At 72.5% G+C, this 113974-nt stretch carries 96 protein-coding genes and 4 pseudogenes (1 of these 100 cut by a window edge); 35 read left to right on the top strand and 65 right to left on the bottom strand.

All coding sequences use genetic code 11. The features are described 5' to 3' along the window. Both ACZ7MG_RS30370 and ACZ7MG_RS30375 read left to right on the top strand, forming a co-directional pair. A partial coding sequence (locus ACZ7MG_RS30370) for an aldehyde dehydrogenase family protein (protein ID WP_471946240.1) occupies positions 1-300 on the top strand: 300 nt, incomplete at its 5' end. A 30-nt stretch (positions 301-330) separates the two neighbouring features. Beyond that, on the top strand, positions 331-2109 hold the full coding sequence (locus tag ACZ7MG_RS30375) for a GMC family oxidoreductase N-terminal domain-containing protein (protein WP_471387062.1): 1779 nt from the start codon (positions 331-333) through the stop codon (positions 2107-2109). A gap of 22 nt (positions 2110-2131) precedes the next feature. Here the strand turns inward: ACZ7MG_RS30375 and ACZ7MG_RS30380 are convergent, their stop codons facing one another. Continuing rightward, positions 2132-2443: a hypothetical protein gene (locus ACZ7MG_RS30380; protein ID WP_471387060.1), complete on the bottom strand. Its 312-nt coding sequence runs from the start codon at positions 2441-2443 to the stop codon at positions 2132-2134. Between the two features lie 80 nt (positions 2444-2523). Here ACZ7MG_RS30380 and ACZ7MG_RS30385 point away from each other — a divergent pair, with 80 nt between their 5' ends. Continuing rightward, positions 2524-2955 (top strand): SDR family NAD(P)-dependent oxidoreductase, encoded by a 432-nt coding sequence (locus tag ACZ7MG_RS30385; RefSeq protein ID WP_471387057.1) that lies wholly within the window; start codon positions 2524-2526, stop codon positions 2953-2955. Here ACZ7MG_RS30385 and ACZ7MG_RS30390 read toward each other — a convergent pair. The 12 genes from ACZ7MG_RS30390 to ACZ7MG_RS30445 form a co-directional block, all read right to left on the bottom strand. After that, on the bottom strand, positions 2927-3649 hold the full coding sequence (locus tag ACZ7MG_RS30390) for a FadR/GntR family transcriptional regulator (protein WP_471387055.1): 723 nt from the start codon (positions 3647-3649) through the stop codon (positions 2927-2929). The two genes, ACZ7MG_RS30385 and ACZ7MG_RS30390, sit on opposite strands and share 29 nt — an antisense overlap. Beyond that, positions 3640-4653, bottom strand: coding sequence for an aldo/keto reductase (locus tag ACZ7MG_RS30395; RefSeq protein ID WP_471387397.1), 1014 nt, complete (start codon positions 4651-4653; stop codon positions 3640-3642). The genes ACZ7MG_RS30390 and ACZ7MG_RS30395 overlap by 10 nt, the downstream gene beginning before the upstream one ends. 68 nt (positions 4654-4721) lie before the next feature. Further along, positions 4722-5789, bottom strand: coding sequence for a PfkB family carbohydrate kinase (locus ACZ7MG_RS30400; RefSeq protein ID WP_471387052.1), 1068 nt, complete (start codon positions 5787-5789; stop codon positions 4722-4724). Continuing rightward, positions 5786-6415, bottom strand: coding sequence for a bifunctional 4-hydroxy-2-oxoglutarate aldolase/2-dehydro-3-deoxy-phosphogluconate aldolase (gene eda / locus ACZ7MG_RS30405; RefSeq protein ID WP_471387050.1), 630 nt, complete (start codon positions 6413-6415; stop codon positions 5786-5788). The genes ACZ7MG_RS30400 and eda overlap by 4 nt, the downstream gene beginning before the upstream one ends. After that, positions 6412-7173, bottom strand: coding sequence for an SDR family oxidoreductase (locus ACZ7MG_RS30410; protein ID WP_471387047.1), 762 nt, complete (start codon positions 7171-7173; stop codon positions 6412-6414). Before ACZ7MG_RS30410 ends, eda begins: the two co-directional genes overlap by 4 nt. Further along, positions 7170-8213 (bottom strand): zinc-dependent alcohol dehydrogenase, encoded by a 1044-nt coding sequence (locus ACZ7MG_RS30415; RefSeq protein ID WP_471387045.1) that lies wholly within the window; start codon positions 8211-8213, stop codon positions 7170-7172. Before ACZ7MG_RS30415 ends, ACZ7MG_RS30410 begins: the two co-directional genes overlap by 4 nt. After that, positions 8210-8641 (bottom strand): RbsD/FucU domain-containing protein, encoded by a 432-nt coding sequence (locus ACZ7MG_RS30420; RefSeq protein ID WP_471387042.1) that lies wholly within the window; start codon positions 8639-8641, stop codon positions 8210-8212. The genes ACZ7MG_RS30415 and ACZ7MG_RS30420 overlap by 4 nt, the downstream gene beginning before the upstream one ends. Further along, positions 8632-9519 carry an amidohydrolase family protein gene (locus ACZ7MG_RS30425; protein ID WP_471387039.1) on the bottom strand — a complete coding sequence of 296 codons (888 nt, stop codon included), beginning with the start codon at positions 9517-9519 and terminating at the stop codon, positions 8632-8634. The genes ACZ7MG_RS30420 and ACZ7MG_RS30425 overlap by 10 nt, the downstream gene beginning before the upstream one ends. Further along, positions 9512-10846: an L-fuconate dehydratase gene (locus ACZ7MG_RS30430; RefSeq protein ID WP_471387036.1), complete on the bottom strand. Its 1335-nt coding sequence runs from the start codon at positions 10844-10846 to the stop codon at positions 9512-9514. Before ACZ7MG_RS30430 ends, ACZ7MG_RS30425 begins: the two co-directional genes overlap by 8 nt. 111 nt (positions 10847-10957) lie before the next feature. Next, entirely contained in the window at positions 10958-12001 is a 1044-nt protein-coding gene (locus ACZ7MG_RS30435) for an ABC transporter permease (RefSeq protein WP_471387034.1), read from the bottom strand. Then, positions 11994-13556, bottom strand: a complete 1563-nt coding sequence (locus tag ACZ7MG_RS30440; RefSeq protein ID WP_471387031.1) for a sugar ABC transporter ATP-binding protein — start codon at positions 13554-13556, stop codon at positions 11994-11996. The genes ACZ7MG_RS30435 and ACZ7MG_RS30440 overlap by 8 nt, the downstream gene beginning before the upstream one ends. 46 nt (positions 13557-13602) lie before the next feature. Next, positions 13603-14667: a sugar ABC transporter substrate-binding protein gene (locus ACZ7MG_RS30445; protein WP_471387028.1), complete on the bottom strand. Its 1065-nt coding sequence runs from the start codon at positions 14665-14667 to the stop codon at positions 13603-13605. A gap of 450 nt (positions 14668-15117) precedes the next feature. Here ACZ7MG_RS30445 and ACZ7MG_RS30450 point away from each other — a divergent pair, with 450 nt between their 5' ends. Then, positions 15118-17349, top strand: a complete 2232-nt coding sequence (locus ACZ7MG_RS30450) for an alpha-L-fucosidase (protein ID WP_471387025.1) — start codon at positions 15118-15120, stop codon at positions 17347-17349. 130 nt (positions 17350-17479) lie between these two features. Here ACZ7MG_RS30450 and ACZ7MG_RS30455 read toward each other — a convergent pair whose 3' ends face one another. The 3 genes from ACZ7MG_RS30455 to ACZ7MG_RS30465 form a co-directional block, all read right to left on the bottom strand. Then, positions 17480-18424 (bottom strand): NAD(P)-dependent alcohol dehydrogenase, encoded by a 945-nt coding sequence (locus tag ACZ7MG_RS30455; RefSeq protein ID WP_471387023.1) that lies wholly within the window; start codon positions 18422-18424, stop codon positions 17480-17482. 81 nt (positions 18425-18505) lie between these two features. Beyond that, positions 18506-18982 (bottom strand): peroxiredoxin, encoded by a 477-nt coding sequence (locus ACZ7MG_RS30460; protein WP_471387020.1) that lies wholly within the window; start codon positions 18980-18982, stop codon positions 18506-18508. Positions 18983-19014: 32 nt separating this feature from the next. Then, positions 19015-19686 carry an SDR family NAD(P)-dependent oxidoreductase gene (locus tag ACZ7MG_RS30465; protein WP_471387017.1) on the bottom strand — a complete coding sequence of 224 codons (672 nt, stop codon included), beginning with the start codon at positions 19684-19686 and terminating at the stop codon, positions 19015-19017. Positions 19687-19705: 19 nt separating this feature from the next. Here ACZ7MG_RS30465 and ACZ7MG_RS30470 point away from each other — a divergent pair, with 19 nt between their 5' ends. Then, positions 19706-20104, top strand: a complete 399-nt coding sequence (locus ACZ7MG_RS30470) for a hypothetical protein (RefSeq protein WP_471387014.1) — start codon at positions 19706-19708, stop codon at positions 20102-20104. Here ACZ7MG_RS30470 and ACZ7MG_RS30475 read toward each other — a convergent pair. Together ACZ7MG_RS30475 and ACZ7MG_RS30480 are read right to left on the bottom strand one after the other, a co-directional pair. After that, positions 20091-21041 (bottom strand): NmrA/HSCARG family protein, encoded by a 951-nt coding sequence (locus tag ACZ7MG_RS30475; RefSeq protein ID WP_471387011.1) that lies wholly within the window; start codon positions 21039-21041, stop codon positions 20091-20093. The genes ACZ7MG_RS30470 and ACZ7MG_RS30475 overlap by 14 nt on opposite strands. Before the next feature lie 98 nt (positions 21042-21139). Next, positions 21140-21883: an NADPH-dependent F420 reductase gene (locus tag ACZ7MG_RS30480; RefSeq protein WP_471387008.1), complete on the bottom strand. Its 744-nt coding sequence runs from the start codon at positions 21881-21883 to the stop codon at positions 21140-21142. A 215-nt stretch (positions 21884-22098) separates the two neighbouring features. Between ACZ7MG_RS30480 and ACZ7MG_RS30485 the strand changes: the two genes are divergently transcribed. Next, entirely contained in the window at positions 22099-22788 is a 690-nt protein-coding gene (locus ACZ7MG_RS30485; RefSeq protein ID WP_471387005.1) for a TetR/AcrR family transcriptional regulator, read from the top strand. 5 nt (positions 22789-22793) lie between these two features. Here the strand turns inward: ACZ7MG_RS30485 and ACZ7MG_RS30490 are convergent. The 4 genes and pseudogenes from ACZ7MG_RS30490 to ACZ7MG_RS30505 form a co-directional block, all read right to left on the bottom strand. Beyond that, a pseudogene (locus ACZ7MG_RS30490) lies at positions 22794-23492 on the bottom strand (transposase); the annotation flags it as partial. A 328-nt stretch (positions 23493-23820) separates the two neighbouring features. Continuing rightward, positions 23821-23991: a DUF5670 family protein gene (locus ACZ7MG_RS30495; RefSeq protein ID WP_471387002.1), complete on the bottom strand. Its 171-nt coding sequence runs from the start codon at positions 23989-23991 to the stop codon at positions 23821-23823. Positions 23992-24157: 166 nt separating this feature from the next. Beyond that, a pseudogene (locus ACZ7MG_RS30500) lies at positions 24158-24352 on the bottom strand (zinc-binding dehydrogenase); the annotation flags it as partial. Between the two features lie 40 nt (positions 24353-24392). Continuing rightward, positions 24393-24959 (bottom strand): annotated as a pseudogene (locus ACZ7MG_RS30505) (M1 family aminopeptidase); the annotation flags it as partial. Here ACZ7MG_RS30505 and ACZ7MG_RS30510 point away from each other — a divergent pair. Continuing rightward, positions 24872-25291, top strand: a complete 420-nt coding sequence (locus ACZ7MG_RS30510) for a MerR family transcriptional regulator (RefSeq protein ID WP_471386999.1) — start codon at positions 24872-24874, stop codon at positions 25289-25291. The pseudogene ACZ7MG_RS30505 and the gene ACZ7MG_RS30510 overlap by 88 nt on opposite strands. A 97-nt stretch (positions 25292-25388) precedes the next feature. Continuing rightward, positions 25389-26312, top strand: a complete 924-nt coding sequence (locus tag ACZ7MG_RS30515) for an NADP-dependent oxidoreductase (RefSeq protein WP_471386996.1) — start codon at positions 25389-25391, stop codon at positions 26310-26312. Between the two features lie 427 nt (positions 26313-26739). Here ACZ7MG_RS30515 and ACZ7MG_RS30520 read toward each other — a convergent pair whose 3' ends face one another. Then, entirely contained in the window at positions 26740-27618 is an 879-nt protein-coding gene (locus tag ACZ7MG_RS30520; protein WP_471386993.1) for an alpha/beta fold hydrolase, read from the bottom strand. 131 nt (positions 27619-27749) lie between these two features. Between ACZ7MG_RS30520 and ACZ7MG_RS30525 the strand changes: the two genes are divergently transcribed. Continuing rightward, a complete protein-coding gene (locus ACZ7MG_RS30525; protein WP_471387394.1) occupies positions 27750-29696 on the top strand; it encodes a BTAD domain-containing putative transcriptional regulator in 1947 nt (648 codons plus the stop codon). Between the two features lie 86 nt (positions 29697-29782). On the opposite strand, the gene ACZ7MG_RS30530 is transcribed toward ACZ7MG_RS30525, so the two are convergent. Beyond that, positions 29783-30709 carry a helix-turn-helix domain-containing protein gene (locus ACZ7MG_RS30530; RefSeq protein ID WP_471386991.1) on the bottom strand — a complete coding sequence of 309 codons (927 nt, stop codon included), beginning with the start codon at positions 30707-30709 and terminating at the stop codon, positions 29783-29785. 155 nt (positions 30710-30864) lie between these two features. Here ACZ7MG_RS30530 and ACZ7MG_RS30535 point away from each other — a divergent pair, with 155 nt between their 5' ends. The 3 genes and pseudogenes from ACZ7MG_RS30535 to ACZ7MG_RS30545 all read left to right on the top strand — a co-directional run bounded on the left by ACZ7MG_RS30535 (position 30865) and on the right by ACZ7MG_RS30545 (position 33168). After that, the gene (locus tag ACZ7MG_RS30535) at positions 30865-31626 is read left to right on the top strand and encodes a nuclear transport factor 2 family protein (RefSeq protein WP_471386989.1); all 762 of its coding nucleotides are present in this window, start codon (positions 30865-30867) and stop codon (positions 31624-31626) included. 222 nt (positions 31627-31848) lie between these two features. Then, a pseudogene (locus tag ACZ7MG_RS30540) lies at positions 31849-32557 on the top strand (peptidase dimerization domain-containing protein); the annotation flags it as partial. A gap of 113 nt (positions 32558-32670) precedes the next feature. Further along, the gene (locus ACZ7MG_RS30545) at positions 32671-33168 is read left to right on the top strand and encodes a cupin domain-containing protein (protein WP_471386986.1); all 498 of its coding nucleotides are present in this window, start codon (positions 32671-32673) and stop codon (positions 33166-33168) included. A 50-nt stretch (positions 33169-33218) separates the two neighbouring features. Here ACZ7MG_RS30545 and pdxR read toward each other — a convergent pair whose 3' ends face one another. After that, positions 33219-34658 (bottom strand): MocR-like pyridoxine biosynthesis transcription factor PdxR, encoded by a 1440-nt coding sequence (gene pdxR / locus ACZ7MG_RS30550; RefSeq protein WP_471386983.1) that lies wholly within the window; start codon positions 34656-34658, stop codon positions 33219-33221. Positions 34659-34766: 108 nt separating this feature from the next. Between pdxR and ACZ7MG_RS30555 the strand changes: the two genes are divergently transcribed. Further along, positions 34767-35168 carry a VOC family protein gene (locus tag ACZ7MG_RS30555; protein ID WP_471386980.1) on the top strand — a complete coding sequence of 134 codons (402 nt, stop codon included), beginning with the start codon at positions 34767-34769 and terminating at the stop codon, positions 35166-35168. Positions 35169-35203: 35 nt separating this feature from the next. On the opposite strand, the gene ACZ7MG_RS30560 is transcribed toward ACZ7MG_RS30555, so the two are convergent. The 4 genes from ACZ7MG_RS30560 to kdpF are packed head-to-tail and all read right to left on the bottom strand — an operon-like array spanning position 35204 to position 39794. Beyond that, positions 35204-35836 carry a potassium-transporting ATPase subunit C gene (locus ACZ7MG_RS30560; protein WP_471386977.1) on the bottom strand — a complete coding sequence of 211 codons (633 nt, stop codon included), beginning with the start codon at positions 35834-35836 and terminating at the stop codon, positions 35204-35206. A gap of 6 nt (positions 35837-35842) precedes the next feature. Beyond that, on the bottom strand, positions 35843-37954 hold the full coding sequence (kdpB, locus tag ACZ7MG_RS30565) for a potassium-transporting ATPase subunit KdpB (protein WP_471387391.1): 2112 nt from the start codon (positions 37952-37954) through the stop codon (positions 35843-35845). A 53-nt stretch (positions 37955-38007) separates the two neighbouring features. Next, on the bottom strand, positions 38008-39702 hold the full coding sequence (gene kdpA / locus ACZ7MG_RS30570) for a potassium-transporting ATPase subunit KdpA (RefSeq protein ID WP_471386974.1): 1695 nt from the start codon (positions 39700-39702) through the stop codon (positions 38008-38010). Between the two features lie 2 nt (positions 39703-39704). Next, complete coding sequence (gene kdpF / locus ACZ7MG_RS30575; protein ID WP_210947791.1) at positions 39705-39794, bottom strand: K(+)-transporting ATPase subunit F; 90 nt, start codon at positions 39792-39794, stop codon at positions 39705-39707. Between the two features lie 293 nt (positions 39795-40087). Between kdpF and ACZ7MG_RS30580 the strand changes: the two genes are divergently transcribed. Then, positions 40088-40816 (top strand): ABC transporter ATP-binding protein, encoded by a 729-nt coding sequence (locus ACZ7MG_RS30580; protein ID WP_471386971.1) that lies wholly within the window; start codon positions 40088-40090, stop codon positions 40814-40816. Here ACZ7MG_RS30580 and ACZ7MG_RS30585 read toward each other — a convergent pair. The 4 genes from ACZ7MG_RS30585 to ACZ7MG_RS30600 all read right to left on the bottom strand — a co-directional run bounded on the left by ACZ7MG_RS30585 (position 40795) and on the right by ACZ7MG_RS30600 (position 48756). Beyond that, entirely contained in the window at positions 40795-41775 is a 981-nt protein-coding gene (locus ACZ7MG_RS30585; protein WP_471386968.1) for an ABC transporter ATP-binding protein, read from the bottom strand. The two genes, ACZ7MG_RS30580 and ACZ7MG_RS30585, sit on opposite strands and share 22 nt — an antisense overlap. A 12-nt stretch (positions 41776-41787) precedes the next feature. Then, positions 41788-44628: an ABC transporter permease gene (locus ACZ7MG_RS30590; protein ID WP_471386965.1), complete on the bottom strand. Its 2841-nt coding sequence runs from the start codon at positions 44626-44628 to the stop codon at positions 41788-41790. Continuing rightward, entirely contained in the window at positions 44625-47861 is a 3237-nt protein-coding gene (locus tag ACZ7MG_RS30595) for an FtsX-like permease family protein (RefSeq protein WP_471386962.1), read from the bottom strand. The genes ACZ7MG_RS30590 and ACZ7MG_RS30595 overlap by 4 nt, the downstream gene beginning before the upstream one ends. Positions 47862-48075: 214 nt before the next feature. Next, positions 48076-48756, bottom strand: coding sequence for a HemK2/MTQ2 family protein methyltransferase (locus ACZ7MG_RS30600; protein ID WP_471386961.1), 681 nt, complete (start codon positions 48754-48756; stop codon positions 48076-48078). 243 nt (positions 48757-48999) lie between these two features. Here ACZ7MG_RS30600 and ACZ7MG_RS30605 point away from each other — a divergent pair, with 243 nt between their 5' ends. Then, positions 49000-49203 carry a hypothetical protein gene (locus ACZ7MG_RS30605; protein ID WP_471386959.1) on the top strand — a complete coding sequence of 68 codons (204 nt, stop codon included), beginning with the start codon at positions 49000-49002 and terminating at the stop codon, positions 49201-49203. Between the two features lie 174 nt (positions 49204-49377). Here the strand turns inward: ACZ7MG_RS30605 and ACZ7MG_RS30610 are convergent, their stop codons facing one another. Next, positions 49378-49644, bottom strand: coding sequence for a hypothetical protein (locus ACZ7MG_RS30610; protein WP_471386956.1), 267 nt, complete (start codon positions 49642-49644; stop codon positions 49378-49380). A gap of 292 nt (positions 49645-49936) precedes the next feature. Here ACZ7MG_RS30610 and ACZ7MG_RS30615 point away from each other — a divergent pair, with 292 nt between their 5' ends. Further along, entirely contained in the window at positions 49937-51184 is a 1248-nt protein-coding gene (locus ACZ7MG_RS30615) for a PP2C family protein-serine/threonine phosphatase (RefSeq protein ID WP_471386953.1), read from the top strand. Here ACZ7MG_RS30615 and ACZ7MG_RS30620 read toward each other — a convergent pair. Next, positions 51132-53840, bottom strand: a complete 2709-nt coding sequence (locus tag ACZ7MG_RS30620) for a winged helix-turn-helix domain-containing protein (RefSeq protein ID WP_471386950.1) — start codon at positions 53838-53840, stop codon at positions 51132-51134. The two genes, ACZ7MG_RS30615 and ACZ7MG_RS30620, sit on opposite strands and share 53 nt — an antisense overlap. A 198-nt stretch (positions 53841-54038) precedes the next feature. Between ACZ7MG_RS30620 and ACZ7MG_RS30625 the strand changes: the two genes are divergently transcribed. Continuing rightward, the gene (locus ACZ7MG_RS30625) at positions 54039-55085 is read left to right on the top strand and encodes an amidohydrolase family protein (RefSeq protein WP_471386948.1); all 1047 of its coding nucleotides are present in this window, start codon (positions 54039-54041) and stop codon (positions 55083-55085) included. Positions 55086-55100: 15 nt separating this feature from the next. Here the strand turns inward: ACZ7MG_RS30625 and dmpG are convergent, their stop codons facing one another. Genes dmpG through ACZ7MG_RS30640 form a run of 3 tightly spaced genes read right to left on the bottom strand, consistent with a single transcriptional unit; the run spans position 55101 to position 57900 of the window. Continuing rightward, positions 55101-56120: a 4-hydroxy-2-oxovalerate aldolase gene (gene dmpG, locus ACZ7MG_RS30630; protein ID WP_471386945.1), complete on the bottom strand. Its 1020-nt coding sequence runs from the start codon at positions 56118-56120 to the stop codon at positions 55101-55103. Next, entirely contained in the window at positions 56117-57052 is a 936-nt protein-coding gene (locus ACZ7MG_RS30635; RefSeq protein WP_471386943.1) for an acetaldehyde dehydrogenase (acetylating), read from the bottom strand. The genes dmpG and ACZ7MG_RS30635 overlap by 4 nt, the downstream gene beginning before the upstream one ends. Further along, the gene (locus tag ACZ7MG_RS30640) at positions 57049-57900 is read right to left on the bottom strand and encodes a 2-keto-4-pentenoate hydratase (RefSeq protein WP_471386940.1); all 852 of its coding nucleotides are present in this window, start codon (positions 57898-57900) and stop codon (positions 57049-57051) included. The genes ACZ7MG_RS30635 and ACZ7MG_RS30640 overlap by 4 nt, the downstream gene beginning before the upstream one ends. Before the next feature lie 122 nt (positions 57901-58022). Here ACZ7MG_RS30640 and ACZ7MG_RS30645 point away from each other — a divergent pair, with 122 nt between their 5' ends. Continuing rightward, positions 58023-58745, top strand: coding sequence for an IclR family transcriptional regulator (locus ACZ7MG_RS30645; RefSeq protein WP_471387389.1), 723 nt, complete (start codon positions 58023-58025; stop codon positions 58743-58745). A 65-nt stretch (positions 58746-58810) separates the two neighbouring features. Beyond that, positions 58811-59299: a MarR family winged helix-turn-helix transcriptional regulator gene (locus tag ACZ7MG_RS30650; RefSeq protein WP_471386938.1), complete on the top strand. Its 489-nt coding sequence runs from the start codon at positions 58811-58813 to the stop codon at positions 59297-59299. 40 nt (positions 59300-59339) lie between these two features. Here the strand turns inward: ACZ7MG_RS30650 and ACZ7MG_RS30655 are convergent, their stop codons facing one another. Next, entirely contained in the window at positions 59340-59990 is a 651-nt protein-coding gene (locus tag ACZ7MG_RS30655) for an FMN-dependent NADH-azoreductase (protein ID WP_471386935.1), read from the bottom strand. Between the two features lie 154 nt (positions 59991-60144). Here ACZ7MG_RS30655 and ACZ7MG_RS30660 point away from each other — a divergent pair, with 154 nt between their 5' ends. Continuing rightward, positions 60145-60810, top strand: a complete 666-nt coding sequence (locus ACZ7MG_RS30660) for a nitroreductase (RefSeq protein WP_471386932.1) — start codon at positions 60145-60147, stop codon at positions 60808-60810. Between the two features lie 21 nt (positions 60811-60831). Here ACZ7MG_RS30660 and ACZ7MG_RS30665 read toward each other — a convergent pair whose 3' ends face one another. After that, the gene (locus ACZ7MG_RS30665; protein WP_471386929.1) at positions 60832-62544 is read right to left on the bottom strand and encodes an IlvD/Edd family dehydratase; all 1713 of its coding nucleotides are present in this window, start codon (positions 62542-62544) and stop codon (positions 60832-60834) included. Positions 62545-62593: 49 nt separating this feature from the next. Between ACZ7MG_RS30665 and ACZ7MG_RS30670 the strand changes: the two genes are divergently transcribed. The 6 genes from ACZ7MG_RS30670 (at position 62594) to ACZ7MG_RS30695 (ending at position 72184) form a co-directional block, all read left to right on the top strand. Continuing rightward, positions 62594-63418: an IclR family transcriptional regulator gene (locus ACZ7MG_RS30670; protein ID WP_471386926.1), complete on the top strand. Its 825-nt coding sequence runs from the start codon at positions 62594-62596 to the stop codon at positions 63416-63418. Positions 63419-63492: 74 nt separating this feature from the next. Next, a complete protein-coding gene (locus ACZ7MG_RS30675; protein ID WP_471387386.1) occupies positions 63493-64557 on the top strand; it encodes a zinc-dependent alcohol dehydrogenase in 1065 nt (354 codons plus the stop codon). A 227-nt stretch (positions 64558-64784) separates the two neighbouring features. Then, on the top strand, positions 64785-65918 hold the full coding sequence (locus ACZ7MG_RS30680; protein ID WP_471386923.1) for a PP2C family protein-serine/threonine phosphatase: 1134 nt from the start codon (positions 64785-64787) through the stop codon (positions 65916-65918). Between the two features lie 238 nt (positions 65919-66156). Then, complete coding sequence (locus ACZ7MG_RS30685) at positions 66157-69447, top strand: discoidin domain-containing protein (RefSeq protein ID WP_471386920.1); 3291 nt, start codon at positions 66157-66159, stop codon at positions 69445-69447. Positions 69448-69470: 23 nt separating this feature from the next. Then, positions 69471-70997, top strand: a complete 1527-nt coding sequence (locus tag ACZ7MG_RS30690) for a family 43 glycosylhydrolase (RefSeq protein WP_471386917.1) — start codon at positions 69471-69473, stop codon at positions 70995-70997. A 68-nt stretch (positions 70998-71065) separates the two neighbouring features. Further along, on the top strand, positions 71066-72184 hold the full coding sequence (locus ACZ7MG_RS30695) for a macro domain-containing protein (protein WP_471386914.1): 1119 nt from the start codon (positions 71066-71068) through the stop codon (positions 72182-72184). 219 nt (positions 72185-72403) lie between these two features. On the opposite strand, the gene ACZ7MG_RS30700 is transcribed toward ACZ7MG_RS30695, so the two are convergent. Both ACZ7MG_RS30700 and ACZ7MG_RS30705 read right to left on the bottom strand, forming a co-directional pair. Then, the gene (locus ACZ7MG_RS30700; protein WP_471386911.1) at positions 72404-73087 is read right to left on the bottom strand and encodes an RES family NAD+ phosphorylase; all 684 of its coding nucleotides are present in this window, start codon (positions 73085-73087) and stop codon (positions 72404-72406) included. Between the two features lies 1 nt (position 73088). Next, positions 73089-73805 carry a DUF3168 domain-containing protein gene (locus ACZ7MG_RS30705; protein WP_471386909.1) on the bottom strand — a complete coding sequence of 239 codons (717 nt, stop codon included), beginning with the start codon at positions 73803-73805 and terminating at the stop codon, positions 73089-73091. Positions 73806-73990: 185 nt separating this feature from the next. Here ACZ7MG_RS30705 and ACZ7MG_RS30710 point away from each other — a divergent pair, with 185 nt between their 5' ends. Next, complete coding sequence (locus ACZ7MG_RS30710; protein WP_471386906.1) at positions 73991-79099, top strand: CHAT domain-containing protein; 5109 nt, start codon at positions 73991-73993, stop codon at positions 79097-79099. Between the two features lie 34 nt (positions 79100-79133). On the opposite strand, the gene ACZ7MG_RS30715 is transcribed toward ACZ7MG_RS30710, so the two are convergent. The 6 genes from ACZ7MG_RS30715 to ACZ7MG_RS30740 all read right to left on the bottom strand — a co-directional run bounded on the left by ACZ7MG_RS30715 (position 79134) and on the right by ACZ7MG_RS30740 (position 84626). Beyond that, the gene (locus tag ACZ7MG_RS30715) at positions 79134-79721 is read right to left on the bottom strand and encodes a hypothetical protein (protein WP_471386903.1); all 588 of its coding nucleotides are present in this window, start codon (positions 79719-79721) and stop codon (positions 79134-79136) included. A gap of 53 nt (positions 79722-79774) precedes the next feature. After that, positions 79775-81343 carry an AAA family ATPase gene (locus ACZ7MG_RS30720; protein WP_471386900.1) on the bottom strand — a complete coding sequence of 523 codons (1569 nt, stop codon included), beginning with the start codon at positions 81341-81343 and terminating at the stop codon, positions 79775-79777. 71 nt (positions 81344-81414) lie between these two features. Next, the gene (locus ACZ7MG_RS30725; protein WP_471386898.1) at positions 81415-81969 is read right to left on the bottom strand and encodes a hypothetical protein; all 555 of its coding nucleotides are present in this window, start codon (positions 81967-81969) and stop codon (positions 81415-81417) included. Next, positions 81966-82292, bottom strand: coding sequence for a hypothetical protein (locus tag ACZ7MG_RS30730; RefSeq protein ID WP_471386895.1), 327 nt, complete (start codon positions 82290-82292; stop codon positions 81966-81968). The genes ACZ7MG_RS30725 and ACZ7MG_RS30730 overlap by 4 nt, the downstream gene beginning before the upstream one ends. Before the next feature lie 30 nt (positions 82293-82322). Further along, positions 82323-84107 carry a hypothetical protein gene (locus ACZ7MG_RS30735; RefSeq protein ID WP_471386892.1) on the bottom strand — a complete coding sequence of 595 codons (1785 nt, stop codon included), beginning with the start codon at positions 84105-84107 and terminating at the stop codon, positions 82323-82325. Between the two features lie 51 nt (positions 84108-84158). Then, positions 84159-84626 carry a hypothetical protein gene (locus ACZ7MG_RS30740; RefSeq protein WP_471386889.1) on the bottom strand — a complete coding sequence of 156 codons (468 nt, stop codon included), beginning with the start codon at positions 84624-84626 and terminating at the stop codon, positions 84159-84161. A 328-nt stretch (positions 84627-84954) separates the two neighbouring features. Here ACZ7MG_RS30740 and ACZ7MG_RS30745 point away from each other — a divergent pair, with 328 nt between their 5' ends. Both ACZ7MG_RS30745 and ACZ7MG_RS30750 read left to right on the top strand, forming a co-directional pair. Then, positions 84955-85641: an ANTAR domain-containing protein gene (locus ACZ7MG_RS30745; protein ID WP_471386886.1), complete on the top strand. Its 687-nt coding sequence runs from the start codon at positions 84955-84957 to the stop codon at positions 85639-85641. 208 nt (positions 85642-85849) lie between these two features. Then, positions 85850-86020, top strand: coding sequence for a hypothetical protein (locus ACZ7MG_RS30750; protein WP_471386883.1), 171 nt, complete (start codon positions 85850-85852; stop codon positions 86018-86020). A 128-nt stretch (positions 86021-86148) separates the two neighbouring features. Here ACZ7MG_RS30750 and ACZ7MG_RS30755 read toward each other — a convergent pair whose 3' ends face one another. Then, the gene (locus tag ACZ7MG_RS30755; RefSeq protein ID WP_471386881.1) at positions 86149-86715 is read right to left on the bottom strand and encodes a hemerythrin domain-containing protein; all 567 of its coding nucleotides are present in this window, start codon (positions 86713-86715) and stop codon (positions 86149-86151) included. Between the two features lie 131 nt (positions 86716-86846). Continuing rightward, positions 86847-87692, bottom strand: coding sequence for a GNAT family N-acetyltransferase (locus ACZ7MG_RS30760; protein ID WP_471386878.1), 846 nt, complete (start codon positions 87690-87692; stop codon positions 86847-86849). 273 nt (positions 87693-87965) lie between these two features. On the opposite strand from ACZ7MG_RS30760, the gene ACZ7MG_RS30765 reads away from it, so the two are divergent. Further along, positions 87966-89660 (top strand): dolichyl-phosphate-mannose--protein mannosyltransferase, encoded by a 1695-nt coding sequence (locus ACZ7MG_RS30765; protein ID WP_471386875.1) that lies wholly within the window; start codon positions 87966-87968, stop codon positions 89658-89660. Between the two features lie 26 nt (positions 89661-89686). Here ACZ7MG_RS30765 and ACZ7MG_RS30770 read toward each other — a convergent pair whose 3' ends face one another. The 7 genes from ACZ7MG_RS30770 to ACZ7MG_RS30800 all read right to left on the bottom strand — a co-directional run bounded on the left by ACZ7MG_RS30770 (position 89687) and on the right by ACZ7MG_RS30800 (position 95162). Then, positions 89687-90265 (bottom strand): hypothetical protein, encoded by a 579-nt coding sequence (locus ACZ7MG_RS30770; RefSeq protein WP_471386872.1) that lies wholly within the window; start codon positions 90263-90265, stop codon positions 89687-89689. Beyond that, entirely contained in the window at positions 90262-91644 is a 1383-nt protein-coding gene (locus tag ACZ7MG_RS30775) for a hypothetical protein (RefSeq protein WP_471386869.1), read from the bottom strand. Before ACZ7MG_RS30775 ends, ACZ7MG_RS30770 begins: the two co-directional genes overlap by 4 nt. Continuing rightward, entirely contained in the window at positions 91641-92474 is an 834-nt protein-coding gene (locus ACZ7MG_RS30780) for an ABC transporter ATP-binding protein (RefSeq protein ID WP_471387383.1), read from the bottom strand. Before ACZ7MG_RS30780 ends, ACZ7MG_RS30775 begins: the two co-directional genes overlap by 4 nt. Positions 92475-92554: 80 nt before the next feature. Continuing rightward, complete coding sequence (locus ACZ7MG_RS30785) at positions 92555-93385, bottom strand: zf-HC2 domain-containing protein (RefSeq protein WP_471386866.1); 831 nt, start codon at positions 93383-93385, stop codon at positions 92555-92557. Continuing rightward, a complete protein-coding gene (locus tag ACZ7MG_RS30790; RefSeq protein ID WP_471386863.1) occupies positions 93382-93942 on the bottom strand; it encodes an RNA polymerase sigma factor in 561 nt (186 codons plus the stop codon). Before ACZ7MG_RS30790 ends, ACZ7MG_RS30785 begins: the two co-directional genes overlap by 4 nt. 53 nt (positions 93943-93995) lie before the next feature. After that, positions 93996-94604 (bottom strand): dihydrofolate reductase family protein, encoded by a 609-nt coding sequence (locus ACZ7MG_RS30795; protein ID WP_471387380.1) that lies wholly within the window; start codon positions 94602-94604, stop codon positions 93996-93998. 90 nt (positions 94605-94694) lie between these two features. Then, positions 94695-95162 (bottom strand): DUF5709 domain-containing protein, encoded by a 468-nt coding sequence (locus ACZ7MG_RS30800; RefSeq protein ID WP_471386860.1) that lies wholly within the window; start codon positions 95160-95162, stop codon positions 94695-94697. A gap of 253 nt (positions 95163-95415) precedes the next feature. Here ACZ7MG_RS30800 and ACZ7MG_RS30805 point away from each other — a divergent pair, with 253 nt between their 5' ends. The 3 genes from ACZ7MG_RS30805 (at position 95416) to ACZ7MG_RS30815 (ending at position 98899) form a co-directional block, all read left to right on the top strand. Further along, a complete protein-coding gene (locus ACZ7MG_RS30805) occupies positions 95416-96270 on the top strand; it encodes a glycoside hydrolase family 16 protein (RefSeq protein ID WP_471386857.1) in 855 nt (284 codons plus the stop codon). 572 nt (positions 96271-96842) lie between these two features. Next, positions 96843-97607: an IclR family transcriptional regulator gene (locus tag ACZ7MG_RS30810; protein ID WP_471386854.1), complete on the top strand. Its 765-nt coding sequence runs from the start codon at positions 96843-96845 to the stop codon at positions 97605-97607. A gap of 113 nt (positions 97608-97720) precedes the next feature. After that, positions 97721-98899: a PP2C family protein-serine/threonine phosphatase gene (locus ACZ7MG_RS30815; protein WP_471386851.1), complete on the top strand. Its 1179-nt coding sequence runs from the start codon at positions 97721-97723 to the stop codon at positions 98897-98899. Positions 98900-98942: 43 nt separating this feature from the next. Here the strand turns inward: ACZ7MG_RS30815 and ACZ7MG_RS30820 are convergent, their stop codons facing one another. From ACZ7MG_RS30820 to ACZ7MG_RS30855, 8 genes are all read right to left on the bottom strand, one after another. Further along, positions 98943-99827 carry a GNAT family N-acetyltransferase gene (locus ACZ7MG_RS30820; protein WP_471386848.1) on the bottom strand — a complete coding sequence of 295 codons (885 nt, stop codon included), beginning with the start codon at positions 99825-99827 and terminating at the stop codon, positions 98943-98945. Between the two features lie 50 nt (positions 99828-99877). Next, entirely contained in the window at positions 99878-103345 is a 3468-nt protein-coding gene (locus ACZ7MG_RS30825; RefSeq protein WP_471386845.1) for a hypothetical protein, read from the bottom strand. A 127-nt stretch (positions 103346-103472) separates the two neighbouring features. After that, complete coding sequence (locus tag ACZ7MG_RS30830; RefSeq protein WP_471386843.1) at positions 103473-105539, bottom strand: iron ABC transporter permease; 2067 nt, start codon at positions 105537-105539, stop codon at positions 103473-103475. 54 nt (positions 105540-105593) lie between these two features. After that, entirely contained in the window at positions 105594-106577 is a 984-nt protein-coding gene (locus ACZ7MG_RS30835; RefSeq protein ID WP_471386840.1) for an ABC transporter substrate-binding protein, read from the bottom strand. Then, the gene (locus tag ACZ7MG_RS30840) at positions 106574-107443 is read right to left on the bottom strand and encodes an ABC transporter ATP-binding protein (protein WP_471386838.1); all 870 of its coding nucleotides are present in this window, start codon (positions 107441-107443) and stop codon (positions 106574-106576) included. Before ACZ7MG_RS30840 ends, ACZ7MG_RS30835 begins: the two co-directional genes overlap by 4 nt. A 57-nt stretch (positions 107444-107500) precedes the next feature. After that, positions 107501-108025, bottom strand: coding sequence for an MSMEG_1061 family FMN-dependent PPOX-type flavoprotein (locus ACZ7MG_RS30845; protein ID WP_471387377.1), 525 nt, complete (start codon positions 108023-108025; stop codon positions 107501-107503). Positions 108026-108257: 232 nt separating this feature from the next. After that, complete coding sequence (locus ACZ7MG_RS30850) at positions 108258-109220, bottom strand: DMT family transporter (protein WP_471386835.1); 963 nt, start codon at positions 109218-109220, stop codon at positions 108258-108260. 273 nt (positions 109221-109493) lie between these two features. Further along, positions 109494-110834, bottom strand: coding sequence for a ferredoxin reductase family protein (locus tag ACZ7MG_RS30855; protein WP_471386832.1), 1341 nt, complete (start codon positions 110832-110834; stop codon positions 109494-109496). Between the two features lie 228 nt (positions 110835-111062). Between ACZ7MG_RS30855 and ACZ7MG_RS30860 the strand changes: the two genes are divergently transcribed. Continuing rightward, complete coding sequence (locus tag ACZ7MG_RS30860; protein WP_471386829.1) at positions 111063-113165, top strand: DUF4139 domain-containing protein; 2103 nt, start codon at positions 111063-111065, stop codon at positions 113163-113165. A 25-nt stretch (positions 113166-113190) separates the two neighbouring features. Then, positions 113191-113974: the 5' portion of a DUF4139 domain-containing protein gene (locus ACZ7MG_RS30865; protein WP_471387375.1), read on the top strand. The gene runs 779 nt beyond the window's last position; the window shows 784 of its 1563 coding nt (coding positions 1-784); it begins with the start codon at positions 113191-113193; its stop codon lies beyond the right edge, outside the window.

Genomic DNA, 113974 nt, shown 5'->3' on the forward strand with positions numbered 1-113974 from the left:
TGGACCAAGGACGGCCGCCGCGGCCGCGAGGTCGCCTCCCGCGTCCGCGCCGGCACGGTCAACGTCAACGAGGGCTACGCCTCCGCCTACGGCTCGGTCCAGTCCCCCATGGGCGGCATGAAGGACTCCGGCCTCGGCCGCCGCCACGGCTCCGAGGGCATCCTCAAGTACACCGAGGCACAGACGGTCGCCCAGCAGCGCCTGCTGCCCATGGCCCCGTCCCTCGGCATGGACGACGAGAAGTACGCCGCATTCATGACCCGCAGCCTTCAGCTGATGAAGGCTCTGCGCTTCAAGTAGGAACACTTCGGTTCTCAACGAGGAGAGCACATGTCCCAGGACACCTATGACTACGACGTCATCGTCGTCGGCTCCGGCTTCGGCGGCAGCGTCACCGCCCTGCGCCTCACCGAGAAGGGTTACAAGGTCGGCGTCCTGGAAGCCGGCCGCCGCTTCACCCGCGACACCCTCCCCAAGAACTCCTGGGACCTGAAGAACTACCTCTGGGCCCCGCAGCTCGGCTGCTACGGCATCCAGCGCATCCACCTCCTCGGCAACGTGATGGTGCTGGCCGGAGCGGGCGTCGGCGGCGGCTCGCTCAACTACGCCAACACCTTGTACATCCCGCCGAAGCCCTTTTTCGACGACCCCCAGTGGCGTGACATCACCGACTGGCAGGAGGAGCTGAAGCCGTACTACGACCAGGCCCGCCGTATGCTCGGCGTCCGGCTCAACCCGACGATGACGCCCTCGGACGTGCACCTGAAGGCCGCCGCCGAACGGATGGGCGTCGGCGACAGCTTCCACCTCGCCCCGGTCGGCGTCTTCTTCGGTGACGGCGAGGACGCCGACGGCAAGGCCAAGGCCGCCCCCGGCGACCGGGTCGCCGACCCCTACTTCGGCGGCGCGGGCCCCGCCCGCAACGCCTGCACCGAGTGCGGCGAATGCATGACCGGCTGCCGCCACGGCGCCAAGAACACCCTCAACGAGAACTACCTCCACCTCGCCGAGCAGGCGGGCGCGATCGTCCACCCCATGACCACCGTCGTCTCCGTCACCGACGACTCGCAGGGCGGCTACGCGATCGCCACCCTGCCCACCGACGACCGCAGCAAGGCCAAGGGGCGGATCTTCAGGGCCCGCCGGGTCGTCATCGCCGCCGGCACCTACGGCACCCAGACCCTCCTGCACCGTATGAAGGCCGACGGCCGGCTGCCGTACCTCTCCGACCGCCTGGGCGACCTCACCCGCACCAACTCCGAAGCACTGGTCGGCGCCCAGAGCGACAACCGCCGCTACCGCAAGGCGCACGGCACCCCGAAGGCCGACTTCACCCGGGGCGTCGCGATCACGTCCTCCGTCCACCCGGACGAGAACACGCACATCGAGCCGGTCCGCTACGGCAAGGGGTCGAACGCGATGGGCGGCCTGTCGATCCTCCAGGTCCCGTACGCGGAAGGCTCCTCCCGCGTCCTCGGCTGGCTGGCGAACGCGGCCCGCCACCCCCTCCTGGTGCTGCGCTCGCTGTCCAACCGGCGCTGGTCGGAACGGACCATCATCGGCCTGGTGATGCAGTCACTGGACAACTCCCTGACGACGTACCTGAAACCGGCCGGCGTCGGCAAGGGCCTGCTCACCGCCCGGCAGGGCCACGGCGCCCCCAACCCCAAGCAGATCAGGGCCGCTTCGGAGGCGGCCACCGCGCTCGCCGCCGAGATCAACGGCTTCGCCGGCAGCAATGTCGGCGAGCTGATGGGCACACCGCTCACCGCGCACTTCCTCGGCGGCTGCCCCATCGGCGACTCCCGCGAGAGCGGGGTCATCGACCCGTACCACCGGCTGTACGGCCATCCGGGCATCTCGGTCGTGGACGGCGCCGCCGTCTCCGCGAACCTGGGCGTGAACCCGTCCCTCACCATCACGGCCCAGGCCGAGCGCGCGATGTCGTACTGGCCCAACAAGGGCGAGGCGGACCCGCGGCCGGCACAGGGAGCCGCGTACGAGCGGCTTCGGCCCGTCGAGCCGAAGAGCCCCGCCGTCCCGGAGTGGGCGTTCGGCGCGCTGAAGCTGCCGTTCCTGGGCATGCCCGCCGTGCCGCCGCAGAAGTAGAACAAACCATCGAAGGACCTGCTCACCCGGGAAGCCCCCGGCCGACGCCGACCGGTGTGTTCGGTTCGGCTCGCGGGCCGGTGCACACCACGTCGATCAGGCGCCGCCGGGTTTCCGGGTCGCCGCCCTGACGTTCCCGGCTCAGACAGCCGACCAGGAGCGCCGCGGTGTGCGAGCGGGCCAAGGCCAGCACCAAGACGATGTACCGCCGATGGTCGAACAAGGACGAGCTGATGACCGCGGCGCTGCGCCGGGCCGCCCTGTGCGCGCCATCACCATCGGCACGGACGACGCGGAGGAACGCGCCACGACCAGCGGGGAGAACGGCCGCCACGTTGTTGTCATCGTCGGCGCGGGGGGCGAAGCCGTCGCGAACTACGACTCGGTCGCCACCCCGAGGGCGGCAAGGCCATCGTGCAGACCGCGCTCGACGCCTTCGGGACCGTGGACATCCTGATCAACAACGCGGGCGACATCCGCAACGCCCCCTTCACCGAACTCACCCCCGAGTCGATCGAGGCGCTGCTCGCCGTCCACGTCAAGGGCGCCTTCTACGTCACCCAGCCCGCCTTCGCCGTGATGCGCGACAAGGGCTACGGCCGGATCGTCTTCACGTCCTCCGCCGCCGGCATCCTCGGCAACCCCGAGCAGGCCAACTACGCCGCCGCCAAGGGAGCCGTCCTGGGCCTGGCCAACTTGGTGGCCCTGGAAGGCGCCCCCCACGGCATTCATCAGTCGGCCCCTGGTCCCGGGCGGTGCGTGCCGGCACCGGGCCAGCGGGTGTCTCCCGAAGGGGCCGCGCTGACCGCGTCGCCCTTCACTCCGGCGTTGTGGCCCCTAAATTGAGGGCGTTGCCAGAGCGCAGGTGCTGCCTGAGCCATTGTTCGGTGCTGGTCACGTGCAGCAGTGCGGCGGCCTGGCTGAGGGCGGCGTCACGGTTGGACAGGGCATTGAAGATCGCCTCGTGCTCGGCGAGGGTCCGGCCTGCGACCTGGGTGTCGACCAGGCCGCGCCAGATGCGGGCCCGCAGGGTGTGGCCGGAGATGCCCTCCAGGAGGGTGAGGAGGGTCTCGTTGCCGGTGGCCGAGACGACGGCGCGGTGGAAGGCGACGTCGTGGAGGTTGAGCTGTTCGACGTCGTCGCGGGCCTCGCGCATGGCGTCCAAGTGCCGCTTCACCTCGGCCAGTTGGGTGTCGGAGATGCGGGTGGCGGCAAGTGCCGTGGCCATCGGTTCGAGGAGCCGCCGTACCTCCATGAGGTCCTGCAGGGCGACCGAGTCTCCCTGCAGCAGTTCCACCGCGCCGCCGAGTCCCTCCAGGAGCAGGCTCGGCTGCAGGCTCGTGACGTATGTGCCGTCGCCCCGGCGGACCTCCAGGACCCGGGCGACGGCCAGCGCCTTGACCGCTTCGCGCGCGAGGTTGCGGGACAGACCCAGCTGAGCCGCCAGGTCCGGCTCCGGGGGGAGCTTCGATCCCGGCGGCAGCGCGCCGGTGCGGATCAGCTCACGGATCTGATCGATGGCCTTGTCCGTCAGAGACAATGCGAACTCCTCCCCGTGCCGTCCGCGCCGGGCACGTCCGACCTGATCAGTCCTTGGGCCCGGAGATCGTCCCAGAGGCCTTCGGGGATGTGCTGGTGGTGGAGTTCCACGTTCCGTTCGACCTGTTCCGCAGTCCGCATACCGAGGGTGACATTGATGATAGTGGGATGAGTGTGCGGGAAGGCGATCGCTGCCGCGGGCAGCGTCGTCCCGTGGGCCGCGCAGATCTCCGCGATCGCCAGGGCGCGGGCGACCAGAGCCGGCGGGGCATCCTGGTAGTCGTACTTCATGCCCTCGGCGGGCCGGTCGCGGGAGAGCAGTCCCGAGTTGAAAACGCCGACGGCCACCACGCTCTTGCCGAGTTCCTCGGCGGCGGGCAGGACGTCGTCCAGGGCCGACTGGTCGAGGAGGGTGTAGCGGCCGGCGAGCATCACCACGTCGGCGGCGGTCTCGCGCAGGAAGCGGGCGAGCATGACCGACTGGTTCATGCCGGTGCCGATCGCGCCGATCACGCCCTGGTCGCGAAGATCCGCCAGTGCGGGCATGGCCTCCTCGGCGGCCTGCCGCCAATGGTCGTCGGGGTCGTGCAGGTAGACCATGTCCAGCCGGTCGAGGCCCGTCCTGGCCAGCGTGGCCTCGATGGACCGCAGGACGCCGTCCCGGCTGAAGTCCCACTGGCGGCGCAGGTCGTCCCGTACGACGAAGCCCTCGCTGTCGACGCCCCGTGGGTGCTCGTTGGGGACGAGCAGCCGGCCGACCTTGGAGGAGACGACGTACTCGGCACGGGGCCGCCGACGCAGGGCGCCGCCCAGCCGCATCTCGGACAGGCCGAGGCCGTAGTGCGGGGCCGTGTCGAAGTAACGGACACCCGCGTCCCAGGCGGCTTCGATCGCCGCGGTCGCGTCCTCGACGGGGGTGACGCGGTACAGGTTGCCGATGACGGAGGCCCCGAAGCCGAGTTCGGTCAGCTCCACAGGGGTGTTCGCGATCTTCCGGCGTCCGATGGTCCGATGTCTCAACTGCGCTCCTGGTGACTACGGGGGGCGGGTGATGCGGGCCGTTCAGGGGTGGATCAGCGTCTGACGGCGGCCGAACCGTCGGCCAGGAGCGCCTCGACCTCGGCGAGCGAGGCCATGGAGACGTCCCCGGGGGTGGTCATGGTGAGGGCACCGTGCGCGGTGCCGTAGGCGAGGGCCCGCTCCAAGCCGGCGGCGGTCGGCGGCCCCGGCCAGGCGTCCGCACCGGTCAGCAGACCGTGGATGAGACCGGCGGCGAAGCCGTCGCCGGAGCCGATGCGGTCCAGGACGTGCAGGCCGGGCATCCGGGGGCCGGCGACCAGGCCGGTCCCCGGAGACCAGGCGGCCGACGCCCAGTCGTTGACGCCCGCCGAGGGCACTTCGCGCAGGGTCGTCGCCAGCACGCCGGCCGTCGGTACGAGACTCGCGACCTCGGCGAGCACGTCCGCCACCTCGTCGGCGAGGACCCGCACGGCACCCGGGCGCGGGCCGGCCAGGCCCAAGGCACCCACCACCACGTCGGCGTGCCGGGCGAGCCGCAGATCGACCTCGCGGGCCCGGTCGGCGCCCCCTCGGCCCGCCCACAGACTGGGGCGGTAGTTCGGGTCGTAGGAGACCGTGACGCCGTGGCGGCGGGCCGCCGCCATCGCCTCGTCCGCGACGTCCACGGTGGTGTCCGACAGGCCGGCGAAGATGCCGCCGGTGTGGAACCAGCGGGGACCGGCGGCGAAGATCGCGTCCCAGTCGATGTCCCCCTTGGCCAGCTGGGAGACGGCCGTGTGCGCGCGGTCGCTGACGCCGAGCGCGCCGCGTATGCCGTAGCCGCGCTCGACGAAGTTGAGGCCGTTGCGGGCGGTGCGGCCGATGCCGTCGTCCGGCACCCAGCGGATCAGCGAGGTGTCGACTCCGCCCTGGAGGATCAGGTCCTCGACCAGCCGGCCCACCGCGTTGTCGGCGAGCGCGGTCACGATGGCCGTGCGCAGGCCGAAGCAGCGCCGCAGTCCGCGTACGACGTTGTACTCGCCGCCGCCCTCCCAGACCTGGAAGGTGCGGGCGGTACGGATGCGGCCCTCGCCCGGGTCGAACCGCAGCATGACCTCGCCGAGGGCCACCACGTCGGTCACGACAGGTTCCTTCCGACGGCCTCGGCGGTGAGCCGGCGGATCTCCTCGTAGTCGCCCCGTTCCAGGTGCGCGGCGGTCGCCATCCAGCTGCCGCCGACGGCGAGGACCGCCGGCTCGGCGAGATAGCCGGCCAGCAGGCCGGCGCCGATCCCGCCGGTCGGCACGAAGCGCGCCTGTGGGAACGGCGCGGCGAGCGCCCGCAGCGTCCGCAGGCCGCCGAGGGCTTCGGCGGGGAAGAGCTTGACGGTGTCGAGGCCCGCCCGCAGGGCACACATCAGCTCGGTGGCGGTGGCGACGCCCGGCACCACCGGCACGTCCAACTCCCGGCACTTCGCGACGACTTCCTCGCTGAAGCCGGGGGAGACCACGAAGCGGGCACCGGCCGCCACGGCCCGCTCCGCCTGCTCGGCGGTGAGGACGGTGCCGGCGCCGACCGTGAGTCCGCCGTGCGCCGCCATCGCCTTGACCACCTGCTCGGCGTCCCGGGTGCGGAAAGTGACTTCGGCGCACCCGGCGCCGCCCGAGGCGAGCGCGTCGGCCAGCCGGGCGGCCGTACCGGCGTCCGGCACGGTCAGTACCGGCATGACGCGGGCGCCGGCCAGGACGGGGGCGAGGTCGGCGGTCATCGGCCGAGCCATCCGCCGTCGACGGGCAGGATGACGCCGTGGAGGTAGGAGGCGGCGTCCGAGGCGAGGAACACGGTGGCGCCTCCCAGGTCGTCGGCGCTGCCCCAGCGTCCGGCCGGGATGCGGTCCAGGATGGCCTTGCTGCGTACGGGATCGTCCTGGAGGGCCTGGGTGTTGTCGGTGGCGATGTAGCCCGGGGCGATGGCGTTGACGTTGACGCCCCGCGCGGCCCATTCGTTGGCCAGGGCCTTGGTCAGGCCGGCGATACCGTGCTTGGCGGCGGTGTAGCCGGGGACGGTGATGCCGCCCTGGAAACTGAGCAGCGACGCCGTGAAGATGATCTTCCCTTGGCCGCGGGCCACCATCGCCGCACCGACCGCGCGGGAGAGGGCGAACTGCGCGTTGAGGTTGACCTGGAGCACCAAGTCCCAGTCGGTGTCGGCATGTTCGGCGGCCGGGGCGCGGCGGATGGTGCCCGCGTTGTTGACCAGGATGTCCACCGGCCGCTCGCGTCCGGCGAGGTCCGCGCCCAGGGCCTGTACGGCATCGGGGTCGGCGAAGTCGGTGCGGATCGCCTCGAACGTACGGCCCGCGGCGACGACGTCCTTCTCGACGTCGCTGCCGGACTCCTCCAGCGAAGCGCTGACGCCGATGACGTCGGCGCCGGCCTGGGCGAGCGCGCGGGCCATGGCCCGGCCGATGCCGCGCCGGGCGCCGGTGACGACGGCCAGCTTTCCGGTGAGGTCGAAGGCGTTCATACGGCGGCTCCCTGCGCGTCGTCGGTGCAGTCCACGAGGATCTTCATCACGTCGCCGCCGCCCTCCAGGGCCTCGAAGGCGGCCGGCGCCTGCGTGAGAGGTACGACCTTGCTGATGAGCCGCTCGGCCGGGATCGTGCCGTCGGCGACCAGGGCGACGGCGTTCTCGAAGTCGGAGCGGTCGTACAACCGGGCGCCGACAAGGGTGAGTTCGCGCCAGAAGAAGCGGTGCAGGTTGATCTCGCGGGGCCGGGGGTGGATGGCCACGAGGCACAGCCGGCCTCGCACACCCAGCACCTCGACCGCCGTGTCCACCCCGCCGGCCGCGCCGGACACCTCGAAGGCGACGTCGGCGCCCGCGTCCTCGGTCCACTCGCCGACCAGCTCGGTCACGTCGTCCGCGGCGGGGTTCCAGGTGGTGAGCCCCAACTCCTCGGCGAGCGCGCGCCGATGGGCGCTGAGTTCCGCGACGCGGACCTCGGCGCCGGCGGCCCGGGCGACCAGCGCGATCAGGAGGCCGACCGGGCCGCCGCCGACCACGACGACCTTCTCGCCCTCGCGCACCCCGGCCCGGCCCACGTCGTGCACGGCGACCGCGGTCGGCTCGACGAGCGCGGCCCGGTCCAGGGGGAGGGAGTCGGGCAGCCGGACGAGCGTGGCGGCGGGCACGGTCCAGCGCTGCTGCATCGCGCCCGGGGAGTCGATGCCGATGAAGTCCAGGTGCTGGCAGATGTGCTGGTGACCGGCCCGGCAGGCGGGGCAGGTGTCGTCCCAGCGCAGCGGCATGACGGTGACCGCGTCACCGGGTGCCCAGCCGGTCACGTCCGGTCCGACGCGGACGACACGGCCGGACATCTCGTGCCCGAGCACGGCGGGCGTGGCGACCCGGGCGTCCATGTCGCCGTGGAAGATGTGCAGGTCGGTGCCGCAGATCCCGACGTAGGCGGGGGCCAGCTCCACCTCCCCGGGCCCGGGAGGCGGGTTCTCGGAGGTGGCGGTGTCCAGGGAGCGCGCGGCGGTGTAGCGCACGGCAAGCGTCATGTCAGGGTCCCTTCAGCGCGGACGCCGATGGTGAGCAGCAGGTTGGCGTAGGTACGGGTGTCGGCGGTGACGATCGCCAGCGCCAGGTCGGGGGAACGGGCGGCGTCGTAGAACTCGAAGCGGCCGAGCGTGCCGAGCGGGGCGGGCGCCAGCATCGAGCGGTACTCGGCGATGTCGGGCGGCTCCGGTTCGCCCTCAGGGGGCACCATCACCTGGGCCGACTCGACGGGCAGGGCGCTCAGCAGGACGTCGAGCACGGTGGTGACGTCGAGCAGTCCGGGAGCCAGATTGAAATGGACGGTCCGGGCGCGTGCACCGGTGGCGGTGCTCGCGGGGTAGTGGCCGTCGGCGAGCAGCACCCGCGCCCCGTGGCCGGCACCGGCCAGCGCTTCCAGGATCCCGGGGTGCAGCAGGCGGGTCAGGAGCACGACGTCTCCTCCTTCAGACGGTAGAAATCGGTGGCGGTGCCGGCGAGGACCGCATCGGTCTCGGCGGCGGAGCAGCCGGCCAGGAGCTCCTCGACGGTGGCGGCCCACCGGTTCCAGCCGCCCGCGAGAACGCAGACCGGCCAGTCCGAGCCGAACATCAGCCGGTCGGCACCGAAGGCGGAGAGCAGGGCGTCCCACACCGGGCGGATGTCGTCGATCGTCCATCCGCGGTGGTCGGCTTCCGTGATCAGCCCGGAGACCTTGCACCGCACGTGGGGGCTGCCGGCCAGAACGCGGATCTTCCGCTCCCAGCCGGACAGCCCGTGGCGGCCGACAGGAGGCTTGCCCGCGTGGTCAAGGACCAGGGGCAGCTCCGGGAAGCGCTGGGCGAGGCGGATCGCCTGCGGGAACTGGTGGGCGCGGATGAGTACGTCGTAGCCGAGACCTCTGTCCCGCACGGCCCGCAACCCCCGCTCGACGGCCGGATGTTGCAGCCACGCCGGGTCGGACTCGCCCTGCACGATGTGTCGTAGGGCCCGCAGGTGTCCGCCGCCGGGCCCGGCGAGCAGCGCGTCGAGTACGTCGCCGATCGCGGGCGAGGTGAGGTCCGCCCAGCCGACGACGGCGCCGATCAGTGGGTCCTGGCCGGCGAGGGCCAGCAGCTCCTCGGTCTCGGAGACGGAGGTCACGCACTGGACGAGCACGGTGGACGTCAGCCACCGTCCGGCGATCGGCCGGGTCGCGTCCCGTCGCAGGTCGTCGACGCCGTAGGTCCGGCGGATCGACTCGTGACCCGGCTCGTCCAGCCAGGGCTGGGGGCGGTGGTCGAGGTTCCACACGTGGTGGTGCGAGTCGACCAGGGGGAGCACCTCAGGCACGGGCGGACCAGACGGGGCCGTCGGGGTACGTGTACTCCTTGAGGGACTCGGGGTGCATCTGCGCGCTCAGTCCGGGCAGGGTGGGCGCGAGGTAGTGGCCGCCGGCCATGCGCACCGGGTCGACGAAGTGCTCGTGCAGGTGGTCGACGTACTCGATGACCCGGTCCTCGGTGGTGGCGGAGACGGCGACATAGTCGAACATCGACAGGTGCTGCACCATCTCGCACAGGCCGACACCGCCGGCGTGCGGGCACACCGGGACGCCGTACTTCGCGGCGAGCAGCAGGATCGCGAGGTTCTCGTTGACCCCGCCGACCCGGGCGGAGTCGATCTGCACGATGTCCACCGCCCCGGCCTGCAGGAGCTGCTTGAACACGACACGGTTGGCTATGTGCTCACCGGTGGCGACCTTGATCGGGAGCACGGCCTCGCGGACGGCGGCATGGCCGAGGATGTCATCGGGGGAGGTGGGCTCCTCGATCCAGTACGGGTCGTAGGGGGCCAGCGCCCGCATCCAGTCGATCGCGGGCTGGACGTCCCATCTCTGGTTGGCGTCCACGGCGATGCGGATGTCCGGTCCGACGGTCTCACGGGCCGTGCGCATGCGCCGTACGTCGTCGTCCAGGTCCGCGCCGACCTTCAGCTTGATCTGGGTGAAGCCGTCCGCGACGGCCTCCCGGGCGAGCCGGGCGAGCTTCTCGTCGGAGTAGCCGAGCCAGCCGGGGGTGGTGGTGTAGGCGGGATAGCCGTGCTCCAGCAGCCGGGCGATGCGCTCCTCACGGCCGGGTTCGGCACGCTTGAGGATCTCCAGCGCCTCCTCGGGGGTGAGGGCGTCGGACAGCCAGCGGAAGTCGACCTGGGCGACCAGCTCCTCGGGCGACATCTCACCCAGGAAGCGCCAGACGGGCTTGTCGGCCCGCTTGGCGGCCAGGTCCCAGGCGGCGTTGACGACGGCGCCGGTCGCCATGTGGATGGCGCCCTTCTCCGGTCCCAGCCAGCGCAGTTGGGGGTCGTGGACCAGGGAGCGGGAGAACGCGCCGAGATCGCCGCAGACCTCGTCGACGGACAGGCCCACCACGTGCGGGGCGAGGGCCGCGATGGCGGCGGCCTGCACGTCGTTGCCGCGGCCGGTGGTGAAGGCCAGGGCGTGGCCCTCAAGACCGTCGCCCGCGTCGGTGCGCAGGACGACGTAGGCGGCCGAGTAGTCGGGCTCGGGGTTCATCGCGTCCGAACCGTCCAGGTGCTCGGACGTGGGGAACCGTACGTCGAGGACGTCCAGGGCGATGATGCGGGCGGACGCCGACGGAGGGGACACAACGGAGGACATGGCAGCTCCTGGGAGAGCAGGGGCGAACGGCCCCTGCGACGAGATGGGGAACGACGGAGGAGGTCCGGCGGCCGGGTGGTCACGCGTGGTTCCGTGCCGGCCGCACGGAGGTCACTCCTGGACCTTGCCGCCCGTGATGCGCGAGATCATCAGTGCGACGAGGATGATCAGGCCGTTGAGGGCGCCGATCCACTGGGCCGGGACACCGGCGAGCGTGAGCACGTTCTGGATCATGAAGAGCAGCAGGATGCCGCTGAAGGCGCCGAACATGGTGCCCTTGCCGCCGTTGAGGCTGATCCCGCCGATGACGGCGGCGGCGAAGACGGTGAAGATGTAGCCGTTGCCCTGCGCGGAGGCGACCGAGGCCAGCCGTCCGGACAGCAGCAGTCCGGCGAGGGCGGCGAGCACGCTGCCGGTGACGATGACGATCCACAGCACCCGGTCGGTGCGGATACCGGCCGCCTTCGCGGCGTCGACGTTGCCGCCGATGGCGTAGAGCGAGCGGCCGAAGCTGGTCCAGCCGAGGACGACGATGGCAACGGCGAACAGGGTGAGGCAGAGCCAGATGGAGGCGGGCATCCCGAACCATTCGGCGGTGCCCAGGTAGAGCATCGACTCCGGCAGCTGGAAGAAGGTCTGGCCGCCGGAGATGCCGGTGAGGACACCGCGCAGGACGATCAGCATGCCGAGGGTGACGATGAAGCCGTTCAGGCCGAAGCGGATGATCAGCAGGGCGTTGATGACGCCGACCAGCGCGCCCACGGCCAGGGTGACCGGGATCGCCCAGGCACCGGGGAGGAGCCCGAGGCCGTGTCCGGCACCGGTGGGTACGACCAGCCAGGCCGCGACGCCGGGCGCGAGGCCCATGGTGGATTCGAGCGACAGGTCCATCTTCTTGACGATCAGGACCATGGCCTGGGCGAGGACCAGCAGGGCGATCTCGGACATCGTCTGCAGGACGTTGACGAGGTTGTCGGCCTGGAGGAAGACGGGGTTGACGATCTGGCCGACGATCGCGATGACGATGATCGCGGGGACGAGGGCGAGGTCGCGCAGCCGGGCCACCGGTATCCGGCCGCCGAAGAGCGCGGTCCGCCTGGCCTCGGGCTCCTTGGCCTTGGGGGCGGGGGTGTCCGCGAGGACGGTTTCAGGCATGAAGGTCCACTCCTTCCATCGCGGCCACGAGGTCGTGGTCGTGCCAGCCGCGGGCGATCTCTGAGGTCACTCGGCCCTGGAACATCACCAGGACCCGGTCACACATGCGCAGGTCGTCGAGCTCGTCGGAGGCGATGAGCACCCCGGTGCCGGTGTCCGCGGTCTCCTCGACCTTGCCGAGGAGGAACTCCTTGGAGCGCACGTCCACGCCCGCGGTCGGGTTGATCAGCACCAGCAGCTTCGGGTCGTCGGCGAGGGCCCGGGCCATGACGACCTTCTGCTGGTTGCCCCCGGACAGCGCGGAGACGGGCAGTTCGGGGCCGGGTGTCTTGATCGCCAGGTTCTCGATCATGCCCTCGGCGAGCCGGTCCCGGCTCCGCTTGCTGAGGAACCCGTTCTGCCCGAGCCGGTGAGGCACCGACAGGGTCGCGTTGTCCGCGATCGACATGTCGGGTACGAAGCCCTGGTGGTGCCGGTCCTGGGGGACGAACCCGGCGCCGGCGGCCAGGGCGGCCGGCACGCTGCCCGGGCGGGGCCGCCGCCCGGCGACCGCGACCTCTCCCGCGTCGGCGGCCCGCAGTCCTACGACGGTCTCGGCGACCTCCGTACGACCGCTGCCGGCCGCCCCCGCGAGTCCGACGATCTCCCCGGCGCCCACCTGGAAGGTGACGCCGTCGTAGGCGTCGCCGCGCAGGTCGCTGACGCTCAGTGCCGGCGTCGCGGCGGCGTCCAGGGAACTCGTCCGCTCCTGGCGCAGACCTGCCGCCGCCTCGCCGGTCATGGCACCGACGAGTTCGGTCCGGGGCAGCTCGGTGACAGGCGCGGTCAGGATGTGCCGGGCGTCCCGGAACACCGTCACCATGTCGCAGATCTCGTAGACCTCTTGGAGATGGTGGCTGATGAACAGGAAGGTCACGCCCTGGCGTTGCAGATCGCGGATCCGGTCGAAGAGCCGGGTGATCGCCGCGCCGTCGAGCTGGGCGGTGGGTTCGTCGAGGATGATGAACCGCGCCCCGAAGGACAGCGCGCGGGCGATCTCGACGAACTGCCGTTGTTCGACGTCGAGTTCACCCGCCGGGGTCTGCGGGTCGACGTCCACGGACCAGGTGGACAGCAGGTCCGCGGCCCGCCGGCGTACGCCCTGCCAGCTGATCAGCCTGCCGCGGCCGTGGCCGTGCCGGTTCAGGAAGAGGTTCTCGGCCACGGTCAGGGTGGGGATGATCGTCGACTTCTGGTAGACGCAGGCCACGTTGCGGCGCCAGGCGTCGCGGTCCGTGATCCGGGGGGCCGGGGCGCCGCCGAAGGTGACCGTTCCCTCGTCCGGGGCCTGAAGTCCGGTGAGGACGGACACCAGAGTCGACTTGCCGGCTCCGTTGCGGCCGACGAGCGCGTGGGTCTCGCCGGGCCTGATGGTGATCCGGGCCCCGTTCAGGGCCACCGTCGGTCCGAATCGTTTGACTATGCCCGTCGCCTCGACGACGGGCGGGCCGGCAGGGGCCCGTCCGTCGTCCGCCGGGGCGGGCGCGGGGGTGACTGTTCGCTCCCCGTCGCTCATCTCAACCGCCTTGTGTGCGAGTGCCTTCGAAATATCTGACAGACCATCAGTTGAGGTTGTTGCCCCACAGGGACGTGTCGGTGCTCTTCAGGCTCGGCACTCCGCCGTAGGTGCCGCCGTCGGCGGTGACCAGCGGGGCGGAGAGCTGGTCCTCCAGCAGCCCTTCGCGGACCTGGACGATGGTGCTGTCGTGGTCGGTCTTGCCGGGCTTGAACGTCTTCCCGTCGATCGCGGCCTTGAGGTAGTACAGGGCGTACTTGGCGTAGAGGTCGGCCGGCTGAGAGACGGTGGCGTCGATCTGCCCGGCGGCGATGTCCTTCAGCTCCTCGGGGATGCCGTCGTTGGAGACGACGAACACATGCTTCTTGTCCTTCGGGTCCACCAGCAGACCCTTCTGCTTCAGGACCTGGAGCGTGCCGGACAGGGCGAAGCTGGACTGCATGTAGACGCCCTTGATGTCCGGGTGCTGGGTCAGACGCGTCTGGAGCTTCTGCGCGGCCACCGCGCCGTCCCAGTTGGTGGCCTCACCGAACACCGTGATGTCCGGGAAGTTCTTCTTCATGCACTCGTTGAACGCCTCGGTGCGGTCACGGCCGTTGATGGAGTCCAGGCCGCCCTGCAGCATGACGACCTTGCCCTTGCCGTCGAGCTGGGCGCCGAGGTACTGGCACGCCTTCTCGCCGTACGCGCGGTTGTCGGCGCGCACGACCATGTAGACCTTGCCGCTGTCGGGGCGGGTGTCGACGGTGACGACCGGGATCTTCTTCGCCTCCAGCTGCGCCAGGGTGGGCGCGATGGCGGCGGTGTCCTGCGGGGCCATGGCGAGGCCCTTCACGCCCTGGCTGATGAACGTCTGCGCGTTGGCGGTCAGCTTGGCGACGTCGTTCTGCGAGTTCGTGGTCTTGAGCGAGAGGCCGAGCTCCTTGGCGTACTCCGGCGAGTACTTGATGTACGAGTTCCAGAAGTCGGTGTCGGAACGGGGGTAGTCCACGCCGACCAGGGCCGTGCCGTCGCTCGTCGCGGTGGTGCTGCCGGAGCCGCCGCAGGCGGTGAGCAGAGCCAGTGCGGAGAGCGCGGCAGCGGCGGAACAGAGGGTGGTTCTGACTCTCATCGGTAGGTCCTCACGCTGGTCCCGTAGCGGGAGATGTTTCAGGTAGGCGACAACTGTCTGCCATCGCCTCGGAGAGATGGGATGTATGTATAGATGCCCAGTCGGGGTTCTGTCCAGCCTCTCGACTGCCTCACCACATAACCCCAGCTAGTTGACTTACCTACGATCTGAGATTTCAGGGCCGAGGTAAATGCATCCCATCAATCGTGGCCAGTCTGTGACGTGATCCAGCCGCATGCGGTCGGCGAGACATGCCATGTTTTGAAGGTGCGAAACAGGTCGAAACCATGACAGACATGGCAAATCGCCTTGCCGGTTACCGCTTTTCATCCCTGCACGACTGTTGACACGCCGGGGACACATGGTCGAACTTCGTCCGTAACACCCGGCGCCCCAGACTCCCTGAGTGCTGCGCCGGCCCCTGTCTCTCCTCCGTACCAGGGATGTCCCATGTCGAGTTCGATCAACAGACGCCAGTTCCTGGCCGGCGCCACCTGCGTCGCAGCGGCCACCGTGGCGGGCGGCGTCTTCGGTGCCGGCCTCGCGCAGGCGGCCCCGAGCACCTACACACCCGACTGGAACTCGGTCGACCAGCACCCGCCGGCCCCGGAGTGGTTCCAGGACGCCAAGTTCGGCATCTACTTCCACTGGGGTGCCTTCAGCGTTCCGGCGTACGACAACGAGTGGTACCCGCGCAACATGTACGCAAGCGGCAGCAACGCCAACAAGCACCACGTCGCGACCTACGGGCAGCCGGCGCAGTGGCCGTTCCACAACTTCATCGACGGAGCACAGGACCTGGCGGGCAACACCGTCAAGTTCGCGCCGAAGCTGAAGTCGGCCGGGGGGAACTTCGATCCCGACGAGTGGGTGCAGCTCTTCGTGGACGCCGGCGCCAGGTTCGCCGGCCCGGTCGCCGAGCACCACGACGGCTTCTCCATGTGGGACAGCCAGGTCAACGAGTGGAACTCGGTCGACAAGGGCCCGAAGCTCAACCTGCTGGAGCTGTTCACCACGGCCATCCGCGCCAAGGGCCTCAAGCTGCTGGTGGCCATGCACCACGCGTACAACTACAACGGCTTCTACGAGCGGGTGCCCGCCCAGACCGACCCGAGCCTGAAGAAGCTCTACGCGCAGCTGAGCAGGGTGGAGGAGAACCAGCTCTGGTACGACAAGCTCAAGGAGGTCATCGACCGCTCCCGGCCCGACATCCTGTGGCAGGACTTCAAGCTGGACGCCGTCGACGAACAACAGCGCCTGAACTTCCTGTCGTACTACTACAACCAGGCCAACAGCTGGGGCAAAGAGGTCGTCGCCACCTACAAGGACGGCATGAACGGCAAGGGCGAGGTCTTCGACTACGAGCGCGGCGGCCCGTCCGACCTCACCGCCCCTTACTGGCTGACCGACGACAGCGTCTCCAGCAACAGCTGGTGCTACACCCAGGGCATCGGCTACTACAGCACCCAGCAGATGCTGCACTCGTTCCTGGACCGGGTCAGCAAGAACGGCAACGTGCTGCTGAACATCGCGCCGATGGCCGACGGCACCATCCCGCAGACGCAGAAGAACATCCTGCTCGGCATCGGCGACCACCTGAAGCGCTTCGGTGAGTCGGTGTACTCGACCCGCGCGTGGACCACGTACGGCGAGGGGCCGACGAAGATGGGCGGCGGCGCCTTCACCACCCCGCACGCCGGTACCGCGCAGGACATCCGCTTCACCCGCAACAAGGCGAACAAGGTCCTGTACGCCACCGTCCTGGGCTGGCCCGGCAGCTCACTGACGATCAAGACCCTGAACTCGGACCGGATCAACCTCTCGTCGCTGACCTCGGTGAAGCTCCTCGGCACCACCGCCGGCACCTACATCGACCTGCCCACTCCCACCCAGAGCGCCTCCGGCCTGACGGTCACCCTGCCGTCCTCGGCGCCCTACACCGCGGGCGCCTATGTCGTGAAGCTCACCTTCTCCGGCACCATCCCGGGCCTGCGGCCGCTGTCCGGTGCCGTCGCCTTCAGCGACGTCAACTACTCGGGCCGAGTCGGCGTGCTCGCCCTCGGCGACTACACCGCGGACGAGCTGACGGCGGCAGGACTGGGTACGGACGTCCTCTCCTCCCTCCGGCTGGCCCCCGGCCACCGGGTGATCGGCTACTCCGGTGACAACTTCACCGGCACCTCCTGGACCTTCACCGCCGACAACCCCGACCTGCGGGTGACCGGCAACAACGACGCGATCACCTCGCTGAAGGTGCAGTTCAACCCGTCGACGTACCTCCGGCTCACCAACGTCACCGACGGCCTGGCCCTGGACAGCGGCGGCGACGTCGCATCGGGGTCCAACCTGAAGCAGTTGACGTGGGACGGCAGTTCCAACCTCCAGTGGCAGGCGGTGGAGGTCGGCGGCGGCTACTACAGGCTGGTCAACCGCGCCAACGGCATGGTCGCCGACGGCTGGGGTGCCACGGCCAACGGCTCCGCCGCCCGGCAGGCGACCTGGAACGGCAGTACCAACCAGCAGTGGACCATCACCCACCGGGGCGACGGCCGCTACTCGGTCGCCAACCGCACCACCGGCCTGGTCCTGGACGGCGGCGGCAACGTCGCCTCGGGGTCCGTGGCCAAGCAATGGGCGTACGGCAGCAGCACCAACCTGCTGTGGACCTTCACGGCACTCTGAGCGACGCGGGTTCCCTCCCACCGTCCCGCGGTGGGAGGGAACCGCTGATGTGCCCCGTCCGCAGAGAGGACGGGGCACATCGCTCCCCAGGGGAGGGCACGGATGTCCTCGACATGCGAGCAGGGCCGGCTCACCGAGTGGCGTCGACCACGCGCTTGCCTCGGGCGTGGCCGGTCTCGACCGCGCGGTGGGCGTCCTGGACAGCGCTGAGCGGGTAGACCTGCTCGACGATCGGGCGCAGTTCGCCGCGGTCCACGTAGCCGGTCAGGGTTTCCATGTCGTCGCGGCTCATCTTCTCGGACATGAAACGCATCCGGGGGCCGGGAAGCAGCACCGAGAGGAGGGCGAACGGCAGCCCCTTCATGGTCATGGTGACGGCGCGGCCACCCTTGCCCACCATCCGGTGGTACCGGCGCGCGGAGCCTCCGTGGCAGTCCACGAGTGCGTCGAACTCCCCCGCCAGGGCGCCAGGCCTGATCGAGTCGTAGTCGAGGACCTCGTCGGCCCCGAGTTCACGGCAGAAGTCGGCATTGCGGGCACTCGCGACGGCCGTGACCTTCGCGCCCATGGCCTTGCCGAGCTGGACGGCCGTGCTGCCGACTCCACCGCTCGCCCCGACCACCAGAAGCCGCTGGCCGCTCCGCAGCCGCAGGCCGTCCCGCAGGACCTGCAGAGCGGTGAGGCCTACGGCAGGCAGGGCCGCCGCCGAGACGAAGTCGATGCCGGCGGGCGCGGCCGCCATCTGCTCCGGTCTCGCGACGAGGTACTCGGCGACGGCACCGGTCTTGCGCATACGGATGCCCAGGAAGCCCCAGACCCGCTGCCCGGGTTCCAGACCGTCGACGCCCGGGCCGAGCTCGACCACCTCTCCCGCGTAGTCCACGCCGGTCCCGCGGGGGAACGAGCCCAGCCGGAGCCGTCGCATCTGGGTGTCGATGGGATTGACGCCGGACGCGTGCACCTTCACAAGTACCTGTCCGCGCGCCGGAGTCGGCACGGGGACATCGCGGATCTGCAGCACCTCCGGCCCACCGGAGCGGGCGATCTGGGCAGCTCTCATCGTGCCGTTCGGCATGGTCATGTTCCTGTCTGAAGTGTCGAATCAGGGGTCGGCCACCAGCTCCTGCGGCACAGCGGTCCGTCCGGCGTGAAGGCGTCAGGCCGATTTCTCGGTCTGGACGGTGCGGACCACGTCGAGCGCGTCGCCCACGTGCCGGTCCGTGTTGATCAGCGAGTTGAAGACGTGCCGGACCTTCCCCTGGCGGTCGATGACGTAGGTGACGCGGCCCGGGATGAGGCCCAGCACGCTGGGTACGCCGTAGTCCTTGCGTACCTGCCCGTCCTCGTCGCTCAGCAGGAGGAAGGGCAGGTTGTACTTGGCGGCGAAGGCCGCGTGCTTGTCCACCGAGTCGGAACTGACTCCGATGACCTCGGCCCCGGCGTCGGTGAACACCTCGTGGCTGTCCCGGAAAGCGCACGCCTCGGCCGTACAGCCGCGGCTTTCGTCCTTGGGGTAGAAGTACAGGACGACCGCCCCGTCGCCGAGCCGGTCGTACAGCCGGACCGGTGCGCCGGATTGCGACGGCAGCGTGAAGTCCGGTGCCGTGTCGCCTGTTTGGATGCCTTTTGCCATGTCTTCTGTCTCTTTTCTTCCGCCGGTGGGGCTCACTGCGTGGTGCCGGGCAAGGCGTGGATGATCTCGGGCTTGTCGCGCTTGCTGTGGGCGGTCCAGTAGTGCTCGGCGATGGTGTCGGCCTCGGTGCCGGGGGCACTGCCGATGAAGACGCTGATCGCCACATGGGCGGCGTGGATGCCGCGGTCCGCGAGCTCGACGTTCAGGGTCATCGCGTAGTTGCGCAGCGAGGCGGCGGCGATGCCGATGCTGCCGAACATGCCTCCCCGGTTCTGTACCGAGGAGCCGCCTGTGGAGAACAGAAGGGTGCCGGTGCCGCGCTCCAGCATGCTCGGGAGTACCTGGCTCACGGCGGCGACGGCGCCGTAGAGGTAGTGGTCGATCTGCGGCTGGAGGTCCTCGGCGGTCGCGTCGGCGGCAGCGACACCGGCGAGGCCCCGGTCGGCGGGCGAGTACTCCAGCACGTCGACGGGACCGAAGCGGTCGGCCGCGGCGGCCAGTGCGGAGCGCACGGTGTCCGGCCTCATCACGTCGGCGACGAAGGCGGCGGCCTCGACTCCGTCCGCCACGAGCTGCGCGGCCAGGGCCTCGACCTTCTCCTTGGTCCGGGAGACGAGGGCGACATGAAAGCCCTCGGATGCGAAACGGCGGGCGATGGACAGCCCCATGCCGGGGCCTGCTCCGATGATGGCGATGACGGGCATGCGATGAGCTCCTGTTCGAGTGGCGAGGCTGTGTGGAGACAGGGGTGTTGGGTTCGCTGCGCCAGCTGTCGGCGAGGGTGCCGGTGTCGACCGTGTCGTAGCCGAGGGTGTCCAGCAGTTCGGCCACCTCGGTCTTCGCGGTCGGGTCGTCGCCGGCGACGGGCAGGGCGCTGGAGGTCAGCGCGTCGGAGTCCAGCTCCGCGATGCGGCCGTCGCGGTCGGGGTAGTGGTTCGTCGTGTCGATCACGGTCTTGCCCGCAAGGGCGGCGACGGGCAGCTTGTCGCAGGCGACCAGCGGTACGGCGACCACGACCAGGTCACCGGCGTCGGCGGCGAGGCGGGCCAATGTGCCGCCGATCATGCCGGCGCCGATGATTCCGAGAGTTTTCGTCACAGGGTCACTGTCAGAGGGCCTTGAGCTGGTCCTTGTGCTCGGTCGCCCACTGCTCGAAGGTCTCGACCTCGGGGTTCAGGACGCGCACCACATCCAGGTCGCGGGCGCCGACGTACTCGGCGTTGAACGACCGCCAGTACTGGAGCATGTTGGCGAGGTTGTCGGCCGCGGAAGCGGGCAGGTCGAGGGCGTGCAGCTCGTCGATGGTGTACGGCTCGTAGCGAACCTCCTGCCCCAGGACCCGGGCCAGGGTGTCAGCCATGCCCGCACCGGTGAGGTGCTCGTTGGCGACACCGACGGTGCGGCCGATGAACTCGGGGTGGGTGAAGATGCCGAACGCGGAGCGGCCGATGTTCTTCACCGACAGGCTGGGCAGCAGGGCGTCACCGACGGCGATGGTCACCACGAGCGCACCGTCCTCGGCACGGCGCAGGAACATGGGGCCGAGCAGGTTCTCCCAGTAGAAGCAGGTGAGCATGAAGGTGGTGGGGACGCCCAGCTCACGGAAGTAGCCGTCCGCCTCACCCTTGGAGTCGAAGTGCGGGAGGTAACGGCCACCGTCGAGCTTGACGAAGCGCGGGTCGCCGTCGGCGATCACCTCGCGGGTGTCCTCCAGGGTCGACCAGATCACGTGCCGCACGCCGGCCTTCTTGACGGCGTCCGCCATGGTCTTGGCCTGCGCGGTCTCGCGGGCGGCGTCGCCGTGGTCGTAGAAGTCGGTCACCAGGAACGCGCCGTGGGCACCGGCGAACGCCGCCTCCAGGCAGGCCGGGTCGTCGGCGTCGGCGCGAACCACCTCGACGCCGCGCGACGCGAGGGCCTTCGCCTTCTCGGAGTCGGGGTCACGGGTCAGAGCGCGGACCGTCAGGCCGCTCTCGGGGTGCTCCAGGATGGCCTCGACGAGGCTGCCGCCCTGCGCGCCCGTCGCGCCGACGACCGCGATGACCTTGTTCTCGGACATGTGACATTCCTTGGGGGGTGGGGTGATCAACTCGCCCTTGTCGAAGGCGAGATGAGGAGTGCAGGGAGTGCAGGGAGTGCAGGGGTGTCGACGCCGGGCTAGTAGGAGAAACGGCCGCCCACCGCGCTCCGGACGGCGCTGCCGGTCAGTTCCTTCACCCGGTGTGCGGGCAGCGGGGCTCCGGACGTCTCACCGACCCAGCGCATGACCTCTTCCTGACCGGTGCCCAGCGGGGGCGAACCCGGGAAGTACGGAAACACGTAGACCGGGGTGTTGGGTTCGCTGCGCCAGCTCTCGGCGAGGGTGCCGATGTCCACCGCGTCGAAGCCGAGAGTGTCCAGCAACTCGGTCACCTCGGCCTTGGCCTCCGGGTGGTCACCGGCGATGGGCAGCGCACTGCGATCGGGTGCACCGGAGGGGCGGGCCAGGGTGAGCAGGCAGCGGAAGGCGATGTTGTTGCCCGCCTTGACCACACGGGAGTCGGCCAGATACCGCTGCACCAGGGCGCTGGAGGTCAGTTCAGCGGAGTCCAGCTCGCCGATCCGGCCGTCGCGCTCGGGGTAGTAGTTCATCGTGTCGACCACGGTCTTTCCCGCCAGGGCGGCGGTGGGAAGCGTGTCGTAGGCGACCAGCGGGATGGCGACCACGACCAGGTCACCGGCCTCGGCGGCCTCGGACGGAGTGGCCGCGCGGGCACGGGGGCCGAGTTCGGCGACCAGGCCGGTGAGGGTCTCGGGGCCCCGGGAGTTGCTCAGGACCACATTCAGGCCGGCGTCCACGGCATGGCGGGCCACAATGCCGCCGATCGCGCCGGAGCCGATGATTCCGAGGGTTTTCGTCACGTGTCGGATCTCCTGTAAGTCGACAGAACTGGGTCGCGGGCCGCCCGGGCGGAGCCGCGGAAGAGAGGGCACGGCAGGCCCGGGGTCAATCACGCAGGCGCGGTTTCGAGGGGACCCCGTCCCGCCGCGGCAAACATCCAAGTCGAGGGGTCCCTCATGTTGCCCACCGTACCAGAAAACATGAGGGCTGCCTCATGTTGGGTAGTATCTTGGGCATGTCCACTCATCGAGCACCCGCCGAAGCCGCGACAGGCCGTCCCCTGCGGCGTGACGCGCAGCGCAACCGGGACGCCCTGCTCTCGGCGGCTCGCGCGTGCCTGGCCGAGCAGGGCATGGAAGCCTCATTGGAGCAGGTGGCCAAGCGGGCGGGCCTGGCCATCGGCACGCTGTACCGGCATTTCCCCACGCGCCTCCACCTCGTGCAGACGGTGTTCGCCGACAAGATCGAGGCCTGGCAGGAGGCTGCCGAGAAGGCCGTGGCCATGGACGACGCGTGGGACGGCCTGTGCCTCTTCCTCGAGACGATGTGTGAACTCCAGGTCGGGGACAAGGGGTTCCAGGACCTGGCCGCCATCCGACTGCCGGAGACCGCGTGTCTCGCGGGCGCGCAGTCACGCATCTATGAACTCGCCGTCCGTATCGTGGAGCGCGCACAGGAGCAGGGAACTCTTCGTCCCGACGTCACACCCGAAGATCTCACCTTCGTGATCTGGGCCAACGGGAGCGTCACGGAAGCCACTGAGCACGTCGTGCCGGGGACTTGGCGCCGCTTCCTGCACCTGCTGCTCGACGGATTCCGCGCCGACCGGGCGCATTCACTTCCCCAACCACCGTTGAGCAAGGCCGAGTTGTACCGCGCAATGCTCCGCATCGACGGGAAACGCGACTGCACTGACAACGGCTGACACAGTGAGCCGAGTTGGCGGTGGGTGATGAGGCAGCAGGCGAGTTTGAGGAATGCTTCGTGCATGTCGGCCCGCCGTTCCCACCGGATCCGCAGACGGCGGAAGGCGTGCAGCCACGCGAAACTCCGCTCGACGACCACCGGTAGGTGCCCAGTCCTGTGCCGTGCAGGGTGCCGCGTCGGGCGATTGCGGGCACGATGCCGCGGGCGCGGACCTGGTCGCGGTAGATGTCGTGGTCGTAGCCTCGGTCGGCGACCAGCGAATCCGGCTTGCGGCGGGGACGGCCGACCCGGCCGCGGACCGGCGGGATCGCGTCGAGCAGTGGCAGGAGTTTGCCCGGCCCCGGTCGACCGGCGAGGGGCCCGTGTGGCTCCCCCTTTTAGCGCCCTGACGTGGGAGGAATCGACCACGCACCGGGACCGGTCCAGCCGCGATGCCGCGTTCAACTCGGCCAGCAGGACCTCGTGCAGCCGCTGCCGGACGCCTGCCTCGTTCCAGTCCCGCAACCGGCGCCGGCACGTCATGCCCGAGCCGAAGCCCAACTTCTGGGGCAGGTACTCCCACTGGATCCCGGTCTGCAGCACGTACAAGATCCCGCACAGGACTTCCCGGTCCGGCAATGCCTTGCGGCCGGGATACCGGAACCTGCGCTCACGCTGCGGCAGCAGCGGCTCCAGGCGGTCCCGCAACTCATCCGACACGATCCACGGCGACGTCCCCGCACCAGACCGAACGCTCAACTCCCGCACCAGTCACGGCAACAGCTGTTGGGAGCGGCCTGCCTCGTCCACCTGGGAGTGCGAGCCGTGCTGGCCGCGCGACGGGCCACCGGGCCAGAGACGGCCGAGGTGGCCGAGGTGGCCGAGGCCACCGATGGCCTGGGAGACAGCGCTCCCCCGCGGGCTTCGGCCGACCACGGCCCGGTCCACGGCGGCGGCTCGGCAGCGCGGCAGATCTTCTTCCTCGGCACCCTGGACATCGTCAGCGGTGTCGCCTACTGGTACGTCGCCGTCACCGCGCGACTACGGCGGCCTACCAGCGATACCAGCGGCCTCGCTTCCCACTCGGTCCGGCAGAGCGCGCGAAGAAGCCGACCAGCCAGAGGATCAGCACGATCACGGCGATCCACCACAGGGCCTTGAGGGCGAACCCGGCGCCGAAGAGGATCAGGGCGAGCAACAGAACGAGCAGCAGGGGAACCATGGTTATCAACCTCCGTCCCGCCGTGTGCCCCGACCTGATCTCCACACACCCCGCAAGATCTGTCTGTTTCGTATCCGCCGCCCGGGGCATCCGATGGACTGCGGACGAGGAGGCGGCGGGATACCTGGGGAGGTCGAACGCCGCCTCCTCGACTTGGTCGGGGCCGGGCCACCGTCAACACGATCTTGCCTTGGATGTGGCCCTGCGCGGCTCGCGTGTGTGCCCCGGCCGCTTCGGACAGCGGGTAGGTGCTGTCCACCCCGACCTGGAGCTTGCCCTCGTCGAACAGGCGCCCGATCTCGGCGAGCTGGCGGCCGTCGGAACGCACCTGAATGTTCGAGACGGTGATGCCCAGACGCGCCATAAGCATTGAGTTTCTCGCCGGCCAGATGTGCCGTCCAGGCATCGGTGTACGATGTCACGCTCACCGCGGCCCAGTTGCTCGCGAACTCCGCGAACGCCTCGTGCAGCCACAGGTCGTCCCACCAGCGCATCGTGACGATATTGCCGAACCACATGTGCGCCAGCTCGTGCAACAGGTACCGCGCGAAGACGTCCCACTCCGCCCTGGTCGGAGTGGTCCTGCGCAGGAACCAGTCCATCCAGGTGACGCAGCCGAAGTTCTCCATCGCGCCAGGGAACTCGGGCGTGAAGACCTGGTCGTACTTGTGCTGCGGAAACGGCATCCCGAACTTGCCGGCGAAGAACTCGAGCCCCTGGGTGGTCAGGGTGAACAGCTCGTCAGCGGAACGGTCCAGGAGCGAAGCCAGCGACTGCCGAGTGAAAAGCCCGAGATCATGACCAGCGCGGCGCGGCCCCGCACCTCGGGCCGGCTCGCCGGCGGTCTGAACCTGGAGCACGCGGGCGTAGGCTCTCGGGGATGCGGATAGGGGAGCTGTCCAAGCGCACGGGCGTGAGTCCGCGCTCCTTGCGGTACTACGAAGAGCAAGGCCTGCTGACCAGCTCACGCTCAGACGCGGGGCAACGTCACTACGCGGATACCGCGGTCCAGCGCGTGTCGCTCATCCGGCAGCTGTTCGACGCGGGTATGTCCAGCCGGGTGATCATGACCGTGCTGCCGTGTGTGGACATCCCGGGTGACCTGGACGTCGCCGAGGAGACGTTCACGGCGATGATGCGCGAGCGCGACCGGATCGACGCCGACATCGCGCACCTGATCGCGACCCGGGATGCGCTCGACGTGCTGATCAGGGCCAACGGACGGCACCGGGCGGAGCTGTCCAGGTCGTCGGAGCCGGCGGCACGGTCGGGCGGCGGCTCCGACGAGCTGATGGTGTGACCTGCGCCTCAGTCGGTTGCCCCTGACATCGATGTGAGAGGGGAGGATGGCACAGAGCCCGGAATGACCGGGCCGGTCACTCGGGAGGCGGCAGAAGATGGGGCAGGCATGGGGTTTCGGCAGGTATGGCGGGCCCGAGGTGCAGGAGTTCTTCGATCGTCCCGATCCCGTCCCCGGCCCCGGCGAGGTGCTGATCCGGGTCGAAGTCGCCGGCGTGAATCCCCTCGACCACATGCTGCGCTCGGGCCTGGTCCCCGGGCTCGACGGCGGGCGCCCGTTTCCCCTCGTGCTGGGCATGGAGGCAGCGGGAACCGTTCTCGCCAGGGGCGAGGACGTCGACGGGCTTGAGGTGGGTGACGCGGTCTTCGGCTTCGCACTCACTGGTGGCGGCACCTACGCCGAGACGACGGTGCTGTCCGCGCCGAACACCGCGCGCATCCCGGAGGGTCTGTCCGCGACCGTGGCGGCGACACTGCCCGTGACCGGGACGACCGCGGTGGACGTGCTCGACCAGCTCGGCCTCCCGGCCGGTGCGACGGTTTTGGTCAACGGGGTCGGGGGCGGGGTCGGCCTCGCCGTCGCCCGGCTGGCCATCGGGCGCGAGCTGCGGGTGACCGGCACCGGCAGTACGGCGAAGCGCGAGCAGGCCGAGGCCATCGGGGTGCGGTTCATCGACTACACCGCCGGGGACGTCGTCGCCGCGGCACGCGAGCTGGTTCCGGAGGGCTTCGACGGGATCGTCGACCTGGTCGGGGGCGCCTCGCTGCGGGCGGTCGCTCCGCTGGCCCGGGATCCCCGCAACGTCATCGCCGTGGGTGACATGTCCGTGCCCGATCTCGGTGGGCGTTTCGTCGAGCGGCGCCTCGACCGGGAGAACCTGGAGCGGTCAGCCCGGCTGGCCCTCGACGGAGTCCTCGCACCCGTGATCACCGCGGTCCATCCGCTCTCCGACGCCCCGGCCGCCCTCGCCACCGTCGAGGAGGGTCACGCCGCGGGCAAGGTCGTCATCAAGGTGGCATGAGAAGTGCCCGGCCGCCCGGCGCCAACTGACCAGCCTCGCTGGTCAGTTGGCGCATGGGGCGACGGCAGCACGAAGAACCCGGTTCGTGGCCGCAGCGGTCGTACACCCGCGATCCCCGACGCGCCGGGTCCTGGAGGCCGTTGGTGAGCCCTTCGATCCGTCGCTGCCGCGGCAGGTGATCGAGAGCGTGCCTCTTCCTGCCGTGGTCACCCCGCACCTCGCGCCGCGGGCTCCAGCCGGTGGGGATCGTCGTTCCTCGTTCCTGCTCGACGCCTTCGGCCACGCCTCCGACCGGCGCACCCGTATGGAGGGCCTGAACTACGTGCGCGCCGACACCATCGCCGCGGCGAATCCCGCGCCCATCACCGCCCGGTCCCGCATCGAGCCGGGCCGGCGCGTTCGACCGGCATCGGCCCGTCCGTGGCGATCACCGCTTCACCAGGTTCAGGATCAGCGTGGCGATGTCCTCCGGAGCCTCCTCGGCCATGAAGTGGCCCGCCTGGGTGGTGACATGCTGAAGGTCGTCGGCCCACGGCCGCCAGATCGCGGTGGCGTCGAACCCCAACTGCCGACCCCAGTCCTGCTGGACGACGGTCACCGGCATGGTGAGCCTGTTGCCCGCGTCGAGGTCGGCCTGGTCGTGTTCGATGTCGACCGTCGCGGTCGCGCGATAGTCCGCGACGATCGAGGGAACAGCGTCCCGGCAGGCACGAAGGTACTCCGCGCGTACGTCCTTCGGGATCGCGTCGGGGCTCGTGGACCAGATATCGAGGAAGTGGCCGAAGAACGCGTCGGCGCTGCCGGCGATCATCTGCTCGGGCAGACCGGACGGCTGGGCCATCAGATACAGATGGAAGGCCACCGCCGCCCCGACCCCGTGGAGGACGTTCCAGGTGTCCAGGGTGGGAACGATGTCCAGGAGTCCCAGGTGGCTGATCCGATTCGGGTGATCCAGGCCGGCCCGGAAAGCGACATGCGCGCCGCGGTCGTGCCCGACCAGCGCGAACCGCTCGCATCCGAGTGCGTCGGCCAGGCCGACGATGTCCGCGGCCATCGTCCGCTTCGAGTAGGTGTCCTCGGCGACCGCTTCCGGCTTGCCGCTGGCGCCGTAGCCGCGAAGATCCGGGCAGACGACGGTGTGGCGCTCGGCCAGGACGGGAGCGACATGCCGCCACATCAGGTGGGTCTGGGGAAAGCCGTGGAGCAGCACGAGGGCCGGTCCCGCTCCACCGACCGCCGCGTTCAGTTCAACGCCGTCGGCCACACCGATCGACCTGGTCTCGAACCCCGGAATGATGATGTCCATCGTGATCGTCTCCTTCTCCCCTGCTCGTGAGCTGCTGTCGCCACACGTGAACGCATGAACGAGAGGAGGATCGGGGAGCCGGGTCAGCAGTGGATCAGCGGCGGCTGCCCGAAGCCGTCGACAATGAGGAGATGGAGATCCGCGTCAAGGTGCTCGGACCGGTCGAGGTCACGGACACCGAGGGCCGCCCTGTGGCGGTTGGCAGCCGGCGCCGCCGCGAACTGCTGGGACGGCTGGTCGCCGCCGGCGGCCGGGCCCTCCCGCTTCAGGTGCTCGTCGACGATCTCTGGGAGGACCCCCCGCCCACAGCGGCCGGGACGGTCCGCACCTTTGTCGCCGAGCTGCGCCGCGCCCTTGAACCTGATCGGCTTCCGCGAACCCGGTCGCACGCCATCGAGACGGTCGGTACCGGATACGCCCTGCGGGTTCCACGGGCACACGTCGACGCCCACCGCTTCGAGGACACCCTTCGAGCCATGCGCGACCGACCCAGCGGCCAGGTTGCCGGTGTGCTGAGCGAAGCCCTCTCGTGGTGGCGGGGTGAACCGTACGCGGACCTCGACGCCTCGCCCTGGCTGATGGCGGAGCGCGCCCGGATGACAGAACTTCATCGTCAAGCCGTCGAGCTGCGTGCCCGGGCGGTGCTCGACCTCGGACGTGGCGCGTCTCTCGTCACGGAGCTGGAGGCGCTGGCAACGGCACACCCATGGCGGGAGCATGCCTGGGCCCTGCTGTCCCACGCTCTCTACCAAGATGGCCGCCAGGTCGACGCGCTGGCCTCGCTGCGCGACGCGCGAGGCAGGCTGCTGGATCAGTTCGGGCTGGAATCGGTGCACCGTCTCGACCATCTCGAACGTGACATCCTCCGGCGCGCTCCGCATCTCACGCCCGCGCCCCGGGACGAGGACCGGCTACGCCTGCTCACGCGCACGGAAGCGACGGGGACCTACACCCGGCTGCGCTCGATGAGCACCGTCGCGAAGGCCGCCGCAGTCACGGGCGGCACCAACCTGGTCCTTGCCCAAGAGCAACGCGCCGCGGCAGCCGCGGAAGCGGAACGGACTGGGGACCCCGCCCTCACCGCCCGCGTGATCGCGGCCTACGACGTCCCCACCGTCTGGACGCGCCCCGACGACCCCGAACAGTCCGAGGCCCTCGTCGCGACCACCCGACGCACACTGCAGCGCCTTGGACCAGGGGCTCCACCCGCGCTTCGCGCACGTCTGCTCGCCACCATCGGGCTTGAGCATCGTGGGACCCGCGACCGCTGGGCCGCCGAGGCGGCGGCCGAAGCCGAACAAATCGCCCGCGACCTGCACGACCCCAACGTGCTGGTCCTCGCGCTCAACGCCACATTCGTGCAGTCCTTCCAGCACCCCGGGCGCACCAGCGAACGCGATGTGATCGCCGACGAGCTCATCGGCCTCTCCACGCGACACGATCTCCCGATGTTCGAGATCCTCGGCCATCTGATCAAGATCCAGGTCTACGCGGCTCGTGGCGACACCGAGACCGCTCAGCGGCACGTCGTGGCGGCCGAACAACTCGCCACCGTCCACGAGGCGCCGCTCGTGCGCATGCTCACCGCCGCTTTCCGGGCCATGCAGTTGGCAGAACGATCGACCGACGTCGCCGAGGTCGCTCACGCCTACCGCACCGTAGCCACCGACCTCGCCGGCGCCGGCATGCCGGGCGTGGAAGCCGGCATCTTCCCGCTCGCGCTCCTCTCACTCCGTATACGCCATCAGCGTCCCGCGCCAACCGACCCCGACCTCGACTGGGGCCCCTACCGTCCCTGGGCCCAGCCGCTCCTCCACCTTGCCGACGGCGACCTCGAAGCGGCCCGCCGCGCGGCCGCCGCCCTGCCCACACCCCCGGCCGACCACCTGAACGACTCGCTCTGGGCCGTCAACGCACACACGGCGATCCTGCTCCGCAACGCGTCACTGGCCGCACAAGCGCGCGACGCCCTCTCGCCCCTGCGCGGCGAGATCGCGGGCGGAACGACCGCCGTGATCACCTTCGGCGCCGTCGACGACATCCTGGCCACCCTCGATCAGTACCTTGAGCGGCGATGACTCCCACCCTCTGATGCGGCAGGGCCGCAGCGGCAGTCTCGTTGCGCGGTTCCCGGACGGGCGGCCGGCTCGTCGAAGGGAGCGGTTCATCGGGCGAGGGGCGCCGACTCCCCGGAGCCCTCGGCGCGGCTCCGGATCCCGTTGCGGAAGTCGATCGGGGAGCGGCCTGTGCGTTGGATGAAGTACTTGCTGAACTGGGAGGGCGTGACGAAGCCGAGGCGGTCCGAGATCTGGGCGGCGGTCTCGTCGCCGTGTGCCAGCAGGCGCTTGGCTTCCAGAACGACCCGGCGGTCGATGAACTCCTTCGCGCCGAGCCCGGCGCCCGCCAGGGTCGCCCGGGCGAGGGTGCGTCCCGAATAGCCGAGCATGCGGGCGTAGTCCTCCACCCGTCGGGTGGCGGTGAAGTGCTGTTCGACCGCCGCACGGAACCGCAGGTAGGTCTCGTCCGGTTCCGGAGCGGGGCTGTCGGCCGGGACGGTGAGATGGGCCAGCCGCAGCAGGAGAACGGCGAGGAGGTGGCGCAGGGCCGCCCTGTGCATCTCGAGAGGCAGGTGACCGAGCGCCTGGAACTCGCGGCGCAGGTGCTCCGCCGCCATGGTCACCGCCTCGGCGTCGGCGGCGACGGGAGTGGTGACGACCGGTGCGTGCGGATCGTCCACCCGGGCGGCCGTAGCCGTGGCCGGGTCCAGCTCGTCCTGCTGGAAGAGGATCAGAGTGCCCTCGGCGCCGGCGAGGTCGCCCCACTGCTGCACCTGCCCCGGGCGCACCCACAGCCAGGAGCCCGGCCGCAGGGCGTAGGCGTCGAAGTCGACCACGTGCCGGAGGTCGCCCGCGGTGAGCGTGAGCAGGTGATGGAAGTCCGGGCGCTGGGGCCGGGCGAGGGCCTGCTCGGAGACGCGTCGGCGTAGCTCGGCCAGCGACAGCACCTCAAGACCGGCGGGCGTGCCCGCGGGCGCGGCGAACAGGATCTCCGGGATGTCGCGCGCGGCATCGTGTCGCTTCTTGGCCACCACCAGCCGAAAGTTTATCCGACTTCCTCCGTGTCGCTTTTTGACTGTCGAACGTCCCGGTTTCCCCCGGTCGAACCCGTGCCGTCCGCATAGTTTGATCACATCCCCGCTGAACCACCGGCCCGTCACGGCCGGCTCTCCGAGCAAGGAAGACCGTCATGAGCAACGCGAAGAACACCGTCCTCCAGGCCGCCGCCGAACTGTTCGGCGACAAGGACCCCTCCGCCGTGGACCGCTGGGTGGCCGCGGACTACAGGCAGCACAGCACGCTCGCCCCCGACGGGCCCGAGGCCCTGCGGGAGCTCGTCGCCGGCCTGGGTGAGGGCTTCCGCTACGACGGCGCCCGCGTCATCGCGGACGGTGACCTGGTCGCCCTGCACGGCACCTACTACGGGTTCGGTCCGGACCCGCTCGTCGGGTTCGACATCTTCCGCGTCGACGCCGACGGCAAGCTGGCCGAGCACTGGGACGCCCTGACCCCGCTGGTCGAGGACACCCTGTCCGGCCGTACCCAGACCGACGGCCCCGCCGCGGTCACCGAGACCGACAGGACCGACGCCAACCGTGCCCTGGTGGCCGAGTTCGCCGAGAAGGTCCTCGTCGGCGCCGACTACTCGGTGCTGACCGACTACATCTCCACCGAGACCTACCACCAGCACAACACCGACGCCGCCGACGGCCTCGACGGCTTCGGCGCGGCCGCGGCCAAGTGGGCCGAGCAGGGCAAGAACCTCGTCTACAAGAAGGTCCACCAGGTCATCGCCGAGGGCGAGTTCGTCCTGACCCAGTCCGAGGGCGAGTTCGGCGTGCCCGTCGCCTACTACGACCTCTTCCGTGTCGCGGACGGCAGGATCGTCGAGCACTGGGACGTCATCGCCCCCGCCCCGGCCGAACTCCCGCACGGCAACGGCCTGTTCTGAGTCCCGCCTCGACAACGGCGTCATCCTGCTCGGCTGGACGGCGCCCCCGGCAGCGCCCCGCCGGCCGGCTCAGCCCCGCACCACCCGCAGGGTCCGTACGGACGGGTCGGCCGCGTCCGGGATCAGGAGGCCGTGTTCGACGCCGCTGCGCAGGGGCTGATCATCTCCGCCGCGATCCGACCCGCCGCCCGCTGAGTTCCAGGGCGGCGGGTTCGGGCAGGTGGACCGGGGGCCGTGGCGCTTCTGCTGGAGTACGACGCCCTGCCTGGGCTCGGGCACACCTGCGGACCCGGCGTGTCCGACCGGGTACGGGCGCCGCTGACCGCGCGGGAGCAGTACCGGGTCGTCTTCCGGGGCAGGGCCGCCCACCCCACGGGCGACCCCACCGAAGGCATCGACGCCCGCGCGGCGCTGATCGAGCTGTTCCACGTCCTGTCGGCGCTCGGCCGGCGACTGCCGCAGGGATCGCACATCCAGGGGATCGTCACGCACGGCGGCACCGCGACCAACCTCGTTCCCGATCTCGCCGAGGGCCGCTTCGGACTGCGGGCGGTGACCACAGCCGCGCTGGACGAGTTGGCGGCGCGACTGCGCACGTCGACGGAGGGCGTCGCCGTGGCCACCGGCACCTCCTTCGAGGTGGAGCGGGCGAGCGTCCGCTACGAACACTTCCGGGACAGCCGGGTGCTGTCCGACCGTTTCGCCGGCCATCACCTCGGACATCGGCAACGTCAGCGGCCGGGTGCCCGCCATCCACCCCTTCGTCGCGATCGTGGACTCCGGCGGCAGCGACCACACCCCCGAGTTCGCCACGGCCGCGTCCTCCGAAACCGCCCGTCGCGTCCTCACGGCCGTGGTGGAGGCACTGTCCTGCACGGCCTTGGACGTCCTGCGGGACCCGGACCTGCGTGCCCGAGCCTGGAGTCGGATTGACCCAGGATTTCCGGCCTTCAATGCACCATTCTCCGGGTCTTTCCGGGGCCTAGATTCAGTGGTGTCGCCGGGTACACCGGTCGGCGGAACCACTGAGACCCAGGAGTGACCATGACGTTCACCGGTGCTGCGAAGCCCGTCCTCGTCCGCGCCGACGAGGCCGAGACACTGCGGGACGGAGCGACCAGTCTGATCACGCTGCTGGCCGACGCGAACGCCACCGGTGGTGCGTTGACCGCCAACCGCGCGACGCTGCACAAGGGTTCACCCGGTGCTCCCGCGCATTTCCACACCCGCGCCACCGAGATGTTCCATGTGCTCGGCGGGTCCATGCGGATCCTGCTCGGTGAGGAGGTACTCACCCTCGGTCCGGGTGACTTCCTGACCGTCCCGCCGACCGTGCCCCATGCCTTCGCGCCGGCCCCGGACAGCGAGGCCGAGATGCTCGTCGTCTTCACCCCGGGCATGGACCGGTTCGACTACTACCGGCTGCTGGAGCGGGTGCACCTGGGCGCGGCCTCGGTCCAGGACATCCGCGACAGCGCCGAGCGGTTCGACAACCACTACTGCGAGAGCCCCGTCTGGCAGCAGGAACTCGCCCGGCGCTGAACCCGCGTCCGTACCCGGGAACCGGCCGTGACAGAGAGAGTCAGAGAGAGTCAGAGACAGGGAGATGCCGTCGGTGCGGGCGGCAGGATCCGGCAGAGCGCGTCGAGGGCGGCGGCGTATCCGTGGTCGGGCGGGGACGCGTAGCCGACGACCAGCCCGTCGAACAGCGCGGTCCCGGTGGCGGGATGGCGGAAGGCGTCGAGTGCGTCGAGTGCGAGGCCGACCCGGGTGGCGGCGTCCACGGTGGCGGTCGCGGTGCCCGGGGGCAGACGCAGCAGCGCGTGCAGACCGGCGGCGATCCCGGTGACCTCGATGTGCGGCGTGTGCTCGGCGAGCGCGGTGACCAGGCGGTTGCGGCGGTCGCGGTAGCACTGGCGGGTCCGGCGGATGTGCCGGTCGTAGGCGCCGCAGGTGATCAGGTCCGCGAAGGTGAGCTGGTCCACCACACCGGTCCAGCGCTCGCGCAGGCCCTTGACGGCGAGGACGGGAGCGACCAGTCGCTCCGGCAGGACCATCCAGCCCAGCCGCAGCGCGGGCGACACGCTCTTGCTCGCCGACCCGACGTACACCACGTGGTCGGGGTCCAGCGCCTGGAGCGCGCCGACCGGTTCGCGGTCGTACCGGAACTCCCCGTCGTAGTCGTCCTCGATCACCACACCGTCCCGGGCTCGCGCCCAGTCCACCGCCGCGTTGCGCCGCGCCGGAGCCAGGGGGCCGCCGACGGGGAACTGGTGGGCCGGGGTGAGCAGCACCGAGCGCACACCGCGCCGCCCGTGCAGTTCGTCCGTTCTCGTGCCCAGGTCGTCCAGGCCGAGCGGCACCGTCCGTACGCCGTCGGCCGCCAGCAGGTCGCGGTGGAACGCCAGGCCGTACGCCTCGACGGCAGCCGTTCCGCGCAGGACACCGCCGCCGAACAGCAGCCGCAGCGCGTCGGAGAATCCCGAGCAGATCACGATGTGTTGGGGGACGGTCCGTACGCCCCGTACCCGGGCCAGGTAGTCCGCGAGCGCGGTGCGCAGCTCGATGCGGCCCTGCGGGTCGCCCGGTCCGAAGGCGTCGTGCGGCGCCGCGGTGAGCGCCCGGCGGGTCGAGGCCGACCACGCGTTCCTCGGGAACGACGAGGCGTTCGGCCGTCCCTGCCGCAGATCGTGCGCGGGCGTGACGGACCTCGCGGACGGCTGCTTCGGCGGGGGCACCGCCCTGGCGGGTGCGGCGCTTTCCGCGACCCGGGTTCCCGAGCCCTGGCGGGCGGTGAGCCAGCCCTCGGCGACCAGTTCCGCGTAGGCGTCGGCGGCCGTGTTCCGTGCGATGCCGAGGTCGGCGGCGAGCGAACGGTAGGACGGCAGGCGGGCCCCCGCGGCCAGCCGGCCTTCCTGGATCGCCTCACGCAGGGCGCGGGCGAGGGCGGCCCGGCGCGAGCCCGTCCCGGTTAGTTCGAGGTACAGGTCGGCGCCGATCCGCTCGGCCGAATTGACCCAGGATTCCGACACTTGACTGCACCTCTCGGGGGGTCTGTGGGTCTCCTAGATTAGTGATCTAGTGATCATCACGGACACCACCACCTCCTCCAACCCCACCACCACGGGAGAGTACTTCGCATGCTCGACGCCTCCACCCGGATCAGACTGGCGCGCCCGTCCCGGGACCTCGCCGCCGCCGAACGTTTCTACGCCGAAGGGCTCGGGCTCGATGTCCTGTGGCGGACCACGGAACGCGTCCCCGGCGAGCACGACCTGCTCATGGTCGGCCCGCCCGACGGGACATGGCACTTCGAGATCACCCACGACCCGGAGAACCCGTTGGAGCCCACCCCCACCGTGGACGACCTCTTCGTCGTCTACCTCGGCGCCCCCGTCACCGAGGAGCAGATCGAACGTCTCCTGGCCGCGGGGGGAACCAGGGTCGCCGCACACAATCCGTACTGGGATCAGCACGGAGTGACGATCGCGGACCCGGACGGCTACCGCCTCGTCCTGTGCACACGCTCCTGGAACGCGTAGCCCACGGCCCGCCCTTGCCTGAGACTTGGGGGCCGTCACTTGTTCGCCGCGAGGTCCTTGAGCGCGATGTTGAGTTGGAGGACGTTCACGCGGGGCTCGCCGATGAAGCCGAGGGTGCGGCCCTCGGTGTGGTCGTCGACGAGCTTCTGGACCCGGGCGACGGTCAGTCCGTTCCTCTCCGCGACCCGGTGGACCTGGAGGTCGGCGTAGGCCGGGGAGATGTCCGGGTCCAGGCCGGAGCCGGAGGAGGTGACGGCGTCGGCGGGGACCTGGGAGGGCTTGACCTTGTAGTCGGCGGTGGAGTTGTCCTTGACGACGCGGGCCTTGGCCTCCTTCACCCATGTGATGAGGTCGGCGCTGTCACCGGAGCGGTTGGTGGCGCCGGACAGGAGGAGCTTGTACTGGGTGTTGACCGTGTTCTCCCCCAGTCCGTTGGCCGGACGGGGCTGGAAGTAGTCCAGGCTGTAGCCCTGTTGACCGATCAGCGAGGAGCCGACGACCTTGCCGTCCGCCGTGATCTCGGAGCCGTTCGCCTGGTTGTGGAAGAGGGCCTGCGCCACGCCGGTGACGGCCAGCGGATAGAGCACACCCGTGAGCACGGTCAGCACGAGCAGTGCCCGCAGGCCCGCCCCCAGCAACCGGCCGGTGTTCGCGACGGAGTTGTTCATGGTCCTTCACCCGATCCCGGGGATCAGAGAGATGAGTACGTCGATGAGCTTGATGCCGACGAACGGCGCGACCAGGCCGCCCAGTCCGTAGACCGTGAGGTTCCGCCGCAGCATGCGATCCGCGCCGACCGGCCGGTAGCGGACGCCCTTCAGGGACAGCGGCACCAGCGCGATGATGATCAGCGCGTTGAAGACGACCGCGGAGAGGATCGCGGAGTCGGGTGAGGACAGGCCCATGATGTTGAGCTTGTCCAGGCCCGGGTAGACGGCCGCGAACAGCGCCGGGATGATCGCGAAGTACTTGGCGACGTCGTTGGCGATGGAGAACGTCGTCAACGCGCCCCTGGTGATGAGGAGTTGCTTGCCGATCTCGACGATCTCGATGAGCTTGGTGGGGTCGGAGTCGAGGTCCACCATGTTCCCGGCCTCCTTGGCGGCCGAGGTCCCGGTGTTCATGGCCACGCCCACGTCCGCCTGGGCGAGGGCCGGCGCGTCGTTGGTGCCGTCACCGGTCATCGCGACCAGCTTGCCGCCCGCCTGCTCCCGCTTGATGAGGGCCATCTTGTCCTCGGGGGTCGCCTCGGCGAGGAAGTCGTCGACGCCCGCCTCCTCCGCGATCGCCCGGGCGGTCAGCGGGTTGTCGCCCGTGATCATGACCGTCTTGATGCCCATGCGCCGCAGTTCCTCGAACCGCTCCCGCATGCCCTCCTTGACGACGTCCTTGAGGTGGACGACACCGAGGATCCGGGCGCCCTCGGCGTCCTCGACGGCGACCAGCAGCGGGGTGCCTCCGGCCTCGGAGACGCGGGTCGCGAGCGTGTCCGCGTCCTCGGCGACCGTGCCGCCCCGCTCGCGCACCCAGGTGATGACCGAACCGGCCGCGCCCTTGCGGACCTTGCGCCCGTCGACGTCCACGCCCGACATCCGGGTCTGCGCGGTGAAGGCGATCCACTCCGCACCGGCCGACTCGCCCTGGCTCCGCCCGCGCAGCCCATACGTCTCCTCGGCCAGGGCGACGATGGAACGGCCCTCGGGGGTCTCGTCGGCCAGCGACGACAGCTGGGCGGCGTCCGCGAGTTCGGCCTCGGTCACCCCGCTCACCGGCACGAACTCCGACGCCTGACGGTTACCGAGGGTGATGGTGCCGGTCTTGTCCAGCAGCAGGGTGGAGACGTCTCCGGCGGCCTCGACCGCACGGCCCGACATCGCCAGGACGTTGCGCTGGACCAGCCGGTCCATGCCCGCGATACCGATCGCGGAGAGCAGCGCGCCGATGGTGGTCGGGATGAGGCAGACCAGGAGGGCGACCAGGACGACCATCGTCAGGTGCGTGCCCGCGTAGTCCGCGAACGGCGGCAGGGTGGCCACCGCCAGCAGGAACACGATCGTCAGCGACGCGAGGAGGATGTTGAGCGCGATCTCGTTCGGCGTCTTCTGCCGGGCCGCGCCCTCCACCAGGCTGATCATCCGGTCGATGAAGGTCTCGCCCGGCTTCGTCGTGATCCTGATGACGATGCGGTCGGACAGCACCTTCGTCCCACCGGTGACGGCACACCGGTCGCCGCCGGACTCCCGGATGACGGGCGCGGACTCGCCGGTGATCGCCGACTCGTCCACCGAGGCGACGCCCTCGACCACGTCACCGTCGCCGGGGATGATGTCGCCCGCCTCGCAGACGACCAGATCACCGATCCTCAACTCGGTGCCCGGGACCCGCTCTTCGGCGTCCCCGGCGATCCGCCGCGCCACGGTGTCCGTCTTGGCCCTGCGCAGGGTGTCGGCCTGCGCCCTGCCCCGGCCCTCGGCGACGGCCTCGGCGAGGTTGGCGAAGACGACGGTCAGCCACAACCAGACGCTGATGGTCCAGCCGAACCAGTCACCCGGGTCCTTGAAGGAGAAGACCGTCGTCAGTATCGAGCCGATCCACACCACGAACATCACGGGCGACTTGACCATCACCCGGGGATCGAGCTTGCGGAAGGCGTCCGGCAGCGACCTGACCAGCTGCTTGGGGTCGAACAGGCCCGCGCCGACGCGTCCTTCGCCGTCGCCGTCGCCGGACCTGTGGCCGGTCGGCCCGTCACGGTGCGGCGCCCGGGCCGGGGTGGCTGTGGACATCGAGTCCTCGTGCTTCTCTGATTGCTTCTCTGGTTGCTTCTCTGTGCGGGTGGTCATGACGCCAGCCCCTCGGCCAGCGGCCCGAGCGCGAGCGCCGGGAAGTACGTCAGACCGGTGATGATCAGGATCGCGCCCACCAACAGACCGGTGAACAGCGGCTTCTCCGTGCGCAGGGTCCCCGCCGTGGCCGGGACCGGCCGCTGCTCGGCGAGCGAACCGGCCAGCGCCAGCACGAACACCATGGGCAGGAAACGGCCGAGCAGCATCGCGATGCCGAGCGTGGTGTTGAACCACCGCGTGTCCGCGTTCAGCCCCGCGAAGGCCGAGCCGTTGTTGTTGGAGGCGGAGGTGTAGGCGTAGAGGATCTCGGAGAATCCGTGCGCCCCGCTGTTGGTCATCGAGTGGGCCGGGGTGGGCAGGGCCATCGCGACGGCGGTGAAGACGAGCACCAGGGCCGGGGTGATGAGGAGGTAGCAGGCGGCGAGCTTGATCTCGCGGGTGCCGATCTTCTTGCCCAGGTACTCGGGGGTGCGGCCGACCATCAGCCCGGCGATGAAGACCGCGATGATGGCCATGATCAGCATGCCGTAGAGACCGGAACCGGTGCCGCCGGGCGCGATCTCGCCCAGCATCATGCCCAGCATGGTGATGCCGCCTCCGAGGCCGGTGAAGGAGGAGTGGAAGGAGTCCACCGCACCCGTCGAGGTGAGCGTGGTCGCCGTCGCGAAGATCGACGAGCCTCCGACGCCGAAGCGGACCTCCTTGCCCTCGTACGCCCCGCCGGCGATGTCGAACGCCGGTCCGTGGTGGGCGAACTCGGTCCACATCATCAGGGCGGTGAAGCCGATCCAGAGGGTGGCCATGGTGGCGAGGATCGCGTAGCCCTGCTTGACCGAGCCGACCATGAGGCCGAAGGTGCGGGTCAGCGCGAAGGGGATGACGAGGATCAGGAAGATCTCGAAGAGGTTCGTGAACGGAGTGGGGTTCTCGAACGGGTGGGCACTGTTGGCGTTGAAGTAGCCGCCGCCATTGGTACCGATCTCCTTGATGGCCTCCTGCGAGGCGACCGCGCCGCCGTTCCACTGCCGGCTGCCGCCCATGAACTGGCCGACCTCGTGGATGCCGGAGAAGTTCTGGACGACACCGCGGGCGACCAGCACGACCGCGGCGACGACGGACAGCGGCAGCAGGATCCGGGTCACCCCGCGCACCAGGTCCGCCCAGAAGTTGCCCAGCTCACCGGTGCGCGAGCGGGCGAAGCCGCGTACGAGGGCCACGGCGACGGCGATACCGACGGCCGCCGAGACGAAGTTCTGCACGGCCAGACCGGCGGTCTGCACGACGTGGCCCATGGCCTGTTCGCCGTAGTACGACTGCCAGTTGGTGTTCGTCACGAAGGACACGGCGGTGTTGAAGGCCTGGTCCGGGTCGATCGACGCGAAGCCGAGCGAGCCGGGCAGCACGCCCTGGAGGCGCTGCAGCAGGTAGAGGAAGAGCACGCCGACGGCCGAGAAGGCGAGGACGCCGCGCAGGTACGCGGTCCAGGCCATCTCGGTGTCGGGGTCGGCACCGATGCCCCTGTAGATCCACCTCTCGACCCGCCAGTGCCTGTCGGAGGAGTAGACCCTGGCCATGTAGGTGCCGAGGGGGTGGTGGGCGAGGGCCAGCGCGCCGATCAGGGCGAGCAGCTGGAGGACGCCGGCGAGTACGGGACCCGTCTCCCCCGCTGCGGCGGCAGCCGATGTCACGGTCAGAACCTCTCGGGGAAGAGCAGGGCGAGGACGAGATAGCCCAGCAGGGCGACGGCCACGATCAGGCCGACGACGTTTTCGGCGGTCACAGCTTCGTCACCCCCTTGGCGACGAGAGCCACCAGCGCGAAACCCGCGAGGGCGACGACGACGAAGGCCATATCGGCCATCGCGAACTCCTAGGAGGGGGTCGGAAGAGGGGCGGACGATTAGAGGAAAGCGCCTCTTGGCCGGATCGGACCGCCCGTTGACGGGTCTCTTACGGTGGCGCCCTCGTCCTTGACGGAACTCATACGGCCCCGGTCCGGAATCATCAGGAGCGTGCCGGGGCGGGCGATGGGATACTGGCGCGCTGCGGGATCTGCGGAGCATACGGGGGCGTGATGGGGCAGGCGGTGGCCGCGGCCATGCTGCGGGTGGCGGATGTGCACAAGTCGTACGGGCGGGGCGCGGGCGCCGTGCATGCTCTGCGGGGCGTTTCCTTCGAGGTGCCTCAGGGGGAGCTCGTCGCCCTCAGGGGGCGCTCGGGGTCGGGGAAGACCACGCTGCTGAACATCGTCGGGGGTCTGGACGAACCGGACGGCGGACGCGTCGTCGTCGACGGGCTGGACCTCGGGGACCAGGGTGAGGACGACCTCCTCGCGCTGCGCCGGGAGCGCATCGGCTTCGTCTTCCAGTCCTTCGGGCTCGTCCCCATCCTCACGGCCGCCGAGAACGTGGGCGTACCCCTGCGGCTGCGCAGGGCGGACCCGCGTGAGCGGCGGGAGCGCGTCGAACTGCTGCTGTCCCTCGTGGGGCTCGCGGACCACGCCGCGCAGCGCCCGGGCGAGTTGTCGGGCGGGCAGCGCCAACGGGTCGCCATCGCCCGCGCGTTGGCCAACAGCCCCTCGATCCTCATCGCCGACGAGCCGACCGGTCAGCTGGACGCGGAGACCGGGCACTCCGTGATGGAACTGCTGCGCGCGGTCGTCCGCAGCGAAGGGATCACGGCCCTCGTCGCCACCCACGACACGACCCTGCTCGATCTCGCCGACCGGGTGCTGGAGTTGAGGGACGGCGAGATCACCGAGGCCGGCGAGTCGACCGGGGGTCAGGGTCCGTCGTCACCGTGACGGCCGTGCCGGGCGTCGTCCGGGCGGACGGCGATGTGGTCGGGCTCCAGTTCCAGGGCGACGCGGTCGCGCATGCCCAGGGCCCGGGTGTACTCGGCGGGGAGCTGGAGGCGGCCCGCCCGGTCGAGCATGGCGTACTCGCGGGCGACCAGGTTCTCCTGGCCGGTGGCGGAGTCGACCTCGCTGTGGCGCAGGACCTCCGTCGCCGTGCGGCCGTCCCGGATGGCGACCGTACGGCGGACCTCACCGGCGACCGCCTGGTCGTGGGTGACGATCACGATGGTGGTCCCCAACTCCTCGTTGGCGGTGCGGAACGCGGCGAAGACCTGCTCGGCCGTGTGGGAGTCGAGTTCGCCGGTGGGCTCGTCGGCGAGCAGGACCGCGGGATCGCCCGCGAGGGCGACGGCGAGGGCGACGCGCTGCTGCTGGCCGCCGGACATCTCGTGCGGCCGGCGGTCGTGGCAGGCGGCGACGTCCAGCAGGGCGAGGAGTTCCCTGGCGCGGTCGGCCCGGGATCGGCGGCCGCCCCGGGCGCGGGCCAACTGCAGGGGCAGGGCGACGTTCTGCGCGGCGGTGAGGTAGGGCAGGAGGTTCTGGGAGGTCTGCTGTCGGACGAAGCCGACGGTCGTGCGACGGTAGGCGAGGCGTTCCTTGGCGGACATCGTGGCCAGGTCGTGGCCGTCGACGCGGGTCGCGCCGGCGGTGGGCCGGTCCAGTCCGGCCAGGATGTTCATGAGGGTGGACTTGCCGCTGCCCGAGGCGCCGACCAGGGCCATGAGTTCGCCCTTGCGCACGAGGAGATCGAGGCCCTGCAGCGCCTGCACCTCCACACCGTCGGCGGAGAAGATCCGCACCAGCCGGTCGCAGGTGATCAGGGCGTCCTGGCCGTAGGCGGCCGCGTCGTCGCGCGCGGCGCGGGCGCGGTCGGCGAGTTCGTCGAAGGTGGGGCTACTGGTCATCGGCTGCTCCATCTAGTTGTCACCCAGCCTCAGTTCGCGTATCGAGCCTCGTCGGCCGGTCCACCAGGCCTGGCCCGCGGGCACCCCGACGGCCAGGAGCAGTACGGCGAGCGCCGGCAGCGCCAGCGAGAGCGGATCGGTGCGCAGCACGGCCCCCTCGACGGCGGACGGGGAGGACACGGCGATGGTCGTGAGGTCGACGCCGGGCGCCAGCAGGTGAATGGCGGCCCAGCCGGTGAGCATGCCGCCGGCCGCGGCCAGGAACGCCTGCGGGAGGGCCGTGAGGATCAGCAGGCGGCGGCCCTGGGACCGGGTCATGCCCATCGTGCGCAACCGGGCGAGCAGGGCGCCGCGTTCGGGCGCGGTGCGCAGCACGGTCAGCACGAGCGCGAGGATCGCGTACCCGGCGCCCGCGGCGACCGCGACCGCGTACAGGCGTTCCGCGCCGGACTGCAGCGGTGAGTCGACGTGCCGTGCGCGTTCCTCGGCGCGCAGCCGGACGGTCGCCGCCGTGCCGTCGGCCGCCGAGCGCAGCGCCCGGCCGTCCAGGGCGTCGCCGGTGAGCAGCAGGGTCGTCGTACGCGCCGCGCCGCGGGGAAGGCCGGACCGGTCCACGATCAGGAAGTCGTCACCGGAGACGGCCGGGGTGCGGTCCCGGACCAGGACGATCCGGACGGTGACGGAGGTGCCGTCCGGGAGCAGGACGGCCTGGGGGCCGGTGCCGTACTCGTCGGCCACCCGGGGTGAGGCCAGCGCGGGCAGCGGCCGGTCGGCGCCGGCCGAGGTACCGGCCTCCGCAGGCGTACCGGAGGTCGCACCGGCGCCATCCGTCGTACCGGCCCCCGTCCGCCGGAGGCGCGTCGCGTCGAACGGTCCCAGGCCCGTGCGGTGCGACAGGCGGGCGTAGGCGTCGGGGTCCACACCGGCCAGCGGGAGCGGCTGACTGCCTTGTTCCGGCTTCGCGTCGTAGGTGACGGTCGCCTCCGTCATGTCCCGTACGCCGGGCAGGCGGCGTACGCGGTCGGGCAGGGCTCGCGGCAGTGCGCCGGTGAGGGTCTCGACGCGGCCGTCGGCGCCCACGTCGCGCAGGGCGGCCTGGTCGCGGGCCGCCGTGACCCCGGCCAGAACCGAGCCGCCGAACGCGGCCGTGGTCAGGGCGCAGAGCAGGGCGAGCAGGGGCAGCACGGCGAAGCCGGGGGCGCGGGCCACCTGCGCCAGCGACAGCGGTACCACCAGGCCGCGCAGGCGGGCGGTCGCCCCGCTCAGCGCGCGCAGCGGCAGGGGGTGGAGGCGGGCCAGCAGCAGCGCCGCGACCACGCCCGACAGCAGCGGGGCGGCGGCCACCAGGGCGGTGCTGCCGGAGCCCTGTCGGCGCAGGGCCACGACGGCTCCCGAGGCGATCACCAGGACGGTCAGTTCCGCGACCGTACGGCGCCGCGACGGCCGGGCGGCGGTGAGGTCCTCCCGCCCGTCGTGCAGCCGTACCGTGCGGTGCGCCACGACGGCGCGCACCGGGAGCGCGAGGCAGGCGAGCAGGGTGACGGCGAGGGCGACGGCGACCGCGGGCGCGGTGCGGGCACCGGGCAGGGCGAGGATCGCGGCGGTCAGGCCGAGGGCGCCGGCCGGTACCGCCACCACCGCCGTCTCCGCCAGCAGCCGCACGGCCAGGCCGGGCAGTGAGGCGCCGCGGGCCCGCAGCAGGGCCAGCTCCGCGCGCCGGCGATCGGCCGCCACGCCGCCGGCCATGGCCAGGACGATCACGGCGAGGCTGCCGGTCCCGACGGCGGCGAGGAGCAGCAGCGGCTCGATGCCGGCCCGTAGCCGGGCATGGTGCGCGAGGACCTCGTCGAGGTTCGTCTCGGCCTCCAGGCCCTGGTCCACGGCCTCCCGCAGTCGCTCCACTCCCGGCCCGGACTCCAGGGCGGCCACGGCGGACGTCAGACGGTCGAGGTCGTGGCCGCGCAGGCCGGTGACGTCGGGGGCCACATGCCAGTACCGGTCCGGGCGGCCGGGGGTGCCGAGGAGCACCGGGCCGGCGTCGGGGGCGAGCAGCAGGCCGCCGAGCCAGTGGACCTCCGACGGCGGAAGGTCGGGCCGGCGGCTCAGCGCGGGGGTGCGCAGCACCGGCAGGGTCGACCAGTAGGCGCCCTCGGGGACGCGCGGGACGACGATCGCGGTGACCCGGACGGCGAGCGGGGCGCGTCCCGAGCCCGGTACGTGGATCACCGAGCCGACCCGGATGTCGAGGGTGCGGGCGGTGTCCACGGTGACGGCGGCCTCGACCTGCTCGGTCGCCGCGGTGACCGGCCCGCCCGTGGTGCGCGGCAGCCGGCCCTCGCGTACCCGGGCGTGGGAGGCCAGGTCCTGCTGGGCGGCGAGCACCAGTTGCGCGGGCCGGCCGGCGGGCTGGGGAAGCCAGTCGTCGGACGCCTCCAGGGGGACGGTCGTGCGGACGCCGTACGACGACTGCGCTCGGTCGGGGACCAGCGGCGCCTCGGCGGTGGCGAGAATGGCGGCCCGCGCCTCGGCCAGCGGACCGGCGCGCAGGGCGGCCTCCGTCTCCGCGACCGTGTCCATCCAGGGCAGCGGGACCCGCACCTGCACGGTCGTCCGGTCGGGCGCGGCCTGTTCGACCGCCCGGCGCAGCCCCGCGTCCCCGTACCGGTCGACGGCACGCGGGTACGCGGCGGCCAGCGCGGCGGTCACGGCCACCAGGAGCGCGAGGGCCACGGCCGTACCGGCGAAGGCCCGCAGCCGGGTCCGCAACCCGGCCCGTACGCGCGGCGCGACCGTTCGCGTCGGCGGAACCGCCCCCGTCCCCCCGCCCCGAGGGGGCTCCGGCCGCGTGGTCACTGCGTCACCTCGTCCCTGAGAGCCGTCACGGGTTTCGCCCGTCGCAGGGCGAGGGCCGCGGTCACGAGCGCGGGGCCCGCCGCGAGGGCCGCCAGCAGGACGGCCAGCCGCGCGAGCGGGAGGTCGACCAGCACCGGTGGGAGCGGCCGGGTGGCCTGCCCGGTCAGGACGACGAGGGGGACCAGCGCGTGCGTCAGCACCGTGCCCAGGACCGTGCCGACCAGCAGCGCCAGGGCCACCAGGACGCCGTGCTCCACGGCGACCAGCCGGGCCAGCCGGCGGCGCGGTGTCCCCAGGGCGCGCAGCACGGCGAACTCACCGTCCCGGGTGCGCATCGCCCCCGCCGCGCTCACCGCGAAGCCGAGCGAGGCGAAGAGCACGGTCACCGCGGCCGCCGCGGTCAGCGCCGCTTCCGGGGCCGCCCCGAACGGGTCGTCGCGCAGCTCGGCCGCCATCTCGTCGCGGACCAGCACCTGTTCCGGATCGATGTCGGGCAGGGCGCGCAGGGCCGCCGCGGTGGCGGCGGGCGCCGTGCTGCCCAGCCACCATTCGGTGGGCTCCAGGCCGGTTCCGTAGCGGTCCTCCAGCACCCGGTCGACCGCCCGGAGGTCGACGAGGAGGGCCCCGCCGTCCCGGGTGGTGGCCTCCGTCGTGGGCAGGGCGCTCGCGGTGCGGACGATGCGGACGGGCACGGCACGGCCGTCGAACGTCACCTCCACGCGCTGTCCTTCGCGGGCGCCGGACGCGCTGAGGTACCGGTCGGTGGCGACCGCGACGATCTCGGGCGCCGCGGGCTGGGCGACCTCTAGCCGGACCTCCAGCGGCAGGGTGGTCTGCGCGAAGTCGGGCAGTTGGTACCCGGTGCTGTAGGTGAGGGTGAGGGGTGCCGTCGACGTGACCCGGGGCAGGGTCGGCCTGGCGTCGTCGTCGGGCGGCGCGGCGGCCGTGTCGGCCTCGACCGCGGTCGTCCACGTCGTCGGCAGGGTCAGCCGCCGGACGGCGCCGTCGTCCGCGGTCGCCGTGAGTGCGTCGAGGACCAGGCGGTGCCGGTCGGGGCGGTCGGCCGGCTGCGGCGTGCTCAGCCGGAGCCCGGTCAGCGCGAGCGGGCCCCGGGCGCCGTTCAGGTCCGGGGTCAGCCGGTGCGGGCGGCCGTCGGCGGCGAGGCTGCCGGACGGTAGCTCGTAGGAGGTTCCGTGCCGGTCCCGCAGGGTGAGCGTGATGTCCGCCTCCGACCCCGGTGTGCTGCTGTGCAGGGTGGCGGTCAGGGTGAGCCGGGCCGTGCCCGCCGGTATCGCGACGCCCGCGGGCGTTCCGCGTGGCGCCAGTCCGGCGAGCAGCGGACCGTCGGTCAGATCGGGCCGCGCCCGCACCACCCCGGCGGCCTCGGTCGTGTTCAGGGCCACCACGGTCGCCTCGCGGCTGCCGGACAGCGACACCGTGCCCCGGACCGCGGGGGCGATCGCGTCCACGTGCGGAAGGTCCGCGTAGACGTCCGTACGGCCCACACCGCCGCCCCCGGAGGCCAGGACGCGCAGGTCGGCGCCCGCGCGGAAGTCGGCCTGGTCGGCCTGGGACCGGTGCCAGGACGCGTTCTGCCCGATCGCGATCACCCCCAGCGCCACGGAGATGACCAGCAGCATCACCGGGCCAGCCCCCCGCATCGGCCGGCGGCCGAACTGCCAGCCGACCATGGCGGCGGTCAGTCCGGGCCCGCGTGCGAGGAGTCGCTCGCCGGCGCGCGCCAGCGGGGGCAGCAGCCGCAGCACCAGAACCGTTCCGGCGAGCAGGACCAGGGCGGGCGCCACCACCAGCAGCGGGTCGACGCCGAGGACCCCCTCGCGGTCGGCGGTCACCGCGCCGGAGCGCTGGCTGCCGAGCAGCCAGAAGGCGACACCGGCCACGGCGAGCAGCCCGACGTCCGCCCCGGCACGCAGCGACGCGGGCAGCGCGCCCGCCCGCGGCGCGACGGTGCCCGCGAGTGACGCCCGCCACGCCGGGACGGCCACGGCCAGCGCGCAGAGCGCGGCCACGCCCGCGGCGACCGCCCACACCTCGGGGCGGCCACCGGCCGGCACGTCGACGGGCACCCCGGTCCGGCCCGGCGCGCCCTGCCCGGCCAGCAGCCGCGTCAACGGCCCCGACAGCAGCGGCGCGACGAGCACCGCGGGCACGGAGATCAGCAGGGCCTCCAGTGCGGCCAGGCCCGCCAGCCGTGCCCGGGTGGCACCGCGCGCCCGCAGCAACCCGGTCTCGGCCGTCCGGTCGGAGTCGAGCAACCGGGCGACGAGCAGCAGGGCGCAGGCCGCGAGCAGCCCGAGCTGGCCGGCGACGATCAGCAGGCCGGCGCGGGTGACCAGCAGCGAGCGTTCGACGCGGTCCAGTACCTCGGGCAACCCGGTCTCCGCCGTGGTCGCGCCGCTGAGTTCGGGGCGCTCGCGCAGCTCCGCGGTGCCCGAGCGGGCGGCCTCGCGCAGCGGGCCGATCCGCTCCGTCGTCAGCGAGGAGTAGTCGGCCGAGACCAGCCAGCCCGACGCGCCGACGCTCACCCGGCCCGACGCCGGCACGCCCGCGGCGGTGAGCAGGGGCCCGTACGTCGTGAAGCTCGACACCTCCGTGCCGCGGCCGCCCAGGTCGTCCAGCCGCCAGTAGGGGCTCCGCGCGTCCACCGGCCGGTACACGCCGGTGATCAGCACGCGCACCGCCGGGCCGTCCAGCTGGTCGGTGACGGTCAGCCGGTCGCCGGGCGCCACCCCGAGCCGCCGGGCGGCGCTCTGCGGCAGCGCGGCCTCGATGGTCCCGGCGGTCCCCGTTTCCCGGGGGAGCCGTCCGGTGACGGTCCGCACCTGTGTGGGATCCAGGGCCGCGAAGTACGTGAGGTTCGGGTTCCCCTTCCGCTCGGAGGGCGGCCGTAGCTCCTCGGGCAGGGCGTAGGGCCCGGACCGCAGCAGGGTGCGCACACGCACGGGCAGCCCGTCGAAGACGGTGCGGGCCCCCGCGCGCACGGCTTCGTCGGCCGCCCGCCGCTCGTCGCCCGGCACGTTGGCCTTGAGCACCAGCGCGGCCTCGGCGGCGGTGCGCCGCTCCGCGAACGACCGCCGCAGCGCGGCGTCGCCCATCGCGCCCGCGTAGGCGGTGAGCGCGGCCAGCACGGCCGTGGTCAGCAGCACCGTCAGCAGCACGGCACCGACGAGGGCGCGATACGCCCACGCCCGCAGCACGATGAATCGCAACACGCCCGCAGGCGCCGCTCGCTCCCCCACCAAGCCCCCCGTTTTCCAACCACACGAACCGGAACGCGACGCGGCGTCGGTGGCGTGCGACTGCAAGAGGGCATTGTAGGAACGATTTTGGTCGCGTTGTGATCGAATATCGGACAGTCTTGAAGGGTTCTCGTCGGCGAACAGGCCTGATGCAGATGGTCAGTCGGACCGATCGGCGGCTGCGGGGTCAGGGTCGTTCGGCGCGGATGACGACCAGTTCTTCGCGGCTGTCGCCCTCGCCGATCAGCCCCTGGCGCATGAGCCAGGCACGGCGGGACCGCAGCACCGGGCCGTACGGGACGTCGGCCCGGTCGACGACCGACGCGCGGAGTCCGGCGTCGGCGAGGCGCCGCAGCGTGACGTCGGTGCCGCACAGGCTGGAGTGGACGATCAGCAGGGCACCGCGCGGGCGCAGCATCCCGGGTGCCGCCTCGCAGAGACGGTCGACGAAGACCCGTCCGTCCCGGCCCGCTTCCCAGGCCCTGGCCCGGCCGCCGCGCGGCAACCGGCCCGCGGGCGAGGGCACGTAGGGCGGATTGCTGATCACCAGGTCGTACGCGCGCCCCGTCGCGGCGGTGGTGAGGTCACCGTGCCGGACACGGATCCGTCGGCGGGCCAGCAGCGCGTTGACGCGGGCGGTGAACACGGAGAGCCACGAGATGTCGACCGCCGTGACCCGGGCCCCCAGCCGCGCCGCCTGTACGGCCACCGCGCCGCTGCCCGTCCCCAGTTCGAGGACGTCGGTCGAGGGGCCGATGTCCTCCCGGCACAGGGCACGCGTCAGCAACTCCGTGTCTCCCTGCGGGGCGTACACACCTGGCGGAGTCAGCAGCAGCGTCGACGTCGACACCAGCGAGTCCGGCGTCATCGAGTACCTCCGTTCCTTCCGGCACAACGGCGTCACCGCCGTCACGAGCCATCCGGTCCGAGCACCTTCACCCGATACGCCCGCATGTGCGCCTCCGCCGAGTGCCCCGGGATCCGTGATGCACACGCTCCTGGATCGCTTGACGAGGCGGGTGTGCCCCCGGGCGGCCCTCCGGGTTGTCCCGGGGATCGTCGGGTACTCGCGCAGGCACATGATCGACGCGACCGCGAAGGAGGTTGCGCGATGCCCGTTCCCGAGGAGCAGGATCAGGAGCAGGGGCACGAGCCGAGGACGCGGAGCCCGGGCGATGTCGTGGCGGAGGAACCCGCGAAGGACGAGGGCGGCGTCGCACATGGCCGTATGCGCCCTCCGGGCCGGACCCTGCGCGAGGCGATGGAGTCGGTGCGGGCCCGGCAGCAACGGCCGACGGAGGACCAGGGCCGGTGACGGCACCGGCCGGTCATCCGAAGGCAGTCCCACCACGAGGAACGGCGCACACACCGCGGGTCGCCTCCGGCCCCACCCCGCCCTACGACTCGGACGAACAGCGGCGCCCCGTCCGGCCCAGCCGGAGGAGACCGCGCCGGCCTACGTCTGCCCGGCCTCCGACGCCGTCTCCAGCTACACCGTCGGCGAAGTCATCGCCATGACCGGCGACATCGTCGACACCCGCTGACGCGCCGCACCGCGGTGCCCCGGGCGGATCCGCCGCAGCGGCCTCACCGCCGACCTGATCGCCAGGGCGGCCGGGTCGGGCCCCCAGCTGCCCCATCCCGTCCCCGGCAGACGGCGGATCAGCAGGAAGGAGGCGGCGTCCGGCCCAGGCGGCGGCCGACTCCGGTCGACCCACTGCTTCCGCGGCGCGGAGACCGGCTGCGCCACCGTCATCGCGGCCAGGCCCGAAGCCCCGGCTCGGCGCTCTCGGGCGCCTCCTCCACTGCCGACAGCGGCTGGCCCGCCATGACGGGGCCCCAGGCCGCCGGTCGCCGGGCCGGCCGCCCGTCTCCTCCATGAATCGCCGCAGCCCTCTCATGCCCCAGGTATGCCCTGGCGGGGCCGCCGCCCCGCGCCCGGGTGTCCTTCGCCGGGGGCGACCCGGACGTGCTGAGACATGCGTCACAGCCGTGCTGCGCCTGTCGCGGGGGCGGGAAAGCGAGTGGTCGATCCGAAGGAGGCAGTGGTGACGGGTGACCGGACCGGACTGGCTGAGGTACTGGCGGCGGCGGAGAAGGCCGCGCCGGTGGGCTCTCTCGACGTGGTGGCACGCAATCTGCGCGACCGGTTCGGGGCACGCTACGTGTCGTTCCTGTTCGTCGACGTCGCGGGCGGACGCCTGCTGCGGGTCAGCGAGAACGCGTCCGCGCAACAACTGCCCCGGGCGGAACAGGTACCCCTGGCCGGCAGCGGTGCCTACGACGAGGTCCTGCGCACCCAGAAGCCGGTGCGGGCACCGGAGAACGGGCACGGGCAGCGGGTGCTCGCCCCGGTCACCAACCGCGGGGACACCATCGGGGTGCTGGAGCTGTTCCTCACGCGGGTCACCCAGGACGTGCTGGCGCAGATCGAGGAGGCCGCGCACGCGCTGGCGTACATCATCGTGGCCGACCGCCGCTTCACCGACCTCTACCACTGGGGCAATCGCACCACCTCGGTCAGCCTGGCCGCGGAGATCCAGCGTCAGCTCCTGCCCTCGGCGCCGTCCTGCGAGGCCGCCGAGTTCGCGCTCGCCGGCGCGCTGGTCCCGGCCTCCGACATCGCCGGTGACACCTACGACTACTCCCTCGACCACGACGCCCTGCACCTGTCCATCACCGACGCCATGGGGCACGACGTGGACGCCTCGCTGATGGCCACCCTCCTGGTCAACGCCTCCCGGGGCGCCCGCCGCGCCGGGACCGGTCTCGCCGAACAGGCCCGCCAGACCCACCAGGCCCTCCTCGACCACGGTCGACGGACCTTCGCCACCGGCCAGTTGCTGCGTATCGCGCTGGACGGAACCGGCGCACAGCTCGTCAACGCCGGTCACCCCTGGCCGCTGCGGCTGCGCGACGGCAAGGTCGAGGAGCTCCCGTTGACCGTGAACCTGCCCTTCGGCGTCGCCTGGCAGGGGGCGTACCAGGTGCAGGACCTCGACCTGTGCCCCGGTGACCGTCTCGTGCTCTACACCGACGGCATGCAGGAACGCCAGGCGCACATGGTCGACCTCCCCGAACTCATCCGGGCCACCGCCACCGACCACCCGCGCGAGGTCGTACGCACCCTGGTCGCCGCGGTCACCGACGCCTGCGACGGCCACGTACGGGACGACGCCACCGTCCTGTGCCTCGACTGGCACGGCCCCGGTCCCGGAGATCGCCAGGTGCGGCCTCCGGGGGTCAGAGAAGGCGCAGTTCGCGGGCGCGGCGTACGGCGTCGTTGCGACGGTTGACGGCGAGTTTCCGGAAGACGCTCTTGAGGTGGGTCTTGACGGTGTTGACCGAGACACAGAGGTCGGCGGCGATCTCCTCGGTCGACATCATGCGGTCCAGCCGGCGCAGCACATCGCGTTCGCGCCCGCTCAGTTCCTCCACGACCGGCGGACGGTCCTCGGGGCGGGCCGGTCCGGGGGTGAGCCAGCCGGTCGCGAGGCCGCGCAGGGGCGGGGTGTCGAGGACGGGGCGGAGCCAGCCGCCGGCCTCGGCGAAGGGGCGGCGCAGCCGTTCGCGGCGGGCCTCGTGGAGGGCCTGGGCGACCAGCCGGCGGACGGCGGCCCGGTCGCCGAGGGCGTGCGCGGCCTCGGCGCGGACCAGCAGGGCCCGTACGGTCACCGCGGGCCCGGTGCGGCTCTCGGACAGGACACCGTCCAGGAGGTCGAGGGCGTCGCGGGGCGTGCCCGCGGCGAGCCGGGCCCGCGCCTCCCCCACCGTGCACACCGGCTGGTGCCCGGGCACGGCGTGCAGCAGTGCGGCGGCCTCGTCGGGGCGTCCCCGGGCGAGGTGGGCCGCGGACGCGACGAGCGCCGTGTGTCCTTCCGCCCAGGGCGAGGCCACGTCGGCGGTCACGGCGGGGTCGGCCGCCGCGAGGGCCGCGCGGGTGTCGCCGTGGGCCAGCAGCAGGCGGGCGGTGGCGAGGGCCCGGCCCGCCTCCGTCACCGGGTCCCGCAGGGTGGGAGCGGGGTGCGTCGCCGCGTCGAGGTGGGCGCGGGCCAGCCGCAGTTCGTCCCGGTCGACGGCGACGGCGGCCAGGACCAGCCGTCCGACGCCGAAGCCGGAGGGCTGCGGCAGGCTGTACCGCTCGGAGACGGTCTGGGCCGCCAGGGCCTTGCGTTCCGCGCGGCCGGGCCAGCCGTTCAGATAGTCGATGAGGGCCAGCCGGCCGAGACAGTCCTCGCGGGGCAGCGCCGTCGAGGCGTCCCCGGTGCCGTCGGCGACCAGTGACAGGGCGGCCCGTGCCTCGTCGAAGCGCCCGGCCCACAGCCGGGTCGATCCCAGGTGGGCCAGGAGGAGCGCGGTGAGTTCGGGGTGCTCGTCCAGGAGGTCGGCGGGGACCTGTTCCCGCAGCCGTTCGGCAGTCCCGGCCACCAGTTCCACCCTCCCCGGCGAGCCGGCCAGCCGGGCCGCCAGCGCCTCCAGCAGCAGACAGCTCAGCCGGGCCGCCGCCGGACCGGGCTCGTCCCCGGCCGCCGTGCGGTCCCCCTCTCCCGTCAGACTCCGTTCCGCGTGCCGCAGATGGGTCAGGCCCCGGTCGAGTTCGCAGCGGGACAGTTCACGGGCGGCCCGTACGAGGTTCGCGGCGGGGCTCGTCGCCTCGGGGCCCATGGCGGAGAACAGGTCGGCGAGGTCGTCGGAGCGCAGGCCCGTGAAGAGCCGGCCGATGGCGAGGTCGTCGACGAGGGCGCCCGCGGTGAACTCCCAGTCCCCGGCGGCGGCCCCGTGGCCGAGCGCCTCGGTGAGGGTGCCCGAGCGACGCAGCCAGCGGGCGGCCCGGCGGTGGAGTTCGGGTTCCAGGCCGGGGTGACGCATCCGCAGATGGGCGCGGAGGATCTCCCCGAAGAGCGGATGGAGGCGGTACCGGGCCCGTCCGAGGTCCTCGACGAAGGCGTTCTGGCGGTGCAGCGCGGCCAGGATGCCGGCGGCGTCGGCGCGTTCCGTCAGGGCGTCCGCCAGCTCGGGGGAGAACCGGTCCAGGACGCTGACCCGCAGCAGCAGGTCCTGGGTCTCGGGGGGCTGCCGTTCGAGGACCTCCGCGAGCAGGAAGTCGGCGACGGCGGTGCGCTCGGCCTCGAACCGCTTCAAGTACGTCTCCGGGTCGGGGCTCTCCCCCGCGGCCAGCGCGGACAGCCGCAGCCCGGCCGCCCATCCCCGGGTGCGTTCCACGAGCGTCCGCGCGACCGGTACCGGGAGCCGCAGCCCGTGCAGGTCCAGCAGGACGGCCGCCTCCTCGGGGGTGAAGGCCAGCTCGGCGTTGCGGATCTCCGTCATGTCGCCGAGCGCCCGGTAGCGGTGCAGGGGCAGCAGCGGTTCGGTGCGGGTGACGAGGACCAGGCACAGCCCCCGGGCCGCGTGGTGCAGGACGAACTCCAGCTGGTCCGCGATCTCGGGGTGGGTGACCCGGTCGTACTCGTCGAGCACCACGATCACGGGCCGCTCCCGGGCGCCCAGTTCCGCGGCGAGCCGGGTCAGCAGCGTACGGTCCACGTGGCCGGCGTCGGCGGGGCAGCCGATCTCCGGCGGCAGGGGCACACCGGCGGCGCGCAGCGCCTGGAGGAAGTAGGCCCAGAACATGCCGGGTCCCTGGTCGCCGGCCTCGGTGGTGAGCCAGGCGACGGGCCGGTCCCGCCCCGCCGCCCAGTCGGCGACCAGCAGGGTCTTCCCGGCTCCCGCGGCCCCGTTGACGAGGGTGAGCGGGGTGCGCAGGGCCTGGTCGAGGTGGTCGACCAGGCGTTTCCGGCGGAGGAACGTGGCGGGCCGGGCCGGGACGGCGAACCGGGTGCGCAGAAACGGGTCCCCCTGGGGATCCGCACTCGGCACGACCGGCCCCGGCCCCGGCCCCGCCCCCGGCCCCGAACGGCTCTCCTCGGTTCCTGCCACGGCGCTCACCACCATCGGTCGACAGGGCTTGGGCAGCGCTCCCCGTTCAGCATCCCAGCGTTCCCCCGCACCTGCGCGGGGGACGTCCCTGGGGACGCGCCGCGCCTTTTGCGGAACGCTGTGCGGTTCTTGCTGTAGTTGCTGTAGCGGTTACTCCAATTGGAGCAATCACTACGGTAAAGTCAGCGTCCGGGACCGCAAGGAGGCCATGCCATGACGAACACCCCCGGTCGGATCGACGTCCATCAGCACGCCGTGCCGCCCTTCTACCGCGATCTCCTCGCCAAGGCCGGGATCGCCGAAGCGGGCGGGCGGGCGCTGCCGGAGTGGAGTCCCGAAGGCGCGCTGGAGGTGATGGACCTGCTGGCCACCACCACGGCGATCCTGTCCGTCTCCACACCCGGTACGGGCTTCCTCACCGACCCGGCGGAGGCGGCCGCGCTGGCCCGGCGGCTCAACGACCACGGGGCGTCCGTGGCCGCCGGCCATCCGGGCCGCTTCGGCTTCTTCGCCACGCTGCCGATGCCCGACCCGGCCCGCGTGGCCGCCGAGGCCGTCCGCGCGCTGGACGAGCTGGGCGCCGACGGGGTCACCCTGCTGGCCAACAACCAGGGCACCTATCTGGGCGCTCCGGGGCAGGAGCCGCTCTGGCGCGTCCTCGACGACCGCGCCGCCGTCGTCCTCGTCCACCCCGCCGATCTCCCGGGCCTGTCGGTCCCGGGCATCCCGCCCTTCGCCGCGGACTTCCTCCTCGACACGTCCCGGGCCGCGTTCCTGCTGGTCCGCGGCAGGGTCGTCCGTGAGCACCCCCGCATCCGGTTCGTCCTCAGCCACGGTGGTGGTTTCCTGCCGTACGCCTCCCACCGGATGGCCGCCGCGATCTCCGCCGAGACCGGCCGCAGCACCCTGGACGTCCTGGACGACTTCCGTGGCTTCCACTTCGACACGGCCCTGTCCTCCAGCCCCGCCGCCCTGCCCAGCCTGCTCGCGTTCGCCCGCCCCGGGCACGTCCTGTTCGGCAGCGACTGGCCCTTCGCCCCGAGCACCGCCGGGCAGTACTTCGCGACCGGCCTGGACACGGGCGTCGACCCGGCCACGCTGGCGGCGGTGAACCGCACCAACGCCGAGGCCCTCTTCCCCCGCCTGGCGGGCGCCCCCGTGGCCCGGCGGAGCGACCCTGTCCCGGTGCGGCTGCGGCGGGCCGCCCGACGCCGGGCGGCCCGCCTGCTGTTCCAGCTGGTCCAGCCGGGCAGCGGCTGAGACCACCGGGGCCGGTCAGCTGGCGCGCTCCGCGCGGGCCACCAGGTCCAGTGCGACGTCCGTGATCATGTCCTCCTGGCCGCCGACCATCGCGCGCCGGCCGACCTCGACGAGGATCGCGCGGGTGTCGAGGCCGTAGCGGGCGGCGGCCGTCTCCGCGTGCCGCAGGAAGCTGGAGTAGACGCCCGCGTAGCCGAGGCTGAGGGTCTCGCGGTCGACGCGCACCGCACGGTCCTGGAGGGGACGGACGAGGTCGTCGGCGGCGTCCATCAGCGGGAACAGGTCGCAGGCGTGCTTCCAGCCCATCAGGTCGGCGACCGCGACGAACGCCTCCAGCGGGCAGTTGCCGGCCCCGGCGCCCTGTCCGGCGAGGGAGGCGTCGACGCGTACGGCACCGCTCTCGACGGCGACGACCGTGTTGGCGACGCCCAACGCGAGGTTGTGGTGGGCGTGGATGCCCAGCTCGGTGGCCGGGTCGAGGACGTCGCGGTAGGCGCGGAACCGGTCGCGTACGCCGTCCATGGTGAGCCGGCCGCCGGAGTCGGTGACATAGACGCAGTGGGCGCCGTAGGACTCCATCAGCTTGGCCTGGCGGGCCAGTTCGGCGGGTTCGGCCAGGTGGGACATCATCAGGAACCCGGCGACGTCCATGCCCAGTTCGCGGGCGGCGGAGATGTGCTGGGCGGAGATGTCGGCCTCGGTGCAGTGGGTGGCGACCCGGACGCTGCGGATGCCGAGGGTGTGCGCCTGCCGCAGGTCGTGCAGGGTGCCGATGCCGGGGAGCAGCAGTGTGGTGGGCACCGCCTGGCCGGTGGCGTCCACGACGGCCTCGATCCACTCCCAGTCGGTGTGGGCGCCGACGCCGTACGTGATGCTGGAGCCCGCCAGTCCGTCGCCGTGGGCGATCTCGATCGCGGCCACGCCCGCTGTGTCCAGCGCGGCGGCGATGGCGCGGGCCTGGTCGACGGTGTAGCGGTGCCGGACGGCGTGCATGCCGTCCCGGAGGGTGACGTCCTGGACGTAGAGCCTGGTCACTCGGCTGTCTCCTTGCCACGGTGGGCGGCCATGCGTTCGGCGGTGCGCAGCGCGGCCGAGGTCATGATGTCGAGGTTCCCGGCGTAGGCCGGGAGGTAGTGCGCGGCGCCCTCGACCTCCAGGAAGACGGAGACCTTGAGGGCGTCGCCGGTGCCGGGGGCGAGGGTGCGCAGCGGGTCGTCGGCCGGGACGCGGTCGAACTGGACCTTCTGCTTGAGGCGGTAGCCGGGGACGTACGCCTGGACGCGGCCGACCATCTCCTCGACGGACGCGGCGACCTCCTCGGTGGCGCAGTCGGAGACCAGGCAGTGCACGGTGTCCCGCATGATCAGCGGGGGTTCGGCCGGGTTGAGGACGATGATCGCCTTGCCGCGTGCGGCGCCGCCGACCTGTTCGATGGCGGAGGAGGTGGTCTCGGTGAACTCGTCGATGTTCGCCCGGGTGCCGGGGCCCGCCGAGCGGGAGGCGAGGGAGGCGATGATCTCGCCGTAGTGGACCGGGGTGACCGCGTCGACGGCGGCGACGACCGGGATGGTGGCCTGGCCGCCGCAGGTGACCATGTTGACGTTCGGGGCGGCGAGATGGGCGTCGCCGTTGACGGGCGGGACGACGTACGGGCCGAGGGCGGCCGGGGTGAGGTCGACCAGGGTGCGGCCGAGGGGGCGCAGTATCGCGTCGTGGTGGCGGTGGGCGCCCGCCGAGGTGGCGTCGAAGACGATCTCGATGTCGGCGAACTCGTCCAGCTTCACCAGCCCCTCGACGCCCTCGTGGGTGGTGGCGACCTTCAGGCGGCGGGCGCGGGCCAGGCCGTCGGAGGCGGGGTCGATGCCGGCCAGCGCGGCGATCTCCAGGCTGTCCGACAGCCGCAGGATCTTGATCATGAGGTCGGTGCCGATGTTGCCGGAGCCGATGACGGCGACCTTGGTGGTCACTGGCCGGCCCCTTCCGCGCGCTGCGTGCCCTGCGCGTCCCGCGCGCCTTCGTCCGCGAACCGGACGCGTACGGAGCCCAGGTCGAGGATGTGCGCCTCGAAGAGGTCGCCCGGGGCGGCGGGCGCCATCGGGCCCAGGGCTCCGGTGAGCACCAGGTCGCCGGCGCGCAGCGGATCGCCCCGCTCGGCGAGCGCGGAGGCCAGCCAGACCGCCGCGTTCAGGGGGCTGCCGAGACAGGCGGCGCCGGTGCCCTCGGAGACGGTCTCGCCGTCGCGGCGCATGGTCATCGTCACGGCACGCAGGTCCACGGCGGTGAGCGGGACGGGGGTGGCGCCGAGGACGTAGAGGCCGCAGGAGGCGTTGTCGGCGACGGTGTCGACGAGGGAGATGTCCCAGCCGCGCACCCGGCTGTCGACGATCTCCAGGGCGGGCAGCGCGAAGTCGACGGCGCGCAGGACGTCGACGACGGTGCACTCGCGGTGCGGGAGGTCGCGGCCGAGGACGAGCGCGACCTCGGCCTCCACCTTGGGCTGCAGCAGCCGCCCGGCGGGCACCTCGCCGCCGTCCGGTACGGCCATGTCGGCGAAGAGCGCGCCGAAGTCGGGCTGGTCCACGCCGAGTTGGCGCTGCACGGCCACGGAGGTCAGCCCGATCTTGCGGCCGACGATCCGGCGTCCGGCGGCCTGGCCGCGCCGTACGTTCAGCTGTTGCACGGCGTAGGCGGTCGCGAGGTCGCCGCCGTCGTCGAAGAGGTCGCGCACGGGCGGGCAGGGGACCCCGGTGCGGGTGGCCTCGGCCAGCAGGTCGGCGGCCTTGACCACGGTCGGTGGGTCGAGAGCGGGCGTCACGGTTGCCTCCGGGGGCGAAGCGGTGGTGGAACACCGGTGCGGGGGTGGGAACTCCGGTATAGACAGCGGCTCCGGAAGAGCACAAACTTTGTTCCGTGGCACGGAACAGCGACACCGGCAGCATGCTGGACAAGGCGGCGATCATCCTGGATTGCTTCAGTCCCAGCGGTGGTCCGTTCCGCCTGTCGGAACTCTCGGAGCTGACCGGTCTGCCGAAGCCCACCGTGCACCGGCTGGGCGCGGACCTCGTCCGGCTGGGCTGGCTGGAGCGCACGGGCCCGCAGTACCGGCTCGGCGCGAAGCTGTTCGAACTCGGGTCGCTGGTGCCGCACCGGCTCGATCTGCGGGAGACGGCGCTGCCGTTCCTCCAGGACCTGTTCGAGGCGACCCGGGAGACCGTCCATCTCGGTGTCCGCGAGGGCCTGGACGTGGTCTACCTCGAACGCATCCACGGCCACGAGGCCCTGCGGCTGCCCTCCCGTATCGGCGGCAGCCTCCCGCTGAGCTGCACCGGCGTGGGCAAGGCGCTGCTCGCCTTCTCCGGCGCCGAGCTGACCGAGGAGGTCCTGGCGCGGCCGCTGCCGAGCCTCACGCCGTACTCGATCACCGACCCGGCGCGGCTGCGGATGACCCTGGAGAAGATCCAGGTCTCGGGGCTGGCGTACGAGGAGCAGGAGGCCGCGCTCGGCGTGAGCTGTATCGCGGCGCCGGTGTTCGCCGGCGGCACCGCGGTCGCCGCCCTCTCGGTGGCCGTCCCCCGCTCCCGCTTCAGCCCCGCCCAACTGGCCCCGGCGGTTCGGACGGCGGCCCTGGGCCTGTCGCGGATGCTGCGCCGGGGCGGCTGAGGCGGCCCCCGACCGGTGTCGTTCGCGACCGTATCGGTCGAGCGCACGGCGATAGGGTGGGCCGTATGACCTCCGACGTTCCCTCGGGAACCACCGCCGCGCGCGCGACCGACCGCCCCGGGGACGGATCGCCGTTCGCGCTCGGTCTGCTGCTGCGCCGGGCGCACTGGCGGGCGGCGACGGTGATGACCGAGGCGCTCCGGCCGCTCGGTGTCGAGCTGCGGCACTTCGCCGTGCTGATCGAGCTGGTCAACCGCGGGCCCACGGTGCAGCGGGACCTGGCGGCGGCGACGGGGTCGGACAAGGCCGGGATCATGCGGATCGTGGACGACCTGGAGCGCAAGGGCCTGGCGGTGCGCAAGGCCGTTCCGGGGGACCGGCGGGCCCGGGCGGTGGAGATCACCGCGCGGGGGCTGGAGCTGTTCGACGCGGCGCACACGGCGGCGGAGCCGCTGGCCGGGCGTCTGGTCGCCGGTCTGGCGCCCGGCGAGTCCGCGCTGCTGACGGACCTGCTGAGCCGGGTCGCCCACCCCGCCGACGACGACACCGTCTGACGCCCCGCGGCGGAGCGTCAGACGGCCCCGGGAGGCAGGGTCACACCGCCAGGCGCTCCACGAGTGCCTGGGCCTTGAGGGCCGCGTCCTCGAAGGCGCGCTTACGGGAGTCCTCGAAGAGGGGGATCAGCTCGGACATGGCCGGGTTGCGGGGGGCCAGGGTGAGTTCCGGGACGATGAAGTCGAGGTCCATGCCGAGGGTGCGGTGGAGGACGGCCTCCAGGTAGTTCTGCACGAACTCGAAGCCCTCGCGCGGGGTGCCCGGCGCGTAGGAGCCGCCGCGGCTGGCGACGACGACGACCGGGATGCCCCGGGTGGAGGGGTTCTCGCCCGAGGTGCGGCCGGGCAGGATCACGTTGTCCAGCCAGGCCTTGAGGGCCGAGGGGACCGAGAAGTTGTGCATGGGGGCGCCGATCAGGACGGCGTCCGCGCCCTCCAGTTCCTCGATGAGCCGTATCCGCGCGGCGTACGCGGCGGCCTGCGCTGGGGTGCGCTCGGACGGGGCGGCGAAACCGGCCGTCCAGCCGTCGGCGGTGATGTGCGGGACCGGGTCGGCGGCGAGGTCGCGGTGGATCACCACGCCCTGCGGGTGCCGCTCCTCCCAGACCTGACGGAAGGCGTCCGCGACCGAACGGGACAAGGACGCCTCGCCGGGAAGCATGGACGAGTCGATGTGCAGCAACGTGGCCATGGCCATCTCCAAAGTGGGGTGCCCGAGGCGGGGAGCCGGGGGCGAGGATCGAACTGTCAATAGTTAAGCACGAGATGGTATCGAGTGATACCATCGCAGTCGCAATGTAGTTGGCCTGTACATAGGACGTCGAACGAGAAGGAGGTAGGCGGCCTTGGACGTCTACGAGGCGGTCACGAGCCGACGGGCGGTGCGCGGGTTCACCGACCGGCCCGTCCCGAGGGAGGCGCTGCGGCGGGTGCTGTCCACCGCGACCCGGGCGCCCTCCGGATCGAACCTCCAGCCCTGGCACGCCTACGCCCTGACCGGCAGACCGCTGACCGAACTCAAGAAGCGCGCCGGTGAGCGCGTGGCCACCGGAGACGCCTGGGACGAGCCCGAGTACGAGATGTATCCGCCGGCGCTCAAGTCCCCGTACCGCGAACGCCGTTCCGCCTTCGGCGAGCAGCGCTACGGCGCGCTCGGCATTCCGCGCGAGGACCTGGAGGCCCGGCAGCGGGCCGCCTCCGCGAACTGGCAGTGCTTCGGCGCGCCCGCCGCCCTGTTCTGCTACATCGACCGCGACATGGGCCCGGCCCAGTGGTCCGACGTCGGCATGTACTTGCAGACCGTGATGCTGCTGCTCCGCGCCGAAGGGCTGCACAGCTGTGCGCAGATGGCGTGGGCGAAGTACCACCGGACGGTCGCGGAGGTCCTGTCACCCCCGGACGATCTCGTCCTGTTCTGCGGGATGTCCATCGGCTTCGAGGACGGGACGGCGGAGTGCGCCCGCACGGGCCGGGCACCGCTCGCCGAGACCCTCACCTTCGTCGACGGCTGACCCCCGGGCGGCCGGGTGGCGTCAGTGGGACTCGCGGCTCACCCCGGAACCGCTGGAGCCGAGCAGGAAGTCGAGATCGGCGCCGGTGTCGGCCTGGAGGACATGGTCGACGTAGAGCCGTTCCCAGCCTCGGCGGGGCGCGGCGAAGCCGTCGAGCGTGGCCTGGTTCGGTTCGCGGGCCGCGAGTTCGTCGGCGGGCACCTCGACGTCGATACGGCGGGCCGCCACGTCGAGGACGATGACGTCCCCAGTGCGGACACGCGCGAGGGGGCCGCCCGCCGCGGCCTCCGGGGCGACGTGCAGGACCACCGTGCCGTACGCCGTGCCGCTCATCCGGCCGTCGCAGACGCGAACCATGTCACGGACGCCCTGTTCGAGGAGCTTTTTCGGCAGGGGCAGGTTGGCGACCTCCGGCATGCCCGGGTAGCCCTTGGGACCGCAGCCGCGCAGGACGAGGACGGAGTCGGCGTCCACGTCCAGGGCGGGGTCGTCGATACGGGCGTGGAAGTCCTCGACGGAGTCGAAGACGACCGCCCGGCCCCGGTGCCGCAGCAGCTGCGGAGAGGCGGCGGCCGGTTTGATCAGCGCGCCGTCCGGGGCGAGATTGCCGCGTAGGACGGCGATACCGCCCTCGGCGACCAGCGGCGCGGCACGCGGGCGGATGACCTCGGCGTCCCAGACGGCCGCCTCGTCGAGATGGGCGACCAGCGGCTCGCCGGTGACGGTCAGCGCCTCCGGGTCGAGCAGGTCGCGGACCTCGCGCAGCACGGCGAGGAACCCTCCGGCGCGGTGGAGGTCCTCCATGAGGAAGCGCCCGGCGGGCTGCAGGTCGACCAGGACCGGCACCCGGGAGCCGATGCGGTCGAAGTCGTCCAGGGTGAGGTCGACACCGAGGCGGCCGGCGATGGCCAGCAGATGGACGACGGCGTTGGTGGAGCCGCCGATCGCGGCCAGCGCGACGATCGCGTTGTGGAAGGAGCCCTTGGTCAGGAAGGTGCCCGGCCGTCGGTCGGCGCCCACCAGGTCCACGGCCAGCCGCCCGGTGCCGTGCGCGGCCTCCAGCAGCCTGCTGTCGGGGGCGGGGGTGCCCGCCAGACCGGGAATCACCGTGCCGAGCGCCTCGGCGACCAGCGCCATCGTCGACGCCGTCCCCATCGTGTTGCAGTGCCCCCGGCTGCGGATCATCGCCGACTCGGAACGGGTGAACTGCTCCTGCGAGAGCGTGCCCGCCCGGACCTCCTCCGACAGCTGCCACACCCCGGTGCCGCAACCCAGCGGACCGCCGCGGAAGGTGCCGTTGAGCATCGGCCCGCCGGGGACGACGACCGCGGGCAGGTCCACGGAGGCGGCGGCCATCAGCAGCGAGGGGATGGTCTTGTCACAGCCGCCGAGGAGGACGACCCCGTCGATGGGGTTGGCCCGCAGCATCTCCTCCGTGGCCATCGCGGCCATGTTCCGCCAGAGCATCGCGGTGGGCCGGACGTTCGTCTCGCCCAGCGACACCACCGGCAGGTCCAGCGGGATGCCGCCCGCCTCGTAGACGCCGTTGCGCACCGAGGCCGCGACCTCGTCCAGATGCGCGTTGCAAGGGGTCAGGTCCGAGGCCGTGTTGGCGATCGCGATCTGCGGCCGTCCCGTGAACGCGTCGCCCGGCACGCCCCGCCGCATCCACGCCCGGTGGATGTAGGCGTTGCGGTCCTGTCCCCCGTACCACTGCGCGCTGCGGAGCGTCACCCGGAGTCCCTTCCGACTATCGGTACGGCGGTCTACAGTCTGGAACGCGATGAAGCATACGCAGCCGTACGAGGCACCGACAGACCCCGGTGAGGACGGCCCGACGGGCGCCGGGGACGGCCGACTTGTGGGTGCGGACCGGGTGCTCGCGGTCCTGCGGGCGCTGGCCCGCTACCCCGGCGGGGTGGGTCTGGAGGAGCTGACCCGGGCCATCGGCAGCCCCAAGCCGACCGTGCACAGGGCGCTGGGCGCGCTGCGGCGGGCCGGGCTCGCCGACCAGGACGCGCGGGGGCGGTACGGGCTGGGGGACGAGTTCCTGCGGATGGCCTTCGCCCATCACGAGGCGCGGCCCGACCATCTGCGGGTCCGTCCGGTGCTCGAAGCGCTGGCGCGGCGGTTCGGGGAGACCGCGCACTACGCGGTGCTCGACGGCCGTGAGGTCGTGTACCGCGCCAAGACCGACCCGCCCGCCGGTGCGGTCCGGCTGACGTCGACGGTCGGCGGGCGCAACCCCGCCCACAGCACCGCCGTGGGAAAGGTGCTGCTCGCCGGGCGGCTGGGCACGCTCGCGGAGGTCGAGGCGTGGATCGGCACCACCGCTCCGGAACGCCGCACACCACGGACCCGGTGCACGGCCGCCGGACTGCACGGGGAACTGACGGCCACGGCCGCACGGGGCTACGCCGTCGACGACCAGGAGAACGAGACGGGCGTCAACTGCCTCGCCCTGCCCGTCTTCCTCACCTCTCCCACGGCCCCCTCCGGGGCGGTGAGCGTCAGCGCGCTGGCCTACCGGACGCCCCTGGCCGCCCTGGTCGACGCGCTCGACGAGATCCGCGCGCTCCTCGGCCCCCTCGGTGAGCCGTACCGCTGAAGCCCCGCACGGCCGCCTCTCCCGACGCCCCGCCCCGCCCCGAACCCCCCTTTGGAGAAAGACCCGTGAACGTCATGCGCGCCTTCGTCCTCACCGCCCCCGGTGCCTACGAGGTCCAGGAGGTGCCGGTGCCGGTGGCGGGGGCCGGTGAGGTCGTCGTCGAGGTGGAGCGGGTCGGGGTGTGCGGTACCGATCTGGAGTTCTTCCACGGCACGATGGCCTATCTCCACCAGGGGCACGCCGCCTATCCGATGCGGATCGGGCACGAGTGGGCCGGGCGGGTGTCGGCGGTCGGTGACGGTGTCGACCCCGGCTGGGTGGGGCGGCGCGTCATGGGCGACACGATGCTCGGGTGCGGGGAGTGCCGTCGCTGTCTCCGGGGCGACCAGCATGTGTGCGAGCGGCGGCTGGAGGTGGGGATCCGCGGGGGCCTGGCCGGCGCCCTCGCCGAACGGCTCGCCGTACCCGTCTCCTCCCTGCACGTCCTGCCGGACTCCGTGGACGCCGTGCTCGGGGCGCTCGTGGAGCCGGGGGGCAACGCGCTGCGCGCGGCGGAGGCGACGGCGACCGGGCCGGGGGACCGTGCCCTGGTGCTGGGGCCGGGGACGATCGGGCTGCTGGTGGCGCTGTTCCTCCGGGCCGCCGGGGCGGAGGTCCATCTCCTGGGCCAGACCGATGCCTCGCTCGCCTTCGCCCGCGACCTGGGCTTCCCGCACACCTGGACGGAGGACTCCCTCCCCGGGCTTCCCTTCGACGCCGTCGTGGACGCCACCAACGCGGCCCATCTGCCGGGCGGCGCCCTGGAGTTGGTGGAGCCGGGGGGCCGTGTGGTGTACATCGGGCTGGCCGCCGAACCCAGCCGGATCGACACCCGCGCACTCGTCCTCAAGGACGTCACGGCCGTCGGCATCCTCTCCGCCTCCCCCGGCCTCGACGCCACGATCCACGCGTACGCCACCGGCGCCGTGGACCCCCGGCCCCTGGTCGCCGCGACGGTCGCCCTCGACGAGGTCGGCCCCGTCCTCGCGGGCGAGCGGCCGCCGGGCTCGGGCCCCGGCCCGAAGATCCACGTGGCCCCTGACCGGGGCACGACCCCGCGGGCCGGTGGGGGCTGGTCGCGCAGTTCCCCGCGCCCCTGAAAGACACAGGCCCCCTGCGGGCCTGAAAAGCACGGGGCGCAGCCCCTGCTTTTCAGGGGCGCGGGGAACTGCGCGACCAGCCCCCACCGGACCCGCACCCGACAACGCACCCCTCCCACCTGATCGACAGCCCCCGCACCCCCTCCACGACACGGCCCCCTCCAACCCGGCTCGCGGAGCCCACCGGCTTACGGTACGGGGAGATCACGAGCCGCCCAGGAGTTCGCATGGCCGCCAGCCGCCGGAAGAGACCCGTCGAGGGCGACGACGCCTTCGGGGCCATCGAACCGCCCCACAATGCCGAACTGATCCTCAGCGTGCTGGCGGTCACCGCCCTGGTGGAGGCACTCGGCGTCCTCTCCGGCTCCGAGGTGTGGCTGCTCGGGCTGCTGGTGTTCCTGCCGAGCACGGCGTCCGCGCTGTGCACCGTCCGGCAAACCGCGTTCGTCGCCGCGTGGACCACCCTCGTCGTCACCGCCACCGCGGTCGTGCGCGACGTCGAAGCGGAGCACTGGCTGGACCGGCTGCTGCTGGTCCTGCTCACCCTGACCCTGGGCACGGCCTCCGTGTACGCCTGCCACCGGCGGATCCGGCGCGAGCACGAGATGTTCCGGCTGCGCTCCACGGCCGCGGCCATGCAGCGGCACATCCTGCACCCGCTGCCCCTGCTCACCGACGACGTCCTGGTCAACGGGATCTACGAGCCGCTGCAGGAGGACCGGCTCGTCGGCGGTGACATCTACGACGTCGTCGCCTCGCCCTGGGGGACGCGTGTGCTGATCGGCGACGTCCAGGGCAAGGGACTGGCCGCCGTGGGCGCCGCGTTCGCCGTCATCGGCGCCTTCCGTGAGGCCGCGCACCGCGAGCCCACGCTCACCGCGCTCGCCGACGCCCTGGACGCGGCCGTCGTCCGCCACAACTCCTACGCCGAGAACACCGGCGACGACGAGCGTTTCGTCACCGCCCTGGTGATCGGCGTCGACACGCTGACCGAGGAGGCGCAGGCCGTCAACTGCGGGCACATCCCCCCGCATGTGCTGCACGACGGCACGGTCACCTCGGCCGAGCTGGACTCGGGTGTCCCGCTGGGCCTCGCCGAACTGGCGGTGGAACCCACGACCGTGGGCTGGTTCGCGTTCCCGGAGGGCGCGACGCTGCTGCTGAGCACCGACGGTCTGACCGAGACCCGCGCGGCCGACGGCACGTTCTACCCGGTCGACGAACGCCTCGCCGAACACCTCGACCTCTCCCCCACCGAACTGCCCCGCGCCCTGTACGAGGACGCCCGGGCGTACGCGGGCAGCGGCGGTCGGCACGACGACGTCGCCGTCCTGACGGTCCGCCGGTCACCGCGCCTCTGAACCGGCCCGAACCAGCACCGAACCAGCACCGAACCAGCACCGAAAAGGATTTCCGCAGCACGGGACGGGCGCGAGGGGGCAGCTGGCTGTCCTGAAGCGATAGCCCCGTGAACTCGCCTCTCTTCCACCTCCCTTGACACTTCAACAGGCCGCTCCTACGTTGCGAAAACCTTTCAGGTCGCTTTTCCGCACCCCCCGGTTCGCGCGCAGGTGTTGTCAACGGGACAGGGAGCAGCCGATGAGAAGACCGCACATCCTCCTGGTACGGCGCCGGCGCACGAGGTGTGTCCTCGTCGCCCTGGCGCTCAGCGCATGTTCCGTCGTCGCCGCGCCGCCGGCCGCCGCGGCGCAGACCATCGGGTTTCCCACCTTCGGCGGGCCCGCGATCCCGGCACCGCCGGTCGCCCACACCTCGGGCGACATGATGAAGTCGATCTACGACGCGGAGAGTTCGGGCACCGACTTCTGGATGGACCGGCTGCTCGCCCGCACAGGCAACGACCCCGCCGGGCCCTGGCTGATGAGCCGGGGGCGGGCCCTGTTCATGAAGGAGCACAACCCCGCCCAGCTCGGTTTCGGCGGCAAGGCCGCCTACTGGGAGAGCATCAACGACAGCGGCGCCTACACGGTGGCGGTCACCCCGGGCACCTTCACCGAGCAGGTCGCCCAGCGCCGGCAGACGCCCAGCCACTGGAAGAGCGTCCACACCAGCGGCTCGGTCACGGTCGACCAGACCAAGTTCATCACCGACAACAACGTCGCCGTGACCAACCTGTCCATCAAGAACAACGGTTCCGCGTCCACGACGCTCCAGCTGCGGGCGACCTCGCCGTACGCCACCTCCGGCACCGGCAGCGAACTCACCGGCCAGGTCAACGCGTACAACAACCTGACCACCCTCCGCCCGCGCCTCACCGGCGACGGTTTCGCCGTCTCCAGCGGCGGTCTCAACCGGTCCGTGACGATCGCCGCCGGGGCCACGGTGACGGCCAAGGTGGTCATGGGCTTCGTCACCGACGAGATCCCGCAGTCGCTGACCGAGTACAACGCCTACGCCGGGTATGCGCCCGCGACCGCGTTCGCCACCCACGTCAAGGCGTACAACCTGTGGTGGGCGCAGAACGTGCCCTACATCGACGTGCCCGAGCCGGCGATCAAGAAGAACATCTACTACCGCTGGTGGCTGATGCGCTTCAACAGCCTCGACGCGGACATCCCCGGGCAGACCTTCCAGTTCCCGACCTCCACCGAGGGCGTCCTCGGCTACAACAACGCGATCGCGCTGACCCAGCCGATGCACATCGACGACCTGAAGTATCTGCGGAACCCGGCCTACGCGTACGGGGACTGGCTGAGCGTCGGCCAGACGTCCAAGGGCGGACGGTTCCTCGACAACCCGGGCGACCCGGAGAACTGGTCCAACAGCTACACCCAGTACATCGCCGAGGCGGCCTGGAAGAGCTACCAGATCCACGGCGGACAGCCCGGCATCGCCGCCAACCTGGCCCGCTACGCCGAGGGCGACGTCAAGGGACAGCTCGCGCACTACGACCACGACAACAACAAGCTCATCGAGTACGACTGGGGCGCGCTGACCGGCAACGACGCGGACGCCGTGTCCTTCCACTGGAAGCCCGGGAACATGGACCGCGCCGAGTCCGCCTACCAGTACAGCGGCGCGCTCGCCGCCGCCCAGGCCTACGAGGCGATCGGCAACACGGCCAAGGCCACCGAGATGCGTACGCTCGCGACGCAGATCAAGGACGCGATCGTCAACGTGCTGTGGAATCCGAACCGGCAGTTGTTCGAGCACCGGCTGAAGTCCACGAACGAGTGGGTGCCCTGGAAGGAGATCAACAACTACTACCCGTTCTCCGTGGGAGCCGTCCCGAACACCGCCACCTACCGGCAGGCGCTGCGGCTCTACGACGACCCGGCGCAGTACCCGATCTTCCCCTTCTACACGGCCAACCAGGTCGACAAGAAGGCGGCGGCCGACGCCGGGGAGCCCGGCTCCAACAACTTCTCCACCATCAACTCGACCGTGCAGTTCCGGCTGTACTCGTCGGTGCTGCGCAACTACCCCAACTCCTGGATGAACGCGACCGACTACAAGAAGCTCCTGTACTGGAACACCTGGGCGCAGTACGTCGGCGGCAACACCCAGTGGCCCGACGCCAACGAGTTCTGGGCGGACTGGAACGGCAGCTCGATCAACTACCGCTCCTGGATCCACCACAACATCCTCGGCAGCAGCAACTGGACCGTCATCGAGGACGTGGCGGGGCTGCGCCCGCGCAGCGACGCCAAGGTGGAGCTGTCCCCGATCGACATCGGCTGGAGCCACTTCACCGTCAACAACCTCCGCTACCGGGGCGCCGATCTGTCCATCGTGTGGGACGACCCGGCGGACGGTGTGGTGCGCTACCCGGGCATCCCGGAGGGCTACTCGGTGTACGTCGACGGCGACCGCGTGGCCACGGTCAACTCACTGGTGCCGCTGACCTGGGACCCGGCCACGGGTGACGTCACCACCGGTGGCACGGTCACCCACCACACGGCCAAGTCCGGGCTGAAGGCCCCCAACCAGGTCGTGCAGGACAGCCCGCAGATGGTCGACATGCTCGCCAAGGCGGGCGTCGACCTCACCGCCGACCTCACCAACCTGGCCGCCGGGGCGACCGTGTCCGCCTCCCACACCGGGTCCGGCAGCAATGTCTCCGGCGCGGTCGACGGCTACCCGACCAACGAGCCCTTCTGGGGCGCGGGCGGCTCCGCCAACAGCCAGGACTGGTACGAGCTGAACTTCGGCACCACCCGCACGCTCAACGAGGTCCGGCTGCACTTCAAGGACAGCCGCCCGGCGAGCACGACGTATCGGGCACCCTCGGCCTACAACATCCAGTACTACAACGGCAGTTCATGGGTGAACGTCCCCGACCAGACGAAGAGTCCGACGGCACCGCGGGCCAACTACAACCGGGTGCGGTTCCCCTCGATCAGCGCCCAGCGGGTCCGGGTGCTGGCCACCAACGCCTCCGGCGCGAAGACGGGGCTCACCGAGGTGAAGGTGTTCAACCGGGGCGGGACGCAGCCACCGGCCAACCAGGCGGCCTCGGCCACGGCGTCGGCGTCGTACACCTCGCCCTGGGAGAGCGTCACCGCCGTCAACGACGGGCTCGATCCGCCGTCGTCCAACGACACCGTGAACCCGCGCTGGGGGACCTGGCCGGAGACCGGCCAGCAGTGGGCGGAGCTGACCTGGCCGTCCGCGAAGACCCTGAACAAGGCGGAGGTGTACTTCTTCGACGACGACCAGGGCATCGACATGCCCGCCTCGTGGAAGCTCCAGTACTGGAACGGCAGCGCGTACGTGGATGTGCCGGGCGCCGGGGCGTACGGGCTGGCGAAGAACCAGTACAACACCGTCGCCTTCGACGCCACGAGCACCGCCCGGCTCCGGGTGCTGCTCACCGGCAACGGCACCAACTCCGTCGGACTCCTCGAAGCAAAGGTGTACGGACCGTGACTCGTCGCAAAGGTGTACGGGCCGTGACTCGTCGCAAAGGTGTACGGGCCGGGGCTCGTTCCCGGTCTCTGGCCGCGTTGATCGCCTCGGTCGCCCTGGCGGTCGCCTTCCTGGTGGCACCGCAGCCCGCTGCCGCCGCCGTCTCCTTCACCTCGACGGGGGTGAACCAGAACGGCGGCAACTGCCTTGACCTGCCCGGCGGTTCGACGGCAAACGGGGCGCAGCTGCGTGCCTTCGTGTGTGCCGGAGGGGCGGGCAACCAGAGTCTCGCCTTCACCCCGGTCGCGGGGACGGCCGACGTCTACACGATCACCACCCAGCCCGGGCAGTGCGTCGATGTGTACGGCGCCTCCACGGCCGACAACGCCGCCGTCATCCAGTGGCCCTGTCACGGCGCGACCAACCAGCAGTGGCGGCTCACCCCGGTGGCGGTCACCGGCACGGACAAGACCTTCCACCTGGTCTCCGTCGGCTCGGGCAAGTGCGCGGCGCCGAGCGGCGGTTCGTCGGCTTCCGGCACCAACCTGGTGCAGCTGCCGTGCGCCACGACGAACGGCAGGGTGTGGCGGCTGCCCGGCTTCACCGGCGGCGGCACGGCCCCGAGGACGTTCACCAACCCCCTGGTCCAGCGCGGCCCCGACCCCTGGCTGACCTACTACGACGGCTTCTACTACCTCGCCACGACGACCTGGAACTCGACGGTCACCATGCGCAGGTCGAGCACCCTGGCGGGGCTGTCCACGGCCACCGAGCAGGTGATCTTCCATCTGACCCGGCCGAACGGGGCGGGCACGATGTGGGCACCGGAGTTCCACCTCCTCGACGGACCCAACGGGAAGCGCTGGTACTTCTACTACACGGCCGGCCGCGAGCCGTTCGACCTGGGCACCCAGCGGATCCATGTCCTGGAGAGCGCGGGCCTGGACCCGATGGGCCCCTACTCCTTCAAGGCGGACCTGCTCGACCCGACGCAGGACAACACCTGGGAACTGGACCCCGGCATCCTCCAACTCAACGGTCAGCTCTACCTGTTGGGCACCTACTACAACGGCTCGCAGCCCATGTTCATCCGCCCGCTGTCGAACCCGTGGACCGCGAGCGGCACCCGGCGCGTGCTGTCCACGCCGACCTACAGCTGGGAGACGGTGGGCGGCGCGGTCAACGAGGGCGCCGAGGTCCTGCAGCGAGGCGGCAGGACGTTCATCGTCTACTCGGCCAGCCACTGCTCCACCCCCGACTACAAGCTGGGCATGCTCACCTACAACGGCGGTGATCCGCTCAACTCCTCCTCGTGGGTGAAGTCCCCGAACCCGGTGTTCCAGCGGTCCAACGCCAACGGCGTGTACGGCCCCGGCCACAACGGCTTCTTCAAGTCGCCGGACGGCACCGAGGACTGGATGGTGTACCACGCCAACAGCTCCGCCTCGGGAGGCTGCGACATGAACCGGTCCACCAGGGCGCAGAAGTTCACCTGGAACGCGGACGGCACCCCGAACTTCGGGACCCCGGCCGCCCTCGGCGTCACCCTGACCGCACCGTCGGGCGAGTAGCCGGACCGTTTTCTCCCGATCGTCCCAAACCGCTTGCCGGGGCCGGGCCCCCTGCCCATCCTTGAGCGGTGACCGATGAGCTGGAGCATGCCGGACCCGACCTGACGACGGCGCCGCACAGGCTCGTCGACGAACTGGGCCGGGTCCGCGCGCTCGGGCTGCCCCGGCTGCACGAGGCGGAGCTGGAGACCCTGCGCTCGCGCGTCGCGGGTGGACGCGGGGAGCCGGAGGCCGTGGAGCGTCTGCTGCACACCGTCGTGCTGGGTCTCGACGGGGAGCTGCTGCGCGACGCGGCCCTCCACTCCTTCGGGTTCGCGCCCGGGACCCGTGATCTGCCGGGCAAGGAGCGGCGGGCGCGGGCGGCCCATGTCTACGGTGTGGGGCCGGAGCGGTTCCGCAAGCATCAGGAGAAGCTGATGCTCCATCAAGTAGCCCGTGCGGTACTGAACTTCGAGGGTCATGTCCCGGTGCCGGGGCCAGTGCCGCAGCCGGGGCCGGCACCAGCCCCGGCTCCGGTCGCCCCCGTCCGTGCCGGGCGCCATGTGTTACGAATGGCCTTCGCCCACGGGGAGGTCCTGCTCACTCTGCATGTGGCGCCCATCGAGCTGGTCACGGGCGTGGACGTGCTGGTCTCCTCGGAGAACATCTACTTCGAGATGTCGAAGACGTTCCGCCGCACGGTCTCCGGGAGCCTGCGGCGGGCCGGAGCCACGAAGGACGCCGTCGGCCGGATCACGGACGATGTGATAGCGCGGCAACTCGCCGACTGGGTGCGGACGTTCGGGGTGCCGGGCCTGCCCGTGGCGGCGGGCACGGTCGCCGTCACCTCGCCGGGCGCCCTGTCGGCGCAGGGGGTACGGCGCATCCTGCACGCCGCGGTCGCCACACCCTCGGCACACGGCGACGGATACGAGACGGCGCCCGCGGCCGTCGCGGCGGCCGTGCGGCGCGTCTTCCAGCTGGCGGCCGCGGAACGGCGTACGGGCCGGGTCCCCCTGAAGTCCATCGCGTTTCCCCTGCTGGGAGCGGGCCGGGGCGGTCTCGACGCGCGGACCAGCGCGGAGACCGTCGTGGGCACGCTGGAGCAGGTACTCAGGGCCGACCCCGACTGGTCGGTGCATCTGGTGACCCGCAATCCGCTCAGCGCCCGCGCGGTGATCGATGTGGTGAACGACCGGCGTCCCTGAACACAAGACGACAGGAAAGCACGGTATTCGAATTCACTCGCCCCGTGAAACTCGAATACCGCGCTTTATTCCTCCCGCTTCCCCCGTGGCCTTTCACCCGGAATTATGCACGGGCGACGGCCGCTGTCGGAACCCGTTCCACCGATCCCCGGGGAGAAACCGGAAAACTACCGGTTCCCGCCCGGAAAGCGCCCCGGGACGGTGTGGGAGGGGACGGTGTCAGGACCCGATTCCCGGCATCGGGTCGACAGCTCCCAGTTCGACGCGGTAATCCTCCAGCGTCGCGGCGAGCCAGCGCAGTCCGTCCTCGTCGTCGAGGGCTCGCGGCGGTTCGTCGGTCGCGGTCAGCAGATCGTTCTCGGCGGTGGCGCCGAACAGGACCAGGGACTCGTTGGGGCCGTCCAGGCGCGAGCGCCACACGAAGCCGTCCGCCCACGGGGCCTCGGCCCGCAGCCAGTGCCCCCAGCGCCGGGTGAACGCGTACTCCGTGGGCTCGGACTCCACCAGCCACCAGTCGCTCTGCTGGACGGCGTTGAGCTGGGGGATGCTGCACAGGGAGACCAGCTCGACGTCCCGGGCGAGCCGTACCTGGGACAGCAGCCTGCCCTCCAGCTCCCGCAGCGGCAGGACCCGGTGGTTGCCCAGACCGTCGAAGCGCAGGGTGCGGACGAACCGCTCGATGATCGCCGTCTCGGGCTTGGGGGCCGCGTAGAGGTACGCGTAGGTGTCGTTCGGTGTGCTGTCGAAGCGGCCGCCGCCGAAATGATGGTCCTGCGGCTCCGGGTTGAAGCCGTCCGCCCTGCGGCGCCGCGAGTGCACCCGGTACAGCAGCTCCCCGGCCTTGCGGACCACCTTCCGGGCGTCCGCCGTGCCCTTCTCGGGCAGTTTCGCTCCACGGGCCATGTCAGTAGTCCTCCCCCACCACGCTCGCGGCGGCGAGCAGTTGTTCGTCCAGCCCCGCGCCGAGCAGCGACGCCGGCACGGCGTCCAGCCAGGGATTGGGTCCCAGCCACCAGTCGGCCACACCCCAGGGGTCGGCCGCGGCACCCAGCATCGCGTTGATGGTGAGCACCAGCGGACGCGGGTGTCCGTCCGCGCCGAACTGGAAGGCGGGCAGCCGCTCCGGTCCCCCGGAGGCCGGAAGCCTGATCAGGTCGGGCTGCGCCGTCTCCCGGCCGAAGTGCTCCGCCAGTTCCGCGGCCGTCAGGGCGGGCTCGGCCAGCAGCCGGTCCCGCGCGGAGGCCCAGCGCACCTCGACCGGCGTCCCGCCCGCCTCCTCCGCTTCGCCCGAGGTCCGTACGGCGGTCCGCACGCCGGACGGGCGGCCGTCCGGCCCGCCCAGCGTGAAGCGCTCCAGGAGCACGTCGTGCGGTGGTCGCCGCACCAGGGACGAGGAGGTGTACCGGCGGCCCACCGCCCTGCCCTCGTCACCCGGAAGGGACACCCGCAGATGGGTGGCGACGGCACGCGTGATCCCCCGCAACCTCTCCTCGCTCCCGCCCTCGGCGACGATGTCCAGCAGAACGTCGAGCTGTTCACGGTCCGCCGGGGAGAGTTTTTCCCGGATCGACTGTGGTTCCGACACGAGCGCGGCGATTAGTTGCTGCTCGTACTCGTCCATTCGTTCCCCTCCTCGAATCCGGAATCCGGATGCGGAAGTACGCTAGTGAGCTACGATCCGATTGGCAATTCGCGAGCCGGGGTGGGGGGTCATTCCCTCGCAGCGGACAGGGGGCGTTTGTGTACACGGATAATCAGGGTCCGGACGGCCAGGGAACGGATGATCACGCCGGGGAATCCGGCGGCATGGATCGTTTTACCCGGATCGATGTCGCCCTACGACTTCTCGAAGCGGCCGAGGAAGCCATGGAGCGGGGCGAGCGGGGGCAGGTCGTGGATCTCCTCGACGAGCTGGAGCGGATCCTGGCGGGACTGACCGGCTCCCCCACCGGCGAGGGCGAACGGCGGCTGCTGCTGGGGATGTCGGCCGACGCGGCCCAGCTCCGCCACGCACACGGGCAGCGCCCCGAGGACCTGGACGACGCGATCGCCCGCCGGGACGTCGTCCACACCCTGACCGTCGAGGCGTACACGTCCCCGGGGTCCGAGGAGCCGCCCGACCTCGGTGAACTGATCCTGATCCGCTCCCAACTCGCCCTCGACATCGCGGAACGCTGGCGCACGAGCGAGCCGGGGCCGCGCCGGTCGGCCGACGCCGACCGGGTCGCCGAACTGCTCGGCCCGACCCTCGACGGACCGGACGCGCACCAGCTGCCGGACCCCGCGCAGTGCCACCTGGTGCTCGGGCTGGTGCTGTCGAACCGCTGCCGATGCGCCGAGCACGACACCCCCGAGCGGCTCGCGGACCGCGACGCCGCGATCCGGCATCTGCGGACGGCGTACGACGCCGACGGCCTCGACCCGGATCTGCGCCCCATGGTCGCCTTCGACCTCGCGCTGCTCTCGTATCTCCAACTGGCCGACCGCTACGACAAGTCGGCGCACCCGCCGGGCTCCGGGGACGCCGCCTCGGAGTTCGGGGCGCTGCTCGACCTGCTGCGGCCGCTCACCGCCGACACCGGTCAGGACGGCGCCGACGCGGCCGAGCTGGGCGCGGACATGTGCGACGCGCTCACCCAGTACGACAGCGGCCCACGGGCCCAGGCCACCGCGATCGACTGGTACCGGGCCACCCTCACCCATCCCGAACTGCCCGCGGAGGCCGCCCACCGCATCGCGACGAATCTGGGGCTCGCGCTGGCGGAACGCTCCGAACGCAACCGGAAGTCCCAGCATCCCGGCGATCCCGCACCCGCCGTGGACCGCGCCGAGGCGACCGCCCTCTGGGAGGCCGCACTCGCCCGTCTCTCCGGGGCCACGAACCAGGAGGAGAGGGTGGCGTGTCTGGCGGGCATCGTCGACCTGCTCTGGATCGAAGCGTCGGACGGGCTGCTGGACGACGACGGCGTCGACCGGCTCGTCGTCCGGGCCCGCGAACTCGGCTCGCTCGTCGACCCGGACGACACCGACCGGGCCGAGCTGGTGCTCAAGACCGCGATCACCCTGACCCAGCGGGCGGTCGCCCGCGGTACGCCGGCCGCGTACGACCTGAGCAACAACGCCCTGATGACCGGGGCGGCCGATCCCGATCTGGCGCTGGACCGGACCCTGCCGCGGGTGGTGTCGGATCTGCGGGAGGCCATCGCGCTCATGCGCACGGGCACCGGCCTCTACCACCACGAGGACGAGTTCCATCTGGCCGCCCAGTGCCTACTGGGCGCCGCGCTGGTCCTGGACTTCGCCTGCGCACTGCCCCAGGTCCGGCACGAATCCCTGCGCGACGCCCTGCGGATCCTGCGGGTGGCCCTCGAACGGCTGCCGGCGGACAGCGAGTTGCGCGACGAGAACCTCCACGGGACGTTCCTCAACGCGATGTTGTACCGCGTCTGGTACACCGACCCGTTCGCCGCGCCCCTCGCTCCCGGCGGACGGCCGGTGCCGGACGTCACCGGGTTCGCCTCCGTCGAGGACGATCTGCAGTTGCTGGCCGGGCTGCTGGCTCCCGCCGCGCTCGAACGGGAGCCGCACTTCGTCTTCCTCTCCGTCATGGTGGGCGTCCTGCGGTCGCCGGACGGCATGCCCTCGGCGGCGGAGTGCCGTACGTGGTCGGACCGGTTGCGGCGGGCCGCCCCGCTGCTCGAACCCGAGGCATGGGCGCTGAAGGCCGCGATGCTGGGCGTCGCCGGCACCCTGGGGCTCATCCTCGACCGCACGGGCGAGGCCACGTTCGCCGACCGGGCCACCACCACGGCGACGCTGCGGCAGGCCCGGGCCGTCGTCCCGCCGGGCTCCACGATGCGCGGGATGATCGACGACGCGTTGCGGCACGGCGCCACGGCCGACCTCCAGGCGCTGCTGCGCACCCTGTTCCCGGGCGCGGCCCGGACGACGGCGGCCCCGCCTCCAGGACCCCGGCCGGAGGAACCCACCCCCTCGGATCCGACGGACGCCGATGACGTGCTCACCCCGCCCACGATCGACCCCTCCGCCACCGTGCTGCTCGGCGACGGCTCGCCCGACCCGTTCGCGCTCCCGCTCGGCCGGGTCGCCGAGATCCTCGCCGGTGACCCGCAGACCGCGAGCCCGGCCGAGGCCGCCGCCCGCTCCCTGGCCCACTACCGCCGCTGGCTACGCGAACGCGACGGCCAGGACCTGACCCGAGCCATCACCCTCGTACGACAGTCCCTGACCGCCCTCGACGACGGCATGACACCGGACGGCACACCGCGCGGCGACCTCGACGGCGACACGGCGTCGGACGGCGCGGCGAGACCTGGGGCGGCCGATCCATCCCTCGCCGACCGGTGTGCCGAGTTTCTGGCTCATCTGCTGCTCGACCGGCATGTGTTGCTCGGCGACCACGCCGATCTCGACGCGGCCGTCCAGGAGTACGACCTGCTGCTCGACCGTACGCCGGGCCATCTGACCCGGCCGCCGCTGCCCGCCGTGCTGGCCGGGGCGGGCGATCCACGGGTGCCGCCGCATCTCTTCCACGCCCCGGAGGCGGCCGGGCACGCGCCCTTCCGCGCCGAGCTGCTGGCGGCCGCCGGCTCGGCGTGGCTGCTGCTCGCGCGGTCCCGCCGCCGCCACTCCTCGACCCTGGCCGACGACGCCGTACGGGCCTGGGAGGAGGCCGAGCGCCTGCTGCCCGCGGACCATCCCGCGGTCCCGGCCGTCCGGACCGAACTGGCCACACAGGCGCTGCGGACGGTCCGCGAGGCGGGTGACGCCGAGGCCGTACGCGCCGCGGTCGACACCCTCGTCGAGGCCGCGACCGCCTGCCCGCCCCGAAGCCCCCACCGCCCCGCACTCCACCTGCGCGCGGCGGCGGCCCTGGCCGAGCCGAGCGCCGCCGTGTCCGACAGGCGTGAGCTCCTCGGGCAGGGGATCGCGTTGCTGCGGGACGTGGTGGAGCGGGGGCCGCACGAGTTCCATGGGTCGCGGGGGCGGTGTCTGTACGGGCTGGGGAGTCTGTTGCTGGCCCGGCAGCTGGACGCGGGGCGGCGGGAGGATCTGGAGGAGGCCCTCGCGGTGCTGCGGGAGGCGCGGGAGGTGCTGAACGCGAGCCCGGGCGACCCCTTCGCCGTGGCGCTGATCCGGACCCTCGCCCTGGCCCACCGCGCGTTCGGCCCGCACGACGGCGAACACCGGCGGGAGTCGCGGGAGACGGGCCGGTCGGCGCTGACCGCCCACGGCCGCGCCGTCCTCCTCCAGTCGGGCGCGGACCACGGCCTCGAAGCCGCGCGGGCCATCGCCCCCGACATGCTGCGGCTGGTCCGCTGGACTCTCGCCGACGGACGACCCGAGGCGGCGTTCGAGGCGCTCGAACTCGGCCGCGGACTCGTGCTGAACGCCGCCACGACGAACGTCACCGTCCCCGATCTGCTCCGGGACGCCGACCACACCGACCTGGCCGACGCCTGGGTCCGGGCCGCCGCCGAAGGCCACGGGGGCGGCCCCGGCGAGGTGCCGGACGACCTGCGGCGCCGGGTGCTGGACGCGCTCGCGGGCAGCGCCGCCGAGAAACGACTCGTCTCCGCACCCGGCCCGGGGCAACTCGGCCGCACCCTGCGCCGGTTGGGCACCGACGCGCTGGCCTATCTGGTCCCCGGCGAGGACGGCGCCCCGGGCCACGCGGTGATCGTCACAGCGACCGGGACGGTCCGCTCCCTGCGGCTGCCGAGCCTGACCTCGGTGTCCGCCGGGCCCGTCGGCGCGTACGACCGGGCGCTCCTGGAGTTCCAGGAGGTGGGCCGGCTGGAGGAGCCCGCCCCGCACCACCCGCGGGTCATGCACGAGTTCCACCGCAAGCGTCTGCTGTCGCGGGAGAGGGAGTGGCGGCAGGCGCTCCAGGCGCTGTGCGTGTGGGCGGGCGAGGCCGCGATGACACCGCTGCTGGCCGCCGCCGAGGCCTGGTGGCCCGGCCGTACCCCCCGGATCGTCCTCGCTCCCGTGGGCTCCCTCGGCATCGTCCCCTGGCACGCGGCACAGGGCCCGGAGTCCGCCGCGCAGCGCCCGGGGTCCGTCGCACAGGGGCCAGGGTCCGCTGCCCCCGCGGCGCCCCGGGCCCGCCACGCGTGTGAGCGGGCCGTCATCTCGTACTGTGCCAGCGCCCGTCAGCTCATCGAGGTGGCCGACCGGCCGGCGGCCGTCCTGGGGCAGGGCGGCGTGGCCGTCGTCGTGGACCCCGGCGGGTCGCCGACGATGCACCGCGAGGCGGCGCTCGTGACGTCCCTGCATCCGGAGGTCACCGTGATCGGTGGCCTGGGCGGGGAGAGGGACGCTCGCGGGGCGGGGGCGGTGACGCTGCCGTCCGAGCCCCGGTCGCTGGAGCCGTTCCTGCCGGGCCGGGGGTCCACGCCGACGGCGCTCCTGCACATCAACTGTCACGCGGACACCGGCCCGACGTCCAACGACTCCGTCCTCAAACTGGACGCCACGCACACGGTGTCGGTGCAGGACCTGCTGACCGGGGCGGCCGGCCGCGATCCCGGGATGCCCGGCGGTACGGTCCTGCTCGCCAACTGCACCAGCGATCTGACCCTCAGCGACCACGACGAGGCGCTGACGCTGGCGACGGCCTTCCTGGGGGTGGGGGCGACGGCGGTCGTCGGCTCCCGCTGGGCCGTCGCCGACGACCCCCGGACCACCCTGCTGGTGCTGCTCGTCCATCACCACATGAGGCGGGGGACACCGCCCCGGGACGCCCTGCGCGCGGCCCAGTTGTGGATGCTGGACCCCGGGCGGGTCCTGCCGCCGGAGCTGGCGGAGTTCGAGGCGCTGGTCGGGGGCACCGCGAGCGGCCCGCTGGACGAGTTGGAGGTCTGGGCCTCCTTCGCCCACCACGGCCGGTGAGCCGGCGGTGCAGGGGCCGACGGGCCCGCGCGGTTCAGGGGCCGGCGTCGTCGACCCCCAGATCGCGGCGCATCGTGTGGCGCATGTCCGCGAGGGAGGTCCACGCCGCCCGTAGCTCCGGCTCGAACGCGTCCAGCGCCGGGCCGTCCACGGTCGGTCCGGCGAGGGCCTTCTTGAGGATGCCGTAACCGGTGTTGAGCTGTCGGCTCACGGCGCCGGCGGAGACGAGGACGGTGGTGGGCACGACCATCTGGGCCTCGGCGTAGCACTCCCGGTGGGCGGAGCGGCGCTCGTCCAACTGTTCCAGACAGGCGTCTACGCCGGTGCCGTCCCGCAGCGCGTGCAACAGGTTGACCTGGGCGGTCTGGTACTGGCGGGCGGCGGTGTTGAGCGCGATGCAGCAGGCACGGCGGAGGTCGAGCAGTTCGCCGTGCCGGGCCGCCGACAGTTCGGCCCGGCGCATGCGCTCGGCGTGCTCACGTTCCTCGCGCTGCTGCCGGGCCAGTGCGTCGAGTTCCAGCCGCTTGGCGCGGTCGGCCCGGCTCTGTGTCAGCAGCGCGGCGCCGAGCGTGCCGACGACACCGACCGCGGCGACCGCCAGGGCCACCCAGGCGTCCCCCATCCTTCTCCCCTCACCGGTCCTCGGGTGCCCTCGTCGCCGCGGTGCCCCGGCACTCAGCCGTCCCCGAGGACGACGACTCTCCGGGGCGTGCCAGCGCCGGGTGTGGCGGTGGAGACGACGGACCGGCCGGCCGGGACCGCGCGTTCCCGGCCCCAGGCGCGGATCTCCTCGATCTGTTCGGGGTTGCTGCGGCTGAGGGGTGCCGTGTTGGCGAAGGTGTCCTCGACGAACGAGGGGTCGAGCCGGTCCGCCCCGCCGCCCAGCAGGACCTCGGCGCCGACGTCGTGGAGCGCCGACTCGATGTCGGAGCCGGCGAAGCCCTCCGAGAGGTCCACGAGACGGTCGAGCTGGTCCGGATGCGGTTCGGCCTTGACGTAACGCCGGTAGTAGAGGGTGATGATCTCCCGGCGGTCCTGGTCGTCCGGCAGGTCGACGAAGAACAGTTCGTCGAAGCGGCCCTTGCGCAGCAGTTCGGGCGGCAGACTGCGGACGTCGTTGGCGGTGGCGACCACGAAGACGCGGGAGTCCGACTCCTGGAGCCAGAACAGGAACTGGCCGATGATGCGCTGCTGGACGCCGGAGCTGTCGTGGGCTCCGGCCAGTCCCTTCTCGATCTCGTCGATCCACAGGATGCACGGGGCGACCCGGTCGGCGGCGTCGAGGGCCTCCCGCATCCGGCCCTCGGACTCGCCCAGGTAGCGTCCGTGGATGCTGGCCATGTCCAGTCGGTACAGGGGCAGTTGCCACTGCTGGGCGATGGCCTTCGCCGACAGGGACTTCCCGCAGCCGGGGACCCCGACGAGCAGGACACCGCGCGGCGGGCGCAGGTGGGTGCCGCGCAGGTCGGTGTGGATGAGGCGGTGTTTGCGCTCCAGCCAGCCGCGCAGGTTGGTGAGTCCGCCGACGGAGTAGTCGACGTCCTTGCGGGCGAGGCGTTCGAGGCCGGCGAGGTTGTTGAAGATGCGGTCCTTGGAACCGGCGAGGGCCAGGACGTCGTCGGCCTCCACCGAGCCCTTGGCGATGAGGGTGGCCATCAGGTTCACCGCCTCGCCCTCGGTGACACCCTGGAGGAACTCGGCGGCCCGGCGGGCGTCGTGCTCGGTCCAGGCGATGGAGACCACACCTCGGTGGTCACTGAGGAAGCCGCTGATGGTCCCGTACATCTCGTCGGCGTTCGGCAGGTCCAACTGCAGGCTCATACCGAGGCGTTGCAGGCCGCTCCAGATCGGGTTGTCGGTGATGAGGACGACGCATCCGGCGTGCGTGTCGGCGATCCGGGCGAGTTCGGCGACGTTGCGGGTGAAGGGGGTGTCGGACTCCAGCTCCCCCGGGTCGACGAGGACGAGGGTGGCGTGCGGGCGGGCGCCGAACTGGGCGGCGGCGAAGTCCATGGCACCGGTCAGCGAACGGTCGTCGAGGACGGCCGCCCCGGAGCGCAGATCGCGCAGGCCGGTGGCTCTGGTGTGGATCCAGAACTGCTGGTTGGCGCGTCTCGGCTGGGTGGCGACCTCTTTGAGCATGCGCAGGGCGCGGGTCTGTTCGATGGTGCGCAGTCCGACGACGGGCACCCGCGCGGTGAGGTAGTTGTCCAGGTCACGCTTGCTGTCGGCGTAGTTCGACATGGTGGGCTCTCTCGTGATGCCGTCCGTGGCGCGGTCGGTGGTGCCGTCCGTGGTGCCTGCGGCTGGTCTCGTCAGTCGGGGGTGACGATGCGCCGTCCGCCGGTGGGCTCGTACCAGCCGGTGGGCGGTGGGGCGGCGGGCTCGGACAGCACGGCGGTGAGGGGGTTGTCCCGCAGGGTGCGGCGGCGGGCCTCGACGGCGTGCGGGTCCGCGCCGTCCGCGAGCAGGGACCGCACGCTCCGTTCGAGGTCCTCCTGGAGCCGCCGGGTGTGGTCGTCCATGAGGCTCGCCATGCGGCGGCGGAAGTCGGCGGGCAGGCTCGTGTGGGTGATGACGGAGCGGACGGAGCGCAGCACGTCACGGCCGCGGGTGAGGGCCCGTCCGACGGAGAACTCGTCGGTGGCGTCGTTCACCTCACGGACCATCAGGTCGAGTCCGCTCTGCAGCCGCCGGTCGACAGCGGCGGCGATCCGGGCCAGCAGCCGCTGCCAGGTGTCGGCGGGCAGGTCGTCGGCGGCCAGCGGGGGCAGGTGGAGGGGTTCGGTGCGGTCGCCGTCGGCCCACCGGTCCAGGGTCCGGGCCCAGATCCGGTAGTCGCTCTCGCCTCCCCACCGGGCGCGGTTCACAGGTCCCTCGACGGGCGGCGCACGAGCTGTTCGCCGGGCGGCAGGGGGTCCCAGGCCGGCAGGTCGGTGACGGTCCGCCGCAGCCGTCCGGTGACGGGATCGGGCACGGGCCGCCCCGGCGGCGATGCGGTGGACGTGGCCCAGGGAGCGGGCGGCGCGGGCGGCGGTACGGACCCGGGCGCGGCGTCGGCGTCCCGCTGGTCGGGGACGGCGGGGGTCCGGGTGGGCCTGGGCGGCGCCGCGAAGGGCCGCAGGTGCTCCGGGATCTCGGGCCTCAGCCACGGGGGCGTCGAGTCCGACGAGAAGGAGGGATCGTCACTCATGGTCGTGTCCTCTCGGTGGTCCCGGTCGACTCAGTCGCCGGCGCCCACGACGCGGCCCTCGAACGGGGAGGGCGCGTGGGTGGCGGTGTTCAGGGACGCGATGAAGGTGCGGGCCTCGGCCTCCACGAAGTCGGCCGCCCAGTACTGCTGTTGCCAGTCGGTGAGTTCGGCGTGGGCGCCCCTGAGCCGGCCGAGGGCGTCCTGCATGTGCCGGCCGAGCAGTTCACGGGCCTGTTCCTGTGCGGTGCGCCCGGCTTCGGTGCGGTTGTACAGGACGATTCCCCAGATGCCTCCGACGGCGATCGCCGCGAGGACGGCGAAGCCGACGTGGACCCCGAGGAAGACCATCAGGATCGCGGCGACGGTGGCGCCGAGGAGGGCGAGTTGAGAGGTGTAGTTGTAGGCGAGCGACTTGATGTACATCTCGACGTAGGCGGTCCAGTGCCGGGTCAGGGACGCCTCCAGTTCCGGCAGGTCGTCGGTGAGCGGCTTGGTCCAGGTGGTCAGCTTGAAGCGCTGGGTGCCGTGGCCGACGCCGTAGGTGTTGCGCAGGGAGATCTCGATCTTGGGGGGCATGGCGGCCCGGTAGTCGCGGCTGAACCCGGCGTGCGCCTGGGCGAACCACTCCTGGCACGAGGCGACGGCCATCCGCTGGGCCGCGGGCGAGGCACCCGCGGCCGTGGGGTCGAGGGCCGCGACGGACTGCACGCTCAGGTAGTTGCGGGTCTCGTCCAGCGCCTCGGACCGCATGTCCGCCTCCTGCCGCGCGACCTCCTCGTCCCCCTCGTGGCGCACGATCGCCTCGTTGAGCAACAGCTGACGCTGCAGCGGGAGTTCCTCCTCGTCCGAGTTGCGGACCAGGTTGTCGAGGATGTCGTCGACCATGTCCTCCAGGTTGTGCGCCGGGAGGATCTCGCTCTCCATGAGGGTGCGGAACCTGTCGAGGAGCGCCTCGTGCGCGCGGGCCCGGGCGAGGATGTCGTCGAGCACCGGCCACTGGGGGCTGACGTCGGCCAGGCGCGGGAAGTCCTCCTCGGCGGACGGGGCCCGCAGCGAGTCGATCTCCTGCCGCCAGCGCCCCACCTGGGCCGCGCGTACGGTCTCGTCGTCCAGCAGGCGCTGTCGCCATTCGTCCAGGGTGCGGCCGAGCAACTGGCGTCCCTGGGACCCGAAGGCGCCCTGGGACACACACTCCAGGATCACCTGGAACTCGCGGCCGAGCACCCGGGGGTCCTGGCCCTCCAGATAGTGCCGCAGCCAGCGCACGGAGGCCTCCTGCCGGCCCTGGCGGCGCAGGATCAGCGCGAAGAACAGGGAGGTCTTCGACGTCGAGCGCCGGAACGCCTCCTCGACCGCCCGCGCGCACAGGTCCCCGTCGTCGCCCGCCCAGGCCGCCAGGCCGACCAGGGCCGGGGCCAGCCAGTAGCGCGGTGTCTGGATCATCAGCTCCTCGCTGACCTGCCGGACCGTCTCCTCCTGGACGAGACCGGTGTCGAACGCCTGGAGGATGCCGGTCGCGGTCCGGCGGACCACCTTGTGATGCCCGAACTTGTGCTCGATCTCGTCCTTGATCCCGACGATCCGGGTCTCGGCGCGCTGGGCGGCGGCGATGCGCTCGGTTCTCCCGACGTGTTCCAGGAACTTCTCGTAGAGCACTTCCAGGCGGTCCTGGGTCTTCGCCGAAACGGCTCTGACCTCCCGGACCTCCCCGTCCACCTGCTCGATCTGGCCGCCGAGCGAGCGGACGGAGCTCTCCAGTCGGCGTTCGAGGCTCTTGATGCTGTTGACGATCGGGCCGAGGTTGATCTCACTCACGCGCGTCTCCGTTCCGTTCCGTACCGTTGTCGTGCAGCGCGGTGCGCCGGCTCAGGGCCTGACGACGCTGCCGTCGGGCAGCACGGGCAGGACCAGCCCGTCCGTGTAGACCTCGACGAACGCGTACGCGCCCGAGCGGGCCAGCATGCGGGCGGCGTCGAACGGCGGGGGCATCACGTCGTGGGCCGCGCAGTGGCCCAGAATGCGCCCGTCGAGGCCGAGCCGATGGTCCACGTAGGGCGAGCCGAGCAAGCACGGCGCGACGTATCCCACGGGGACCGGCGCGCCGCGGCCGACGTACTCCTCGCGGAGCCAGGCGGCGATGTCCCGGACCGCGGCGTCGTCGACCGCGGCGTCCAACCGGCGCACGCGGCCGAGGAGTTCCTGTGTCCGGGTGGCGAACAACTGCCGGGTGGCGGCGGGTCCGGGTGCTTGCGGCGCGGCGATACGTGGGGCGTCGGGCGCCACGGAGGTGCCCGGTGGCACGACGATGCGGCGCGGCCGCTCAACGGATCCCATGAGTCCCCCCTGCTGAACATGGCCCGACATGCGTCTCGTCGGTGACGCGCGGTATCCGAAGGGTATTGACGCCCCATCAACAGCGCCCAAGTTGAGCGATATCAATCGACAATGACCGTTTACTACCCGGATAAGTACCGGATAACAACCGGCCACCGCCCCGGCGTCGAGAGTGACACATTCCTGATGAAAACATCACTTTCGATGCAGATCTCAGGTATGCGCCGCCGCCGCGCGGGAAGGCGGCTGTCGTTGCCGCCTCCGCGCGGGGTTCGCGTGCGAGGCTGGAGACGAGGACTGTCGGGACGAGGGTGAAGCGGAGGACGGTGTGGACTGGGACCGGTTCGCACAGCAGATGGCGTCGATGGCACGGGACCTCCTGGCGCAGCCCTCGGTGGCCAGCACCCTGGAGCGGATCACCGCCTCGGCCACGGAGCTGGTGGAGGGCTGTGACGCGGCCGGCATCCTCGTGCTGCACGGCACGTCGGTGGAGACGCTGGCCCCCACCGACCAGCTGGTGGTCGACAGCGACGCGCTGCAGGAACGGCTGCGGGAGGGACCCTGCTTCGACGCCGCCCAGAGCTCGGAGGGCGAGCAGGTCTTCCGTATCCCCGATCTCTCCGGCGAGGAGCCGCGCTGGCCCTCCTACGCCCCGCGGGCCCACCGTCTCGGGGTGGGCAGCATGATGGGTTTCCTGCTCTTCACCGATGACAAGGATCTCGGTGCCCTGAACCTGTACTCGCGCGAGGCGGGCGCGTTCACCGAGGTCAGCGAGCTGGCCGGCTGGCTGCTCGCCTCCCACGCGGCGGTCGCCTTCGCCAGCGCCCGCACCTACGCCCAGATGGAGCGGGCCGTCGCCACCCGTCATGTGATCGGCGAGGCCATGGGCATCCTCATGGGCGCCCACCACCTCACCGAGGAGCAGGCGTTCGACGTGCTGCGCCGCTTCTCGCAGGAGAAGAACATCAAGCTCCGCGACGTCGCCCGCCGGGTGTGCGAACAGGGCGGCCTCTGAGAGTCCCCTCGGAGAGTGCCAGGGGCGGCTCCTCCGGCACGTGGTCAGAACCAGAGAAGCCTGGGTCGGGACGGCCCCCAGGGGAATGCCGTCGACTCGACCTGCCCACCAAGTCCCCCTGCCTCGGCTTCCCACACCTCGTTTGGGTGCTCCGTCGCTGGGCACCCGGCCGGTCGTAAGCCGAAGAGACGGAAGAGGATGAGACGCCGTGACCACGCACACCGTCGAGAAGCTCGTCGTCCGCGAGAGCGGCTGGGCGAAGGCCCGCCACCGGAGCGGGAAGGGTGTGCGCATGTGTCTGCCCGCGCTCACCGACCGCGGCGGCGCCCGTCCCACGGAGGCCGGGGCGGACTCGAACATCGTCAGGGGTGACGACTGAGCGACCCCTCCGTGGGCGAGCGGACGGGGCACGGCGAGGGGCCGGCGGAAACAGTTTCAGCTGTTTCCGCCGGCCCCTTGCCGTGCGGTCCACGCGCCCGCGCCGCGGTGCCCGCCGTCCCGGTCGTCTCAGTCGTCGTCCTTTCCCCGGCCGGTCAGCGCGTCGCGCATGCGGTCGACGAGACCCATGCCCGGGGCGAGCAGTTTGTTGGCCGGAGGGGTGTCCGGGGCCGACGGGTGGGGCCGGGTCGGCGCGGTCTTCTTGGCAGTGCGGACCTTGTCGCCGAGGCTGTTCAGGGCCTCCGCCGAGCACGCCGCGCGCAGCCGGGGGAAGAGGTTGTTCTCCTCGTCCTGGATGTGCGCCCTGATCTCGGTCGTCAGCTGGGCGATCAGCAGATCGAAGTCCGGGTCGTCGGCCTCGCACCGCTCCAGTGCCTTCAGGGTGCGCTCGGCCTCGGCGTGGTCCTCCAGTTCCCGGTCGGCGATCGTGTCACCGTCCTGGACGTGCTCGCGGACCGCCGGATAGAGGTAGGCCTCCTCGGCGACCGAGTGCCGCACCAGTTCGATGGTGACCTTGTCCGCGTAGTGCTTGCGCTGGGGGTCTCCGGAGGGCAGTGCCTCGATCTGCCGGAACATCTCCTCCACTTCTCCGTGGTCCGTGGTCAGTTCGTCGATGACGTCTCCGCCGTGTCCCATGTCCCTCGCTCCTCTCCTGGATGCAACGCTGCCGCCATCCGTACCCGTCGGCCCCGTGGGCCTCGCGGCGCGGTGCCGAGTACCCGCGAACGGCCCAGCCACGCGGTGCACGGCCGGACCACGCGGATCACCTACGAGCGCGCGGGCTGGCCGGCGATCAGCAGGGTGCGCCCGGCGGGGCGGAAGCCCAGGCGGGTGTAGAGACGGGCGACGGCGTCCTCCGCGTAGGCGAGGAAGACGGTCCGCACGCCGTGGTCGCGGGCGTGCCCCGCCAGGGCGGCCGTGACGGCGGCGGCCAGGCCCTGGCGGCGGGCCGTGGGGAGGGTGCCGATGCCGCCGATCTCGGTGGTGCCGTCCGCCGGGTGGTAGTGGCCGACGGCCAGCGGCGTACCGTCCGCGGCGACGGCGGCGACCAGCACCTTGTGCCCGGCGCGCAGGGCGGGACGCACCGTCGCCACCGTGCCGTCCGCGATCAGTTCCCCGGCCACCGCCGACAACTCCGCGCGGCCCGCCGTGCCCACCGCGGTCCCCTGGTCCGCGAAGGCCAGCCGTGGCAGGGCGAGGGCGGCGGGCAGCGCGGGGTCGTCGGCGGTCAGGGGGCGGAGGGTCACGCCGTGCGGCAGCGGGGGCGGGGTGATCCGGTGGTCCGGATCCAGGACCAGCAAGGGGCGCTCCAGCACCGGGAGGCCGGCGGCCGTGATCGCGGCGCGCAACGCCGGCGCCGACTCGGCCAGCCACTCGAACGCCTCCGGCACACCGAGCGCGCGCTGCCGGGCCCGTACGCGGGCGATGTCGGCGGCGGTGACGGCCGGCTCCCGCCCGGCGACGGGCTGCGCGTGGCCGGGTCCGCCGTAGTAGGGGGCGCCCGGTTCCTTCCGTACGTACAGGCGCAGCGGGCCGAAGTCCTCGACGTCGGCGAACAGCGTCGGCACGGTGGCGTAGTACCGCTCGATGCGGGCGGGCAGCGTCTCGCTCATGCCGCGCATCCCACCACGGCGCGGTGCCGCGTCGCATCCGGGATTCGGGGCGCCCGCGGGCGGGCGGAAGGGCACGGACGGAAGGGCGCGGACGGAAGGGCACGGACGGAAGGGCGCGGGACGAGACGATCGCGTACGCCCGTCGTGAACTCGGCGCCGGGCCGGGCCTGTTCGGTGTCGATCCGCTCAACGGGCGGGTGCGCATTACGATCTCGGGAGTGCCGACCTCCGGCGGCGCTCGGCCCGCGACTCCCGAAGGACTCCCTCACCGCGATGCTCCACGGCACCCGTTCGACGACGGCTCCCCTCGACCGGACCGACCGTCTACGCCGGTTCGGGTACGCCGGACGCCCCCCGAGCGACATCCGCGAACGGCTGGTGCCGCCCTTCCCCGAGCCGGCGACCCGGCTGTGGGAGCGGGTGGGGTTCGGCCCGGAGCCGGCGTACCGGATCGCGCGGGCGATGGGCTGGGTGGGGCCGCTGCTCGTCGCCCTGCTGGCCGGAACGATTCGCTTCTGGCGTCTGGACCGCCCGCACGAACTCGCCTTCGACGAGACCTACTACGCCAAGGACGCCTGGTCGCTGCTGCGCCTCGGGTACGAGGGCACCTGGCCGGACCGCAAGGTCGCCGACCCGCAGGTGCTGGCCGACCCGCAGGTGATCCCGCTCTCCGACACCGGGAGCTTCGTCGCGCACCCGCCGACGGGGAAGTGGGTGATCGCCCTCGGTGAGTGGATGTTCGGTCTGGAACCGTTCGGCTGGCGCTTCATGCCGGCCCTGCTGGGCACGCTGTCCGTGCTGATGCTGTGCCGCATCGGTCGCCGGCTGTTCCGTTCGACGTTCCTGGGCTGTCTGGCCGGTGCGCTGCTGGCCGTGGACGGTCTGCACTTCGTGATGAGCCGTACCGCGCTGCTCGACCTGGTCGTCATGTTCTTCGTCCTGGCCGCCTTCGGCTGTCTGCTGATCGACCGGGACCGGGCGCGGGCCCGGCTCGCGGCGGCGCTGCCGGTGGGCGAGGACGGGCACGTCCGCCCGGACGCGGACACCGGCGACCGCGCCGGGACGGGGTGGCGGCCCTGGCGGCTCGCGGCCGGTGTCTGTCTGGGGCTGGCCGCCTCGACCAAGTGGAACGGCCTGTACTTCCTGGCCTTCTTCATGGTCCTGACCCTGCTGTGGGACGTCGGCGCCCGCCGGGTCGCGGGGGCCCGCCGGCCGTACCGGGCCGTGCTGCGCAAGGACCTCGGCCCGTCGGCGCTGTCGCTCGCCCCGGTCGCCGTCGTGACGTACGTGACGACGTGGACCGGCTGGTTCCTGTCCGACGACGGCTACGGCAGGCACTGGGCGGACGGCCGCGGCGGCGTCTGGTCCTGGATACCGGCGCCGCTGCGCAGCCTGTGGCACTACGAGTCCGCCGTCTACCGGTTCAACGTGGACCTGGACGCGTTCCACAAGTACGAGTCCAACCCGTGGAGTTGGCTGGTCCTCGGCCGTCCCGTGCTGTTCTCCTACCGGTCGCCCGAGCCGGGCGAGGCCGGCTGCCACGCGATCACCGGCTGCTCGCAGGCGATCGTCGCGCTGGGTACGCCGGTGCTGTGGTGGTCGGCGTGCGGTGCCCTCGTGTATCTGCTGTTCCGGTGGGCGCTGCGCCGCGACTGGCGCGCGGGCGCCGTGCTCTGCGCGGTGGGCGCGGGCTATCTGCCGTGGTTCCTGTACCAGGACCGCACGATCTTCTCCTTCTACGCCGTCGTCTTCGTGCCGTATCTGTGTCTGGCCGTCGCGATGACCCTGGGGGCGCTGCTGGGTCCGCCGGGCGCGACCGCCGACCGCCGGACGCGGGGAGCGATGGTCGCGGGGACCCTGGTCCTGCTCGTCGCCTGGAATTTCATCTACTTCTTCCCGATCTACACGGGCCTCACGATCCCGTATCCCGACTGGCAGGTCCGTATGTGGCTCGACACCTGGATCTGAGGCGTGCCGTCCCCGCCCCCGGGCGGCTACCGTCGCGGGCCCGCGAAGGCGTACGCCGCTGTCCCGGTGAGTGCGAGGGTGAGGGCCGTCCAGCCGGCCGTGGGTGTGCCGGGCGGCAGGAGCATCCAGGTCGCCACCCGCGCCGGGAGGTTCGTCGGGGGCGGGGCGAAGACCGTGAACGACAGCCAGGCGACGGGCAGGGTCCACGCGTGGTGCGCCCCGCACAGCACCGCTCCCAGCGCGGCGAGGCCCATCAGCCCCGCGCTGTCGCGGACGACGAACGCGGTACCTGCCAGTTCCGCCCCGCCCAGGGCCTGCACCGCGAGGAGCACGGCGGCGGCGACCGTGCCGATGAGCAGGACGTGCGCCGCTCTGCGGGGCCGCCAGCCGATCGCGGCCGTGCGGTCCAGCGCGAGGTCCTGCCCGCCGAGCCCTGCCGAGGCGACCGTCACCGCCGCGACGAGGACCAGTACGGGCATCCGCGGATCGACCGGTCCGCCGCCGTCCCGGGCGGCCAGCGCCCAGACCGCCACCGTGCCCGTCACCACCGCGGCGAGCGCCGCGGGCACCTGCCGGGAGCGCGCGTACAGCGTCAGCCATCTCACCGGGCCGTACCGCCGTCCAGGATGCCGAGCGGGTCGCCCGAGCAGGACACGGCGGCGGTGTGCGCCTTCTTGACGCGTGCGATCTGTTCGGACCACGGCAGCGCCTTCAGCTCCGTCAACACCGGGCGGGCCGTGTCGAGTTGGTCGCCCGTCGCGTGCAGGGCGGCGTCGAACGGCTGGAGATCCCCGAGGATCCAGCCCGCCACGACGGCCTGGGCGGCGAGCTCGCCGATCGTGCCGCTCTCCTGGGCGCTGCGGGCGGAGCAGACCGGCACCAGGCCCTGCCCGAGGAGGGCCCGCGTCAGCCGCTCGCCCTCCGCGTCGGCGAAGACGTCGTCGTCGAAGTCCACGAGCACGGCCGTGCGGGAGCGCCGCGGCGCGTCGCCGATGGCGCGCAGGGCGGTGCTCTCCCGGACGGACGTCGGCGCCTCTCCGCCGAGGACGTCCCGCAGGAGGCGGAGCATCTTCTTCCCGGGGCCCGCGAGGCCGGCCAGCCGTTCCCGGTGCACGGCCGCCACGCACACCGGGCCGTCGCACACCTGGGCCGCCGCGGCCTTGTCGACGACGTACGCCCGTCGCGGATCGGCGGGCAGGAGCAGCAGGGCGATCGCCGCGCCTGCCAGGACGGGTGCGAGGGCGAGCAGCCGGGCGCGCGGCGTCGCGGCGGCCAGCAGCGCGAGGCCGGTCACGGCCAGGCCGAGCAGCCAGACGGTCTGGCCCAGGTGCACCGGGGCGGAGAGGGTGAGGAACACGTTCCGCACCTCGGCCGTCATCGGTGACAGCAGCGCGACACGGGTGGGCGCGGCGACCGCCGTCGGCAGTCCGGAGTCCGTCGACATCCGCAGCAGGTTGACGAAGACGAAGGCGGCCACGGCCAGCGCGGGCGGGGTCAGCGGGGAGGGCAGGCTCCGCCCGATCCCCATGCCCAGCAGGGCCCCCGCGAGAAGGGCCAGAACGCCGACCAGCGAGATCGGCAGCCAGCCGAGGTGCGTGTACTCGGCGGTGCCGATCACCTGGACCGCGCCCAGGAGGACGACGAGCGCGAAGGCCGAGGTCAGGGTGATCACCGTGGCGCCGGCGGTGGTGGCCGCGCGGTGCCGGGCGGGGCGTGGGGTGCTCGTCAGCAGCTCGGACATGCCCGACCGGGGGTCGCGCAGCCCTTGGAGGGCGCCCAGCGCCACGGCGAGCGGCCAGACGAAGGCCAGCAGATAGCGGGTCCACAGGGCCATGGAGGTCCACTGGGCCGTCCACAGCGCGTCGCCCTTCCACCACGGTCCGCTCACCAGGTACAGGAACCCCAGGGCAAGGGTGAGGGTCGCGGCGCCGGTCCAGGGGGCGACGGAGCGTCTCAGTTCGATGCGCAGGACACGGCCGTTCACCAGGTGCCCCTTCCCTGCCGGGGGTCGAGCAGCAGCGCCGAGTAGCCGCGTTCCAACGGGCTGTCGCCCACGTGCTCGGGTCCGCCCGCGGCGGCCAGTTCGTCCGGGGTGCCCTGGAAGACCAGCCGGCCCTCGGCGAACAGCACCACGTCGGTGCAGGCGGCGGCGACGTCCTCCACCAGATGGGTCGACACGACGACACAGGTGTCGGTGCCCAGTTCCTGCAACAGCTCGCGGAACCGCAGCCGTTGGGCCGGGTCGAGGCCGACGGTCGGCTCGTCGAGGAGCAGGATCGCGGGGTCGTTGACGATGGCCTGGGCGATGCCGACGCGGCGCACCATGCCGCCCGACAGGGTCTTCATCCGGTCGTCGGCGCGGTCCGCGAGGCCGACCCGTTCCACGGCGCGCTGCACGGCCGCCGGGATGTCCGCCTTGGGGACCTCCTTCAGCCATGCCATGTACTCGACGAACTCGCGCACCGTGAACCGCTTGTAGTAGCCGAACTCCTGCGGCAGATAGCCGATCCGGCGGCGCAGCGCCCGGTGTTCGCCGAGACCGCCGGTGGACTCGCCGAGCAGTTCCAGGGTGCCTTCGGCGGGGCGCAGCACGGTGGCCAGCGCCCGGATGAGGGTGGTCTTGCCGGCCCCGTTGGGTCCGAGCAGGCCGTGCACTCCGGTGCCCAGCGACAGGTCGAGCCCGTCGACGGCCATCCGTTTCCGGCCGACCCGCACCTTCAGTCCCGTGGCCCGGATCTCCCAGGCGTAGGGCGTCGGCGCGAGATCGGCCGCGCTCACCGCGGACATCACGTGGTGTTCCTTCCGTTCGGTCATGGAATTGGTCGTCGCTTCGGCCGTCGTATCGGTCGTCGTATAGGTCGTCGCTTCGGTCGTCGCTTCGGCCGTCGCTTCGGTCATCGATGGGCCCCCAGCTCGGCGTACGCGCCCCTGCGGGCGATGACGACACCGATGCCGAGGGTGAGGATCAGGCCCCACACGGGCAGTCCGTCCGTGTGCAGGGCGTAGGGCGTCCGGCTGGTGGCCAGGGTCGGGGCCAGCACCACGGCGGCCCACACGGCGGTCAGCGCGACGGCGGCGCGGGTGACGCCTACGAGCCCGCCGAGCGCCAGGGTCGTCGAGGTGAACGCCAGGCAGGGCAGCAGCCACTGGGCGGCCGTCACCCCGGTCAGCCAGCCGCCCGCCAGCAGCGCGGGGACGACCACGGCGAGCACGGCGGTGGTGCGCCGCAGCACCAGGGGGAGCCCGGCCCGGGGCACGGAGGCCGTCAGTTCGTACGCCGGGTCCAGGCCGCGTGCCCAGGACGCCGCGACGCCGAGCACGGGCAGGACGGGGGCGAGCAGCAGCACCGGCGACACCGTGCCGGAGCCGGGGCCGGTGCCCGGGTCGACGACGTCGAACAGCAGGGCGAGCAGGGTCACGCTCATGACCATGGCCAGCCAGGGCGCCATGGTCGGGGTCAGCCATCTCGACAGCCGGGCCGACCAGCGCCGGCGGCGGGGCATGGGCGGGACGGCGGCCAGCTGCGGGACGAGGTCGGACCAGACGGTGCCGACCAGGTCCGTCACGGCGGGCGCGGCCGTCGCGGTGGCGGCCGACAGGCGGTCCCGGCAGCTCCGGCACGCCTCCAGATGGGCCTCCAGGGCCCACACCTCGTCGGCGGCGATGTCCGTGTCACCGCGCGCGTATCGGTCGATGAGCCGCGTCGACGCGTGTTCCACACTCATGCCAGGGCCTTCCGCATCTCGGTCCGGGCCCGGCGGGCGCGGGTCTTGACCGTGCCCTCGGGCACGCCGAGCAGGACCGAGGTCTCCCGGACGGTCAGTCCGTCGAGCACCATGGCCTGCAGTACTTCCCTGAGTTCGGGCGCGAGCCGGCGCAGCGCGTCCCCGACGTCGCCGCCGACGGTGGCCGCCAGGGCCTCGTCCTCGGCGGCGGGTGCCACGGGATGGGCGGCGGCCGCGGGCGGCGGCTCCGCGTGGTGGGCCCGGCGGCGGAACGCGTCGACGAGACGGCGGGCCGCGATGGTCCAGAGCCAGCCGACGGCACTCCCCCCGACCGCGGCCCCGGCGAACGCGCCGGCCGCGCGCCACACCGCCAGATACGTCTCCTGCATGACCTCGGCGACGATCTGCTCGTCCGCGCAGCGGCGCCGCAGCCGCACCGCCAGCCACGGCGCCGTACGGCGGTACAGCTCCTCGAACGCCGCGCGGTCACCCCTGGCCACGAGCCGGACGAGACGCTCCTCGTCCGGCTCCGCCGGTGCCTTCCTGATCGCTCTCACACCGACTAGACGCGGGGTTCACGCGACGGGTTTTCCCTCCGGCGTGATCCCCGTCACAAGCGGTACCTCAGGTGGGTGGCGAGAGGGGTGTGGACCACCCGCACCGCTTCGAGGTCGCGCCGCCCCGGGCCCAGGTCGTCGAAGAGCCGCAGCCCCGCTCCGAGGAGGACGGGCACGACGTGCAGGTGCAGTTCGTCGACGAGCCCCGCGCGGAGGTACTGGCGCACCGTGGTCGCGCCGCCCGCGATGTCGACGTTCCGGTCACCGGCCGCGGCCCGCGCGCGGTCGAGGGCGGCGTGGACGCCGTCGGTGACGAAGGTGAAGGTGGTGCCGCCCTCCTTGACCAGGGTCGGCCGGGGCCGGTGGGTGAGCACGAAGACGGGGGTGCGGAACGGCGGGTTGTCGCCCCAGAACTCCTCGCCCAGGTCGTACATGGTCCGCCCCATGACCACGGCTCCGGTGGCGTCGAACCACTCGCGCATCAGCTCGGAGTCGCGGTTCTCCTCCCCGCCGGTCATGCCCTGCCGCTCGCGCCAGCTCGCCAGCCCGTGGATCCACTCGAAGAGCGGCTCGGCGCCGTCACCTCCCGGGTTGTCGGGGGAGACGCCGGTCCCGGCGACGTATCCGTCCAGGGAGATGGCCATGTCCACGGTCACGATCACGCTCATGAGGGGTGCTCCTGCGGTCCGGTGAGGTCCTGCCTTTCACCCTTACGTCGATCGGGCACCCCCGCATTCGACACGTCCGGCCGGTCACGGCAGCCGGTCGTCGGGGACGACGTGCATCGCCGCCTCCTCGGCGCCGGCCGCTCCGCCGTCGATGCCCTCGTCCTCGGCGACGAGTTCCTTGGTGGTGTGCGGGTGCGCGCCCTCGTCGGGCGCGACCAGACGGCCGGCGCGGTCCGCGCCCGCCTCCGGGTCGACGGGTTCGCCCTCGCCGTCCGGGAGGTCGCCGATCCCGTCCCCGGCCGGTACGGCCACGTCGGGGACCTCCTGCCGCAGCCTGTCGTCGAGGGACTCCCCCTCGTGCTGCTCGGCCGCCGTGGTGCCGCTCCTGGTCACGCCCAGGGGCTTCTCCGGCGGCGAGTAGCCCTCGTCCAGGATGTCGTCGTACGTGCGTTCGTCGACCGCGTCCTGGAGGTCGAGCGGGGCCGCGTCCTCCTGCTCCTCGTTGCCGTCGGTGGGCTGGTAGGCGTCGTCCGCCATGTTCTCGTCACTCATGATCGCCTCCGGGGACGGTCGACCGTTTCCTGCCTCCGTGCGGAGTACCGAGTTCCGGGCGGGCGACACCTCCGGCGTCCTCACCAACGGAGGGCCGCCCTCCGCCGGGCGGCCCGTTCCGGGGATGGCGCCGGGGCGGGCCCGCCGTGAGGATGCTCCCTCGCACCACCCATACCGCAGGGGGTCGAAGGGGGCATCGCCGATGGGTTCGCACGCGGCACCGAAACGTCGTGGACGGGCCCTGTGGCCCTCCATGAGCCTGATGCTCCTGGTGGCGCTCGTCGGGGTGCCGCGGGCCGAGGGAGCGCCCGTGTCGGCCGACGCCTGCCGTGCCGCGGGCACCGGGCTGCCCCGGGGCGACTGCGGGCCCTTCTGGCAGGTCCTCGCGGAGGACTTCGACGGCGACCGGGTGCCGCTGGGCGCGTTCAGCGACTGCGAGCACCGCGTCGACACGTCCGCCGCGTACTGCGGGGGCCTGCGCGGGACGTACCGCGACAACTGGTGGGCGTATCCGACCGGTTGGCGGGACACCGCCAACGACCGGGGCCGGGACGTCGTGGGTGTCTACCACCCCGAGGACACCGTGAGCGTGGGCCCTGCGGAGAACGGCGACGGCCGGATGTTCATCCGCATGTGGCGGCCCGCCGACGGGGGTCCCGTGCACGCCGCCGCAGTGGTACCGCGTGCCGTCATGCAGATGAGGTACGGCAAGTACAGCGCCCGTATCAAGGTGACGAAGCTCGCCCCGGGCTACAAGTCCGCGTGGCTGCACTACGGCGGGGGCTGCGAGATGGACCATCCCGAGGGCGAGTGGACCGGTGACCTGACCGCCTTCCACCATCCCTGCGGCGGCGGCGAGCAGGGCTACTTCCCCGGCGACGACGACTGGACCGAGTGGCACACCGTGTCGACGGAGTGGACGCCCGGCCATGTGCGCTTCTTCGTGGACGGCCGCCAGGTCGGCCACGACACCCGGGACGTGCCGAACCGACCCCTGTCCTGGGTGCTGCAGAACGAAAGCGCCCTGGAGGGACCGAGCGCGGCCCCCGACAGCAGCGCCCAACTGGACATCACCTGGGTCGCCGCGTACGCGTACGACTGGAAGTGACCGCCGGGCGAACGACCGGACGGACCGGGCGGCGCCTGCCCGTGCAGGCGGACCCGGCGGCACCGGCCCATGCCGACGGCCACAGCGGCGCTCACCCGCGCCGGCGGACCCGGCAGCGCTCGCCTATGCCGGCGGCCACGGCGGCGCTCGCCCGTGCGGGCGGACCCGGCAGCGCCTGCCCGTGCCGGAGGGCCCGGCGGCGCCTGCCCGTGCGGGCGGACCCGGCAGCGCCTGCCCGTGCGGGCGGACCCGGCAGCGCCTGCCCGTACCGACGGCCACAGCGGCGCTAGCCTATGCCAGCGAACCGGCAGCGCTTGCCCATGCCGACGGCCACAGCGGCGCCCGCCCGCGCTGGCGGACCCGGCAGCGCTCGCCTATGCCGGCGGCCGCGGCGGCGCTCGCCTATGCCAGCGAACCGGCAGCGCCTGCCCGTGCTGGCGGACCCGGCAGCGCTTGCCCGTGCCGGTGGACCTGGCGGCGCTAGCCCCCGCCGACGGCCACAGCGGCGCCTACCCACGCGGCCGGCCCCGGCGGCGCTTGCCCGCGCCGCTCGCCCGGCGCACGCTGGTCGTATGGCTGTGCACGATGGGCCCGGCCCCACGCTCATCACGTCCGTGCAGCGGGCCTTCCGCCTGCTGGAGGCGGTGGGCGCGCACGAGAACGGCGCGCCCGCGAAACAGCTGGCCCGGGAGACGGGGCTGCCGCTGGCCACTGCCTACCACCTGCTGCGGACCCTGGTCCACGACGGCTACCTGCGCAAACTCGCCGACGGCGGATTCGTCCTCGGTGACAAGGTGCAGGCGCTGCACTCCACCGGCCGGGGGCAGGCACTGCTCAGCCGGGTCCGGCCGACACTCGCCGCGCTGCGGGACGAGCTGACCAGCGCCGCCTACCTCACCTTCTACGAGGACGGCGAGATCCGTGTCGCCGAGATCGTGGACAGCGCGCGGGCGCCCCGGGTCGACCTCTGGGTGGGGTTCGAGGACGCCGGGCACGCCACCGCGCTCGGCAAGTCGGTGCTGCGCGAGCTGGACGCGGAGTCCCGCAAGGACTATCTCTCCCGGCACCACCTGGCCGACCTCACCCCGCGGACCATCACCGACGCCCCGGAGCTGCTGCGGCGCCTGGACTCCTCCCCCGTGGCACCGGCCGTCACGGACCTGGAGGAGTACTCCCTCGGCACGGTCTGCATCGCGGTGCCCGTGTACAGCGGGGACACGCTCGGCTCGCTCGGTGTCTCCCTGCGGGCGGACCGGCTCTCCCGGCTGGAGGAGGTCCGGGCGCGGCTGCTGCCGACCGCGAGCCGAGTGACCAGGGGCCTGTCGCTCACTATCTGAAAACCGGCTCCTTGTGACACCCGGGCCGATCCTCTTTCCTGGATGAAACGGTCAATCGACGACATTTCCGGAGCGTCATGCTCCGCGCACAGGTGAGGACTGGCGGGCGATACATGAGTCACACCCGAGAGCTTGGCGGCGACCACGGGCCGATCCGGCCGGCCGGGAGGCGGGCGTCCGCACCGGAGAGGGCGGCCCGCGGCCGGATCGCCGCACAGCTGGCCTCGGGTACCCCCGCGCTCCCCGTCCTGATCGTCTCCGCGATCGTGGTCGTCGGCCTCCTCGGCGGGGCCGGGCTGACCTGGCTGCCGCTGCTCGCCGCCGGGCCCGCGCTGGCCGCCACCACCAGCGGACCGCGCGGAGTGCTCTGTGTCGGACTCCTCGCCGGGGTGCTGGGCGCGATGCTCGGCGTGCGCGACGGCGCGCCGGGCCACGAGCTGGCCTCCGTGCTGTCCGCGCTGGTGGCCGTGACCCTGGCGAGCGGTCTGGCCAGCGCGTTGCGCGGGCGGCGCGAGCGGGTGCTCGCCGCCGTCCGCTCGGTCGCCGAGGCCGCCCAGCACGCCCTGCTCCAGCCCGTCCCGGCGACCGTCGGCCCGTTCCAGGTGGCCGTCCGCTACAGCGCCGCCGCCGCGGAGGCCCGGATCGGCGGAGACCTGTACGCCCTGGTCCCCACCCCGTACGGCGTGCGCATGATCGTCGGCGATGTGCGCGGCAAGGGGCTGCCCGCCGTCGGGATAGCCGCGCTGGTGCTCGGGGTGTTCCGCGAGGCGGCGTACGAGGAGCCCGATCTCCTCGCCGTCGTCGACCGGATCGAGCGCAGTCTCGCGCGCAATCTCCGCTGCGACGACTTCGTGACCGCCGTGGTCGCCGGGCACCCCCGGCCGGGCGAGCTGGAGCTGGTCAACTGCGGGCACGCGCCGCCACTGCTGGTGCGCGGCTCCGCCGTCGTCCCGGTGGAACCCGCGTGTCCGGCCCCGCCCCTGGGGCTGCGTGCCCTCACCGGCGAGATCCCCACGCTGCAGACCCTGCCGTTCGGCGACGAGGACCAGCTGCTGCTCTACACGGACGGGGTCACGGAGGCCCGGGACCGCGACCGCGCCTTCTACCCGCTGGCCGAGCGGCTGGCGCACCACCTGTCCGACGAGCCCGCGCACACCCTGACGGCCCTCCACGACGAACTGCTCACCCATGTCGGCGGCCGGCTGCACGACGACGCGGCCCTGCTCCTGCTGCGCAGGCCGACGGCTCCCGAGACGGCCGTGGTCGAGTACGCCGCCCGGTCGCGGACCTGACCCCGGGCGGGCCTGTGCGGCACGGAGACGATGGCCGGGGGCATCAACCAGCTTCCGGCGCGACGTCCGAGAAGTCGTACACGGCGAAGTCGGTGACCGGGACATAGCCGATGCGTCGGTAGAGGGCGTTGCTGGTGGGGTTGGCCAGGTCCGTGAAGAGCACGACCTCACTCGCGCCCGCCTCGCGTGCCGCCCGGCTCGCCTCGGCCGTCGCGGCGGCGGCATAGCCACGGCCACGCAGCGGGGCCGGGGTGTAGACGGGACCCACCTGGATCTGACCGGCGGTCATCGGGCTGAGGCCCACCATGGAGGCGGGGTCGCCGTCGGGGGTCTCCCAGAGGGTGACGTGCCGTGCGGTGAAGAGGGCGGCGGCCCGGGCGGCGGCCTCCGGGGCGCGTGACTGTCCGATGGCGATGGCGAACTCGCCGTGCCAGCGGACGAGCCGCTCGCGGTCCCGCTCGCCGGCGACCCGGGCCCGGCCCGGCGGAAGCGGCCTCGGTGGGGTGAGGGTGCCGAGGCGGTACAGGCGCTGCCGTTCACGCAGGGCCGGCGTCGCTCCGGTATACCGCCGCCAGGCCCGCGCGAAGGCGGTGGCGGTGGCGTGGTCCCCGCCGACGCCGGGCAGGGCGTGGCCGAGACCGGCCAGAAACGCGGCGAGGGTGTCGGTCTGCCCGGGAGTGAGCGGGGAGAGGTTCAGACGGTGGGGCGGGGTGTGGAACAGGGTGGCGCGCACCTCGCCCGACCGCTCCAGCACGCCCAGGACCGGCGCCTCGGTGCCGTACGCGTCCGTGCCGCGGAGGCGCAGGGTCTCGGTCACGGTCAGCTGCACGGTGTGCCGGACCGGGCGTGAGCGCAGGAAGGCTCCGGCGCGCGCGAGGAAGTAGTCGAGGTCGTGGGTGAGATGCCAGTGCCAGTCGTCCGGGCGCATGTCCGATGACTGCCCTGTCCCGCGGGCGGGTCCTTCCCCGCGCCGGGCGGTCATTCGTTCTCGGTCAGGGTCCGGTACGCCTCGTGGCGTACGTCGGCGTTCGCGTGCCCGCGCAGCAGCCGCAGCAGCGACCGCCACTCGTCGGGCCAGCCGAGGGGGATGCCTGTCCCCTTCACCAGGCCGACCGCCAGCAGGCCCGTCGTGGTGCCGCCGTCGCGCGCGAAACGCTCGGCCGCGGTCAGCAGGGCTTCCGCCCGCTCCCGGTGAACACGGAACGCCGAGGACGGCCGCAACCGGTCGGCCGTGTGCACCGCGGCCGTCACCCCGGCGCCCTCCAGGGCCTCGGCCAGGTCCCGCAGTCGTCGGAGCAGTGCCTCGGGCTCCGCCGTGTGGTCGACCAACTGCCCCAGCAACTGGGCGCGTTCCGCCGCGAGCAGGGGCTCCGGCGCCAGCTGGGCGGCGACCGCCTCCAGCAGCTCGGGGCCCACTCCGTCGACGTACCCGAGCGACGTCAGGTGCCGGAGCCGCTGCAATGCCGGCAGGTCACGGCCCTCCAGGGCGTCCGCGCCGCCCTCCGCCGTGCGCATCGCGGCCAGCAACCCGGCCACCGCGCCGTGGAACACGCTGCCCGGCGCGACACCGCCCACGGGATGCGGCAGCCCGGAGGCGGCCAGATCGCGCAGCACATACTCCGCGTGCCGCCAGTCCCTGCGGTCGCCGAGGTCGCAGGCGGTCCGGGAGATCCGGACGGCCAGTTCGGGCGAGTGGCCGCACCACACCCCCATGGCCCGCAGCAGGGCGTACCCGCCGCCGAAGCCCTCGGTGAGCGCGAGGGCGGTGTCGTATGCCGCGACGATCACGGCCGCGTAGTCGTGGCGGTGCGCCTCAGCCAACTCCCAGGGGGTGACGGCCAGGAGGGCTTCGTGCACGGCCTGGCTGTCGTCGCGTGCGGCGTCCGCCAGCAGCCGCCGTGCCTCCGGCTCGTCGAGCAGCGGCGGCAGGGCGCGGACGACGGCGGCCCGCACGTCCGGGTGGCGGTCGGTGGCGTGGAAGGCGCCCGCCAGCAGGGCGACCGCCCGGCGGGGCGGCAGGAAGCGGGCGGCGAGCCGTACGGCCTCCTTCCGGGCGGTGACCTTCGCGGGCCGTTCCCCGGTGAGCAACTCGTCCAGGGCGAGAGCGAGTTCGGACGGGGCGGTGAAACGGGCGGCGCGGGCCGCCGCGTACACGGCGACCCTGGCCCGGTCGCCGCCCGCCTGTTCGAGCAGGGCGGGCAGGGTGGCGTGCGGCCGGTCGGTCCAGGGCAGCGCGCCGAGCGCGGCCTCGGCGACGAGCACCTCCGGGTCGTCCTTGTGCGCGAGCGCCAGGGCACGCCCGAACCCCGGGACCGGCGCGGCGGCCCGGATCAGGGCGGCCCGTTCGTCGAGCGGAAGCGAGCGGTCGGCGACCGCCCGCGCGACCAGCCGGACCGCCGCCCGGTGCTGACTCGGCAGCCAGCGGTCGCTGTCGCCGAGGTCCGGCAGCGGGCGCCGGGCGCCGTCGACCAGGAAGCGGCCGTACGGCGGGGCCTCGCCGAGCAGGGTGTCCAGCAGGTCCGTGCGCCGTCGGCTCAACACCCGTCGTACGGGCGGGAGGACCACGGCCGACGGTTCGAGGGCGACGATGGCGGTGACCCGTTCGTCGCGGGTCGCGGGGGCGGCCAGCCACAGGCCGGCGGCCTCCCGGAACGTCTCGTCGTCGCCACGCTCCAGTGCCGTGGCCAGGCGGTGCTGGAGTTCGGGCAGGCGCCGGGCGCGCGGGCCGAGGGCGGCGGTCAGGCCCAGCAGCAGCCGGAAGTCGGCCCGCCCGGCCCCGGCGTCGAGCCACGGGCGCAGGGCCTCGACGACCTGGTGCTCCTGGCCCCGGCGCAGGACCCGGTGGAGCGGGCCGAGGTCGGGCACCCCGACCCGGCTCGTGAGCCGCTCCAGGGTGCGCAACGCCCACTCCCGCAGGGCCGCCCGCCCCTCGGTGACCTGCTCCTCGTCCGTCGCGCGGGCCTCGTCCGCGTCCTGGGCCTCGTCCGCCACGCGGGGCTCGTCCGTCGCATGCTCGACGAGCAGTCGTACGGCGAGGGTGCGCAGCGCCGTCAGGGTGTCGGCCGAGCTGTCCCGGGCCTCCAGGGCGTCGATGGCGAGCGTGTCCAGCAGCGGGGCGTGGTCGGCGGCGAAGAGGCGCGGATGGGCCTCGGCGAGCGCGCCGAGCGCGGCGGCGCGTACCGGGTCCCGGTCGTTGCGCAGGCGGCGGCCCGCCGTGGTGAGCAGCTCGGTGATCGCCGCCCGGCCGCCGTCGCGGGCGGCGCAGGCCACGAACAGCGGCCAGGCGGTGGCCCGGTCGTCGGCGTCGGACCGCCCGATCGCCGCGAGCAGATCGGCGCGTGCCTCGTCGAGCGGGCCGTGGGCGAGGGTGTCCAGCTCGTCCCACCAGTAGTCGGTGCCGTCGAACTCGGCCACCGCCAGCCGGACTTCGGCCCAGCGGCGCTCGCGCGGCAGCAGCCCGAGGACGCTCAGCGCCGGGCTCCACACCGTGCCTCCCTCCGCGACCGCGTCCACGAACGCGGGGCGCCGGCCGGGTGCCATGGCCTTCACCAGCGCGGCGAAGTGCCCGCTGCGGTTCAGCCAGTGGCGGCCCAGCGCGGTCAGCGACGCGGGCTCGGCCCGCACGAGCCGGCGCAGCACCCCCGGCGGCGGCAGCGGCTCGTGGCGCTGTTCCCGGCGGTCGGCGGAGGTGATCCAGCGGATGACCCGGTCGGCGTCGGCGGTGACGAGGGGACCCAGTGCGACGTTCAGGGCGGGCGGCAGACTGCCGGGGCCGAGCCGCTCCAGCAGGGTCGTCACCCGCTCGGGACGCAGCGGGGCGAGGGCCGCGACCGTGGTGGCGTGCAGACGCCACCAGTCGTCGCGCCGCTGTCCGCCGGCCCGGTCGGCCAGGGTCCGTTCGGCGTGGTCCAGCACCGGGTCGGGATGCCGGGAGGCGAGCCGCGTCCAGTGGTCGACGGCGTGCGCGAGCCCCGGCAACTCCCGTGCCACGAACGGGGTGGAGCAGGCCGGCAGCAGCCGCGCGGCCTCGGCGTCGCCCCACTCCGCGCGCAGCCGCCCCACCAGCCGCTCGGCGAGCGCGGTGCGGTCTCCGGCGGCGAGCAGCCGGGCCAGCCGACCGCGCAGGACGGCCGGCGCGTCGTCGTACGCCGCCTCCACCGCCCGGTCCGGTACGGCCAGTTCGCGTGCCGCGCGCCGCGCGTACCCGGCGACGACCGGGTCCGGATCGGCGAGCCGCTCCGCGAGGAACCCCGCGTCCCGTCCGACGAGGGCCGCGAACGCCGCGAGCCGCCGCTCGTACGGTTCGCGCCCGTCCAGCTCGCTCAGCAGCGGGGCGAGCGCGCCCTCCTCCGCGAGCCCGCGGGCGGTCCGCGCCGTCAGGGTGAGCCGGGCGGGGAACGACAGCGGTTCGAGAGCGGAGAGCAACTGCTCCGCGGTGGTCGGCATGCGGCGATTGTGCCGGGCGGGATCCGATCGGGCGATCGAATAAGTGCGAGTGCCGAGCCGGACGCCCCGTTGCTTCGAGGGGCGCGGGGAACTGCGCGAGAACCCCCACCCACCCGCACCCTGCCGACTACCGTCGCCCGCGCACCAGCAGATAGAGGAAGTACGGCGTGCCGATCACCGCCGTCATCAGCCCGGCCCCCAACTGCGCCGGGGCGATCACCGTACGGCCGAGAAGGTCGGCCGCGCAGACGAGACCCGCACCGAGGAGGACGGCGACCGGGACCACCCGTACGTGCCGTCGGCCCACGAGGGCGCGCGCCGCGTGCGGTGCCACGAGGCCCACGAAGCCGATGGTGCCGGCCGAGGCGACGGCGGTCGCGCTGAGCAGCACGGCCACCACCAGGAACCCGAGCCGGGCCCGGGAGAGCCGCAGGCCGAGGAGCCGGGGGGTGTGTTCGTCCAGGGAGACGAGGTCCAGCTCGGTGCGGCGGGCCACCGCGACGACGAGACCCAGCGCGAGGACGGCCGCGACGGGCAGGACGTCCGGCATGGTCCGCCCGTACGTCGAACCGGACAGCCAGGTCAGGGCCTTGGTGGCGTTGAACGGGTCGGTGAGCACGATGAGCAGGCTGATCAGTGCCGTGGTCCCGGCGGCCACGCCGATGCCGACGAGGACCAGCCGGTTCTGCTGGTAGCCGCCCCGGGCCGCCAGTCCGAAGACGATCACGGAGGCGAGCGCGGCACCGACGAACGCGGCCCCGGCCACACCCCAGCCCCCGACGACGGGCACCGTGGTGACGAGCAGGACGGCGCCCAGCGCGGCTCCGCCGGAGACGCCCAGGATCGCCGGTTCCGCGAGCGGGTTGCGGGTCACGGCCTGCACCAGCGTCCCCGCGAGGGCGAGCGCCGCGCCCGCGCACAGGGCGGCGAGGACGCGGGGCACCCGGGTGTCGAGGACGAACGACACGGTCTGCCCGGCCCGTCCCTGCGCCCAGTTCGCCACATCGCCGAGCAGAAGCTTGGTGTCGCCCAGCAGGACACCGGCGATGACGACACCTACGGTCACGGCGACGAGGACGGCGACCGTGACCAGGAACGCCGTACGGCTGGGGATGCGCGGCCGGTCCGGCGCCTCGGCCCCGGCCGTGTCCCGCAGCCGTAGCGCCATCACCACCAGGAACACGGCGCCGACCAGGCTGGTGACGACGCCGGTGGGCACGGCCACCACCGTGTCGGAGGGGATCAGGGCGCGCAGCAGCACGTCCGACCCGAGGACCAGTCCGGCGCCGACCAGTCCGGCCGCGGGCAGGGCGCCGCGGGCGCGGACGAAGCCGCGGAAGCGGCGGGCGAGGGGGCGGACCAGGGCCGGTGCGCACAGGCCGACGAAGCCGATCGGCCCGGCGAGGGTGACGGCCGCCGCGGACAGCAGTGTCGCCAGGACGACGACCGTGACCCGGGTGGCGCGGACGGGGACGCCGAGTCCGCGCGCGGCGTCGTCGCCGAGGGCGAGCGCGTCGACCCGGCGGGCCGTCAGTCCCAGGCCGACGAGGCCGACGGCCACCACCGGCAGCATCTGCAGGACGCCGCCGAAGCCGTTCTGACCGATGCTGCCCTGGTTCCACTGGTAGAGGCCCTCGGTCTCCTGCGGGAACAGCAGGAGCAGGCCCTCCGTCATGGAGTTGAGGCCGAGGGCGAGGGCGGTGCCGGCGAGGACCAGGCGTACGGTGCCCGTGCCGAGGCCGGAGAGGGCGAGCACGACGCCCGCCGCGAGCAGTCCGCCGGCGAAGGCGACGCCGGAGGAGGCGAGCAGCGGCAGCGAGACACCGGTGACGCCGACGATGCCGAGGGCGAAGTACGCACCCGCGTTCACGGCGAGGGTGTCGGGCGCGGCGAGCACATTGCGGCTGACGGCCTGCAGCACGGCGCCCGCGACGCCGAGGACGACGCCGACGAGGAGGCCGGCGGTCATCCGCGGCAGCCGCGAGGCGATCACGACGGACGCGTCCCCCGGGTCGGCCCGCCCGGTCAGGGCCTTGAGCACCTCGGCGGGGCCGACGGCGGCGGTGCCCTGGGTGATGTCCACGACGGCGAGGGCCGCGACCAGCAGGACGAGGCCGGCCGTCACCGCGGCCGCGCCCGTCCGGGTCGCGGCCGTCGACGGACGGGTGGCGGGGGGCGTTGCGGTGACGGCCATGACTCCGTTGCTTCTGCTGCTCTGTGTGTCCGGTCCTTCTGCTGCCGCTGTCGGCTACTTCTTCGTCAGCGCGTCCACGACGGCGTCGATGTACGCCTCCATCGACCCGGGGCCGCCGAACATCCAGATGCCGTCGGGCAGTCGGTGCACGTCACCGGCCTTGACGAAGGCGAGGGACTTCCACACGGCGTTCTCGGCCAGCTCGTTGGTGAAGGGGTTGCTGGTCTCGTCCTCGTCGTTGCCTATGTAGGCGAACCGGACGTCCTTCGGCAGGTCGGTGAGGCCCTCGACGTCGGTGGTGCCGAGGCCGTAGTCGGCGTCGCCCTTCACCTTCCAGGCGTTCTTCAGGCCGATCCGCTCGTTGACGGCGCCGATGAGCGAGCCGCTGGTGTAGGGGCGCAAGGAGACCTGGTTGGAGGCGACGTAGCCGTCGGCGAAGGCGATGTCCGCGCCGTCGAGCCCGGCGTCGGTGAGAGCCTTCTTGCCCTCGGCGACCTTGGCCTCGAAGCTCTCCTTGACCGTCTTGGCCTGGTCGGTGGTGCCGGTGGCCTCGGCGATGAGATCGAGGTTCTCGAACATCTGCCCGATCTGGTCGGAGGCGTCCGCGGACTGGATGCCCAGCACGGGGGCGATCTCGCGCAGCTGCTTCACGGCGGCGGCCGGCAGGTCGGAGGAGGCCACGATGAGGTCGGGCTTCAGGCCCGCGATGGTGTCCATGCTCGGCTCGCCGCGCGTGCCGATGTCCTTGGGCTCGTTCTTCAGCGGGACGGCCTGGTCCCAGGTCTTGTAGCCCTTGACGTCGGCGACGCCGACGGGGTCGACGCCGAGCGTGACGAGGAACTCGACCTCGTTCCACTCGGTGGCGACGACCTTGGTGGCCGGGCCGTCGAGTTCGACCTTCTTGCCGGTGGAGTCGGTGAGGGTGATGCCCTGCGACGGCTTCGCGGAGCTCTCGGCCGCCGGCTCGGTGGTGCCGCAGGCGGCGAGGGTGAGCGCCGCGGCGGTGGTGGCGGCCGCGGTGAGCAGGTGACGTCTCATGAGGTGGAGCCGAGCCTTTCGCTTGGGGTGGTGCGGGTGTGGTGACGGCCGATCGGGCGGGTGCGCAGCCGGCCGGTGAGGGGGTCGGTGTCGACCTCGATGCGGATGCCGTAGACGGCGGTCAGCCGCTGTGGTGTCAGGACGTCCTCGGGCGGGCCCTCGGCGACGATCCGGCCCGCTTCGAGGAGGGTGATCCGGTCGGCGACGGCCGCCGCCTGGTCGAGGTCGTGCAGGACGACGCCGACGGCGATCCCGTGGTCGTCCGCCAGATCGCGGACCAGGTCGAGGAGTTCGACCTGGTAGCGCAGGTCGAGATAGGTCGTCGGTTCGTCCAGCAGGAGCACGCCGGTCTCCTGGGCGAGGCAGCTCGCGAGCCACACCCGCTGCAACTGCCCGCCGGACAGGTGGTCGGCGCCGCGCGCGGCGAGGCCCGTGACCCCGGTGAGCGCGAGCGCCCGGTCGACGGCGGCCGTCGCGTCCGGATCCCGGCGGCCGAAGCGGCCCCGGTGGGGATAGCGGCCGAACTCGACGACGTCCCGCACGGTCAGTCCGCTGGGCGTGGGCCGCGCCTGCGTCAGCAGGGCGACGTGCCGAGCGAACTCACGGGCGGTCAGGGCCAGTCCGTCGGTGTCGGTGTCGATCCTGAGCGCGGCGTGCCGGGCCCGCTGCAGCCGGGCGATCGTCCGCAGAAGCGTCGACTTGCCGCTGCCGTTGGGCCCGACCAGCACGGTCACCTCGCCGGGCCGCAGTCCGATCGCGACGTCGTGCACGACGTCGACGCCGTCGTACGACACGGTCACACCCGTGGCCGACAGTGCGTGACCGCGGAGTCTCGGGGTGTCGGCTGCTTCCTCACCAGATCTCACAGGCGAAGGTTAGCCTAACCTAAGTAATGGCCGACAGGGGCCCCCTTTCGGCCGGATTCAGCCGGTCCGCCACGACGCCGGATCCCACACCCCGGAGCGGCGCAGGGAGGCCGGGCAGTGCAGATAGATCTCGTCGATCTCCAGGACCAGGGCCAGAGCGGGCCGCCGGTCGTCGAGGGTCATCGCGTCGAAGAACGGGGCGTCGGTGAGGATGCGGGCCCGGCCGTTGATCCGCAGGACCTCCTTGCTTCCCGGGATCAGATAGAGCAGGCCGGCGTGCGGGTTGTCGAGGATGTTGTGGAAGCTGTCGCCGCGCCGGTTGCCCGGCCGGTCGGGCAGGGCTATCACCCCGGGGTCGACGACATGGGTGAACCCCGGCGCGTCCCCGCGCGGCGAGACGTCGCAGTCGCCCCGCGCGTCGGAGGTGGCCAGCAGACAGAGCGGTGAGCGGGCCAGGATGCCCCGGTCCTGCTCGGTGAGCCGGTCGTGGACCTTCTCGATCACCACGGGCCAGGGCTCGCCCAGCAGTTCACGCAACTCCTCACGCGACCCCAGCTCGACCCAGCCGTCCCCGGCCGCCACTTCCGGTCCACGGCGGTCATCGGGGCGGGACTCGGGGCCGCCACGCAGGCGATCGCCCCCGGCGGTGGTCTCGATCGTGCGCGGCAAGGCCGACCCCCAAGGTGTGCGCGTCCGGCGGTGGTTGCACCTCGGAGCCGAGGAGCAGGTTAGGTCACCCTAACCACATGATCGGCGCAGGGTCCAGCAGTCGGGTCCGGCCCCGGACAGGCGTGGGACCGGACCCGAACAGGCCCTAGCGGTTCCGGCGGCCCGCGCGGACCGGCACCGCCAGCAGCACGAGGCCGAGCGCGAGGACGCCGAGCCCGCACCAGGAGGCGGCCGGCAGGCGTTCACCGAGGACGGCGACCCCGAGGACCGCCGCCACGGCCGGCTCCGCGAGGGTCAGCGCGGTGGCCGTCGACGCGGGCGTACGGCGCAGTCCGTGCCCGAAGAGCAGGTAGGCCAAGTAGACGGTGAACAGGGCGAGATACCCCGCGACCGCCGCCCCGCGGATGGTGCCGAGCCAGTGCGCGCCGGCGAACGCCACCACCGGCAGGACGAGCAGCCCGGCCGCGCCGAACAGCACCCCCATCACCGCGCCGGACGGATGCCCGCCCGTGATGAGCCGCCCGCCGATCCACGAGTAGACGGCGTACGCCAGCCCACCGCACGCGGCGAGCGCCACGCCGACCAGGTCCGTCGTCCCACCGTGCCCGGTGAGCCGGGGGCCCAGCACCAGCAGGGAGCAGCCCAGCACGGCGCACGCGGTGGCCGCGGTCCAGCGTGCCGTGGGCCGGACCCGCCCGGTGATCCAGGACAGCAGCCCGGCGAAGACCGGCGCGCTGCCCAGCGCGATCACCGTGGCGACGGCCACGCCGGTGCGGGCGACCGCCGGGTAGAAGGTGACCGGATAGACGGCCACCGCCAGCGCGCCCGGCACCAGCAGCCGGCGCTCGGAGCGGGTGCAGGCGGCGGGCAGCGAGCGGGCACCCCGGGCGGTGAGGAACATCAGGATGCCGCCGAGGGCGAGCCCGGCACAGCCGATGGCCGCCGCCGGGGCCCCGGCCGGTGCCAGCGTGCCGGCGGTCCCGGTCGTGCCCCACAGCACGGCCGCGACGAGGATGGGGGCGGGGCCGTCGAAGAGCGCGGCGTGAGGGAGGCGCGGGCCGGTGGCGGCAGGGCGCGCGGGGGTCAGAGGAGTCGTGCGGTTCGGCACAGTCGTGAACTTCCGTCGTCGAATACGTCAGGGACTGGATTCGAAACGGGCGCACGACAACAGCCCCTGACCGCCCTGCGGGACGGTGGGGCCGGGAATCAGACCGTCTGGTGTCGGCGCCCGGTCAGGCGCCGAGCGGCGGCAGAACGACGTGCCAGTAGGTGTTCACGGGACGACGGTACTACGGCGGCGGGGGGGTGACCGTCACGAGCCCTCCCCCGTCGCTGCCCCGTCGCTGCCCCGTCGCTGCCCCCTCCCCGCTCCCCCGCCCGCTCAGGCCAGCCCGAACCTCTCGGCGTGTATCTGTCCGCGGGGAACCCGCAGACCGCGCAGGGCACGGAGCACGGCCGAGGTCATCGCGGGCGGCCCGCAGACGTAGACATCGCGCCCGGTGATGTCGGGGACGAGGGCGTGCAGAGTCGCCGGCTCGAACGACGGCGCCCCCTCTCCCCTGCGGCCGGTGAGCAGGTGCAGGCGCCCGCCGCGCGCCGCGACCAGCGCGCGCACCTCGTGGATCAGTACGGCGTCCCGCTCGCTGCGCACCCGGTAGAGCACGACGACGTCACCCGCCGGTTCCTCCTCCAGCAGGGCCCGGACGGGCGTGATCCCGACCCCGCCGGCGATCAGCAGGACGCCGGGCCGGGTGCGGTGCAGTGCCGTGAACGCCCCGTACGGCCCCTCGACGAAGGCGCGGGTGCCGACCGGGACATGGCGCAGTCCGGCGCTGGTGTCGCCGACCGCTTTGGCCGTCAGCCGCAGCGTACGGCCGTCGGGGGCCGCCGACAGCGAGAACGGGTTCGCCGACCACCAGTGGCGGTGTCCGGGGAACCGCCAGATGCAGAACTGCCCGGCCCGGGCGGGCAGTCGGTCGAGGTGACGGCCCGAGACGTGCACCGACACCACGTCGTGCGACTCGGGCACCACCGCCACGACCCGGAACCGGTGGTACAGGTTCCGCCACAGGGGCAGGACGACACGCCCCGCCAGCAGGGCACCGAACGCGAACAGCCACAGGGCCCACCAATAGATCGTGGCCGCCGCGGACGAGCGGAACGTCGTGGTCTCCAGCAGCTGGTGCACGAAGGCCAGCCCCAACGCGACGTACAGCAGCAGATGCAGCCCGTGCCAGGTCTCGTACCGCAACCGGCGCCGTATCCCCCGGAAGGAGACCACGACGGCCGCGACGAGAAAGGCCGCGGCCCACATACCGAGCAGGGAGGCCGGCACGCCGGCCAGCGCGAGGAACGTCCTGCCCATCGACGCGTCGTCGAGCCTCGCGTACCCGAGCACCACCAGCACGGCGTGGGTGAGGATCGTCCACATCAGAGCGAGGCCGACCCATCGGTGCCACACCGTCAGCCGGTCCATCCCGATCCGGCGGTCCACCCACGGCAGCCGGGCCACCAGCAGCAGTTGGAACATCATCAGCACGGCGGCGTGCAGCCCGAAGAACTTGGCGACGGTGAGCACGTCGTTCTTGCCGGTTCCGGCGATGGCGAAGAGCACCTCGACGATCACCAGGTTGACGAGGACGAACGTCCACAGTGCCCGGCGCGCCGCGACCACCGGCGGAACGCTGCCCCGCCGCACGCCAGATGAACCCGTGGTCTCCATCGCTCCCCCTCATGGATCGAGACCGGAACGCGCGACCGAGGACGCACGGCCGAAAACGCGCGCTGGAAGGGCTACCCAGGGAGGAGCCGCTTCACGCTCCGGGACCACCCCCTCCGGGGCCACGCCTTGCGGGAGCGCGCCCTCCGGGAGGCCGACCGAGGCGGCGCGGACACGCGGCCGGCCGCCGCGTAGGCTTCGCTCACCATGGACACGGCGGGGGCGGGGCACATGAGGACCGAGTCGGCACAGCGGTGGGGGTCGACCCTCGACGCGGTCGCGGTGTACGCGCGGGGCGCGCTCTGCCGCCGCCTGGCCCGTGGCATCGTGCCGCCCGACGGCCGGGTACGGGTGACGGGACTGCCCCGCTCGATGGACCCCGGCTCCCTGCGGGCCAGGGTCCTGGGCGCCCCCGGGGCGCGTGTCACCGAGGCCCGGGTGGACGTCGAGGCCGAGCCGCTCGGCACGGACGCCCCCGACGCCCTGCGGGGCGAGGTCGAGCGTCTGCGTGACGAGTGCGCGGCGGCCCGGGCCCGCCGGGACCGGCAGTTGGGCCTGATCGAGGAGATCAGGGCGCTCCACCCGGTCCCGCCCGCCCGCAAGCGGGAGGACCCGCACCGCCGCACCCCGGTCGACGCGTGGCTGGAACTCGCCGACTTCGTCGACGAGCGGCTGACGGGCCTCCAACTGCGCCTCGTCGAGCTGGAGAAGGCGCTGCACGACGTCGAGCACGAACTCGACGTCGCCGCCGACCGACTCGCCCGCGCCTCCACCGCCGTACCGTCGGCGCATGTGGAGACCACGGTCTGCGCGCTTCTGACACTCGACGGTGCCGGGGACACGGAGGTGGAGCTGGAGGTGGAGTACGGGGTGCCGGGCGCCGTCTGGGTTCCGACCTACCGTCTCACGCACCGTCAGGGCGACGACACCGGACGGCTGGTGCTGCGTGCCTCGGTCGCCCAGCGGACCGGCGAGGACTGGACCGGTGTGCGGATCGCCCTGGCCACCGCCGATCTCCGGCGCCGCGCCGATCTGCCGAGGCTCCGCTCGATCCGCGTCGGACGCCGTCAGCCCGCCGCCGCGCCCTCCGGCTGGCGCGAGCCTCCGTCCGGGCTCGCCGACCTGTTCACCGGGTACGAGGCGGCCGGGCCCCGCCCTGCCACGCTCGCCGCACCGGGGGCCGTGGCGGTCGGTCACGTGTCCGCGGGCGCCGCGGGCGGCCCCATTCCCCCACCGCCGCCTCCCCCGCCGCCGGCACCGCAGAGCTACGGCGGCCCCCCGGTGATGGTCCCGGCACCCGGCGGCGCGGTGGGCGCTCCCCCGGAGGTCTTCGAGGGCGCGCTGCCCGCGTTCGCGCCGCCCGTCGCCGGGGCCGGTCCGGGCGGCGGACCGCAGGCCGCCGCCCGGTCCTTCGCGGCCGCCCCCGCGCCCAAGGCGCCCGCGGCTCCCGGACGGGCGGCGCCACCACCCCCTCCGGCCCCGGTGTCCGGCCCGCCGCAGCCGAGCGACACCGAACTCGACTACGCCGCCCTCGTCCTGTGCGGCCCCGACGAGCAACCCGGCCGCAAGGGGCGGCTGTTCCCCAGCTCCTCCTACGACCCGGTGGCGACCGAGTACCGCCGCCGCGCCGAAGCCGTGGCCGAACTGCCGTTGCCCGGGCAGGCCGTGCGTCCCCGGGAGTCGGCGGGCTCCTTCGACCACCGCTTCGACGCCGCCGCCCGCGCCGACATTCCGTCGGACGGCACCTGGCACACCGTCACCGTCGGCGAGATCCCGGTCGGTCTGCGCACCGAGTACCTCTGTGTGCCGTCCGTGGAGCAGACCGTGTACGCGACGCTGGTGCTCTCCAACGCCACCGACCAGGCGCTGCTGGCCGGTCCGGTGGAGGTCACCGTCGACGACGACTTCCTGCTGACCGCCGCCCTGCCCACGCTCGCGCCCGGCGGTGTGCGCCGGGTGGGGCTGGGGCCCGCCGAGGGCATCCGGGTCACCCGTCGTACGAACGTGCACGAGTCGACCTCCGGCCTGCGCGGCAACACCACCGTGCTCGACCACCGCGTCCATGTGGAGCTGGCCAACCGGCTCGCGCGGCCCGTCACCGTCGAGGTCCGCGAGCGCGTACCGGTCACCTCCGAGCCGGGCGTACGGATCGACGAACGAGCCGAAGCCGGCTGGACGGCACCCGAGGAAGGCACCGGGCCCGACCGGCATGCGCCGGGCACCCGCGTCTGGCGACTGGACCTGCCCGCAGGCGCCACCGCCGCCCTCGACGGCGGCTACGAGATCCGCATCCCGACCGGCAAGGCCCTGGCCGACGGCAACCGCAGGAGCTGACACACCCATGTCCGCCGACACACCCATGTCCACGGCCCCGAAGCCGATTCCCCTCCCCGTCACCGCCGTCACCTGCCTGGAGGACCGCGCCCACATCGAGCGCACCGCCGTGCTGGACCTGACGGCCGGCGTCCAGCGGCTGCGTCTCGGGCCGGTCGGCGCGCTGGCCGTCGACCGGACCCTGCACGCCGAACTGACCGGCGATCACTCCGCGACCGTGCTCGACGCGCGGATCGTCCGCGCCTGGACACCGCGCGGACCGCTGCCGCCCACCGACGACGACTCCGCCCTGCGGCACCGCGTCCATGCCCTCGAAGAGGAGCGGCAGTCCCTGGAACAGCGCCGCGACCGGCTACGGGCCCGCCTCGACCTGCTCGGGCGGCTCGCCACCGATCTGCTGCGGGAGATCGGCGAAGGCACCGGCTCCGGGGAGAGCGAACGGCCCCGCTGGGCCCGCGAACTGGACCGGGTGGACGAGGAACGCGACACGCACGCCGAGCGACTCCGCGCCGCGGAGGCCCGGTTGACCGCCCTGGCCGCCGAACTCGCCGAGGCGGAGCGGGTCATGCACCTCTCCGAGGAGGAACCCGCCGAACTGGTCGGCCATGTCGAGCTGACCGTGGAGGCCGCGGTCGCCGGACCGGCCGGGCTGCGCCTGAGCCACCTCACCCCGTGCGCGCTGTGGCGGCCCGCCTACCGTGCCGTGCTCGACGGGGACTCGCTGACCCTGGAGACCGACGCGATGGTCTGGCAGCGCACCGGCGAGGACTGGTCGGACGTACGGCTGACGCTGTCGACGGCCCGCTCGG

Source organism: Streptomyces sp. NPDC107538, assembly GCF_055657445.1.

What these genes read in the sequence shown, in the direction of transcription:
- ACZ7MG_RS30375 (WP_471387062.1), top strand. Translation starts at nt 331, where the DNA reads ATGTCCCAGGACACCTATGACTACGACGTCATCGTCGTCGGCTCCGGC.
- eda (WP_471387050.1), bottom strand. Translation starts at nt 6,415, where the DNA reads ATGACCGCCGACCTCGCCCCCGTCCTGGCCGGCGCCCGCGTCATGCCG.
- ACZ7MG_RS30410 (WP_471387047.1), bottom strand. Translation starts at nt 7,173, where the DNA reads ATGAACGCCTTCGACCTCACCGGAAAGCTGGCCGTCGTCACCGGCGCC.
- ACZ7MG_RS30415 (WP_471387045.1), bottom strand. Translation starts at nt 8,213, where the DNA reads ATGACGCTTGCCGTGCGCTACACCGCCGCGCGCTCCCTGGACACCGCC.
- ACZ7MG_RS30430 (WP_471387036.1), bottom strand. Translation starts at nt 10,846, where the DNA reads ATGTCCTCCGTTGTGTCCCCTCCGTCGGCGTCCGCCCGCATCATCGCC.
- ACZ7MG_RS30435 (WP_471387034.1), bottom strand. Translation starts at nt 12,001, where the DNA reads ATGCCTGAAACCGTCCTCGCGGACACCCCCGCCCCCAAGGCCAAGGAG.
- ACZ7MG_RS30440 (WP_471387031.1), bottom strand. Translation starts at nt 13,556, where the DNA reads ATGAGCGACGGGGAGCGAACAGTCACCCCCGCGCCCGCCCCGGCGGAC.
- ACZ7MG_RS30445 (WP_471387028.1), bottom strand. Translation starts at nt 14,667, where the DNA reads ATGAGAGTCAGAACCACCCTCTGTTCCGCCGCTGCCGCGCTCTCCGCA.
- ACZ7MG_RS30450 (WP_471387025.1), top strand. Translation starts at nt 15,118, where the DNA reads ATGTCGAGTTCGATCAACAGACGCCAGTTCCTGGCCGGCGCCACCTGC.
- ACZ7MG_RS30455 (WP_471387023.1), bottom strand. Translation starts at nt 18,424, where the DNA reads ATGCCGAACGGCACGATGAGAGCTGCCCAGATCGCCCGCTCCGGTGGG.
- ACZ7MG_RS30460 (WP_471387020.1), bottom strand. Translation starts at nt 18,982, where the DNA reads ATGGCAAAAGGCATCCAAACAGGCGACACGGCACCGGACTTCACGCTG.
- ACZ7MG_RS30465 (WP_471387017.1), bottom strand. Translation starts at nt 19,686, where the DNA reads ATGCCCGTCATCGCCATCATCGGAGCAGGCCCCGGCATGGGGCTGTCC.
- ACZ7MG_RS30475 (WP_471387011.1), bottom strand. Translation starts at nt 21,041, where the DNA reads ATGTCCGAGAACAAGGTCATCGCGGTCGTCGGCGCGACGGGCGCGCAG.
- ACZ7MG_RS30485 (WP_471387005.1), top strand. Translation starts at nt 22,099, where the DNA reads ATGTCCACTCATCGAGCACCCGCCGAAGCCGCGACAGGCCGTCCCCTG.
- ACZ7MG_RS30495 (WP_471387002.1), bottom strand. Translation starts at nt 23,991, where the DNA reads ATGGTTCCCCTGCTGCTCGTTCTGTTGCTCGCCCTGATCCTCTTCGGC.
- ACZ7MG_RS30510 (WP_471386999.1), top strand. Translation starts at nt 24,872, where the DNA reads ATGCGGATAGGGGAGCTGTCCAAGCGCACGGGCGTGAGTCCGCGCTCC.
- ACZ7MG_RS30515 (WP_471386996.1), top strand. Translation starts at nt 25,389, where the DNA reads ATGGGGCAGGCATGGGGTTTCGGCAGGTATGGCGGGCCCGAGGTGCAG.
- ACZ7MG_RS30520 (WP_471386993.1), bottom strand. Translation starts at nt 27,618, where the DNA reads ATGGACATCATCATTCCGGGGTTCGAGACCAGGTCGATCGGTGTGGCC.
- ACZ7MG_RS30525 (WP_471387394.1), top strand. Translation starts at nt 27,750, where the DNA reads ATGGAGATCCGCGTCAAGGTGCTCGGACCGGTCGAGGTCACGGACACC.
- ACZ7MG_RS30535 (WP_471386989.1), top strand. Translation starts at nt 30,865, where the DNA reads ATGAGCAACGCGAAGAACACCGTCCTCCAGGCCGCCGCCGAACTGTTC.
- ACZ7MG_RS30545 (WP_471386986.1), top strand. Translation starts at nt 32,671, where the DNA reads ATGACGTTCACCGGTGCTGCGAAGCCCGTCCTCGTCCGCGCCGACGAG.
- ACZ7MG_RS30555 (WP_471386980.1), top strand. Translation starts at nt 34,767, where the DNA reads ATGCTCGACGCCTCCACCCGGATCAGACTGGCGCGCCCGTCCCGGGAC.
- ACZ7MG_RS30560 (WP_471386977.1), bottom strand. Translation starts at nt 35,836, where the DNA reads ATGAACAACTCCGTCGCGAACACCGGCCGGTTGCTGGGGGCGGGCCTG.
- kdpB (WP_471387391.1), bottom strand. Translation starts at nt 37,954, where the DNA reads ATGTCCACAGCCACCCCGGCCCGGGCGCCGCACCGTGACGGGCCGACC.
- ACZ7MG_RS30580 (WP_471386971.1), top strand. Translation starts at nt 40,088, where the DNA reads ATGGGGCAGGCGGTGGCCGCGGCCATGCTGCGGGTGGCGGATGTGCAC.
- ACZ7MG_RS30585 (WP_471386968.1), bottom strand. Translation starts at nt 41,775, where the DNA reads ATGACCAGTAGCCCCACCTTCGACGAACTCGCCGACCGCGCCCGCGCC.
- ACZ7MG_RS30600 (WP_471386961.1), bottom strand. Translation starts at nt 48,756, where the DNA reads ATGACGCCGGACTCGCTGGTGTCGACGTCGACGCTGCTGCTGACTCCG.
- ACZ7MG_RS30605 (WP_471386959.1), top strand. Translation starts at nt 49,000, where the DNA reads ATGCCCGTTCCCGAGGAGCAGGATCAGGAGCAGGGGCACGAGCCGAGG.
- ACZ7MG_RS30610 (WP_471386956.1), bottom strand. Translation starts at nt 49,644, where the DNA reads ATGACGGTGGCGCAGCCGGTCTCCGCGCCGCGGAAGCAGTGGGTCGAC.
- ACZ7MG_RS30620 (WP_471386950.1), bottom strand. Translation starts at nt 53,840, where the DNA reads ATGGTGGTGAGCGCCGTGGCAGGAACCGAGGAGAGCCGTTCGGGGCCG.
- ACZ7MG_RS30625 (WP_471386948.1), top strand. Translation starts at nt 54,039, where the DNA reads ATGACGAACACCCCCGGTCGGATCGACGTCCATCAGCACGCCGTGCCG.
- ACZ7MG_RS30645 (WP_471387389.1), top strand. Translation starts at nt 58,023, where the DNA reads ATGCTGGACAAGGCGGCGATCATCCTGGATTGCTTCAGTCCCAGCGGT.
- ACZ7MG_RS30650 (WP_471386938.1), top strand. Translation starts at nt 58,811, where the DNA reads ATGACCTCCGACGTTCCCTCGGGAACCACCGCCGCGCGCGCGACCGAC.
- ACZ7MG_RS30655 (WP_471386935.1), bottom strand. Translation starts at nt 59,990, where the DNA reads ATGGCCACGTTGCTGCACATCGACTCGTCCATGCTTCCCGGCGAGGCG.
- ACZ7MG_RS30670 (WP_471386926.1), top strand. Translation starts at nt 62,594, where the DNA reads ATGAAGCATACGCAGCCGTACGAGGCACCGACAGACCCCGGTGAGGAC.
- ACZ7MG_RS30675 (WP_471387386.1), top strand. Translation starts at nt 63,493, where the DNA reads ATGCGCGCCTTCGTCCTCACCGCCCCCGGTGCCTACGAGGTCCAGGAG.
- ACZ7MG_RS30680 (WP_471386923.1), top strand. Translation starts at nt 64,785, where the DNA reads ATGGCCGCCAGCCGCCGGAAGAGACCCGTCGAGGGCGACGACGCCTTC.
- ACZ7MG_RS30685 (WP_471386920.1), top strand. Translation starts at nt 66,157, where the DNA reads ATGAGAAGACCGCACATCCTCCTGGTACGGCGCCGGCGCACGAGGTGT.
- ACZ7MG_RS30700 (WP_471386911.1), bottom strand. Translation starts at nt 73,087, where the DNA reads ATGGCCCGTGGAGCGAAACTGCCCGAGAAGGGCACGGCGGACGCCCGG.
- ACZ7MG_RS30705 (WP_471386909.1), bottom strand. Translation starts at nt 73,805, where the DNA reads ATGGACGAGTACGAGCAGCAACTAATCGCCGCGCTCGTGTCGGAACCA.
- ACZ7MG_RS30710 (WP_471386906.1), top strand. Translation starts at nt 73,991, where the DNA reads ATGGATCGTTTTACCCGGATCGATGTCGCCCTACGACTTCTCGAAGCG.
- ACZ7MG_RS30715 (WP_471386903.1), bottom strand. Translation starts at nt 79,721, where the DNA reads ATGGGGGACGCCTGGGTGGCCCTGGCGGTCGCCGCGGTCGGTGTCGTC.
- ACZ7MG_RS30720 (WP_471386900.1), bottom strand. Translation starts at nt 81,343, where the DNA reads ATGTCGAACTACGCCGACAGCAAGCGTGACCTGGACAACTACCTCACC.
- ACZ7MG_RS30730 (WP_471386895.1), bottom strand. Translation starts at nt 82,292, where the DNA reads ATGAGTGACGATCCCTCCTTCTCGTCGGACTCGACGCCCCCGTGGCTG.
- ACZ7MG_RS30740 (WP_471386889.1), bottom strand. Translation starts at nt 84,626, where the DNA reads ATGGGATCCGTTGAGCGGCCGCGCCGCATCGTCGTGCCACCGGGCACC.
- ACZ7MG_RS30755 (WP_471386881.1), bottom strand. Translation starts at nt 86,715, where the DNA reads ATGGGACACGGCGGAGACGTCATCGACGAACTGACCACGGACCACGGA.
- ACZ7MG_RS30760 (WP_471386878.1), bottom strand. Translation starts at nt 87,692, where the DNA reads ATGAGCGAGACGCTGCCCGCCCGCATCGAGCGGTACTACGCCACCGTG.
- ACZ7MG_RS30765 (WP_471386875.1), top strand. Translation starts at nt 87,966, where the DNA reads ATGCTCCACGGCACCCGTTCGACGACGGCTCCCCTCGACCGGACCGAC.
- ACZ7MG_RS30780 (WP_471387383.1), bottom strand. Translation starts at nt 92,474, where the DNA reads ATGACCGAACGGAAGGAACACCACGTGATGTCCGCGGTGAGCGCGGCC.
- ACZ7MG_RS30785 (WP_471386866.1), bottom strand. Translation starts at nt 93,385, where the DNA reads ATGAGTGTGGAACACGCGTCGACGCGGCTCATCGACCGATACGCGCGC.
- ACZ7MG_RS30800 (WP_471386860.1), bottom strand. Translation starts at nt 95,162, where the DNA reads ATGAGTGACGAGAACATGGCGGACGACGCCTACCAGCCCACCGACGGC.
- ACZ7MG_RS30805 (WP_471386857.1), top strand. Translation starts at nt 95,416, where the DNA reads ATGAGCCTGATGCTCCTGGTGGCGCTCGTCGGGGTGCCGCGGGCCGAG.
- ACZ7MG_RS30810 (WP_471386854.1), top strand. Translation starts at nt 96,843, where the DNA reads ATGGCTGTGCACGATGGGCCCGGCCCCACGCTCATCACGTCCGTGCAG.
- ACZ7MG_RS30815 (WP_471386851.1), top strand. Translation starts at nt 97,721, where the DNA reads ATGAGTCACACCCGAGAGCTTGGCGGCGACCACGGGCCGATCCGGCCG.
- ACZ7MG_RS30820 (WP_471386848.1), bottom strand. Translation starts at nt 99,827, where the DNA reads ATGCGCCCGGACGACTGGCACTGGCATCTCACCCACGACCTCGACTAC.
- ACZ7MG_RS30825 (WP_471386845.1), bottom strand. Translation starts at nt 103,345, where the DNA reads ATGCCGACCACCGCGGAGCAGTTGCTCTCCGCTCTCGAACCGCTGTCG.
- ACZ7MG_RS30830 (WP_471386843.1), bottom strand. Translation starts at nt 105,539, where the DNA reads ATGGCCGTCACCGCAACGCCCCCCGCCACCCGTCCGTCGACGGCCGCG.
- ACZ7MG_RS30835 (WP_471386840.1), bottom strand. Translation starts at nt 106,577, where the DNA reads ATGAGACGTCACCTGCTCACCGCGGCCGCCACCACCGCCGCGGCGCTC.
- ACZ7MG_RS30855 (WP_471386832.1), bottom strand. Translation starts at nt 110,834, where the DNA reads ATGGAGACCACGGGTTCATCTGGCGTGCGGCGGGGCAGCGTTCCGCCG.
- ACZ7MG_RS30860 (WP_471386829.1), top strand. Translation starts at nt 111,063, where the DNA reads ATGAGGACCGAGTCGGCACAGCGGTGGGGGTCGACCCTCGACGCGGTC.